The organism is Pseudomonas silesiensis, assembly GCF_001661075.1.
Taxonomy (GTDB): Bacteria; Pseudomonadota; Gammaproteobacteria; order Pseudomonadales; family Pseudomonadaceae; genus Aquipseudomonas; species Aquipseudomonas silesiensis.
Window position 1 is genome coordinate 6,455,858 of the sequence record NZ_CP014870.1, and the last position, 113,964, is coordinate 6,569,821.

The 113,964-nt window shown below is 60.3% G+C and carries 105 protein-coding genes, 1 other RNA gene and 1 pseudogene (1 of these 107 running past the window's edge); 35 read left to right on the forward strand and 72 right to left on the reverse strand.

The genetic code is table 11. The features are described 5' to 3' along the window. Nucleotides 1-47 precede the first annotated feature (47 nt). Nucleotides 48-335: a DUF6124 family protein gene (locus tag PMA3_RS28670; RefSeq protein ID WP_064680287.1), complete on the reverse strand. Its 288-nt coding sequence runs from the start codon at nt 333-335 to the stop codon at nt 48-50. 566 nt (nt 336-901) lie between these two features. After that, entirely contained in the window at nt 902-1,957 is a 1,056-nt protein-coding gene (locus PMA3_RS28675; RefSeq protein ID WP_064680288.1) for an HAD family hydrolase, read from the reverse strand. Nucleotides 1,958-2,198: 241 nt separating this feature from the next. On the opposite strand from PMA3_RS28675, the gene PMA3_RS28680 reads away from it, so the two are divergent. Then, nucleotides 2,199-3,590 carry an L-cystine transporter gene (locus PMA3_RS28680; RefSeq protein ID WP_064680289.1) on the forward strand — a complete coding sequence of 464 codons (1,392 nt, stop codon included), beginning with the start codon at nt 2,199-2,201 and terminating at the stop codon, nt 3,588-3,590. Between the two features lie 119 nt (nt 3,591-3,709). Here PMA3_RS28680 and PMA3_RS28685 read toward each other — a convergent pair whose 3' ends face one another. Continuing rightward, nucleotides 3,710-4,222 carry a dihydrofolate reductase gene (locus PMA3_RS28685; protein ID WP_064680290.1) on the reverse strand — a complete coding sequence of 171 codons (513 nt, stop codon included), beginning with the start codon at nt 4,220-4,222 and terminating at the stop codon, nt 3,710-3,712. Between the two features lie 85 nt (nt 4,223-4,307). Between PMA3_RS28685 and PMA3_RS28690 the strand changes: the two genes are divergently transcribed. Both PMA3_RS28690 and PMA3_RS28695 read left to right on the forward strand, forming a co-directional pair. Then, the gene (locus tag PMA3_RS28690; RefSeq protein ID WP_064680291.1) at nt 4,308-5,678 is read left to right on the forward strand and encodes a DUF2868 domain-containing protein; all 1,371 of its coding nucleotides are present in this window, start codon (nt 4,308-4,310) and stop codon (nt 5,676-5,678) included. Then, nucleotides 5,671-7,047, forward strand: coding sequence for a GTPase/DUF3482 domain-containing protein (locus tag PMA3_RS28695; RefSeq protein ID WP_064680292.1), 1,377 nt, complete (start codon nt 5,671-5,673; stop codon nt 7,045-7,047). The genes PMA3_RS28690 and PMA3_RS28695 overlap by 8 nt, the downstream gene beginning before the upstream one ends. A gap of 12 nt (nt 7,048-7,059) precedes the next feature. On the opposite strand, the gene PMA3_RS28700 is transcribed toward PMA3_RS28695, so the two are convergent. The 7 genes from PMA3_RS28700 to PMA3_RS28730 form a co-directional block, all read right to left on the reverse strand. Next, the gene (locus tag PMA3_RS28700; RefSeq protein WP_064680293.1) at nt 7,060-7,590 is read right to left on the reverse strand and encodes a hypothetical protein; all 531 of its coding nucleotides are present in this window, start codon (nt 7,588-7,590) and stop codon (nt 7,060-7,062) included. Nucleotides 7,591-7,696: 106 nt separating this feature from the next. Next, entirely contained in the window at nt 7,697-8,263 is a 567-nt protein-coding gene (locus PMA3_RS28705; RefSeq protein WP_064680294.1) for a phosphonate degradation HD-domain oxygenase, read from the reverse strand. 142 nt (nt 8,264-8,405) lie between these two features. Further along, nucleotides 8,406-9,431, reverse strand: coding sequence for a putative 2-aminoethylphosphonate ABC transporter substrate-binding protein (locus tag PMA3_RS28710; RefSeq protein WP_064680295.1), 1,026 nt, complete (start codon nt 9,429-9,431; stop codon nt 8,406-8,408). 32 nt (nt 9,432-9,463) lie between these two features. Further along, nucleotides 9,464-11,188 carry a putative 2-aminoethylphosphonate ABC transporter permease subunit gene (locus tag PMA3_RS28715; protein WP_064680296.1) on the reverse strand — a complete coding sequence of 575 codons (1,725 nt, stop codon included), beginning with the start codon at nt 11,186-11,188 and terminating at the stop codon, nt 9,464-9,466. After that, the gene (locus tag PMA3_RS28720) at nt 11,188-12,264 is read right to left on the reverse strand and encodes a putative 2-aminoethylphosphonate ABC transporter ATP-binding protein (RefSeq protein ID WP_064680297.1); all 1,077 of its coding nucleotides are present in this window, start codon (nt 12,262-12,264) and stop codon (nt 11,188-11,190) included. The genes PMA3_RS28715 and PMA3_RS28720 overlap by 1 nt, the downstream gene beginning before the upstream one ends. Nucleotides 12,265-12,532: 268 nt before the next feature. Further along, the gene (locus PMA3_RS28725) at nt 12,533-13,396 is read right to left on the reverse strand and encodes a LysR family transcriptional regulator (protein WP_064680298.1); all 864 of its coding nucleotides are present in this window, start codon (nt 13,394-13,396) and stop codon (nt 12,533-12,535) included. A 16-nt stretch (nt 13,397-13,412) separates the two neighbouring features. Further along, nucleotides 13,413-15,677: a heavy metal translocating P-type ATPase gene (locus PMA3_RS28730; RefSeq protein ID WP_064680299.1), complete on the reverse strand. Its 2,265-nt coding sequence runs from the start codon at nt 15,675-15,677 to the stop codon at nt 13,413-13,415. An 84-nt stretch (nt 15,678-15,761) separates the two neighbouring features. Between PMA3_RS28730 and cadR the strand changes: the two genes are divergently transcribed. Then, complete coding sequence (gene cadR / locus PMA3_RS28735; protein ID WP_064680300.1) at nt 15,762-16,211, forward strand: Cd(II)/Pb(II)-responsive transcriptional regulator; 450 nt, start codon at nt 15,762-15,764, stop codon at nt 16,209-16,211. Nucleotides 16,212-16,346: 135 nt separating this feature from the next. On the opposite strand, the gene PMA3_RS28740 is transcribed toward cadR, so the two are convergent. The 3 genes from PMA3_RS28740 to PMA3_RS28750 form a co-directional block, all read right to left on the reverse strand. Further along, nucleotides 16,347-17,318, reverse strand: a complete 972-nt coding sequence (locus PMA3_RS28740) for a thymidylate synthase (RefSeq protein WP_064680301.1) — start codon at nt 17,316-17,318, stop codon at nt 16,347-16,349. A gap of 48 nt (nt 17,319-17,366) precedes the next feature. Beyond that, nucleotides 17,367-18,173 carry a prolipoprotein diacylglyceryl transferase gene (gene lgt / locus PMA3_RS28745; RefSeq protein WP_064680302.1) on the reverse strand — a complete coding sequence of 269 codons (807 nt, stop codon included), beginning with the start codon at nt 18,171-18,173 and terminating at the stop codon, nt 17,367-17,369. Nucleotides 18,174-18,256: 83 nt separating this feature from the next. Then, a complete protein-coding gene (locus tag PMA3_RS28750; RefSeq protein ID WP_064680303.1) occupies nt 18,257-19,039 on the reverse strand; it encodes a sulfite exporter TauE/SafE family protein in 783 nt (260 codons plus the stop codon). A gap of 133 nt (nt 19,040-19,172) precedes the next feature. Here PMA3_RS28750 and PMA3_RS28755 point away from each other — a divergent pair, with 133 nt between their 5' ends. After that, nucleotides 19,173-19,919 (forward strand): NRDE family protein, encoded by a 747-nt coding sequence (locus PMA3_RS28755; protein WP_064680304.1) that lies wholly within the window; start codon nt 19,173-19,175, stop codon nt 19,917-19,919. 129 nt (nt 19,920-20,048) lie between these two features. Here the strand turns inward: PMA3_RS28755 and ptsP are convergent, their stop codons facing one another. Continuing rightward, complete coding sequence (ptsP, locus tag PMA3_RS28760; RefSeq protein ID WP_064680305.1) at nt 20,049-22,328, reverse strand: phosphoenolpyruvate--protein phosphotransferase; 2,280 nt, start codon at nt 22,326-22,328, stop codon at nt 20,049-20,051. 22 nt (nt 22,329-22,350) lie between these two features. Beyond that, nucleotides 22,351-22,830, reverse strand: a complete 480-nt coding sequence (locus PMA3_RS28765; RefSeq protein ID WP_007945562.1) for an RNA pyrophosphohydrolase — start codon at nt 22,828-22,830, stop codon at nt 22,351-22,353. 143 nt (nt 22,831-22,973) lie between these two features. Here PMA3_RS28765 and PMA3_RS28770 point away from each other — a divergent pair, with 143 nt between their 5' ends. Further along, nucleotides 22,974-23,630 carry a histidinol-phosphatase gene (locus tag PMA3_RS28770; RefSeq protein ID WP_064680306.1) on the forward strand — a complete coding sequence of 219 codons (657 nt, stop codon included), beginning with the start codon at nt 22,974-22,976 and terminating at the stop codon, nt 23,628-23,630. A 187-nt stretch (nt 23,631-23,817) separates the two neighbouring features. On the opposite strand, the gene PMA3_RS28775 is transcribed toward PMA3_RS28770, so the two are convergent. Continuing rightward, the gene (locus PMA3_RS28775; protein WP_064680307.1) at nt 23,818-24,243 is read right to left on the reverse strand and encodes a DUF2269 domain-containing protein; all 426 of its coding nucleotides are present in this window, start codon (nt 24,241-24,243) and stop codon (nt 23,818-23,820) included. A gap of 38 nt (nt 24,244-24,281) precedes the next feature. Continuing rightward, the gene (ilvA, locus tag PMA3_RS28780) at nt 24,282-25,796 is read right to left on the reverse strand and encodes a threonine ammonia-lyase, biosynthetic (protein WP_064680308.1); all 1,515 of its coding nucleotides are present in this window, start codon (nt 25,794-25,796) and stop codon (nt 24,282-24,284) included. 320 nt (nt 25,797-26,116) lie between these two features. On the opposite strand from ilvA, the gene rpiA reads away from it, so the two are divergent. After that, nucleotides 26,117-26,791, forward strand: a complete 675-nt coding sequence (rpiA, locus tag PMA3_RS28785) for a ribose-5-phosphate isomerase RpiA (RefSeq protein WP_064680309.1) — start codon at nt 26,117-26,119, stop codon at nt 26,789-26,791. 124 nt (nt 26,792-26,915) lie between these two features. On the opposite strand, the gene PMA3_RS28790 is transcribed toward rpiA, so the two are convergent. From PMA3_RS28790 to PMA3_RS28805, 4 genes are all read right to left on the reverse strand, one after another. Beyond that, nucleotides 26,916-27,833, reverse strand: coding sequence for an SdiA-regulated domain-containing protein (locus PMA3_RS28790; RefSeq protein WP_064680310.1), 918 nt, complete (start codon nt 27,831-27,833; stop codon nt 26,916-26,918). Nucleotides 27,834-28,005: 172 nt separating this feature from the next. Beyond that, a complete protein-coding gene (locus PMA3_RS28795) occupies nt 28,006-28,935 on the reverse strand; it encodes an SdiA-regulated domain-containing protein (protein WP_064680311.1) in 930 nt (309 codons plus the stop codon). Between the two features lie 183 nt (nt 28,936-29,118). Continuing rightward, on the reverse strand, nt 29,119-29,784 hold the full coding sequence (locus tag PMA3_RS28800) for a fumarylacetoacetate hydrolase family protein (protein ID WP_064680312.1): 666 nt from the start codon (nt 29,782-29,784) through the stop codon (nt 29,119-29,121). A 37-nt stretch (nt 29,785-29,821) separates the two neighbouring features. Further along, nucleotides 29,822-31,216 carry an FAD-binding oxidoreductase gene (locus PMA3_RS28805; RefSeq protein ID WP_064680313.1) on the reverse strand — a complete coding sequence of 465 codons (1,395 nt, stop codon included), beginning with the start codon at nt 31,214-31,216 and terminating at the stop codon, nt 29,822-29,824. 205 nt (nt 31,217-31,421) lie between these two features. Between PMA3_RS28805 and serA the strand changes: the two genes are divergently transcribed. Continuing rightward, nucleotides 31,422-32,651, forward strand: coding sequence for a phosphoglycerate dehydrogenase (serA, locus tag PMA3_RS28810; protein WP_064680314.1), 1,230 nt, complete (start codon nt 31,422-31,424; stop codon nt 32,649-32,651). A 63-nt stretch (nt 32,652-32,714) separates the two neighbouring features. Here serA and PMA3_RS28815 read toward each other — a convergent pair whose 3' ends face one another. Further along, complete coding sequence (locus tag PMA3_RS28815) at nt 32,715-33,140, reverse strand: DUF4399 domain-containing protein (protein WP_064680315.1); 426 nt, start codon at nt 33,138-33,140, stop codon at nt 32,715-32,717. A 135-nt stretch (nt 33,141-33,275) separates the two neighbouring features. Here PMA3_RS28815 and PMA3_RS28820 point away from each other — a divergent pair, with 135 nt between their 5' ends. Further along, nucleotides 33,276-33,863, forward strand: coding sequence for a transporter substrate-binding domain-containing protein (locus PMA3_RS28820; RefSeq protein ID WP_064680316.1), 588 nt, complete (start codon nt 33,276-33,278; stop codon nt 33,861-33,863). Nucleotides 33,864-34,002: 139 nt separating this feature from the next. On the opposite strand, the gene PMA3_RS28825 is transcribed toward PMA3_RS28820, so the two are convergent. Together PMA3_RS28825 and PMA3_RS28830 are read right to left on the reverse strand one after the other, a co-directional pair. Continuing rightward, on the reverse strand, nt 34,003-34,488 hold the full coding sequence (locus PMA3_RS28825) for a 2-thiouracil desulfurase family protein (RefSeq protein WP_064680317.1): 486 nt from the start codon (nt 34,486-34,488) through the stop codon (nt 34,003-34,005). A 2-nt stretch (nt 34,489-34,490) separates the two neighbouring features. After that, nucleotides 34,491-35,123, reverse strand: coding sequence for a 2OG-Fe(II) oxygenase (locus tag PMA3_RS28830; protein WP_064680318.1), 633 nt, complete (start codon nt 35,121-35,123; stop codon nt 34,491-34,493). Between the two features lie 108 nt (nt 35,124-35,231). Between PMA3_RS28830 and PMA3_RS28835 the strand changes: the two genes are divergently transcribed. Beyond that, nucleotides 35,232-35,984, forward strand: a complete 753-nt coding sequence (locus PMA3_RS28835; protein ID WP_064680319.1) for a DUF2059 domain-containing protein — start codon at nt 35,232-35,234, stop codon at nt 35,982-35,984. Nucleotides 35,985-36,114: 130 nt separating this feature from the next. On the opposite strand, the gene bipL is transcribed toward PMA3_RS28835, so the two are convergent. Further along, nucleotides 36,115-37,062 (reverse strand): phospholipase BipL, encoded by a 948-nt coding sequence (gene bipL, locus PMA3_RS28840; RefSeq protein WP_064680320.1) that lies wholly within the window; start codon nt 37,060-37,062, stop codon nt 36,115-36,117. A 97-nt stretch (nt 37,063-37,159) separates the two neighbouring features. Here bipL and PMA3_RS28845 point away from each other — a divergent pair, with 97 nt between their 5' ends. After that, the gene (locus PMA3_RS28845; protein WP_064680321.1) at nt 37,160-37,741 is read left to right on the forward strand and encodes a DUF6436 domain-containing protein; all 582 of its coding nucleotides are present in this window, start codon (nt 37,160-37,162) and stop codon (nt 37,739-37,741) included. A 110-nt stretch (nt 37,742-37,851) separates the two neighbouring features. Next, nucleotides 37,852-40,263 (forward strand): penicillin acylase family protein, encoded by a 2,412-nt coding sequence (locus PMA3_RS28850; RefSeq protein ID WP_064680322.1) that lies wholly within the window; start codon nt 37,852-37,854, stop codon nt 40,261-40,263. A 137-nt stretch (nt 40,264-40,400) separates the two neighbouring features. On the opposite strand, the gene PMA3_RS28855 is transcribed toward PMA3_RS28850, so the two are convergent. Next, nucleotides 40,401-41,366, reverse strand: a complete 966-nt coding sequence (locus tag PMA3_RS28855; protein ID WP_064680323.1) for a GlxA family transcriptional regulator — start codon at nt 41,364-41,366, stop codon at nt 40,401-40,403. 326 nt (nt 41,367-41,692) lie between these two features. Here PMA3_RS28855 and PMA3_RS28860 point away from each other — a divergent pair, with 326 nt between their 5' ends. Further along, nucleotides 41,693-42,334: an HD domain-containing protein gene (locus PMA3_RS28860; RefSeq protein WP_064680324.1), complete on the forward strand. Its 642-nt coding sequence runs from the start codon at nt 41,693-41,695 to the stop codon at nt 42,332-42,334. 164 nt (nt 42,335-42,498) lie between these two features. Here PMA3_RS28860 and PMA3_RS28865 read toward each other — a convergent pair whose 3' ends face one another. The 8 genes and pseudogenes from PMA3_RS28865 to PMA3_RS28900 all read right to left on the reverse strand — a co-directional run. Next, entirely contained in the window at nt 42,499-43,392 is an 894-nt protein-coding gene (locus PMA3_RS28865) for an ABC transporter permease subunit (protein WP_064680325.1), read from the reverse strand. Then, the gene (locus tag PMA3_RS28870) at nt 43,389-44,309 is read right to left on the reverse strand and encodes an ABC transporter permease subunit (RefSeq protein ID WP_064680326.1); all 921 of its coding nucleotides are present in this window, start codon (nt 44,307-44,309) and stop codon (nt 43,389-43,391) included. Before PMA3_RS28870 ends, PMA3_RS28865 begins: the two co-directional genes overlap by 4 nt. After that, complete coding sequence (locus PMA3_RS28875) at nt 44,306-45,448, reverse strand: ABC transporter ATP-binding protein (RefSeq protein ID WP_064680327.1); 1,143 nt, start codon at nt 45,446-45,448, stop codon at nt 44,306-44,308. Before PMA3_RS28875 ends, PMA3_RS28870 begins: the two co-directional genes overlap by 4 nt. Nucleotides 45,449-45,517: 69 nt before the next feature. Further along, entirely contained in the window at nt 45,518-46,615 is a 1,098-nt protein-coding gene (locus tag PMA3_RS28880) for a polyamine ABC transporter substrate-binding protein (RefSeq protein WP_064680328.1), read from the reverse strand. Nucleotides 46,616-46,872: 257 nt separating this feature from the next. Continuing rightward, entirely contained in the window at nt 46,873-47,970 is a 1,098-nt protein-coding gene (locus PMA3_RS28885) for a polyamine ABC transporter substrate-binding protein (RefSeq protein ID WP_064680329.1), read from the reverse strand. 195 nt (nt 47,971-48,165) lie between these two features. Next, nucleotides 48,166-49,530 carry an aspartate aminotransferase family protein gene (locus PMA3_RS28890; RefSeq protein WP_064680330.1) on the reverse strand — a complete coding sequence of 455 codons (1,365 nt, stop codon included), beginning with the start codon at nt 49,528-49,530 and terminating at the stop codon, nt 48,166-48,168. 60 nt (nt 49,531-49,590) lie between these two features. Then, entirely contained in the window at nt 49,591-50,949 is a 1,359-nt protein-coding gene (locus PMA3_RS28895) for a glutamine synthetase family protein (protein ID WP_064680331.1), read from the reverse strand. A gap of 100 nt (nt 50,950-51,049) precedes the next feature. Further along, nucleotides 51,050-51,367: pseudogene (locus PMA3_RS28900) on the reverse strand (gamma-glutamyl-gamma-aminobutyrate hydrolase family protein); the annotation flags it as partial. A gap of 278 nt (nt 51,368-51,645) precedes the next feature. On the opposite strand from PMA3_RS28900, the gene PMA3_RS28905 reads away from it, so the two are divergent. Together PMA3_RS28905 and PMA3_RS28910 are read left to right on the forward strand one after the other, a co-directional pair. Then, nucleotides 51,646-53,022: a glutamine synthetase family protein gene (locus PMA3_RS28905; RefSeq protein WP_054616983.1), complete on the forward strand. Its 1,377-nt coding sequence runs from the start codon at nt 51,646-51,648 to the stop codon at nt 53,020-53,022. Between the two features lie 226 nt (nt 53,023-53,248). After that, nucleotides 53,249-53,887 carry a TetR/AcrR family transcriptional regulator gene (locus tag PMA3_RS28910; protein WP_064680333.1) on the forward strand — a complete coding sequence of 213 codons (639 nt, stop codon included), beginning with the start codon at nt 53,249-53,251 and terminating at the stop codon, nt 53,885-53,887. A 204-nt stretch (nt 53,888-54,091) separates the two neighbouring features. Here PMA3_RS28910 and PMA3_RS28915 read toward each other — a convergent pair whose 3' ends face one another. The 11 genes from PMA3_RS28915 to argE all read right to left on the reverse strand — a co-directional run bounded on the left by PMA3_RS28915 (nt 54,092) and on the right by argE (nt 66,591). Next, entirely contained in the window at nt 54,092-54,307 is a 216-nt protein-coding gene (locus PMA3_RS28915) for a TOBE domain-containing protein (RefSeq protein WP_003229256.1), read from the reverse strand. A 107-nt stretch (nt 54,308-54,414) separates the two neighbouring features. Then, on the reverse strand, nt 54,415-55,221 hold the full coding sequence (gene ssuB, locus PMA3_RS28920; RefSeq protein ID WP_064680334.1) for an aliphatic sulfonates ABC transporter ATP-binding protein: 807 nt from the start codon (nt 55,219-55,221) through the stop codon (nt 54,415-54,417). Then, nucleotides 55,218-56,000, reverse strand: coding sequence for an aliphatic sulfonate ABC transporter permease SsuC (gene ssuC, locus PMA3_RS28925; RefSeq protein ID WP_064680335.1), 783 nt, complete (start codon nt 55,998-56,000; stop codon nt 55,218-55,220). Before ssuC ends, ssuB begins: the two co-directional genes overlap by 4 nt. Nucleotides 56,001-56,008: 8 nt before the next feature. Next, a complete protein-coding gene (gene ssuD / locus PMA3_RS28930) occupies nt 56,009-57,157 on the reverse strand; it encodes an FMNH2-dependent alkanesulfonate monooxygenase (RefSeq protein WP_064680336.1) in 1,149 nt (382 codons plus the stop codon). Between the two features lie 26 nt (nt 57,158-57,183). Next, nucleotides 57,184-58,164, reverse strand: a complete 981-nt coding sequence (locus tag PMA3_RS28935) for a sulfonate ABC transporter substrate-binding protein (RefSeq protein ID WP_064680337.1) — start codon at nt 58,162-58,164, stop codon at nt 57,184-57,186. 89 nt (nt 58,165-58,253) lie between these two features. Further along, complete coding sequence (gene ssuE / locus PMA3_RS28940; protein WP_064680338.1) at nt 58,254-58,847, reverse strand: NADPH-dependent FMN reductase; 594 nt, start codon at nt 58,845-58,847, stop codon at nt 58,254-58,256. Nucleotides 58,848-59,196: 349 nt separating this feature from the next. Then, nucleotides 59,197-59,835, reverse strand: a complete 639-nt coding sequence (locus PMA3_RS28945) for a peroxiredoxin (protein ID WP_064680339.1) — start codon at nt 59,833-59,835, stop codon at nt 59,197-59,199. Between the two features lie 294 nt (nt 59,836-60,129). Then, nucleotides 60,130-61,458: an OprD family porin gene (locus PMA3_RS28950; protein WP_064680340.1), complete on the reverse strand. Its 1,329-nt coding sequence runs from the start codon at nt 61,456-61,458 to the stop codon at nt 60,130-60,132. Nucleotides 61,459-61,884: 426 nt separating this feature from the next. Beyond that, nucleotides 61,885-63,213: an OprD family porin gene (locus PMA3_RS28955; RefSeq protein ID WP_064680341.1), complete on the reverse strand. Its 1,329-nt coding sequence runs from the start codon at nt 63,211-63,213 to the stop codon at nt 61,885-61,887. A 661-nt stretch (nt 63,214-63,874) separates the two neighbouring features. Then, complete coding sequence (gene argA / locus PMA3_RS28965; protein ID WP_064680343.1) at nt 63,875-65,173, reverse strand: amino-acid N-acetyltransferase; 1,299 nt, start codon at nt 65,171-65,173, stop codon at nt 63,875-63,877. 257 nt (nt 65,174-65,430) lie between these two features. After that, a complete protein-coding gene (gene argE, locus PMA3_RS28970; protein WP_064680344.1) occupies nt 65,431-66,591 on the reverse strand; it encodes an acetylornithine deacetylase in 1,161 nt (386 codons plus the stop codon). 177 nt (nt 66,592-66,768) lie between these two features. On the opposite strand from argE, the gene PMA3_RS28975 reads away from it, so the two are divergent. Then, complete coding sequence (locus PMA3_RS28975) at nt 66,769-68,136, forward strand: CYTH domain-containing protein (RefSeq protein WP_064680345.1); 1,368 nt, start codon at nt 66,769-66,771, stop codon at nt 68,134-68,136. A gap of 138 nt (nt 68,137-68,274) precedes the next feature. On the opposite strand, the gene PMA3_RS28980 is transcribed toward PMA3_RS28975, so the two are convergent. Beyond that, a complete protein-coding gene (locus PMA3_RS28980) occupies nt 68,275-68,739 on the reverse strand; it encodes an Lrp/AsnC family transcriptional regulator (RefSeq protein ID WP_064680346.1) in 465 nt (154 codons plus the stop codon). Nucleotides 68,740-68,865: 126 nt separating this feature from the next. Between PMA3_RS28980 and PMA3_RS28985 the strand changes: the two genes are divergently transcribed. From PMA3_RS28985 to PMA3_RS28995, 3 genes are all read left to right on the forward strand, one after another. Next, nucleotides 68,866-69,204: a hypothetical protein gene (locus tag PMA3_RS28985; protein ID WP_064680347.1), complete on the forward strand. Its 339-nt coding sequence runs from the start codon at nt 68,866-68,868 to the stop codon at nt 69,202-69,204. Nucleotides 69,205-69,294: 90 nt separating this feature from the next. Next, the gene (tfpB, locus tag PMA3_RS28990; RefSeq protein ID WP_064680348.1) at nt 69,295-71,079 is read left to right on the forward strand and encodes a type IV pilus assembly ATPase TfpB; all 1,785 of its coding nucleotides are present in this window, start codon (nt 69,295-69,297) and stop codon (nt 71,077-71,079) included. Nucleotides 71,080-71,161: 82 nt separating this feature from the next. After that, nucleotides 71,162-71,479: a DUF2388 domain-containing protein gene (locus PMA3_RS28995; RefSeq protein ID WP_010466645.1), complete on the forward strand. Its 318-nt coding sequence runs from the start codon at nt 71,162-71,164 to the stop codon at nt 71,477-71,479. 187 nt (nt 71,480-71,666) lie between these two features. On the opposite strand, the gene gcvP is transcribed toward PMA3_RS28995, so the two are convergent. The 9 genes from gcvP to PMA3_RS29040 all read right to left on the reverse strand — a co-directional run bounded on the left by gcvP (nt 71,667) and on the right by PMA3_RS29040 (nt 83,709). Continuing rightward, the gene (gcvP, locus tag PMA3_RS29000) at nt 71,667-74,540 is read right to left on the reverse strand and encodes an aminomethyl-transferring glycine dehydrogenase (RefSeq protein ID WP_064680349.1); all 2,874 of its coding nucleotides are present in this window, start codon (nt 74,538-74,540) and stop codon (nt 71,667-71,669) included. A gap of 175 nt (nt 74,541-74,715) precedes the next feature. Beyond that, nucleotides 74,716-75,099 carry a glycine cleavage system protein GcvH gene (gene gcvH / locus PMA3_RS29005; protein ID WP_064680350.1) on the reverse strand — a complete coding sequence of 128 codons (384 nt, stop codon included), beginning with the start codon at nt 75,097-75,099 and terminating at the stop codon, nt 74,716-74,718. 50 nt (nt 75,100-75,149) lie between these two features. Further along, nucleotides 75,150-76,232, reverse strand: coding sequence for a glycine cleavage system aminomethyltransferase GcvT (gene gcvT / locus PMA3_RS29010; RefSeq protein ID WP_064680351.1), 1,083 nt, complete (start codon nt 76,230-76,232; stop codon nt 75,150-75,152). A 156-nt stretch (nt 76,233-76,388) separates the two neighbouring features. Next, nucleotides 76,389-78,005 carry an ABC transporter permease gene (locus PMA3_RS29015; protein WP_064680352.1) on the reverse strand — a complete coding sequence of 539 codons (1,617 nt, stop codon included), beginning with the start codon at nt 78,003-78,005 and terminating at the stop codon, nt 76,389-76,391. A 109-nt stretch (nt 78,006-78,114) separates the two neighbouring features. Next, a complete protein-coding gene (locus PMA3_RS29020) occupies nt 78,115-79,119 on the reverse strand; it encodes an extracellular solute-binding protein (protein WP_064680353.1) in 1,005 nt (334 codons plus the stop codon). Between the two features lie 156 nt (nt 79,120-79,275). Then, complete coding sequence (locus PMA3_RS29025; protein WP_167355138.1) at nt 79,276-80,493, reverse strand: 2-octaprenyl-3-methyl-6-methoxy-1,4-benzoquinol hydroxylase; 1,218 nt, start codon at nt 80,491-80,493, stop codon at nt 79,276-79,278. A 109-nt stretch (nt 80,494-80,602) separates the two neighbouring features. Continuing rightward, complete coding sequence (ubiH, locus tag PMA3_RS29030; protein WP_064680355.1) at nt 80,603-81,790, reverse strand: 2-octaprenyl-6-methoxyphenyl hydroxylase; 1,188 nt, start codon at nt 81,788-81,790, stop codon at nt 80,603-80,605. Beyond that, nucleotides 81,787-83,121: a Xaa-Pro aminopeptidase gene (gene pepP / locus PMA3_RS29035; protein ID WP_064680356.1), complete on the reverse strand. Its 1,335-nt coding sequence runs from the start codon at nt 83,119-83,121 to the stop codon at nt 81,787-81,789. Before pepP ends, ubiH begins: the two co-directional genes overlap by 4 nt. A 27-nt stretch (nt 83,122-83,148) precedes the next feature. After that, nucleotides 83,149-83,709: a YecA/YgfB family protein gene (locus PMA3_RS29040; RefSeq protein ID WP_064680357.1), complete on the reverse strand. Its 561-nt coding sequence runs from the start codon at nt 83,707-83,709 to the stop codon at nt 83,149-83,151. 196 nt (nt 83,710-83,905) lie between these two features. Here PMA3_RS29040 and PMA3_RS29045 point away from each other — a divergent pair, with 196 nt between their 5' ends. From PMA3_RS29045 to PMA3_RS29060, 4 genes are all read left to right on the forward strand, one after another. After that, nucleotides 83,906-84,115, forward strand: a complete 210-nt coding sequence (locus tag PMA3_RS29045; protein WP_003177365.1) for a TIGR02449 family protein — start codon at nt 83,906-83,908, stop codon at nt 84,113-84,115. Next, nucleotides 84,112-84,429: a cell division protein ZapA gene (locus tag PMA3_RS29050; RefSeq protein ID WP_007942435.1), complete on the forward strand. Its 318-nt coding sequence runs from the start codon at nt 84,112-84,114 to the stop codon at nt 84,427-84,429. The genes PMA3_RS29045 and PMA3_RS29050 overlap by 4 nt, the downstream gene beginning before the upstream one ends. Before the next feature lie 30 nt (nt 84,430-84,459). Then, nucleotides 84,460-84,638, forward strand: a non-coding RNA gene (ssrS, locus tag PMA3_RS29055) — 6S RNA. An 85-nt stretch (nt 84,639-84,723) separates the two neighbouring features. Beyond that, the gene (locus PMA3_RS29060; protein ID WP_064680358.1) at nt 84,724-85,329 is read left to right on the forward strand and encodes a 5-formyltetrahydrofolate cyclo-ligase; all 606 of its coding nucleotides are present in this window, start codon (nt 84,724-84,726) and stop codon (nt 85,327-85,329) included. Nucleotides 85,330-85,364: 35 nt separating this feature from the next. Here PMA3_RS29060 and PMA3_RS32880 read toward each other — a convergent pair whose 3' ends face one another. After that, a complete protein-coding gene (locus PMA3_RS32880; RefSeq protein ID WP_102136463.1) occupies nt 85,365-85,538 on the reverse strand; it encodes a hypothetical protein in 174 nt (57 codons plus the stop codon). 194 nt (nt 85,539-85,732) lie between these two features. On the opposite strand from PMA3_RS32880, the gene PMA3_RS29065 reads away from it, so the two are divergent. Further along, nucleotides 85,733-86,185 carry an EVE domain-containing protein gene (locus tag PMA3_RS29065; protein WP_064680359.1) on the forward strand — a complete coding sequence of 151 codons (453 nt, stop codon included), beginning with the start codon at nt 85,733-85,735 and terminating at the stop codon, nt 86,183-86,185. 141 nt (nt 86,186-86,326) lie between these two features. Here the strand turns inward: PMA3_RS29065 and PMA3_RS29070 are convergent, their stop codons facing one another. Further along, nucleotides 86,327-86,734, reverse strand: a complete 408-nt coding sequence (locus PMA3_RS29070) for a flagellar basal body-associated protein FliL (RefSeq protein WP_064680360.1) — start codon at nt 86,732-86,734, stop codon at nt 86,327-86,329. Between the two features lie 150 nt (nt 86,735-86,884). On the opposite strand from PMA3_RS29070, the gene PMA3_RS29075 reads away from it, so the two are divergent. Next, nucleotides 86,885-87,862: an NADPH:quinone oxidoreductase family protein gene (locus tag PMA3_RS29075; RefSeq protein ID WP_064680361.1), complete on the forward strand. Its 978-nt coding sequence runs from the start codon at nt 86,885-86,887 to the stop codon at nt 87,860-87,862. A 62-nt stretch (nt 87,863-87,924) separates the two neighbouring features. On the opposite strand, the gene PMA3_RS29080 is transcribed toward PMA3_RS29075, so the two are convergent. Further along, the gene (locus tag PMA3_RS29080) at nt 87,925-88,539 is read right to left on the reverse strand and encodes an energy transducer TonB (protein ID WP_064680362.1); all 615 of its coding nucleotides are present in this window, start codon (nt 88,537-88,539) and stop codon (nt 87,925-87,927) included. A gap of 323 nt (nt 88,540-88,862) precedes the next feature. Here PMA3_RS29080 and glpT point away from each other — a divergent pair, with 323 nt between their 5' ends. Beyond that, entirely contained in the window at nt 88,863-90,212 is a 1,350-nt protein-coding gene (glpT, locus tag PMA3_RS29085) for a glycerol-3-phosphate transporter (RefSeq protein WP_064680363.1), read from the forward strand. Here the strand turns inward: glpT and PMA3_RS29090 are convergent. The 6 genes from PMA3_RS29090 to PMA3_RS29115 form a co-directional block, all read right to left on the reverse strand. Next, nucleotides 90,188-90,856, reverse strand: a complete 669-nt coding sequence (locus PMA3_RS29090; RefSeq protein WP_064680364.1) for a gamma-glutamylcyclotransferase — start codon at nt 90,854-90,856, stop codon at nt 90,188-90,190. The two genes, glpT and PMA3_RS29090, sit on opposite strands and share 25 nt — an antisense overlap. 308 nt (nt 90,857-91,164) lie before the next feature. Further along, complete coding sequence (locus PMA3_RS29095) at nt 91,165-92,133, reverse strand: CDP-6-deoxy-delta-3,4-glucoseen reductase (RefSeq protein WP_064680365.1); 969 nt, start codon at nt 92,131-92,133, stop codon at nt 91,165-91,167. Further along, complete coding sequence (gene ubiD / locus PMA3_RS29100; protein ID WP_056738783.1) at nt 92,133-93,599, reverse strand: 4-hydroxy-3-polyprenylbenzoate decarboxylase; 1,467 nt, start codon at nt 93,597-93,599, stop codon at nt 92,133-92,135. The genes PMA3_RS29095 and ubiD overlap by 1 nt, the downstream gene beginning before the upstream one ends. Nucleotides 93,600-93,739: 140 nt before the next feature. After that, on the reverse strand, nt 93,740-94,999 hold the full coding sequence (gene rho, locus PMA3_RS29105) for a transcription termination factor Rho (protein ID WP_007942421.1): 1,260 nt from the start codon (nt 94,997-94,999) through the stop codon (nt 93,740-93,742). Between the two features lie 247 nt (nt 95,000-95,246). After that, nucleotides 95,247-95,576, reverse strand: coding sequence for a thioredoxin TrxA (trxA, locus tag PMA3_RS29110; RefSeq protein ID WP_064680366.1), 330 nt, complete (start codon nt 95,574-95,576; stop codon nt 95,247-95,249). Between the two features lie 122 nt (nt 95,577-95,698). After that, a complete protein-coding gene (locus PMA3_RS29115; protein WP_064680367.1) occupies nt 95,699-96,406 on the reverse strand; it encodes a FadR/GntR family transcriptional regulator in 708 nt (235 codons plus the stop codon). Nucleotides 96,407-96,661: 255 nt separating this feature from the next. On the opposite strand from PMA3_RS29115, the gene PMA3_RS29120 reads away from it, so the two are divergent. From PMA3_RS29120 to PMA3_RS32755, 6 genes are all read left to right on the forward strand, one after another. Then, complete coding sequence (locus tag PMA3_RS29120) at nt 96,662-97,447, forward strand: transporter substrate-binding domain-containing protein (protein WP_064680368.1); 786 nt, start codon at nt 96,662-96,664, stop codon at nt 97,445-97,447. Between the two features lie 21 nt (nt 97,448-97,468). After that, entirely contained in the window at nt 97,469-98,149 is a 681-nt protein-coding gene (locus PMA3_RS29125; protein ID WP_064680369.1) for an amino acid ABC transporter permease, read from the forward strand. Continuing rightward, entirely contained in the window at nt 98,146-98,796 is a 651-nt protein-coding gene (locus PMA3_RS29130) for an amino acid ABC transporter permease (protein ID WP_064680370.1), read from the forward strand. The genes PMA3_RS29125 and PMA3_RS29130 overlap by 4 nt, the downstream gene beginning before the upstream one ends. Next, nucleotides 98,783-99,520, forward strand: a complete 738-nt coding sequence (locus PMA3_RS29135) for an amino acid ABC transporter ATP-binding protein (RefSeq protein ID WP_064680371.1) — start codon at nt 98,783-98,785, stop codon at nt 99,518-99,520. Before PMA3_RS29130 ends, PMA3_RS29135 begins: the two co-directional genes overlap by 14 nt. A 233-nt stretch (nt 99,521-99,753) precedes the next feature. Further along, complete coding sequence (ppx, locus tag PMA3_RS29140) at nt 99,754-101,256, forward strand: exopolyphosphatase (protein ID WP_064680372.1); 1,503 nt, start codon at nt 99,754-99,756, stop codon at nt 101,254-101,256. A 29-nt stretch (nt 101,257-101,285) separates the two neighbouring features. Next, nucleotides 101,286-101,429 (forward strand): hypothetical protein, encoded by a 144-nt coding sequence (locus tag PMA3_RS32755; protein ID WP_161491161.1) that lies wholly within the window; start codon nt 101,286-101,288, stop codon nt 101,427-101,429. Between the two features lie 3 nt (nt 101,430-101,432). On the opposite strand, the gene ppk1 is transcribed toward PMA3_RS32755, so the two are convergent. Then, nucleotides 101,433-103,655, reverse strand: coding sequence for a polyphosphate kinase 1 (gene ppk1, locus PMA3_RS29145; protein WP_064680373.1), 2,223 nt, complete (start codon nt 103,653-103,655; stop codon nt 101,433-101,435). 18 nt (nt 103,656-103,673) lie between these two features. Further along, nucleotides 103,674-104,687, reverse strand: coding sequence for a porphobilinogen synthase (hemB, locus tag PMA3_RS29150; protein WP_064680374.1), 1,014 nt, complete (start codon nt 104,685-104,687; stop codon nt 103,674-103,676). A gap of 205 nt (nt 104,688-104,892) precedes the next feature. Here hemB and PMA3_RS29155 point away from each other — a divergent pair, with 205 nt between their 5' ends. Then, complete coding sequence (locus tag PMA3_RS29155; protein WP_064680375.1) at nt 104,893-105,525, forward strand: DedA family protein; 633 nt, start codon at nt 104,893-104,895, stop codon at nt 105,523-105,525. On the opposite strand, the gene PMA3_RS29160 is transcribed toward PMA3_RS29155, so the two are convergent. Next, complete coding sequence (locus PMA3_RS29160) at nt 105,506-106,741, reverse strand: sterol desaturase family protein (protein WP_064680376.1); 1,236 nt, start codon at nt 106,739-106,741, stop codon at nt 105,506-105,508. The genes PMA3_RS29155 and PMA3_RS29160 overlap by 20 nt on opposite strands. Nucleotides 106,742-106,856: 115 nt before the next feature. Between PMA3_RS29160 and elbB the strand changes: the two genes are divergently transcribed. Then, entirely contained in the window at nt 106,857-107,525 is a 669-nt protein-coding gene (elbB, locus tag PMA3_RS29165) for an isoprenoid biosynthesis glyoxalase ElbB (protein WP_064680377.1), read from the forward strand. A 117-nt stretch (nt 107,526-107,642) separates the two neighbouring features. On the opposite strand, the gene PMA3_RS29170 is transcribed toward elbB, so the two are convergent. From PMA3_RS29170 to PMA3_RS29190, 5 genes are all read right to left on the reverse strand, one after another. Further along, nucleotides 107,643-108,098, reverse strand: coding sequence for a YaiI/YqxD family protein (locus PMA3_RS29170; protein ID WP_064680824.1), 456 nt, complete (start codon nt 108,096-108,098; stop codon nt 107,643-107,645). 106 nt (nt 108,099-108,204) lie between these two features. Further along, on the reverse strand, nt 108,205-110,103 hold the full coding sequence (locus tag PMA3_RS29175; RefSeq protein WP_064680378.1) for a cytochrome c/FTR1 family iron permease: 1,899 nt from the start codon (nt 110,101-110,103) through the stop codon (nt 108,205-108,207). Between the two features lie 260 nt (nt 110,104-110,363). After that, complete coding sequence (rhtB, locus tag PMA3_RS29180) at nt 110,364-110,996, reverse strand: homoserine/homoserine lactone efflux protein (RefSeq protein WP_064680379.1); 633 nt, start codon at nt 110,994-110,996, stop codon at nt 110,364-110,366. Nucleotides 110,997-111,177: 181 nt separating this feature from the next. Further along, nucleotides 111,178-111,759, reverse strand: a complete 582-nt coding sequence (locus tag PMA3_RS29185; protein WP_064680380.1) for a mechanosensitive ion channel family protein — start codon at nt 111,757-111,759, stop codon at nt 111,178-111,180. Then, nucleotides 111,759-113,669 (reverse strand): ATP-binding cassette domain-containing protein, encoded by a 1,911-nt coding sequence (locus PMA3_RS29190; protein ID WP_064680381.1) that lies wholly within the window; start codon nt 113,667-113,669, stop codon nt 111,759-111,761. The genes PMA3_RS29185 and PMA3_RS29190 overlap by 1 nt, the downstream gene beginning before the upstream one ends. 50 nt (nt 113,670-113,719) lie before the next feature. On the opposite strand from PMA3_RS29190, the gene PMA3_RS29195 reads away from it, so the two are divergent. After that, on the forward strand, nt 113,720-113,964 hold the 5' portion of the coding sequence (locus tag PMA3_RS29195; protein WP_064680382.1) for a TIGR02444 family protein. Its footprint extends 220 nt past the window's final position; the window shows 245 of its 465 coding nt (coding positions 1-245); its start codon is at nt 113,720-113,722; the stop codon falls past the right edge of the window.

Here is a 113,964-nt window from a genome sequence, read left to right on the forward strand (position 1 = left end):
AGCAAGCTCGCTCCTACAGTAAGCATCGTCTCTGACGATGTTTTGCGTTAATCCTGCGGGTCGAGTTTATCCAGCGCCTGGTTCACTGCCAGCTCGCCCAGCATGATGACCTGGGCAATTCCCAGCATCGTGCTGCGTTGAGAGCCCTCCAGCTGTCCGGCGAAATCACTGGCCATGACATTGGCCGAGGCGAGGGATTCGCAGGCGTGGGCCAACAGGGTTTCGGTGTCGAGGCCCGGTGCGATGACGAATGTTCGGCTGGGTTTGCGCGGGGTGGCGTTGATGTGGGCGGACAGGTTGTCGGTATCCGGCGGATCAGGGGTAATTTTGAGCATAAATAAAACTCCTCACACCATAAGACAAGGAGCCATCACCCTCGCTACCAAACGAAAGGTGGCGGCCATGCGCAGGTTGGTAGACCGGGGTGTAAGGAAACCGGCGCGCCCGAAAGCGCCCTGTGCATGACCACCATAAAAAGCAGAGACGCAAGAACGTCTGCAAATCATGATGCTTTGCACCCTACACAGCCGGGCTACCAAACCCGATCGCTGATGTTCAGCGACTGGTAGACGGTAGAGTCCGAGAGTAAGAGGCACAAGTCGGCGAATTCTGAAGTAGTCGTAGTCCCTTACGCAAGAACGTGCAGGTTGCGACTGTAGGAAGAAAGTTGATCAAACAGAGGTTTTCATTGCACCGACTGGCCTCATCGCGAGCAAGCTCGCTCCCACAGGGGATCTTTGGTATGCACACAATGTCTGTGTCACCTGAGATCCTGTGGGAGCGAGCTTGCTCGCGATGAACGCAAGGACGCCGCGTTAAATCAGACAGCACGCGTTATCGTTAACGACCATCGTCGGAACGCCGCCCGGAGCAAGCTCGCTCCTACAGTGAATCTAACCCCTTACTGGATTTCTTGCGGTGTGACGATCACCCAGTTCTTGTCCGCCGTCACCGGCAACCCTTCCTTGGCCTGGGCCGCGGCGTTCTTGGCCATCATGCCTTGGATCTGGGTCATGTATTTGTCCTTTCGGTTGACCCACAAGTGGATGCCACCCTTCGCCACGTCAACACTGTGGAACAGCATGTAACCATCGCTGCTCGGGGTATCGCCGCCCACCAGCACCGGTTTTTTCCACTCGTCGATGTACGTCAGGATCGCCGCCTGCTTGCCGGCCATCCAGGTTGCCGGGGTCCACAGGTAGGGGGTCAGTTCGAGGCCGAGGTTGGCCTTCTCGTCATACTTGCCGGCAGTGATCTGCTTGCGCGCCGTGGTCAGCTCGCCGGTCTTGGTGTCCTTGAGCAGCATGGTCACGCCGATCACGTTCTGCGGCTTGACGTTGTAGCCATACTGGGGATCAGACGCGACCATGCGCACCAGTTCTTCGGAGGCGGCGGTCATCACGTAGACCTCGATGCCGTTCTCCATCAGCTTGGCGTAGAGCTCTTTCTGGCCAGTGAAGATCTTCGGCGGGTTGACGTCGATGGTCTTGACTACGTCGCCTTCGTAATAGGTGCTTGGCACCGGTTTGCCGGACGCCATCAGCTCGTCGACATAGCCCTTGAGCTCCTTGAGCGTGAAGCCGGAGAACACTTGGGCGACCCATGGATAGCAGACCATGTCGTCAAGTTCGCAGAGGCGATAGTAGTAGCTGAACAGGCTTTCCTTGTGTTCGGCGGTGTCTTTGAACGGAATCAGTTTCAGGGAGGGATCGAGTTTGTCGCGGGTGATAAGGCCCTTGTTTTCCATGAACGGCAGCAACGACTCTTCAAGGTCGTAGCGGTAACTGGTGTTGTCCATGTCGAACACCGCGTAGTTGCCCTTGTTGGCGTTGGCGGCAATCATCGCGTCCAGCGCCTTGGCCTGATCAGCTGGCCAGTGTTTCAGATCCGTGGCGAGTGCCTGGCCGACAAGGCCCAGGCAAAGTGCTGCAACCAGAAGTTTCGGTGCAAATCTCATCGTCAAATCTCCCTGATTCAAAGAGATCGACGCTAACAAATAAGTGTGACACTCCTCGCCTGTCAGCGACCGCCAACGTGCCTATCGCGTCAGCCGCATTCCTGAAAGCGACATCTTCTTATTCCAAAAACGACAGTATTCAGACTTTTTTGATATTAATTCATTAGATATCAAGCTGTTAGGATTGCCGGTTCGCAGCTGCCCCGGAAGGTGGCTGGCACAAGTCTTTATCGGAGTTTTCATGAATCTGCCGCTGATCCTCAATCTGCTGGTGTTCCTCGCCTTACTGTTCGGTCTGGCACAAACCCGCCACACCACTTGGAGCCTGGCGAAAAAAGTCCTGCTGGCGCTGACGCTGGGCGTGGGTTTCGGTGTCGCGTTGCACACGATTTACGGTGCCGGCAACCCGGTGCTGAAGGCCTCGATCGGCTGGTTCGACCTGGTGGGCAACGGTTATGTGCAGTTGCTGCAAATGATCGTGATCCCGCTGGTGTTCGCCTCGATCCTCAGTGCCGTGGCCCGTCTGCACAACGCTTCGTCGCTGGGCAAAATCAGTTTCCTGACCATCGGCACGCTGTTGTTCACCACCGCCATCGCCGCGCTGATCGGTATCGGCTTGACCAACCTGTTTGGCCTGACCGCCGAAGGCCTGGTCGCCGGCACTCAGGAAATAGCCCGGCTGCAAACGATCCAGACCGACTATGCCGGCAAGGTCGCGGACCTGAATGTGCCGCAGCTGTTGCTGTCGTTCATCCCGCAAAATCCGTTCGCCGACTTGGCGCGGGCCAAGCCGACTTCGATCATCAGCGTGGTGATCTTCGCTGCGTTCCTCGGGGTCGCGGCGCTGCAACTGCTCAAGGATGACGTTGAGAAAGGTCAGAAAGTGATCAACGCCATCGACACCCTGCAAGCCTGGGTGATGCGTCTGGTGCGCCTGGTGATGAAATTGACGCCGTACGGTGTATTGGCGCTGATGACCAAGGTGGTAGCCGGTTCCAACCTGCAGGACATCATTAAGCTCGGCAGTTTTGTCGTGGTGTCTTATATCGGTCTGGGCCTGATGTTTGTGGTGCATGGACTGCTGGTATCGGCCGCCGGGATCAACCCGTTGCGCTTCTTCCGCAAGATCTGGCCGGTGCTGACGTTTGCCTTCACCAGCCGTTCGAGCGCCGCGACCATTCCGCTGAGCATCGAAGCGCAGACCAGCCGCCTGGGCATTCCACAGTCCATCGCCAGTTTCGCCGCCTCGTTCGGCGCGACCATTGGCCAGAACGGCTGCGCCGGTCTGTACCCGGCGATGTTGGCGGTGATGGTGGCGCCGACCGTGGGCATCAATCCGCTGGATCCGCTGTGGATCGCGACCCTGGTGGCGATTGTGACGCTGAGCTCGGCCGGGGTGGCCGGAGTGGGTGGTGGTGCGACGTTTGCCGCGTTGATCGTGTTGCCGGCGATGGGGTTGCCGGTGTCATTGGTGGCGTTGCTGATTTCGGTCGAGCCGCTGATTGATATGGGGCGTACGGCGTTGAATGTCAGCGGGTCGATTGCGGCGGGGGCGATTACCAGCCAGGTGATGCAGCAGACGGATAGAGAGTTGCTGGGTGCAGATGAGCATGGGGCGTTGGCTCAGGCTTAAGATTTTCATTGCCTGAGCGGGCCTCTTCGCGGGCAAGCCTCGCTCCTACGGGTATTGAGCCGTTCGCGATTTGGCGTACGAAACAACCCCCGTAGGAGCGAGGCTTGCCCGCGAAGCTTTTAGGCTTTTTCCCAGACTTCGAAGTGGTAGGCCGGCTTGTCATCCACAGCCGGATTTTCGATGTTGGAAACCAGCTTCCACTGCCCCGAATCAACCTCCGGAAACCACGCATCCCCTTCCGGACTCAACGCCACACGCGTCAAATACAACCGATCCGCCTGCGCCAATCCCTGCGCATACAACTGCGCCCCGCCAATCAACATCACCTCATCGACGCCCTGCTCGTTCGCCCATGCTTGTGCGCGGACAATGGCGGCCTCCAGCGATGGATAAACCTCGGCGCCTTCCAGCACCAGGTCCGCCTGACGGCTGACCACGATGTTCAACCGGCCCGGCAGCGGGCGACCGAGGGAATCCCAGGTCTTGCGGCCCATGATGATCGGCTTGCCGAGGGTGGTGGCCTTGAAGTATTTGAAGTCCCCCGGCAAGTGCCAGGGCATGCTGTTGTCGACGCCGATCACACGGTTTTCACCGAGGGCTGCAATCAGGCTGAGGGGAAGTGATTTAGTCATGCCGGCGAGGATACCAGAGCCTCCCGTACCCCGATAAGCGTCACAGCGGTTATGCTCACGACTCAATTGAGCGACGGGATGGCGCGTGACTGAACTGAATAACCTCTGGCTGACGGAAACCATTCGCCTGCGCGAAGAACACGCCGGCCCCCTGGATGATCTGGAAGCCAATCGACTGGCCCGTACCGCGGGCGGCGACCTGCCGACCCGGATTCAACACCGGGCCTTGTGGCTGGCCGAGCGTGACGGGCTGACCAACGCTCTCCAGCACTGGCTGCAAGGTGCACGACTGGCGCTGATCGTCATGGCGGTGCTGGCCGTGATCAGCGGCGCAGGCCTGGCATTTGCGGCGCTGGGTGACGGGCAGACGCCGGTGAATGTGTTCTGGGCCCTGGGCAGTCTGCTCGGGCTGAACCTGATTCTGTTGCTGAGCTGGGCGCTGGGCCTGGTGTTTGCCGGTGAACACGGCGCAACGCTGGGACGCGTGTGGCTGTGGCTGAGTGAAAAACTCGCCCGCGATGCCAAGGCTGCGCAACTGGCGCCGGCCCTGCTGCTGCTACTGCAACGACAGAAACTCAATCGCTGGGCGCTCGGTTTGCTGGTCAACGGTTTGTGGTTACTGGCGATGCTCAGTGCCTTGGTGATTCTGCTGATGCTGATGGCGACCCGGCGTTACGGCTTCGTCTGGGAAACCACTATCCTCGGTGGCGAGACCTTCGTCGCCATGACCCAAGCCCTCGGCGCCTTACCGGCCCTGCTCGGTTTCAGCGTGCCCACCGTGGAAATGATCCGCGCCAGTGGCGATGCCGCGCTGAATATCGAAAGCGCCCGCCAGGCCTGGGCGGCATGGCTGGTGGGGGTGCTGCTGGTCTACGGTGTATTTCCGCGTCTGCTTCTGGCGTGGTTCTGCCGGTGGCGCTGGAAAACCGGCCAGGCACGATTGCATCTGGATTTGAACCTGCCTGGCTACGCCCAATTGCGCGAGCGGCTGATGCCCACCAGCGAACGCCTGGGCATCAGCGATGCCGCCCCGGAACACCTGCATCAGATTGAAAACGGCAGCAGTGACCTGCCGAGCGATGGCGCGTTGCTGGTGGCGATCGAGCTGGACGATCAACGCCAGTGGCCGCCACAACTGCCGAAAACCGTGAGCAACGCAGGCATCCTCGACAGCCGCGAATCCCGGCACAAACTGCTCGAGCAGCTGAGTCGATTTCCCCCTGCACGCCTGGCTATCGCTTGCGATCCACGTCGTTCGCCGGATCGCGGCAGCCTGGCCCTGATCGCCGAACTGGCTCGCGGCGCCAGCGCCACCCGCGTCTGGCTGCTGCCAGCGCCGCCCGGCGAAGCGCTGGATGCCGCGCGCCTTGGCGACTGGCATGTGGCGTTGCAACAGCTGGAACTGCCGTTCGCCGACAGCGCGCCGCTGAACTGGCTAGAGACCGGTCATGACTAATCCCTGGAAGCCGCCGTTGAAGCTCGCTGTGGTCGGCCACACCAACGTCGGCAAAACGTCACTGCTACGTACCCTGACCCGGGATGTCGGTTTCGGCGAGGTCTCCCATCGCCCCAGTACCACGCGTCACGTTGAAGGCGCGCGGTTATCGGTGGACGGCGAGCCCTTGCTCGACCTGTTCGACACCCCCGGCCTGGAAGACGCCATCGCCCTGCTCGACTACCTCGAACGCCTGGAGCGCCCTGGCGAACGCCTCGACGGCCCGGCACGCCTGGCACGATTCCTTGAAGGCAGCGAAGCCCGGCAGCGTTTCGAACAGGAAGCCAAAGTGCTGCGGCAACTGCTGACCTGCGACGCCGGCCTCTATGTGATCGATGCCCGCGAGCCGGTGCTGTCCAAGTACCGCGATGAACTGGCCGTGCTGGCCAGCTGCGGCAAACCGTTGCTGCCGGTGCTCAACTTCGTCAGCAGCGCCAATCACCGCGAGCCGGACTGGCGCGAGGCGTTGGCGCGCCTGGGTTTGCACGCACTGGTGCGTTTCGACAGCGTGGCCCCGCCGGAGGATGGCGAACGCCGACTCTATGAAAGCCTCGCGCTGCTGCTGGAAAACGCTCGCGGGCAACTGGAACGCCTGATCGCCGATCAGCAAGCGCAACGCCTGGCGCGTGAGCAGAGCGCTGCGCAATTGATTGCCGATTTATTGATCGATTGCGCCGCCTGCCGACGTAGCGTGATCAGCAACGCCGAGCAGGAACAGCGCGCCATCGACGAGCTGCGCAAAGCCGTTCGACAGCGGGAACAGCGTTGCGTCGAAGCGCTGCTCAAGCTCTACGCCTTTCGCCCGCAGGACGCGTCGGCCACTGATCTGCCGCTGCTCGATGGCCGTTGGGGTGATGATCTGTTCAACCCGGAAACCCTCAAGCAACTGGGCGTGCGGGTCGGTGGCGGTATCGCGGCCGGCGCGGCGGCAGGGGCCGGGGTCGACTTGCTGGTCGGCGGATTGACCCTGGGTGCTGCAGCGCTGGCGGGCGCCATTGCCGGCGGCGCCCTGCAAACTGCGCGCAGCTATGGCAGCCGGTTAATGGGCAAGATCAAAGGCCAACGGGAACTGACCGTCGATGACAGCGTGCTGCGATTATTGGCGTTGCGTCAGCGACAACTGCTGCAGGCGTTGAACGCGCGTGGGCATGCGGCGATGGACAGCATTCAGGTCGCCACGCCACAGGACAAGACCTGGCGCGAAGGCAAACTGCCCGAAGCCCTGAACAAGGCCCGCGCGCATCCGCAGTGGTCGTCGCTCAATCCTCATCCGAAGCTGAATCAGGCGGAAAGACAGGAGCAGGTTGAGGTGTTGGCGCACCAGCTTTGAAGCAGCAGTCCGTCAGCGCCAGTTGAATTTCAGATACGTAGTGCTCAGCAAAGAGACGAGCTTCTGATCCACTGCATCCTGGTCACCGTCGTTATCCATATCGAAATGGATCAGCCAATCCAGCTTGCCATCATTGTCGGTGTCGTAGGCGGAAGCGGTGTAAACGATACTTTGATCCGAGGGTTTGCCGACGCCCTCATGAAAATGCAGGCGTACCGTATCTGACGAACCATCCGCGGCAAAGTCCTCTGTGAAAATTTTCAGATAGCGTGCCCAGGCATTACCGGAATTAAACCAGTTGAGCTGCAAAAAGGCGTCCGCAAACGATTTGAGCAGTCGCTCGTCTCTGCTGTTTTCCTTGCCATCGTTGTTCACGTCGCCGACCTGGAAATCAACCTTGCCATCGGCGCTGACATCCAACGCATAGGCTTTGTGTACGAGCGTGTCTTCAACCCCGCTACTCTCTTCGAAAAAATGCAGGAATACCGTATCGGCCTTGCCGTTGCCGCCTCGGTCCTGGGCAGTTACTTTCAGATAACGCATGCAGATATCTCTATGATGAAGGGCCAATCAAGCTAGCCCCTCCCGCTCGAACTCTCTGCACGAATAGTCTCTTTATTTCGTAGGGTATTTCAGCAGGATGGATCCTCTATGCCTCGCGGCCCAAGAGACCTGCAGCCTTGCGCTTCAACACCTCCATATCCATCACCGACACTCCCGTCTCCTTGGCCTGCTCATCCCACTGACGCATCCGCAGGCTGATCTCGCACAACGGATCCTGCTCGAACGCCTCAGCCTCTTCAGCGGTCATCACCCCACCCTGATATTCCAGGGTCCGGCGACTGGCTTCGCTCAAGCGCTCGTAGTACCCGGGCTCTTTGAGCGTCAGATAACGCTTGGCCTGGACGTGGTATTCCACCAGCCGCGCCATCCGCTCGCTGAAGCCTGCGCGCCGCAGGTAGTCCGCACCGAGGCGTTCATGGCTGACGACGCCAAAACCACCCATATTTTCGGCATTCTCGGCGGGACAGATATGGCCAATGTCATGAAAGAACGCCGCCAGCACCACTTCGTCATCATAGCCTTCGGCCATGGCCCGTTCGGCCGCCTGGGACATGTGCTCGATCTGCGACACCGGTTCGCCGATGTAGTCATCGGCGCCGAAACGCTCGTACAGCTCGAACACCTTGGCAACCACTTGTTCGTTGCGGTGCATCAGATGTCTCCTATGACGTGAATGTCGTTTTGAACTATAGACCGCCATCGCGAGCAGGCTCGCTCCCACAGGTTTTGTGAACACCACGGCCCCTGTGGGAGCGAGCTTGCTCGCGATGAGGGCCTGTCAGCCAACAAAAATTTTACTTGGCAGCCACTTTCTCCGACTTGCCGTCATACCGCTTGCGCCACTCAGCCAGGATTTCATCGCGATTCTTCGACGCCCAGGCAAAGTCGTTCTTGATCAAACGCTGCTCATAATCCGCCGGCAATTCAGTCTGCGGCTTGGCAATCCCTGGCTGCGCGAGGACCGCGAAGTTTTCTTTATAAAGCTCCATCGCCGCCGGGCTCGCAGAGAAATCCGCCAGTTTTTTCGCCGCCTCTTCATGCGGCGTACCCTTGATCACTGCAGTGGCTTCGATCTCCCAGCCCAGGCCCTCTTTCGGCAGGATGATGTCCAGCGGCGCGCCCTGGCGTTTCAACTGAACAGCCGGGTATTCAAAGGAAATACCAATCGGGAATTCACCCGAAGCCGCCAGCTTGCAAGGTTTGGAGCCGGAGTGAACGTACTGGCCGATGTTCTGGTGCAGGTCGTCCATGTACTGCCAGCCCTGTTTCTCGCCAAAGGTTTGCAACCAGGCACTGACGTCGAGGAAACCGGTGCCGGACGACGCAGGGTTAGGCATGACGATCTTGCCTTTGTACTCAGGCTTGGTCAGGTCCTGCCAGCTCACCGGTTTGCTCAGACCCTGCTTTTCAGCTTCGATAGTGTTGAAGCAAATAGTCGCTGCCCACACGTCCATGCCGACCCAGGCCGGCGGATTGGCGGCGTCGCGGTAGTTGACGCCGATCTTGCCCAGGTCCTGCGGTGCATAGCTTTGCAGCATGCCTTGCTGATCAAGGATCGCCAGGCTCGACGCCGCCAGGCCCCAGACCGCGTCAGCTTGCGGGCGGGCTTTTTCGGCCAGCAGCTTGGCGGTGATGATGCCGGTGGAATCGCGCACCCACTTGATCTCGACGTCCGGGTTGGCCTTTTCGAAGGCTTGCTTGTAGGTCTTCAGTTGTTCGGCTTCGAGGGCGGTGTACACCGTCAACTCGGTTTTCGCCGCGAAAGCGTTCAGGCTGAAAGCGGTGAGGACAGCAGCGGCCAGGGCCAAAGGCTTGAACATGGTGCAATTCCTGTGTGAGTTGAAGGTATGAATCAATGGCCGGGCGCGGTCTGCCGCCAGGCTTGGGAGCGGCGCAGCAAGCCGCGCGAAGCCCACGCCAGCAGCAGGGACACGCCCGCCGAAGTGAACAGAATCAGGGTCGACATGGCCGCCGCGCCGCCGACGTTGCCGGCGTCGTCCATGTTCAGCACCGCGACCGCCGCGAGGATGGTGTCCGGGCTGTAGAGGAAGATCGCTGCCGAGACGGTGGTCATGGCCGAAACGAACAGGTAGCGCACGATGTCCAGCAGCGCCGGCAGGCAAATCGGTACCGTCACGCGCAGGTAGTGCCGATACAGCGGGGCCTTGAGCGACAGCGCGGCGGCCTCGAACTCGGCGTCGAGCTGGCGCAGCGCGGTGGTGGCGGTCATTTGCGCGGTGGTCAGATAGTGCGCAATGGTGCAGACCACCAGCAGGGTCATGGTCCCGTAGAGCACATGCAACGGGTTGCCGGTCAGGTTGAAAAAGAAGACGTAACCCAGGCCCAGCACCAGGCCCGGCACTGCCATTGGTACGAAACTGAGCATGCGCAGTGTCAGATTCAGCCCACGCTGGCCCTTGGTTTTTTCCATCAGATAGGCGCCGGTGAAGATCAGCACGCTGCCGATCAACGCCGTGCACAACGCCATCTTCACGCTGTTGCCATAGGCCAGCCAGCCACCGCCGGCCGTGTCGTTGAACTGGTAATGGTTGAGCGACAGCGACAGGTTGTACGGCCAGAATTTGACCAGCGACGAGAACACCGCCATGCCGAATACCAGCAGCAATACTGCACAGATCAGGACCACGATGGCCAAGTAGCAACCGTCGCGCAGTTTCGACGGTGCCGGCTGAAAGACTTGCGCCCGACCGCTCATGGAATCGCCGTGACGTCGACGCAGCCAGGCATCGACACTGAAGCTGAACAGCGCCGGCAACAGCAGGACCATGCCGATCAAGGCGCCGCGACCGAATTGTTGCTGGCCGACCACGGCTTTGTAGGCTTCCAGCGCCAGCACCTGATAGTCGCCACCCACCACTACGGGCACGCCGAAGTCGGTGATGGTCAGGGTGAACACCAGACAGAACGCGGCGAACACCGCCTGACGCGTCGCCGGCCAGGTGATGCTGCGAAAAGCTTTTGCAGGACTGGCGCCCATGCTGGAAGCGGCATCGAACAGTCGTGCATCCGCCAGGGACAGGGCCGACAGCAAAATCATCAAGGCATGGGGGAAGGTGTAGATGACCTCGCCCAGCACAATGCCCCAGAAGCCGTAGATGTTGTCCGAGAGCAAACCGCGCAGCATGCCCTGGTTGCCGAACAGATAAACCAGTGCAATCCCCGGCAGCATCGACGGCGCCATCAGGGGCAACAGTGACATCCCGCGCCAGATGCCCTTGCCGGGAATCAATGTGCGTTGCAAGGCGTAGGCAAACAGGTAAGCCAGGGGTACGACAATCGCCGCGACGCTGAGGGAAACCTTGAGGCTATTGCCCAGCAGCCAGTGGAAGTTGGCACTGGTCACCAATTCGCGGGCGGCGACCAGACCACCGCCCTGCCCGGCTTCCGGGCTGAAGCCGCGCCAGAAGATCGCCAGCAACGGCATCAGTACCGCAATGCCGAGCAATACCAACAAAAGAATTTTGCCGCCGACCACGAACACCCGGTCGCCGATCTCGGCACGGGAAGCCTGCCGAACCTGCTTGTGCGGCATCGGCAGCGCGATGTTCACGCTCATCAGGCAAACACCTGCAGGCTGTGTGGAGGCAAGGCCACCATGATCTGCTGCGCCCCCAGACGCGGCATGGCTTCCGGCGCCAGCTCCGCCAGCAACGCATGGCCTGGCAGCTGATCGAGCTCAAAACTCATGCGGCAGCGGTTACCGAGGAAGGTGATCTCGCGGACCTTGGCCGGGAACAGGTTTTCTTCATGCACCGGCGGGTTGACGTTGATGGCTTCCGGGCGGCAGAACAGGCGACCCGAGGCGGCTTTGGCGCTGCCTTCGGCCAGGCGCATGTTCATCCCGCCGACCTGCGCATGGCTGTCGCTGCTGCGGCTGAACGGCAGCCAGTTGCCTTGGCCGACAAACTCCGCCACAAAGGGTGTGGCCGGTCGGTCGTAGATTTCCTGCGGCGTGGCGTATTGCTCGACCTTGCCGTTGTTCATCACGGCGATGCGGTCGGCCATCAGCATGGCTTCGTCCTGATTGTGGGTAACCATCAGGGTGGTGATGCCAAGGTTGCGCTGCAGCTGGCGCAATTCGGTGCACAGATGCTCGCGGACCCGGGCGTCCAGTGCCGACATTGGCTCATCCAGCAACAACAGGGACGGTGCCGGCGCCAAGGCCCGTGCCAGGGCAACGCGTTGCTGTTGGCCGCCGGACAATTGGCCCGGGAATTTCTTTTCGCTGCCGATCAGGCCGACCAACTCCAGCATCTGACCGACTCGCTTGCGCACTTCGTCTCGACCACTGCCGGCGAGGCCGTAGGCAATGTTCGCTTCGACCGTGAGATTGGGGAATAGCGCGTAGGACTGGAACAGAATGCCGTAGTCCCGGGCCTGAGGTGCCAGGCGGGAAACGTCGCGGTCACCGAGATACAACTCACCGCTGTCCTGCTGTTCAAGGCCGGCGATGCAGCGCAGCAACGTGGTTTTGCCGCAGCCCGACGGACCGAGCAGACACACCAGCTCACCGGCCGCCACGTCGATGGACACGTTATCCAGCGCGGTGAAGGCGCCGAAGCGCTTCTGCACGCCGCGCACTTTCATCGGGGCGCCGGGGTTGGTCAGGGCAGTTGCGATCGAGTGGTTCATGAACAGGCCTCATCAAGCAGATGAAGGCCATCCTAGGGAGGTAATGCGTACGTCATGTGGCAGTGAGGCAAAAATGGCTGATAGTGGTATTCGTGGATTTGAGTTGGGCTGGGTTATAGGTTGCCTGGACCGACGCCTTCGCGGGCAAGCCCGCTCCCACAGGGTTCGGTGGTGTTCACAAATCTGGCGCTCGCCACCGAACCCTGTGGGAGCGGGCTTGTCGGATCGCCGCACCGCCGCGATTAGGCCCGTGCAGGCACTGAAGATTTCAGACTGGCGCCATTTCCTGCGCCAACCCCAGAAACGCAGCCGGTAACCGCGCGCCCTTGCGCTCCTTGAGGCAATACAAATACTCAGGAATCTGCGGCGCATTCTCGATGGTCAACACCCGCAATTGTGGATCATGGGGCACTTCCTGCCGGGCGATGATGCTGATCCCGATGTTGCGCAACACCGCTTCACGGATCGATTCACGGCTGCCAATCTCCAGCAACGGCCCGAAACTCACTCCGGCGCTGGTCAGCAACTCTTCAGTCAACCGTCGCGTGGTCGAGCCCGACTCCCGCATCAACAGGGTATGCCCGGCCAACGCCGTCAGCGGCACATGATCGTGAACCGCCAGCGGATGATTGCGATGCACCGCCAACACCAGCGGATCGCTGCCGAGCACCCGGCGAATCAGGCGCGCATCCTCGAGCAACTGCGAGGACGCCGCGACATCCACCCGATAATCCTCAAGCGCCTCGAGCACTTGCTGGGAATTGCCGATTTCCACCGACACTTCCACCTGCGGCAAGCGCTCGCGAAAGGTCTTCACCAGATCGAGAATGTAATACGGTGCAGTGGCGGCGATGCGCAACGTGCCCTGAACCTGACCGCTATTGCGCAGAAAGAATTCGATATCGGCCTCTTGCTGCAACAGCGCCTTGACCATCGGCAGCAACCGCGCGCCTTCATCGCTGAGGCTCAGGCGGCGGCCGCCGCGGTAAAACAGTTCTACCGAGTACTGACTTTCCAGATTGCGTATCTGGGTGGTCACAGTGGGTTGGCTAAGGCCAAGCTTTTTTGCCGCCAGGGTTATGCTGCCCAGGCGGGCAACCATGTAAAACGCCTTCAGCTCGGCACTCAGCACAGCCTTCCCTCATAGTTTATTTGCGCAACAGGCGCAAACCGTTGAACACCACCAGCAGGCTCACGCCCATGTCGGCAAACACCGCCATCCACATGGTGGCGATCCCGGCGAAGGTTACCCCAAGAAAGATCGCCTTGATCACCAATGCCAGGGCAATGTTCTGCTTCAGAATGCGCGAAGTCTGACGGGACAAACGGATGAAGGCCGGGATCTTGCGCAGATCATCGTCCATCAAGGCAACATCAGCGGTCTCGATGGCGGTATCGGTGCCCGCGGCGGCCATGGCGAAACCGATCTCGGCGCGGGCCAGTGCCGGAGCGTCATTGATGCCGTCGCCGACCATGCCCACTCTATGACCCTGCGCATACAGCGCTTCGATGGCTTGCAGCTTGTCCGTTGGCAGTAGATCGCCTCGGGCCTGATCGATACCGACTTGCGCGGCAATGGCCTGGGCGGTGTGAACGTTGTCGCCGGTGAGCATCAGGGTTTTGACGCCCAGGTCATGCAGTTGCTGGATGGCTTCGCGGCTGGATGCCTTCACCGTGTCCGCCACCGCGAACAGTGCCAGCGGGCCGGATTTGTCGAGCAACAGCACCACGGATTTACCCTGTTTTTCCAGGGCGAACAGCTGCTCTTCCAGCGCAGGCGAGCACAGGCCTAAATCCTCCACCAGTCGGTGGTTGCCCAAGTGGTAGGTCTGACCGTTGATCTCGCCGCGCACACCCCGGCCGCCGAGTGCCTCGAAGTTATCCACAATCAATGGCGCAGAGGGTTTATCCACAGCTGCATTGGCGATGGCCATCGACACCGGGTGATCCGAGCGACCGGCCAGCGCCGCGGCAATGGCCGGGGCCGATTCGTCGGCGGTCGGATCGAGAGACACATAATCGGTTTGCACCGGCTTGCCGTGAGTCAGGGTGCCAGTCTTGTCCAGGGCCAGGTAGTCAAGCTTGTAACCGCCCTCCAGATACACGCCACCCTTGACCAGGATCCCTTTGCGCGCCGCCGCCGCGAGGCCGCTGACGATGGTCACGGGGGTGGAAATCACCAGTGCGCAGGGGCAAGCGACCACCAGCAACACCAGGGCGCGGTAGATCCAGTCGAACCACAACGCCCCCATGAACAGCGGCGGAATGACGGCCACAGCCAAGGCCAGGACGAACACGGCCGGTGTGTAGATTGTCGAGAATATGTCGACGAAACGCTGGGTGGGCGCCCGCGCGCCCTGGGCCTGTTCGACGGCGTGGATGATTCGCGCCAGGGTCGAATGGTTGGCTGCGGCAGTCACTGCGTATTCCAGGGAACCCGACTGATTGATGGTGCCGGCGAACACCTTGTCGCCAATGGCCTTCTCGACCGGCAGGCTTTCGCCGGTGATCGGCGCCTGGTCGATGGTCGAACTGCCCGAAACCACTTCGCCGTCCAGACCGATTCGCTCGCCGGGACGCACTCGCACTCTCGTACCCAGCTCGATGGTTTTGACGTCCTGCGTTACCCAGCTGCCATCGGCCTGCTGCACGGTGGCCTGTTCCGGGGTCATTTGCATCAGGCCGCTGATGGCATTGCGTGCCCGGTCCAGCGACCTGGCTTCGATCAGCTCGGCCACGGTAAACAGGAACATCACCATCGCCGCTTCTGGCCACTGGCCGATCAGGATTGCGCCAGTCACCGCAATGCTCATCAGCGCATTGATGTTCAGGTTGAGGTTTTTGAGCGCAATCCAGCCCTTCTTATAGGTACCGAGGCCGCCGCTGAGGATCGAGACCAGCGCAATGACGGCCACCACCCAGTCGGGTGCGGCACTGGTGAAGTGGATCACCTCGGCAAAAACTGCGGTGACACCGGACAGCGCCAACGGCCACCAGGGCTTTTTCCCGGGAGTCGGTGCCGGCGCATCCACGCCCTCCTCCAGCGGCTCGGCCTGCATGCCCAGCGACTTGATCGCGTCGATGATCGGCGCGGTGTCCGGCAGGTTATGGGTCACCCCCAACACGCGGTTGATCAAGTTGAATTCAAGCTGTTGCACACCCGCCAGTTTGCCCAACCTGTTCTGGATCAGCGACTGTTCGGTCGGACAGTCCATTGCCTCGATACGGAAACTGCTCAGCCGCGCGTCGGCGGTCGGCGCTTCGCTCAATTGGACCAGCGCAGGCGCCGCTGCTGCAGACGAACAGCAGGCATCACCATGAGCGCCATGCACATGCTGAGGAACGGGCTTGAGTTTGCTGCTGCAGCAATCGTCTGCGGCATCGGGCTTGTGGGTATGCAGGGAATCGCTCATTGGTTACGTCCATGAAGGTGCCTGTTGCCAAGTAAAGACCCTGTAGCCACTATAGGGTCAAGCATCCTTTTGGAGATTGTCGCGATGAAAATAGGAGAACTGGCGAAACTCACCGACTGCGCCGTGGAAACCATCCGCTATTACGAGCGGGAAAACCTGCTGCCGGAACCGGCCCGCAGCGACGGTAACTATCGCGTCTACACCCAGGCCCATGCCGAGCGCCTGACCTTCATTCGCAACTGCCGCACCCTCGACATGACCCTCGAGGAAATCCGCAGCCTGTTGACCTTGCGCGACAGCCCGCAGGATCAGTGCGAAAGCGTGAATGCGCTGATCGATGAGCACATCCATCACGTCAAGGCGCGGATCGATGGGTTGCTGGCGTTGCAAACGCAGTTGATCGACCTGCGCCAACGCTGCGGCGAAGGGCCGGATATCGATCAGTGCGGGATTTTGCAGCGGTTGGAGGTGAGTGGCGGGGTTGTGGCGACGGAGACGGAGCATTCCCATGTGGGCCGTAGTCACGGCCACTAAACACACCACATACCCCCTGTAGGAGCGAGCTTGCTCGCGATGGACGTGAACGATGACGCGGGGCAGCCTGGAAAAATGCGGCGCCTTCAAATCCATCGCGAGCAAGCTCGCTCCTACAGGGGTATGCGTTGAAGCTTAAACCGCCATCGGCGCCGTCATCGGCGCATGGTGCTCGTAGCCTTCCAGCGAGAAATCGCTCGGTTCGATCAGCTCCAGCCATTCCGGTTGATAGACACCCGTCCTGGCAAACTCCGGCACACGATCGCTGATCACCAGTTTCGGCATCGGGAACGGCTCGCGCTTGAGCTGTACATTGAGCATGTCCAGGTGGTTTTCGTAGACGTGGGCGTCGCCGATGAAATAGGTGAACCAGCGCGGCGTGTAACCGGTCAGGCGACCGATCAGGCTCAGCAGCGCGGCACCTTCGGTGAGGTTGAACGGTGTGCCCAGGCCCAGGTCGTTCGAGCGAATGTAGAGGGTCAAAGAGATCTCTTTGGTCTCGACATTCGGATGGAACTGATACAGCAAATGGCAGGGCGGCAGCGCCATTTCATCGAGTTGGGCGACGTTCCAGCCGTGGAACAGGATACGGCGGCTGCCCGGGTCCTTGATGATGGTGTCCACGCATTGGCGGATCTGGTCGATCGCCTTGTACAGCACCACGTACGCCTGGCCATCTTCTTCGCCTTCGGCGATCTGGCGATAGCCTTGGCTCAGGGTCTGCTCGATGGCGGCCTTGTTGCTGACCGGGATCTGTTTGTACGCCGGCCATTTGCGCCACTGCACGCCGTAAATCTCGCCGAGATCGTCTTCGCCCTGACGGAACGGGTTGGCCAGCCACTGGGCGTTTTCGTTGGCATTCTGGTCCCAGACCTTGCAGCCCAGGGCGCGAAATTCGGCGGCGTTGTTCACCCCACGCAGAAAACCGCACATCTCGCCAACGGCCGATTTGAAGGCCATCTTGCGGGTAGTGATCGCCGGAAAACCTTCCTTCAGGTCATAACGCAGCATCGCACCAGGAAAGCTGATGGTGTTTACGCCGGTACGGTTGGCCTGTTTGGTGCCGTTCTTGATGACGTGGGCGACCAGATCGAGATATTGCTTCATGAATTACCTGTGTCCTTGAACCCGGGGTCGTCACCCCGGGGTTCGAATTTATACAGCGGCTGCGGGAGCCGCCGGCGCGCGATGATAGGCCAGCCAGATCAGCAGCAGACCGCCGACGATCATCGGGATGCACAGTACCTGGCCCATGGTCAGCCAGTTCCAGGCCAGATAGCCCAGTTGCGCGTCCGGCACCCGAACGAATTCGACGATGAAACGGAAGATGCCATAGAACAGCGCGAACATCCCGGACACCGCCATGGTCGGCCGCGGCTTGCGCGAGAACAGCCAGAGGATGGCAAACAGCGCCACGCCTTCGAGCGCGAACTGGTACAGCTGCGACGGGTGACGCGCCAGTTGCGCCGGGTCGGTCGGAAAGACCATCGCCCACGGCACGTCGGTCGCCTTGCCCCACAACTCGGCGTTGATGAAGTTGCCGATACGCCCGGCACCGAGCCCGATCGGCACCATCGGTGCCACGAAGTCCATCAACTGGAAGAACGACTTGCCGTTCTTTTTACCGAACCACAACGCCGCCAGCATCACACCAATGAAGCCGCCGTGGAACGACATGCCGCCCTTCCATACCTCGAAGATCAGCGTCGGGTTGGCCAGGTACGCGTTCAGGTCGTAAAACAGCACATAGCCCAGGCGGCCGCCGACAATGACGCCCATCGACATCCAGAACACCATGTCGGAGAGCTTCTCCTTGCTCCAGGTCGGGTCGAAGCGGTTCAGCCGGCGGGACGCCAGCCACCACGCGCCGCCGATGCCGATCAGGTACATCAGGCCGTACCAGTGGATTTTCAGCGGACCGATGGCCAGGGCCACCGGGTCGATCTGCGGGTAAGGCAGCATTGCGACTCCTCGTTAGAGTTGAAACTTTCAAAATTCCCGGGGGACGCTGTCACGCCAGGATTAAGCCAACATTGCGACGCGCGTCAGAGCAGGAAGCTCAGGCCAACGCAGAACAGCAAAGCGGCGAACAGTCTTTTCAGCAAGCGCGGCGACAGGCTGTGGGCCAATCGTGCACCGAGGCGGGCGAACACCATGCTGGTCAGGGCGATCCCCAGCAACGCCGGCAGATAAATAAAACCGAGACTATGGGCCGGCAGCAACGGATCGTGCCACCCCAGAATCATGAAACTTAATGCACTGGCCAACGCGATCGGCAGTCCGCAGGCCGAAGATGTCGCCACCGCTTGCTGCATCGGCACGCTGCGCCAGGTCAGGAACGGCACGGTCAGCGAACCGCCGCCAATCCCGAAAATCGCCGAAGCCCAGCCAATCACACTGCCGGCCACCGTCAGACCGACCTTGCCGGGCACCGTGCGGCTAGCTTTCGGCTTGACCTCCAGCGCGAACTGAGCCGCGATGATCAGCGCAAATACGCCGATGATTTTCTGCAGGTTTGGCCCGGAGATCGCTTCGGCGGTCAGCGCGCCGAAACCGGCGCCGATGAGGATACCGACGGTCATCCAGGCAAAGATCGGCCAGCGCACGGCACCGCGGCGATGATGCTCGCGGATGGCATTGATCGAGGTGAAGATGATCGTCGCCAGTGAAGTGCCGACCGCCAGGTGGGTCAAAATCGACGCATCGAAGCCCTGCAAGGTAAAACTGAACACCAGTACCGGGACGATGATGATTCCGCCCCCCACTCCGAACAGCCCGGCCAGCACGCCTGCACAGGCGCCCAGCGCCAGGTACAGTAGAAATTCCATGGCCGTCCCCGCCCGCGTCCCGAAAATAGGAGCGGCATGGTAACGGATGCATGGCCTCAAGCTCCACTGGATGGCGATGGATACCCGCTCGATGACTGCGTAGAGTGGGCAAAAAACACACATGGATCACCTTATGTGCCTGATTGTCTTTGCCTGGCGCCCCGGTCACACCCAGCCGCTGATCGTCGCCGCCAACCGTGACGAATTCTATGCCCGCCCCAGCCTGCCGCTGGCGCAATGGTCGGAAAATCCCCAGGTTTATGCCGGTCGCGATCTGGAAGCCGGCGGCACCTGGCTGGGCGTCGGTGCCGAGGGCCGCTTCGCTGCGCTGACCAATATTCGCGATCCTCATCAACCACCCGCGCGAAAATCACGAGGGGAACTGGTGGCGCGATTTCTTGCCGGAAAGATGCCGATTGACGACTATTTGAGCGACGTTGTTGCACGTTCGATTGAATACGCCGGGTTTAACCTGCTGATTGGCAATGCCAACGAGCTGTGGCATTTCAATGCCCGGGAGGCTGAAGCGGTGATGCTGCCACCGGGTGTCTATGGCTTGTCGAACGCCGGGCTGGATACGCCGTGGCCGAAGTTGCTCAAGGCGCGTAAGGCGCTGGAGGCGGGGTTGGAAAATCCCCGGCCCGAGGCATTGCTGGCGTTGTTGAATGACCCACAGACCGCGCCCTTTGCCGAGTTGCCGGATACCGGGGTGGGGTTGGCCACCGAGACGTTGCTGTCGAGTGTGTTCATTGCCAGCCCGACTTACGGGACGCGGGCGAGTACGGCGTTGATTGTGCATGCGGATGGGACGCGGCATATGCTCGAGCGCAGTTTCGGGCCGTATGGGGGGCATTTGGGGGAAGTGGAGATCAGGGTTTAGATCGTTGCTGTATGGGCTGGCCTCATCGCTGGCAAGCCAGCTCCCACAGGATTTGGGTAGGTTCACTAATTAGTGACCAACACCAAACCCTGTGGGAGCTGGCTTGCCAGCGATGAGGCCATCAGCCTTTCAGAGGGTCTTGGCCGAAGCCGGATTGATCATCCGCGCCAACCCGAGATTCTTCAGCGCCAGTTGCAGCGAACTATGGATCACCTGCGGATTGTCGATGGTCATCAACTCCGCCAGCAATTCCTTGGCCTTGCTCAAGTTGATCTGGCGCAACATCCACTTCACCTTCGGCAAGTTGGTGGCGTTCATCGACAGGCTGTCGAAACCCATCGCCATCAACAGCACCGCCGCTGCCGGATCACCGGCCATCTCGCCGCAGATACTGACCGGCTTGCCTTCGGCATGGGCATCGCGCACCACGTTCTGTAGCGCTTGCAGGACCGCCGGGTGCAGGTAGTCGTAGAGGTCGGCGACTCGCGGGTTGTTGCGATCCACGGCCAGCAGGTACTGGGTCAGGTCGTTGGAGCCGACCGACAGGAAGTCCACTTGCCGCGCCAGTTCCTTGGTCTGATAAACCGCTGCCGGGATTTCGATCATCACACCGATCGGTGGCATCGGTACGTCGCAGCCCTCGTCGCGCACTTCGCCCCAGGCCCGGTGGATCAGGTGCAGGGCTTCTTCCAGTTCGTGGATGCCGGAGATCATCGGCAGCAGAATCCGCAGGTTGTTCAGGCCTTCGCTGGCCTTGAGCATCGCACGGGTCTGGACCAGGAAGATTTCCGGGTGGTCGAGGGTGACGCGAATGCCGCGCCAACCGAGGAACGGGTTGTCTTCCTTGATCGGGAAGTATGACAGCGACTTGTCGCCACCGATGTCCAGGCTGCGCATGGTCACCGGCTGCGGGTGAAACGCGGCGAGCTGCTCGCGATAGATCGCCAGTTGCTCTTTTTCGCTCGGGAAGCGCTGGTTGATCATGAACGGCACTTCGGTGCGGTACAGACCGACGCCCTCGGCGCCACGCTTCTGCGCCCGTGCCACGTCCGCCAGCAGGCCAGTGTTGACCCACAGCGGCATGCGGTGGCCGTCGAGCGTGATGCACGGCAAATCCCGCAGCGCATCCAGCCCAAGGGCCAGCTGTTTCTCTTCCTCGACGATCTCGGCGAAGTGCTTGCGCAGCACTTCGCTGGGGTTGGTGTAGACCTCGCCGTGATAGCCGTCGACGATCATCTGGATGCCGTCGACCTTGGAATACGGCAGGTCAACCAGACCCATCACCGTCGGAATGCCCATGGCGCGCGCCAGGATCGCGACGTGGGAGTTGCCGGAACCGAGTACCGAGACCAGACCGACCAGCTTGCCTTCCGGCACCTCGCCGAGCATCGCCGGCGTCAGTTCTTCGCTGATCAGGATACTGTTGTCGGGGTAGACCAGGGTCTGCTGACGCTCTTCCTGCAAGTAGGCGAGCAGACGGCGCCCGAGGTCCTTGACGTCGGAGGCGCGCTCACGCAGGTAGGCGTCGTCCATCAATTCGAAGCGGTTGACGTGCTCAGTGACCACTTGGCGCAACGCGCCCTGGGCCCATTGGCCGGTCTTGATCACGGTGGTAATTTCGCTGCCCAGCGAAGCATCGTCGAGCATCATCAGGTAGACGTCGAACAGCGCGCGCTCTTCCGGGCGCAACTGGTTCGCGAGCTTGGCCGACAAGGCGCGCATGTCGGCGCGCACGCCTTCGATGGCGGTCTTGAACAGCCCGAGTTCGGCGGCGATGTCAGTGATGGTCTTGTCGGGCACCACGTCCAGGTCGGCCGGCGGCAACATGACCACCGCGGTACCGACCGCCGCACCCGGCGAACCCGGCACGCCGACGAACTTTGCTTCCTGGATGCCCTTGCCCTGACGCCCCAGGCCACGGATCGAACCGGTGGCCTCGGCGTGGGCGATAACGCCGGCGAGTTGCGCGCTCATGGTGACGAGGAAGGCTTCTTCGCCCTCATCGAACTGGCGGCGTTCCTTTTGCTGGATGACCAACACGCCGACGACGCGGCGGTGGTGAATGATCGGTGCGCCGAGGAACGAGGCAAAGCGCTCTTCACCGGTCTCGGCGAAGTAGCGATAGCGCGGGTGATCCGCGGCGTTTTCCAGGTTCAGGGGTTCTTCACGCGTGCCGACCAGACCGACCAGACCTTCGTTGGGCGCCATGCTGACTTTGCCGATCGAGCGCTTGTTCAAGCCCTCGGTGGCCATCAGCACGAAGCGATTGGTCTCGGGGTCGAGCAAGTAGACCGAGCAGACCTGGCTGCCCATGGCCTCTTTGACGCGCAACACAATAATCCCCAACGCCGCCTTGAGATCCTTGGCGGAGTTAACTTCCTGGACGATCTTGCGCAGCGTATTGAGCATGGCTCGGGGTCGAACTCCGTCGTCAGTCGCGCGTTAAAAGGCGCGGGGCAAGCTCTTTGAGAGCGCGTCGATACACCTCGCGCTTGAATGTCACCACCTGGCCCAACGGATACCAATAACTGACCCAGCGCCAGCCATCGAATTCCGGTTTACCGGTCAAATCCATCCGCACCCGCTGCTCGTTCGAGATCAGGCGCAGGAGAAACCATTTCTGCTTCTGTCCGATGCACAGCGGTTGGCTGTGGGTACGGACCAGACGTTGCGGCAAACGATAGCGCAACCAGCCCCGGGTGCAGGCGAGAATTTCAACATCTTCACGTTCCAGGCCCACTTCTTCGTTCAACTCGCGGTACAAGGCGTCTTCCGGCGTCTCCTGGGGGTTGATTCCTCCCTGTGGAAACTGCCAGGCATCTTGATTGATACGGCGAGCCCATAGCACCTGGCCGGCATCATTCGTCAGAATGATCCCGACATTGGGGCGGAAACCATCGGGGTCGATCACGGCAACAACCTCGCAAACGCATGTCCCCGCATTGTTCCACAAAGGTTGTGAAGGCAGCAACGAGCCGGTCTACCTTATGTGCACTCTTGTGAAAAGTACGTATTCTGGACGCCTTTCTACAGACTTTTCAGCGAGTAACTGCAATGCGGCTGGCTTTATTCGACTTGGACAACACACTTCTGGGCGGCGACAGTGACCACGCCTGGGGCGATTACCTGTGCGAGCGCGGCTTTCTCGACGCCGTCGCTTACAAGGCACGCAACGACGAGTTTTATCAGGATTACCTGGCCGGCAAGCTGGATAACGATGCGTACCTGAACTTCTGCCTTGAAGTCCTCGGTCGCACGGAGATGGCCACGCTTGATGAATGGCACCTGGATTACATGCGCGATTGCATCGAACCGATCGTGCTGCCCAAGGCCATCGAACTGTTGGAAAAGCACCGCGAGGCCGGCGACAAACTGGTGATCATCACCGCGACCAACCGTTTCGTCACCGGGCCGATTGCCCAGCGACTCGGTGTCGAAACCTTGATCGCCACGGAATGTGAAATGGTCGAGGGCCGATACACCGGGCGCAGCACCGACGTCCCGTGCTTCCGTGAAGGCAAGGTGACGCGGCTGAATCGCTGGCTGGAGGAGACCGGGCATTCGCTGGAAGACAGTTACTTCTACAGCGACTCGATGAATGATTTGTCGTTGCTGGAGCAGGTGGCGAATCCGATCGCTGTCGATCCGGATCCTAACTTGCGGGCTGAAGCCGAGAAGCGTGGGTGGCCGGTGATTACTCTGCGCGACTGATGACGCCTTCGCGGGCAAGCCTCGCTCCTACAGGGATTTGTGTTGCGTGGCATAGATAGCATTCACACCAGCGAACCCTGTAGGAGCGAGCTTGCTCCGGGCGGCGTTCCGACGATGGTCGTTAACGATAACGCGGGGCAACTGACTCCCCGCGGCGACCTTGAGTTTTTCGCGAGCAAGCTCGCTCCTACACTGGCTTGGCGCCCATTAGTCCGGCAATCGCGATAAAACAAATGAAGCTGAACAGTGCGAGGGCGAAGGTGAACTTGCCATTGCCTCCTGACCCCTTGCGCAACTTGTTAAGTCGCACCACCACCCAGAACCAACCCAACGCCGCCACGGTGTAAAGCACACTCGAAGCCAGCAACCAGGTCTGACCCAGCGGCCAGCCCACCAGATGCACCATCCACCACCCGGTGAACGGCATGCTCAACAATGCCAGCCCCATCAACACCCAGACGAATACCCCCGGTCGCTGCAACGTGCGAGCGTGGGCCGTCGCATCGCCGTTGCGCCGCGCGCGCCAGACCCAGCCCGCCAGCCCCAGTGCGCTGATCAACAGCAGCACCGTCGCCACGCTATGCGCCACTTTCAGGGCAGTTAACGTTTCCATTGTTCGATTCCTTAGAGGCTGCCCATCAGCGTAGCCCCTCAGCCGAGAAACAGCTGATAGGCCGGATTGTCGCTTTCATCCCAATAGGGGTAGCCGATTTCTTCGAGTGCCGCCGGCACCAGATGACGTTCGTCATGGGGTACCTGCAACCCGGCGACCACACGGCCATCGGCCGCACCGTGGTTGCGGTAGTGGAACATCGAGATGTTCCAGCGCCCGCCGAGCTTGTTGAGGAAGTTGAACAGCGCACCTGGCCGCTCCGGGAACTCAAAACGCAGTACCACTTCATCGACGACATGGGCCGCACGCCCGCCAACCATATGGCGGATATGCAGCTTGGCCAGTTCGTTGTCGGTCAGGTCGAGTACCGGAAAGCCCTGTTCGGTCAGACTGGACAGCAGCGCACTGCGCGGATCGTTTTCCGGGTGCGTTTGCACGCCGACGAAGATATGGGCTTCGCTGCCGGTGTTGTAGCGGTAGTTGAATTCGGTGATCTGGCGTTTGCCGATGGCTTCGCAGAACGCCTTGAAGCTGCCTGGCTTCTCGGGGATGGTCACGGCGATGATAGCTTCACGGCCCTCGCCCAGTTCGGCACGTTCGGCCACGTGACGCAGACGATCGAAGTTGACGTTGGCCCCGGAATCGATGGCGACGAAGGTATGCCCGGTGATGCCATGTTGCTCGACGTATTTCTTGATCCCGGCGACGCCCAAAGCGCCGGCAGGTTCGGTGATCGAGCGGGTATCGTCGTAGATATCCTTGATCGCCGCACAGATCTCGTCGGTGCTGACGGTGATCACTTCATCGACATGGTCCTTGCAGATATCGAAGGTGTGCTGGCCGATCTGCGCTACTGCGACGCCGTCGGCAAAGAGCCCAACCGTCGGCAGCACCACACGCTCGCCAGCCGCCATGGCGACTTGCAGGCAGTTGGAATCGTCTGGCTCGACGCCGATAACCTTGATTTCCGGACGCAGATATTTCACGTATGCGGCGATCCCGGCAATCAGCCCGCCACCGCCCACCGGGACGAAAATCGCGTCCAGGCGCCCCGGGTGCTGGCGCAGGATTTCCATCGCTACCGTGCCCTGCCCGGCGATGGTATGGGGATCGTCGTAGGGGTGGATGTAGACGTAACCTTTTTCGTCGACCAGTTTCAGCGAGTAACCCAGGGCTTCCGGGAACGAATCGCCGTGCAGCACGACCTTGCCGCCACGGGAGCGCACGCCTTCCACTTTGATCTCCGGCGTGGTCTTGGGCATGACGATGGTGGCTTTCACACCCAGCACCTTGGCCGCCAGGGCCAGGCCTTGCGCGTGGTTGCCCGCCGAAGCGGTCACGACGCCGCGCGCCCGTTCTTCATCGGACAGCTGGGTGAGCTTGTTATAAGCGCCGCGAATCTTGAACGAGAACACCGGCTGCAAGTCTTCGCGCTTGAGCCAGATATTGTTGCCCAGCCGCTCGGAAAGCTGGCGGGCAGTCTGCAAAGGGGTTTCTACGGCAACGTCATAAACGCGCGAGGTGAGGATCTTTTTGACGTACTGTTCGAGCATCGGAAAGCATCACTGAGCGGGTTGGGCAGGGTCAAGGAGTCTAACCCGGCTTTCGGGCGGGCGACCACACTAAACACATGGTTTTGGACCGGATAGCTGATTCCTGTAGGAGCGAGCTTGCTCCGGGCGGCGTTCCGACGATGGACGTGAGGGCGCCACGTTCATCCAGGCAGCCCTCGTCATCGTTAACGTCCATCGCGAGCAAGCTCGCTCCTACAGGAATCGGATATGACGTTGACCTGCCAATCGGGCAATGACCTTCCCCGCCCCGAAGCCTATAATGCCGGCCTTTCGCCCCCCTTCGGCACCTCGGAGCCCGCATGACCCAGGATCAACTCAAACAGGCAGTGGCTCAGGCCGCCGTCGACTTCATCCTCCCGAAACTCGATGACAAGAGCATCGTCGGGGTCGGCACCGGCTCCACCGCGAACTGCTTCATCGACGCCCTGGCCCGGCACAAGGGCGCGTTCGACGGCGCGGTCGCCAGCTCCGAAGCCACCGCTGCACGTCTCAAGGGCCATGGCATCCCGGTGTATGAATTGAACACGGTCAGCGACCTGGAGTTCTACGTCGACGGCGCCGATGAAAGCGATGAACACCTGAACCTGATCAAGGGCGGCGGTGCAGCCCTGACCCGCGAGAAGATCGTCGCGGCCGTGGCCAAGACCTTCATCTGCATCGCCGATGCCAGCAAGCTGGTGCCGGTGCTCGGCGAGTTTCCGCTGCCGGTGGAAGTGATCCCGATGGCCCGCAGCCACGTGGCCCGCGAGCTGGTGAAGCTTGGTGGCGACCCTGTTTACCGTGAAGGCGTGTTGACTGATAACGGCAATATCATCCTCGATGTGTTCAACATGCAGATCACTAATCCGGTGGAGCTGGAAACGCAGATCAACGCTATCGTTGGCGTGGTCACCAATGGGTTGTTCGCGGCACGTCCGGCCGACTTGCTACTGCTGGGCACCAGCGAAGGCGTAAAAACCTTGCGCGCCAAGTAAGACCTGCACAAAAACCTGTGGGAGCGAGCTTGCTCGCGATAGCGGTCTGTCAGTCGATAGAGATGTCGACTGAAAGACCGCTATCGCGAGCAAGCTCGCTCCCACAGTGTTTTTAGGGTGTTTGTCAGGGTTGTGCTGGTTTCTTGAAGACGTAGAACAAGTTCGGCTCGCTCACCAGGTACATCGTGCCGTCGTCATCCATCGCAATCCCTTCCGCTTGCGGCACGGTGTTCTGCAACCCCTGGCGCCCCTTGCTCAATGACATGGTGCTCAGCGGTCGCCCATCCACATCCAGCTCCAGAATCAGCCGCGACTCGTCGGACAACGCCAGCAAGTGTCCGCTGCGCTCGTCGTATTGCAGGCTCGACAGGTCCCGCACGAACATCCCGGCGTCGCGCTTGGGGTTATTGACCACATGTACCGCATAGGACTTTTCCGGGTTGTAATGCGGGAAGCCCTGCACTTCGTAGATCAGCATCGGGTCGCGCTCCTTGGCCACGAACAGACGCTTGCCCACCGAGTCATAAGCCAACCCCTCAAAGCCCTTGTTGCTGCTCATGTGCACGCCGAGGCTTATCTGTTCGGCATCGTGCGCGTCGAGGAACGTCGTGTCTTTTTCCAGGTGAATCTTGATCAGTCGCTGCGTACGCTCGTCAGTGATCACGTAAGTGTCGGCACTGATGAACTCCACCGCTTCCGGATCGCCAAAGCCGACCAGCGCCACACGCCGGATGATCCGGCCGTCCAGGGATAATTCAATCAGTTCGGAGTTTTTGTTGGTGACCGTGAACAGGCTCTTGCGCACCGGATCGAAGGTCAGCGCGGAAACATCGTCGTCCAGGCCATCGATGACGCGCGCCTCGAGCGTGACCTGATAGCGATTCAGGCCGATGGATTGCGCGCTCTCTGGTTGCCAAAGCGTGTGCATGTTGAACCAGGCGCGTTCGAACAGGCGCAGGTACTGGCCGAACGCAACCAGCACGATCAGCGCAATCGCCAGGAACATGAGAATCAGGGGTTTGGGACGGGCAAGTCGGCGCATTCAAGTGGGCTCGGGTTCAAGACAGGCCGATGAAATACCATGGCAGTCTGAATTGAAGCTTAATGGCCAGTGGCCTTACACCACAACCTATGCATTCAATCGGGTCGGGGCTGGCGCAGGCCGCGATCTTTTGATCTTGAATGCAACGTCAAAAAATCGCAGCCTCGGCAGTTCAGCGCTGCTTTTCGAAGCGGTAGAACAGGTTCGGTTCGCTCACCATATACAGCGTGCCTGCCTCATCCATGGTGACGCCTTCAGCGCGCGGAATGGTCTTCTTCAAGCCATTGAAGCCACCCAGCAGGGTCACGAAGCTGACCTGCTCGCCCTTCTCGTCAAGTTCCAGCAACAGATGAGAATCGGCGGACAACACCAGGGTGTGGCCGGTGCGCGGGTCAATGGCCAGGGCCGACAGGTTGCGGATATCCAATTCATCGCTGGCGATTTTCTGCTTGTCGCCCGTGAGAGTCTGGCTGCCATCGCTGCTCCAGCTGAACAGCGCCGGTGGACGCTCTTCCCCCAGCAGCAACTGCTGCTTGCGCGGATCCCAGGCGACCGCCTCGAAGGCCTTGTTCTGGTTTTTCGACGGGCCGAGGTCGTATTTCGGGAAGTCGGCGATATTCAGTTCACGGGTATCGGCATCGACCTTGACGATGGAGAGCAGGTGATTGCGTTCATCGACTATGGCCAGCAGACCATTGCCCATCGCGGTCACCCCTTCCGGATTGCTCCAGCCCACCAGGGGCATTTTGCGCAGGACATCGCCCTGCAAGGTCAGCTCGACCAGGAAAGGTTTATTGCCCATGACCGAAAACAGGGTTTTGGTCTGCGGGTCGTAGGCCAGGTCGGAAGCCTCGTCCTTCTCCATGCCCGGCAGCACCTTGGCGTCGATCACTGCGCGGTAGTCCGGTAACCAGACACTCTCCTGGCGCTCAGCAGGGCTTTGGAAACGCTCCAGCACCCAGAGCACGCCACGGTCATCCCAATGCATCGCGAATGCGAGGCCATACGCGGCGGCGACCACGAGTAACAGCCAGGCATACCAGCGCATGAAAAAGCGTGGGCGGCGGGCAGGTTTGAGGGTGGTCAGCGGTTGTGTCGGCATCGAGGCAGCGTTCCAGAAATTCAGGCCAAGGGTAATAGCACAAATGGGCTCGGCTCAGACGCCGCACGGCCCGGAATCAACCAGACAAGATGTGAAAAAAACGGGAAATGGCGGGAAAGCCCCGCGCGGGCGCGATCCCCCCCTGTAGGAGCGAGCTTGCTCCTACAGGGGGGATGCGTCGGTTTAGCGGACGCTGCTGGTGAAGCTGCTGGCGCCCGGCAGTTCCAGCACCAGTTCGTCACCAACATTCAGCGGACCAACGCCCACCGGCGTGCCAGTGAGGATCACGTCACCGGCCTGCAACGAGAAGCAGCCAGCCATGTACTGGATCATCGGCACGATCGGATTGAGCATGTCCTTGCTGTTGCCATCCTGGCGCACTTCGCCATTGATGGTCAGGCGAATACCGATGTCGGTCAGGTCGGCAAAGGTGCTGCCGGACACGAACGGTGCAATCACCGCCGCCCCGTCGAAGGACTTGGCGATTTCCCAGGGCAGGCCCTTGGCTTTGAGCTCGGCCTGCTTGTCGCGCAGGGTCAGGTCCAGGGCCGGGGCGAAGCCGGAGATGGCGTCGAGCACTTCTTCACGGTTTGGCGTGGTCGACAACGGCTTGCCGATCAACACCGCGATTTCCGCTTCATAATGCACCGAGCCACGCTCGGTCGGAATGCTGAAACTGCCTTCCAGCGACACGACGCAACTGCCCGGCTTGATGAACAGCAAGGGTTCTGTAGGCACCGGGTTGTCCAGTTCCTTGGCGTGTTCGGCGTAGTTACGGCCGATGCACACCACCTTCCCCAAAGGGAAGTGAATGCGCGTACCGTCGACATACTGGTGCTGATAGCTCATTACCGACTCCTGATTCGTGCTCTTACAGTTCGAAGTATCAAACAGCGAAAATCTTGCCCGGGTTCATGACCCCGTTCGGGTCGAACACCGCTTTGACGGCTTTCATGTACTCGATCTCAACCGGCGAACGACTATAGGTCAAGTAATCACGCTTGGTCATGCCCACGCCATGCTCGGCGGAAATCGAGCCGTTGTACTTCTCGACGGTCTCGAACACCCACTTGTTGACGGTCGCGCACTTGGCGAAGAACTCGTCCTTGCTCAGGTTTTCCGGCTTGAGGATGTTCAGGTGCAGGTTGCCGTCGCCGATGTGGCCGAACCAGACGATCTCGAAGTCCGGGTAGTGTTCACCGACGATCGCGTCTATTTCCTTCAGGAACGCCGGCACTTTCGACACAGTGACTGAAATGTCGTTCTTGTACGGCGTCCAGTGGGAGATGGTCTCGGAGATGTATTCGCGCAGTTTCCACAGGTTCTGCAGCTGGGTCTCGCTCTGGCTCATGACCCCGTCCAGCACCCAACCCTGCTCGACGCAGTGCTCGAAGGTTTCCAGGGCCAGGTTGGCCACCTCTTCGGTGGTCGCTTCGAATTCCAGCAGTGCGTAGAACGGGCAATCGGTCTCGAACGGCGCCGGCACGTCACCACGACCCATGACTTTTGCCAAGGCCTTGTCGGAGAAGAATTCGAATGCGGTCAGGTCGAGCTTGCTCTGGAAGGCGTGCAGCACCGGCATGATCGAATCGAAATCGGCGGTGCCCAGGACCATGGCAGTGAGGTTTTTCGGCGCACGGTCCAGGCGCATCGTCGCTTCGACCACAAAACCGAGGGTGCCTTCAGCGCCGATGAACAACTGACGCAGGTCGTAGCCGGTGGCGTTCTTGATCAGGTCCTTGTTCAGCTCCAGCAGATCGCCCTTGCCGGTCACGACTTTCATGCCGGCGACCCAATTGCGGGTCATGCCGTAGCGAATGACCTTGATCCCGCCGGCATTGGTGCCGATATTGCCGCCAATCTGGCTGGAACCTGCGGAAGCGAAGTCCACCGGGTAGTACAGGCCTTTTTCTTCAGCCACGTTCTGCAAATGTTCGGTGACCACGCCCGGCTGGCAGACGGCGGTGCGGTCGGTCAGGTTCACGTCGAGAATCCGGTTCATATAGTCGAAGGACACGACCACTTCGCCATTCGCCGCCACGGCAGCCGCGGACAACCCGGTGCGCCCACCGGACGGCACCAGCGCCACCTTGCGCTCATTGGCCCAGCGCACAACGGCCTGGACCTGCTCGATGGTCTTGGGAAACACGATGGCCGTCGGGGCCGGGGCGAAATGCTTGGTCCAATCCTTGCCGTAAGCATTCAGGGAGTCGGCGTCGGTCAGCACCTTGCCAGGCTCAACCAGGGTCTTCAGCTCATCAATCAGGGCAGGATTGGTCATCGACAGAACTCTCGAACAATTCATGGTCATCCTGAGAACGCTTCACGTCGCAGGAATGGGTGTTTAGCGGGGCGCTTATGCTAGCATACCGACCCCGCAGGAGAGTGCCCAACGGCTGTTCTGCGGCGACGGCTTTCTTGCCGCTCGGGTCAGCGTCTGCTGGCTACTTCCCTGCCAATTTTCTCCGGGATACAGGTTTACGCAGATGAGCAAGACTTCTCTCGATAAGAGCAAGATCAAGTTCCTTCTTCTCGAAGGCGTCCACCAATCGGCTGTCGACGTCCTCAAGGCGGCGGGCTACACCAGCATCGAGTACCTCACAGGTTCTCTGCCGGAAGCCCAGCTCAAGGAAAAGATCGCTGATGCTCACTTCATCGGCATTCGCTCGCGCACTCAACTGACCGAAGAGATCTTCGATCAGGCGAAGAAGCTCGTCGCTGTAGGTTGTTTCTGCATCGGCACCAACCAGGTTGACCTGAACGCGGCTCGCGAACGCGGGATCGCGGTGTTCAACGCGCCGTACTCCAACACGCGTTCCGTTGCCGAGCTGGTGCTGGCCGAAGCGATCCTGTTGCTGCGCGGCATTCCCGAGAAGAACGCTTCCTGCCACCGTGGCGGCTGGATCAAGAGCGCGGCCAACTCCTTCGAAATCCGCGGCAAGAAGCTGGGCATCGTCGGTTACGGCTCGATCGGTACCCAACTGTCGGTCCTGGCCGAAGGCCTGGGCATGCAGGTGTATTTCTACGACACCGTGACCAAGCTGCCCCTGGGCAACGCTACCCAGGTGGCGAGCCTGACCGAACTGCTGGGCATGTCCGACATCGTCACCCTGCACGTTCCGGAAACCGCGGCGACCCAGTGGATGATCGGCGAGAAGGAAATCCGTGCCATCAAGAAGGGCGGGATCCTGATCAACGCCGCTCGCGGCACCGTGGTCGAATTGCAAGCCCTGGCGGACGCGATCAAGGACAAGCACCTGATCGGCGCGGCCATCGACGTGTTCCCGGTGGAGCCACGCTCCAACGACGAAGAGTTCGAAAGCCCGCTGCGTGGCCTGGACAACGTGATCCTGACCCCGCACATCGGCGGTTCCACTGCTGAAGCGCAAGCCAACATCGGTCTGGAAGTGGCAGAAAAACTGGTCAAGTACAGCGACAACGGTACCTCGGTATCGTCGGTGAACTTCCCGGAAGTGGCCCTGCCGGCTCACCCTGGCAAGCACCGCCTGCTGCACATCCACGAAAACATTCCGGGTGTGATGAGCGAGATCAACAAGGTCTTCGCCGAAAACGGCATCAACATTTCCGGTCAGTTCCTGCAGACCAACGAGAAAGTCGGTTACGTCGTGATCGACGTCGATGCCGACTACTCGGAAATGGCCCAAGAGAAGCTGCAGCACATCAACGGCACCATTCGTTGCCGTGTATTGTTCTGATAGTGACTTGAGTGATAAAAAAAGGAGACCTTAGGGTCTCCTTTTTCATGGGCGCAACTAAGGTTACTTGACGTTGACGGTGATTTTCTCCGAGACGATCGGCGGATCGAACGGCATGTGGCCGCTATCGCCCAGCTCCAGTTGCAAGGTGTGCTTGCCCGGCGTCAGCGTTACTTCAGCCTGGGTCTGCGCCTTGCCGAAATGCAGGTGGTTGGCATCGTTGGGGATCGGCGCACCGGCGGCTGGCAGTTCATCGACATCGATCAGCAAGTGGTGATGACCGGTGTTCTTGGTGACATCACCCGCCGGGGCCAGCGCAATGTTCTCGACAGCGAACTTGACGACGACGGTTCGCGGAACCGTGGCTCCGTCTGCAGGAGAAACGATGGACACTTCGGCACCTTTCGGCGCTGGCGTAGCAGCACTGGCCAGCACCGAAACGCCCATCAACAGGCCAGCCAATGCTGCTCGTGACATAAAGGTTTTCATTCTCTTCTCCAGTTTTTCCATAAAATGGGTGCGGCCATGACAACTTCACGGCCATTCGTTGTCGAAGGCTCTCGACAACCATAGCAAAGCGAGCCTGACCCAGAGCATCGCGATAATGAATTCAAAGGAGTGACCATGCGTTTTTTGCCTGGCCTGATCTGCCTGCTACCCCTTTTGAGCCCCTTGGCTCATGCCGAACTGATTGACGATGTAAACGACCGTGGCGAATTGCGCATTGCCCTTGAGGCTAATACACCACCCTTCAATTTCAAGGACGACGGCAAACTGACGGGCTTCGAAGTCGAATTGGGCCAGTTGTTGGCCCAGGAACTGGATGTGCGGTCCGATTTCGTCATTACCGATTCCGGCGACATGCTGGCCGGTGTCGAAAGCGGCAAGTACGACATCGCCATCAACCACATAGCAATGACCCCGGATCTCAAGGATCGTTTCGACTTCAGCGCACCTTACATTCACACGGATGCGCAATTGATCGCGCAGAAAGACGAGCAACCGCGCTCGATTCTGTTGGTGCAGTCCCTGACGGAAGAAAAACCCAAAGCCGCGCCGGCGGTGGGCCTGGCGATTCCGTTCCAGAAGGGCAACCCGGCGTTTCACGCCAGCCTGGAGAATGCACTGCAGCGGATCAAGGCGGATGGGCGATTGGAGGCGCTGGAGCAGAAGTGGTTTGGGGCGAATACGAGCATGGCGCCCAAACCCTGAATCTCTGGATATCTGAAGCGAAAGATAAACCTGTGGGTGCGAGCTTGCTCGCGATGGGGCCATACCAGCCGACATTGTTGTTGAATGTCAGGTCGCCATCGCGAGCAAGCTCGCTCCCACAGTGGTTTTGTATAGGTCGTTAGTCGAGCGCTGCCAGGGCGGCAGCGGCTTCAGACAACTCCAGCTCACTGAAAACTTGCACGCCATGGCGTTTGAGCAACGCCGCGGTGACGCCTTCACCGCTGACCTTCACACCACTGAATGTCCCGTCGTAGGTCAACAGATTCCCGCACGAAGGGCTGTTGGCCTTGAGCACGGCAATGCGGATGCCGTGCCGTTGCACCAGCGCCAGCGCTTGATTAGCCCCCGAGAGAAACTGCGCACTGACATCCGCGCCCTCGGTGGTGATCACTGAAGCCTGTCCATCCAGCACCTCACCCCCCTGCCCGCCCGGAATTTCCGCTGCCGCCCTGGGCGTCGGCAACCCACCCGCAACCTCCGGACACAACGGCACGACCCGACCTTCGTCAAGCCACTGCTGGAGCTGATCGAATGGCCCACTGGCCCCGCCGTCGTAACGTACGCGGTGACCCAGCAGGCAACGGCTTACCAGAATTTTCTGCATGATCAGAACGGCTCGTTGCCGCGACGCCGGAACCAGCCGGTCAACGACAGGCGCTCTCGCATCGCGGGCAGGACTTCGTGTGGCACCTCACCCGACAGGAACACCACCAGGCATCCGCCGACAGGCACCACATCGTATTCGACCCCCTCATCCAGGTACATGCGCAGCTGACCGCCGTGCTCGGGCAGCCAGTCGTCATTGAGGTAAACCACCGCCGAGACCATGCGCCGGTCGTCGTCGCGGAAGCGGTCGAGGTGCTTGAGGTAGAAGGCACCGGGCGGATACAGGGCAAAATGGCTTTCGAAATCCTCCAGGCCCAGGTACAAGCCGCGATTCATCGCCTCGCGCAGGCTGTCCATCAGCACCAGATAACTGTCGCAAGCCAGTGCCTGCCCTGGCTCGATCCACTGGATATGGTCGCCGCGAATGCCCTCGCGAACCTCCGATGTCGGCCCGCGGCCCACGGCGGCCGGGGCCAGTTCACCCTCGGCCGCACGTTTACGGCACTCGGCCGCCAGTTCCCGGGTCAGACCCAGTGGCAGGAAAATATTCTGCTGCGACCAGCCGCGCTCGGCCAGGTCGTCGACGATACGTAACAGCAGTGGGTGATCAGAGGGTATTTGCATGGCGCGCATAGTATTCCTGTGCCTGAAAATCCGACAGAGCCACGCAGCGGGTTGATACGAATTCTCGACAAGTACCCATGCCCCACGGAGAATAGTCGCCTGCCGACAGGAGCCCCTATGCGTCGTTTGCTTTTCTCACTGCTGATGTTCTGCGTTATGCCCGCCTGGGCAGACGGCCACGACCAGTTGTACAAGGTCGCCGGCTGGCCAGAACAACGCGCGCATTTCAACGACGCTCTTTCAGCCGCACAGCAGCGCTACCAGAACAGCCTGCCGCCGGCGGTGTTCCAGGCGCTGGTCAACAACAGCAATCAACGCTTTTCCCCCAAGGCCGTGGACCAGCGCGCCGAAGCACAACTGCGCAAGACCCTCGCCGACCCGAAACCGGCGCTGACGTTTTTCCAGTCGCCCCTGGGCAAAAAAATCGTTGCCGCCGAACTGCTGGCGACCCGTCGCGACCAACTGGCAAAAAACGCCAAGGGTTTACCGAAGATGCAGGCCAGTGACAGCCGCCTGCTGATCATCGGCCACCTGGCCCAGGCCCTGCCCGCGCGCGAGGCCGGCGCCGAAGTCAGCCTGGCGATTGCCGGTGTCGCGGCCGACAGCCTGAGCTCGATGATCCCCGGCCTGCTCGGCGGTGGTCAGGCGCAAGGCATGTTGAACGGGCAGCGCGAGCGCTTGATGGAACAGATCGGCAGCGATTTGAACAACACGCTGCTGTATGTCTATCGTGATCTGTCGGATAACGAGCTGGAGGAGTTCGCCACCTTTGCCGAGTCGGCGGAAGGCCAGGCTTATTACAAGGCGGCGTTGGCGGCGATTCGGGCGGGGCTGGCGGTGGGGCAGGATACCTCCACGCTTCGCCAATGATCTCTGGCGCCTGCAAGGGCCCCTTCGCGGGCAAGCCCGCTCCCACAGGTTTTTGTGTCGATCACAAAATGGTGGGCTAACACTAAACACTGTGGGAGCGGGCTTGCCCGCGAAGGGGCCCTTGCAGGCGCTAAAGATTCCTGCCCTTGACCCGCTTGCTCAAAAACCCGAAATACTCCCCCCGCAACGCCAGCGTCTCATTCGCCAGATGATGCCGCGCCTCCGGCAGCATCAACACCTGCGGCCGATCAAACTTGGCCTTCAACACGGCAAGGTTATGCTGCCAATCCACCGTCATATCCGCCTGCCCCTGCACAATCAGCGGCCGCCGCGTGCTGCCCGGCGCGGCTTCGATACGCTTGATCCACCGCGCCAGCGCACCGACCCAGGCAGTCGGCAAACGTAGCGGCTGCAGCGGATCAGCCTGCAAAAACGGCAAGAAATCCGGGTCGTTGGAATTTTCGCTGAAGCGCCGGGCGATGGCTTTGACAAAAGGCTTGAGCAGGTAATAACTCACTTGCGACCAGCCCCAGGCCCGTGGTCGCACTAATGGCGACAGCAGGATCACCTGCCCTTGCGCCGGACTGCTCGCCCCCGCATTGAGCACATGATCGATCACGATCGCACCGCCTGTGCTTTGCCCGCACAGGTGCCAAGGTTGCGGCAGATCGAGGGCGCGCGCCTCGGCGAACAAGCCTTGCAGCGTGTCCTGATACTCGGCGAAATCCTTGATGCTGGCGCGCTCGCCGCTGGACAGGCCATGCCCTGGCAAGTCGCAGGCAATCACGGCGAACCCCTGGTCCAGCGCCCACTCGATCACATGTCGGTAGAGCCCGGTGTGATCATAAAAGCCGTGGAACAAAAACAGCGTCGCCCTGGCCTGCGGCGGCCACCAGAACTGGCAGACCACCTCATAACCATCCACCTCGAAACGACCCAGGCCGTTGCGCAGGTCCCGCCCCGGAAAATCCAGCCCGTAGAAACGCTGGTAGGCCAACGCTTCCACCGACAGCGGCTGCGCTTCAGCCAAGGGCCGCAAACCGGCACGCAGATGATCGGGGTCGAAAGTGGCAGACATGGACGATTCCAGCACATGAAACGGCGTTTATGGGCCTGCGATATTCATCTGTCGCGGCAAGCATGGCAAGCTGGGCGACCTTCGAGGATTGAAACCCATGCGTTCGCCCTACCGCGCCCCACTGCTTGCCTGCCTGCTCGCCCTCGTGTGTGCCGGAGTGCTTTGGGCCGCTTATGACTGGTTTCAGGGACGCTACCTGCGCGCGTTCAGTTCGCACACCGCCGTGTTTTCCGGCGACCCCTTGCGCCTGCCCGATAACCTCGCCGGCCCCGGCGCCATCCGCCTGGTGCACTTCTGGGACCCGGCCTGCCCATGCAATGTCGGCAATCAGCAACACCTTGGCGAACTGGTCGAGCAATATGGCCCCCAGGGCGTGGAGTTCTACTCGGTACAAAAGCCCGGCAGCCACGGACAGTTGCCGAGCACCTTAAGCAGTCTGAAAACCATCGACCTCCTGCCAGGCTCCGAACAGATCCCCGCCAGCCCGGCCGTGGCGATCTGGGATCGCAGCGGCAAGCTGGCGTACTTCGGCCCGTACAGCGAAGGCCTGACCTGCAATTCCAATAACAGTTTTATCGAGCCGATCCTGCAGGCGTTGAACCAGGGTCGAACAGTCGACGCCACGCACACGTTGGCAGTGGGGTGTTACTGCCCGTGGCCTGTCGATCCAACGAAGTAGGAAAAACCCCGCAATACGAATCCCTCCTAAGGGCGATGGGCCGATTTGCCGAGCCGTGTTAAACAGTGGCGCCAGGGAACTGCTGCCACTCATAACAACAAGGAATCACCATGAAACGTAGCCTGACCGCCCTCGCCCTGCTGATTGTCGCGCTCGCCGCGGGCGCTGGCTGGTACGTGTACAGCAAGCAGCCGACACGCCAGGGCATGGTCGAACTGCAACACCTGAAAGGTTCGGTCACCGTGCGCTACGACGAGCGCGGTATCCCGCACATCCGCGCGGAAAACGAACCGGACCTGTACCGCGCCCTCGGGTACGTGCACGCCCAGGATCGGCTGTTTCAGATGGAAGTCCTGCGCCGCCTCGCTCGCGGGGAACTGGCCGAGGTGCTGGGGCCCAAATTGCTCGATACCGACAAGCTGATGCGCAGCCTGCGCATCCGCGAACGGGCCGAAACCTACCTGGCGAACATGGACCAACAGTCGCCGGCCTTCATCGCCATGCAAGCCTATCTGGACGGCATCAACCAGTATCAGGACAGCCATGCAAAACCCGTGGAGTTCGATGTACTGGGTATCGCCAAGCGTCCGTTCACCGCCCAGGACACCATCAGCATCGCCGGGTACATGGCCTACAGTTTTGCCGCGGCGTTTCGCACCGAGCCCCTGCTGACTTACGTGCGCGACCAGCTGGGGGCCCATTACCTGAATGTCTTCGATCTCGACTGGCAGCCCAAAGGCGTGCTGGCGAAGACGCCCGGCGGCACCGTGCCGTCCCTGGCCAGCGCCGACTGGAAAGATCTCAACGCCCTCGCCCGTCTCAGCGAACAGGCAATGGCCGACAACGGTCTGCCGCAATACGAGGGCAGCAACGCCTGGGTGGTCTCCGGCAACCGTACCCAAAGTGGCAAGCCGCTGTTGGCCGGTGATCCGCATATCCGCTTTTCCGCGCCGTCGGTGTGGTATGAAGCGCAGCTTTCGGCACCGGGCTTCGAGCTCTACGGCCATTACCAGGCATTGATGCCGTTCGCCTCCCTCGGGATGAACCGCGACTTCGGCTGGAGCATCACCATGTTCCAGAACGATGACCTGGATCTGATCGCCGAGAAGGTCAATCCGCAGAACCCGAATCAGGTGTGGTATCGCGGCAAGTGGGTCGACATGGTGAGCAGCGAACAGCAGATCGCGGTCAAGGGCCAGGCGCCCGTGACGCTGGTGCTGCGTCAGTCGCCCCACGGTCCGATCGTCAACGATGCACTGGGCAACAGCGTCGGCAAAACGCCGATCGCCATGTGGTGGGGCTTTCTCGAAAGCCAGAATCCGATCATCGAAGGTTTCTACCAGCTCAACCGCGCCGACACCCTGGCCAAGGCGCGCACTGCCGCCGCCAAGGTCCAGGCGCCGGGCCTGAACATCGTCTGGGCCAATGCCAGGGGCGATATCGGCTGGTGGGCGGCGGCGCAGTTGCCGAAACGTCCGGCGGGTGTGCGGCCGTGGTTCATCCTCGACGGCAGCACCGCCGAAGCGGACAAGGACGGCTTCCACCCGTTCAGTGCCAACCCGCAGGAAGAGAACCCGGCACGCGGCTATATCGTCTCGGCCAACTTCCAGCCGACATCGCCCACCGGGATGGAGATTCCCGGTTACTACAACCCTGCCGATCGCGGTCAGCAGCTCAATCGCCAGCTCAGCGACAAAAGCATCAAGTGGGATCTGGCCGCCAGCCAGAAGCTGCAACTGGGTACGACCACCGCCTACGGCCCGCGCTTGCTCGCGCCGTTGTTGCCGGTACTGCGTGAAGTGGTGAGCGATCCGGCCGAACTCAAACTGGTGGAGCAACTGGCCCGGTGGACAGGCGATTATCCGCTCGACTCCACCAGCGCCACGCTGTTCAACCAGTTCCTGTTCAACCTGGCTGACGCGTCGATGCACGATGAACTGGGCAATGATTTCTTCGAAACGCTGCTCTCGACCCGAGTAATCGACGCTGCATTGCCGCGCCTGGCGGCAACCGCTGATTCGCCGTGGTGGGACAACCGCAATACCCTCGGCAAGGAAACCCGCGCCGATACGGTCAAGGTGGCCTGGCAGGCGAGCCTCGCTCACCTCAAGACCACCCTGGGAGCGGATTTCGCGCAATGGCAGTGGGGCAAGGCGCACACCCTGACCCATGGCCATCCACTGGGGCAGCAGAAGCCGCTGGATAAGGTCTTCAACGTCGGCCCGTTCGCCGCTCCCGGTGCGCACGAAGTGCCGAACAACCTCTCCTCCAAAATCGGCCCGGCACCGTGGCCGGTGACCTACGGGCCGTCGACCCGGCGCCTGATCGACTTCGCCGACCCGGCCCACAGCCTGACCGTCAACCCGGTTGGCCAGAGTGGTGTGCCGTTTGACAGGCATTTTGATGACCAGGCGGAGGCGTATATTGAGGGGGTGTATTTCCAGGCTTACATCAACGACGAGGAAGTTACCGCCAACACCCGCAGCACATTGAAGCTGTTGCCCGCGCGGGCTGCGCGATAGATTTTTGTTGCCCGGGCTGACGTCTTCGCGGGCAAGCCTCGCTCCTACAGGTTAGTGGTTATCTCACGATCGAAACATGATCTGTAGGAGCGAGGCTTACCCGCGAGGGGGCCCTGGCAGGCAACAACAATCCCAATTCAAACCACCGCCGCAAAATTCAGCCTGAACTGCTGCGGCGTCACCCCAAGCCGGCGGTTGAACACGTTGCGCATATGCTGGGCATCGCGAAATCCGCACTGATAGGCCACGGTCTTGAGCGGCGAATGGGTGCTTTCAAGCAGTACCCGCGCCGCATCCACTCGCGCCCGTTCGACGAATTCCGCCGGGGTGATTTTCGCCTCCCTGGCAAACACCCGGGAAAAGTTGCGGGCGCTCATGTTGGCGGCGTTGGCCAGGTCGGCAATCGTCAGGTCGCCGGTGAGATTGGCCAGCACGTAATGCTGGACCAGCGCCACCGCCGAGGTCGGTTCGGCGTGAGGCATGAGGAATGGGCTGAACTGCGATTGCCCACCCGAGCGTTGAGTGAATACCACCAGCCGCTTGGCCACGCTCAGGGCCACTTCCGGCCCATGGTCCCGACCCAACAGGAACAACGACAAATCGATCCCCGCCGTGACCCCCGCCGAGGTATACAACTCGCCATCCTGCACGTACAGGTGATCGGCCTCGACCCGGGTCGAAGGGCATAACGCAGCCAGTGCCGCCGCATCGCCCCAATGGGTGGTCACCGCTCTTCCATCGAGCAAGCCGGCCCGGGCGAGGATGAATGCGCCGTTGCAGATCGAGCCAAAACGTTGCGCCGACGCACTGGCATCGCGCAGCCAGGCATCGAATGCCGCACCGAAATTCATGAACGGCAACTGCGGCCCACCGGCCACCAGCAGCAGGTCATAGGCCTGCAGCGCCTCGCTGAAATGCCGATGGGCATTGAGCGACAAACCGTTGGAACAGGCGATTACCCCGCGCTCGACACCGATCACTTCCAGGCGATAGTGATCTTGCGGCGCCAGGAAACGATTGGCTTCGCAGAACACATCCATGGGGCCGGTGACGTCCAGGGACTGGACGCCGGAAAACACCACGATGGCGACGGTTTTCTGCATGGTTCAAAACGCCCTCGATGGGTTGATCACGTAGCTGAGACAAACACAAAACCTTGTGGGAGCGAGCTTGCTCGCGATGACGGTAGTGCATTCAACATCAATATTGACTGACACACCGCTATCGCGAGCAAGCTCGCTCCCACAGGGTTGCGATTGACCGACCGACTTCGCCAACCCTAGCCAATCCGCATGCAACAAGCGAGGCTGGCGCGATATGGCTGTTCATTGGCAAGGATCGCAGCCATGGATCGATTGTCCGGTTCGGGGTCCCGGAACAGACTTGATCCATTAGCGCCGCCACGGCGTTCTGCACGAGGAAAGCCCCCATGAGCAGCACCATCGCCGGTATCAGCATCCCCGACAGCGCCCTGGCCAAGGCCACCACCGAATACATTCGCGACGTCGAGTCGGATCTGCTGTACCACCACTCGCGCCGGGTGTTTTTATTCGGCGCACTGAGCGGCGAACGCAAGCAACTGGCCTACAACCCCGAGTTGCTGTACGTCGGTGCGATGTTCCATGACCTGGGGTTGGTGGAAGGTCATCGCAGTGACGACGATCGCTTTGAAGTCGACAGCGCCAACGCCGCCAAAGCGTTTCTGCAGCCTTACGGTTTATCGAACGATGATATCGAGCAGGTGTGGTTGTCGATTGCCCTGCACACCACGCCGGGCGTGCCGCAACATTTGCGGCCCAATGTGGCGCTGGTCACGGCGGGGGTTGAAATGGATGTACTGGGTATCGACTATGCCGCGTTCCCGACTGCGCAGCGTGAGGCGGTGGTGCATGCGCATCCACGGGGTGAAGGATTCAAGGAGTGCATCTTGTGTGCCTTTACCAATGGCTTCAAACACAAGCCGGACACTACGTTCGGGACCGTGAATGCGGATGTGCTGGTGGACTGTGAGCCGGGGTTCAGGCCGATGAATTTTGTCGAGATTATCCGCAAGTCGCCTTGGGTTTCCTAGAACCCTGTAGGAGCGAGCTTGCTCGCGATGGACTTCAGAGCGCCGCGTTCATCCAGGAAGTCCTCGTCATCGTTAACGTCCATCGTCGGAACGCCGCCCGGAGCAAGCTCGCTCCTACAGGAGATCGGGTTGGCCACACCGGGGTGGTCAACCCGACATCAGGCTCAAACCGCCTCCGGCGCCTGCTGCGCGCGACGCGCGTCCGGTTGTCTCCAGGAGTCGGCAGCGCCCTCCTCGATCGCCTGCTGAATCGCACGCTTGCGACTTTCTTCGGCACGGCGACTGAAGAACCAGACCAGGAACGTCATCAGCGAGACCGCCAGCAGAATCAGGCTGGCCACGGCGTTGATCTCCGGTTTGACCCCCAGGCGCACCGCCGAGAACACTTCCATCGGCAAGGTGGTCGAACCCGGCCCCGACACGAAGCTCGCCAACACCAGGTCATCCAGCGACAGGGCAAACGACATCATGCCGCCCGCCCCCAGCGATGGCGCGATCATCGGGATGGTGATCAGGAAGAACACCTTCCACGGCCGCGCCCCGAGATCCATCGCCGCCTCTTCGATGGACAGGTCCAGTTCACGCAAGCGCGCCGACACCACCACCGCCACATACGCCGCACAGAACGTGGTGTGAGCGATCCAGATAGTGATGATGCCCCGCTCCTGTGGCCAACCGATCATCTGCGCCATCGCCACGAACAGCAGCAACAGCGACAGACCGGTGATCACTTCCGGCATCACCAAAGGCGCGGTGACCAGGCCACCGAACAGCGTACGCCCCTTGAAGTGGGTGATACGGGTCAGCACAAACGCCGCCAGGGTCCCCAGTGCCACCGCCGCCACCGCCGTGTAGCAGGCGATTTCCAGCGAGCGCACCACCGAGCCCATCAGTTGGGTGTTGTCCATCAACCCGACGTACCACTTGATCGACCAGCCGCCCCAGACCGTCACCAGTTTCGAGGCGTTGAACGAGTAGATCACCAGGATCAGCATCGGCGCGTAGATAAACAGCAAACCTGCTATCAGCATGAAACTTGAGAAACGGAAGCGTTTCATTCCTTGCCCTCCATTTCTTTGGCCTGGCTACGGTTGAACAGAATGATCGGCACAATCAGGATCAGCAGCATGACCACCGCCAGGGCGGAGGCCACCGGCCAGTCACGGTTGTTGAAGAACTCTTGCCACAGCACTTTACCGATCATCAGTGTTTCCGGACCACCGAGCAGTTCCGGGATCACGAACTCGCCCACGACCGGGATGAACACCAGCATGCAGCCCGCGATGATGCCGTTCTTGGACAGTGGAATGGTGATCTTCCAGAAGCTGTTGAAGGTGCTCGAACCCAGGTCGGACGCGGCCTCCAGCAGGCTGTTGTCGTGTTTCACCAGGTTGGCGTAAAGCGGCAGGATCATGAAGGGCAGGTACGAATACACCACACCGATGTACACGGCGAGGTTGGTGTTGAGAATCTGCAGCGGTTCGTCGATCCAGCCCATGGTCATCAGGAAGCCATTGAGCAGACCGTTGTTGCTGAGGATGCCCATCCACGCATAAACGCGGATCAGGATCGCGGTCCAGGTCGGCATCATGATCAGCAGCACCAGCACCGTTTGCATCTCTTTGCGGGCACTGGCAATGGCGTAGGCCATCGGGTAACCGATCAGCAGACAGAGGACGGTACTGATCAGCGCCATCTTCAACGAGCCGAGGTAAGCGGCGATGTACAACTCGTCGTCGGCCAGCATCGCGTAGTTGCTCAGGTTAAGCAGCAACTGCAGCTTTTGGTCGAGGTAGCTGTAGATCTCGGTGTACGGCGGAATGGCCACGTCGGCTTCGGCGAAGCTGATCTTCAACACGATGAAGAACGGCAACATGAAGAACAGGAACAGCCAGATGAAGGGAACCCCGATGACCAACTGGCGGCCACCGGGAATTATTCGATTGAGGCGGCGTTTGAATTTGCGCATGTTCATGAGCGAAGTACCACGCCGCTGTCGTCTTCCCAATACACATACACCTGGTCACCCCAGGTTGGGCGTTGACCGCGGCGCTCGGCGTTGGCCACGAAAGACTGGACGATCTTGCCGCTCGGCAACTCGACGTGGAACACCGAGTGACCGCCCAGGTAGGCGATATCGTGCACCTTGCCGCTGGACCAGTTGTATTCGCAGGTTGGCATGGTCGGTGTCACCAGCAGTTTTTCCGGCCGGATCGCGTAGGTGACCGACTTGTCCTGCACCGAGGTGCTGATGCCGTGACCGACGTAGATATTGCGGTCCAGATCCTTGCAGGTGATCAGCGCATGGCCTTCGGCGTCGTCCACCACTTCGCCGTCGAAGATGTTGACGTTGCCGATGAACTCGCAGACCAGACGGCTGGTCGGGGTTTCGTAGATGTCGATCGGGCTGCCGATCTGGGCGATCCAGCCCAGGTGCATGATCGCGATGCGCTCGGCCATGGTCATGGCCTCTTCCTGGTCGTGGGTCACCATGACGCAGGTCACGCCGACGCGCTCGATGATCTCGACCAGCTCAAGCTGCATTTGCGAACGCAGCTTCTTGTCCAGGGCACCCATCGGTTCGTCGAGCAGCAACAGCTTCGGTCGCTTGGCCAGGGAACGCGCCAGGGCCACACGCTGACGCTGGCCGCCGGACAACTGATGCGGCTTGCGCTTGGCGTATTGCGTCATCTGAACCAGCTTGAGCATGTCCGCGACACGGGCATCGACTTCAGCTGCGGGGATTTTATCCTGCTTGAGACCGAAGGCGATGTTCTGCGCCACGGTCATGTGCGGGAACAAGGCGTAGGACTGAAACATCATGTTGATCGGCCGCTCGTAGGGCGGCATGTCGGTGATGTCTACGCCATCGAGGAAAATGCGCCCCTCCGTGGGCCGTTCGAAGCCTGCGAGCATACGCAGCAACGTGGATTTGCCCGATCCCGAACCGCCGAGCAGGGCGAAAATCTCGCCTTTCTTGATTTCCAGGGACACATCGTCCACGGCAATCGTCTCGTCGAACTTCTTCGTGACCCGGTCGATTTTGACCAGCACCTGTTTAGGTGTCTGGTCGCCCTCGAGGGCTTTCTTATAGGCGCCGGAGGCAACTGCCATTTACGAAACTCCCAACAAAAATTGCAGTTCGCCCAGATGAGCGAACCTTGGATAGCCTGAGCCTTGCAGCTATTTACCCGACTTGACCTTGGTCCAGCTGCGGGTCATCAAACGTTGAATATTGGGCGGTAACTCGATGGACACGTACGTCTTGTCGAGGACTGCCTGCGGTGGATAAACCGACTCGTCGGTGCGAATCGACTGCTCCATCAAGGTGTCCGACCCGGGGTTCGGGTTGGCGTAGCCGACATAATCACTGACCTGGGCGATCACCTCCGGTTTCAGCAAATAGTTGATGAACGCGTGGGCTTCCTTCACGTTGGCCGCATCCTTGGGGATTGCCAACATGTCGAACCACAGCGCGCCGCCTTCCTTGGGAATCGAGTAGGCGATGTTCATGCCTTTGCCGGCTTCAGCCGCCCGGGCCTTGGCCTGGATCATGTCGCCGGAAAAACCGATGGCCACGCAAATATCGCCGTTAGCCAGGTCGGCGATGTATTTGGAAGAGTGGAAATAGGTCACGTAAGGTCGCACCGCGAGCAACTTGGCTTCGGCCTTTTTATAGTCTTCGGGGTTGGTACTGTTGGCGTTGAGTCCCATGTAGTTGAGGACGGTGGGCATCATTTCATCGGCGGAGTCGAGAAACGCTACACCGCAGCTGTGCAGTTTCTTGATGTTCTGCGGCTCGAACACCACATCCCAGGAGTCGATCTTGTCCAGGCCCAGCACCGCCTTGACCTTGTCAACGTTGTAGCCGATGCCGTTGGTGCCCCACAGATACGGCACGGCGTACTGGTTGCCCGGATCGTTCTCTTCCAGGCGCTTGAGCAACACCGGGTCGAGGTTGGAATAGTTGGTCAGCTGCTTCTTGTCGAGTTTCTGGAACGCGCCGGCCTTGATCTGCTTGCCAAGGAAGTGGTTGGACGGCACCACCACGTCATACCCGGTACGCCCGGCCAGCAACTTGCCTTCCAGGGTTTCGTTGGAGTCGAACACGTCATACACCGGCTTGATCCCGGTCTCTTTCTGGAAGTCGACCAGGGTGGTCTCGCCGATGTAATCCGACCAGTTATAAATATGCACGGTACCGGCCGCCTGGACACCGACGGCCATCGTCAGTCCGGCGCCGACCAGCAAGGCATTGCGCAACAAAGAAAAAATAGGCAAGTGGAGGTCCTCTAAAATGAGTTGGGCCCAAGTTGCCCCGCGTTACATGACAGCCGTGGCTGCCCGGCAACAAAACCGGCGCGCAACTTACCCTCGAAAAACCGTTCCAGCAAAACTTTTATACAAATACGACCTTGTAGGAGCAGCCGGTCGACGCTCGATTGCTCGCGATGGTCGTCAACGATAACGTTGTGCGCCTGACACCCCGCGGGGTTCTCAGGTTCATCGCGAGCAAGCTCGCTCCTACAGAGGGTTACTTACTTACCGGATTTGATCTTGGTCCAGCTGCGAGTCAGGATCCGCTGGGTCGCGGCCGGCAAGTCGGCAATCGCGTACAGCTTTGCCAGCACGTCGGCCGGCGGGTAGATGCCCGGGTCTGCAGTAATGTCTTTATCGACCAATGCGGTGGCCGCCGCGTTACCGTTCGGGAAGCGCACGGCGTTGGTGATTTCAGCCATGATTTCCGGCTTCTGCAGGAAGGTCATGAACTTGTAGGCGCCCTCGACGTTTTCGGCATCCTTAGGGATGGCGACCATGTCATAGAAGCTGCCCGCACCTTCTTTCGGAATGTTGTAGCTGACCTTGACCTTGTCACCGGCTTCAGCAGCGCGAGCCTTCGCCTGGTAGATGTCACCCGAGTAACCGACGGCGACGCAGATGTTGCCGTTGGCCAGGTCGGAGATGTACTTGGACGAGTGGAAGTAGCCTACCGAAGGACGAATCTTCAGGAACAATGCTTCTGCTTCAGCCAATTGTTTTTTGTCCTGGCTGTCGGTTGGATAGCCCAGGTAGTGCAACGCCACCGGAATCATCTCGGTGGGCGAATCGAGGAAACTGATACCGCACGACTTCAACTTCGCGGCGTTTTCAGGTTTGAACAGCAAGTCCCAGGAGTTGGTCGGCGCATCGGCACCCAGTGCCGCCTTGACCTTCTCGGCGTTGAAGCCAATACCGATCGAACCCCACATGTAAGGGAAGGCGTGTTCGTTGCCCGGGTCGCTGACCGAGACCGCTTTAAGCAGGTCGGGGTTCAGGTTCTTCCAGTTGGGCAACTTGGACTTGTCCAGCTTCTGGTAAACGCCAGCCTTGATCTGCTTGGCCAGGAAGTTGTTCGACGGTACGACGATGTCGTAGCCGGACTTGCCTGCCAGCAACTTGGCTTCCAGGGTTTCGTTACTGTCGAATACGTCGTAGACAACCTTGATCCCCGACTCGGCTTCAAACTTCTTGACGGTATCCGGTGCGATGTAATCGGACCAGTTGTATACGTGAAGAACCTTGTCATCCGCCTGAACTGCGCCTGCCATCACGCCCATCAGGGACATGGCGAGGAGGGTCTTGCCAGCGATCTTCATACCTAATGCCTTCATGGGTAATGCTCCAATTTTTCTTTTTAGCCACGTTCTTGTTAACCAAGAGCCGGCGGCCTTTCCCGGGCGTCCGGACAAGCGGTAGTCTGGCAAGATCCAAGGCAGGCTTTCAAGGAAATACCCATCCTTTGTTTGCACTGAGCGAAGTGCACGCTTCACACCCCGCTCAGAGCCTAGCACTTAGCCCTGCAACGCACTCAGGGTCAGGTCCAGACACTTGCGTGCCTTTGTTACCAGCTCATCGATTTCAGCCGGTGTAATCACCAATGGCGGAGCGATGATCATGGTGTCGCCCACGGCGCGCATGATCAGGCCGTTTTCGAAGCAGAACGTGCGGCAGATCATGCCAACGCCCTTGCCCTCGTAACGTTTGCGAGTGGCCTTGTCCTGAACCAGTTCGATGGCCCCCAACAGACCGACTCCGCGCACTTCCCCCACCAACGGGTGATCGCTCAGTTCCCGCAGACGTTTCTGCAAATAGGGTGCCGTTTCTGCATGAACGCGCTCGACAATTTTTTCTTCGCGCAGGATGCGGATGTTTTCCAGGGCCACCGCAGCAGCGACCGGGTGCCCGGAATAGGTGAAGCCATGGTTGAAATCGCCACCTTCGTTGAGCACCGCCACCACTTCGTCGCGCACGATCAGGCCACCCATCGGGATATAGCCGGAGGTCAGGCCTTTGGCGATGGTCATCATGTCGGGCCTGAGGCCGTAGAAATCGGTACCGAACCACTCACCGGTGCGGCCAAAACCACAGATCACTTCGTCCGCCACGAACAGGATGTCGTACTTGGCGAGGATTTCCTTGATGCGCGGCCAGTAGGTGTCTGGCGGAATGATCACGCCGCCGGCACCCTGGATCGGCTCGGCAATAAAGGCCCCGACGTTGTCGACGCCGACTTCCAGAATCTTCTCTTCCAGCTGATTGGCGGCCCAGGTACCGAACTCGTCCGGGGTCATGTCGCCACCTTCACCGAACCAGTACGGCTGGGCGATATGGACGATGCCCGGGATCGGCAAGTCGCCCTGCTCGTGCATGTAGGTCATGCCGCCCAGGCTCGCGCCGGCCACGGTGGAACCGTGATAGCCGTTCTTGCGGCTGATGATGACCTTCTTCTTCGGCTGGCCCTTGATCGCCCAATAGTGGCGGACCATACGCAACATGGTGTCGTTGCCTTCGGAGCCGGAACCGGTGAAGAACACATGATTCATGCCTTCAGGGGCGATGTCGGCGATGGCCTTGGCCAGTTCCAGCACCGGCGGGTGAGCGGTCTGGAAGAACAGGTTGTAATAAGGCAGTTCGCGCATCTGCTTGCTGGCGGCATCGGCCAGTTCGTCGCGACCGTAGCCGATCGCTACGCACCACAGGCCGGCCATGCCGTCGAGGATCTTGTTGCCTTCGCTGTCCCAGAGGTAAACGCCCTTGGCGCTGGTGATGATCCGCGGGCCTTTTTCTTTCAGCTGCTTGAAATCGCTGAACGGGGCCAGGTGATGATCGTTGCTCAGGGTTTGCCATTCACGGGTTTGCGGGTTGTTGCTGGTCATGCGAACTCTCCTAAGATTTTATAGTGAAGGGCGCGGCAATTTCCCGCCGCGCCCGGCGCATCAGACGGCAAAGAGCAGGAATTCCCGCTCCCAGGAACTGATCACGCGCTTGAAGTTTTCATGCTCGGCCCGCTTGACCGCGACGTAGCCAGTGATGAATTTCTTGCCCAGGTATTTCTCGATGGTCGCGCTGTTTTCCATGCGCTCGAGCGCGTCTTCGATGGTCAGTGGCAGGCGCAGGTTGCGGCGTTCATAGCCGCGCCCCACCACCGGCGCACTCGGGTTCAGGCCTTCGACCATGCCGATGTAACCGCAGAGCAGGCTCGCGGCGATGGCCAGGTACGGGTTGGCGTCTGCGCCCGGCAGGCGGTTTTCCACCCGACGGTTTTGCGGCCCCGCATCCGGAACCCGCAGGCCCACGGTGCGGTTCTCTTCGCCCCACTCCACGTTCACCGGCGCCGAGGTGTCCGGCAGGAAGCGGCGGAACGAGTTGACGTTCGGGGCGAACAGCGGCAACAGCTCGGGAATCAGTTTCTGCAAGCCACCGATGTGGTTCAGGAACAGCTGGCTCATGGTCCCGTCTGCATTGGAGAAGACGTTCTTGCCGGTCTCGATGTCGATGATGCTCTGGTGCAAGTGCATCGCGCTGCCCGGCTCGCCGGTCATCGGTTTGGCCATGAAAGTGGCCGCCACGTCGTGCTTGAGTGCGGCCTCGCGCATGGTGCGCTTGAACACCAGGATCTGGTCGGCCAGGGACAGGGCATCGCCGTGACGGAAGTTGATTTCCATCTGTGCGGTGCCGTCCTCGTGGATCAGCGTGTCGAGGTCCAGCTCCTGCAGTTCGCACCAGTCGTAGACGTCTTCGAACAGCGGATCGAACTCGTTCGCCGCCTCGATGGAGAACGACTGGCGACCGGTTTCCGGGCGGCCGGAACGGCCAATCGGCGGTTGCAGCGGATAGTCCGGGTCCTCGCTGCGCTTGGTCAGGTAGAACTCCATTTCCGGCGCGACGATCGGCTGCCAACCGTGGTCGGCGTAGAGTTTCAGGACCTTCTTGAGCACGTTGCGCGGCGACAGTTCGATCGGGTTGCCTTGCTTGTCGTAGGTGTCGTGGATCACCTGGGCGGTCGGCTCGATGGCCCATGGCACCAGAAACACCGCATTCGCGTCCGGCCGACAGATCATGTCGATGTCGGCCGGATCGAGCAGTTCGTAATAGATGTCGTCTTCGACATAGTCGCCGGTCACGGTCTGCAACAGAACGCTCTCGGGCAGGCGCATGCCTTTTTCGGCAATGAACTTGTTGGTCGGCGAAATCTTGCCCCGGGTGATCCCGGTCAAGTCGGCGATCATGCATTCGACTTCTGTGATCTTGTGGTCTTTCAACCAATCGGTGAGCTGGTCGAGGTTGTGACTCATAAATGCCTCTTAGGCTGAGTTTCCTGACTCTTATAAGTCAGGCGTTGTTTGACGCATCGGCGTCGCTTGGTACAGATTGCCACTGCAAGGGCCGCGCACAAAGGCCCGCCTCGACAAAGTCGCGGGTCAACGAGAGCGTAGTTGCGCGTGCAGAATCATGAGCAGTCACCGACACATTGGCCGAGCCGCCAGCACGAAAGGGTTCTATATTAGAAAGAGAGCCGGTAAAGAGAATGTCGTCCAGGCCGTCCAGAATATCGGACGGGACCGGCAAAGCCGCCAGGGATGGAAAGCTCGCCAGCATGCCCTTGGCCGCCAAGGCTGCGGCGCGGACGTACGTGTCGCCACTGATGTGATAAGCATGCAGACCGTTCTGCCCGGAGCAGAAGGTGACGCCGATTAACGGCAGGCGAGACATGAAGCACCCCGGTATTATTGCTGTTATGGGTTTGAATCGAGCTTAGCCTTGTTCATTTTTTTACACAACACCCCCGTAAAAAATACAACACGGCCCGCTCAAGCGCGCGGATGGCAAAGTGCTCAAAGGCATAAAAACGCCCCAAATTGCCTCAAAAAAGCCCTACGAGCGCTTTTTAAGGGCAAAAAAGGCCTGACTTGACTTCGGCATGCCGTTCGGGTTGACTGGAAACCGAAGAGATCAATGATTGATATTTTTAACAACAAAGGTGTTGCATCATGTCGGTACCCCCGCGTGCCGTTCAGCTTAACGAAGCGAACGCGTTCCTTAAGGAACATCCTGAGGTTCTGTACGTTGACCTTCTGATTGCGGATATGAATGGTGTGGTGCGCGGCAAGCGCATTGAACGCACCAGTCTCCACAAGGTTTACGAGAAAGGCATCAACCTGCCGGCCTCTCTATTTGCTCTGGATATCAATGGCTCGACGGTGGAAAGCACCGGCCTGGGCCTGGACATCGGCGATGCTGACCGAATCTGCTATCCAATCCCTGACACCCTGTGCAACGAGCCTTGGCAGAAGCGCCCTACCGCGCAACTGCTGATGACCATGCACGAACTCGAAGGTGAACCTTTCTTCGCGGATCCCCGTGAAGTCCTGCGCCAAGTTGTTACCAAGTTCGACGAGATGGGCCTGACCATCTGCGCCGCGTTCGAACTGGAGTTCTACCTGATCGACCAGGAAAACGTGAACGGCCGTCCACAGCCGCCGCGCTCGCCGATCTCCGGCAAACGCCCGCACTCGACTCAGGTGTACCTGATCGACGACCTCGACGAATACGTCGACTGCCTCCAGGACATCCTGGAAGGTGCGAAGGAGCAAGGCATCCCGGCCGACGCCATCGTCAAGGAAAGTGCCCCGGCGCAGTTCGAAGTGAACCTGCACCACGTGGCCGACCCGATCAAGGCCTGCGACTACGCGGTTTTGCTCAAGCGTCTGATCAAGAACATCGCCTACGACCATGAGATGGACACCACCTTCATGGCCAAGCCTTATCCGGGCCAGGCGGGCAACGGTCTGCACGTCCACATCTCGATTCTCGACAGAGACGGCAAGAATATTTTTGCCAGCGAGGATCCCGAGCAGAACGCCGCACTGCGTCACGCGATCGGCGGTGTGCTCGAGACCCTACCGGCGCAGATGGCTTTTCTCTGCCCGAACGTCAACTCCTACCGTCGTTTCGGCGCACAGTTCTACGTGCCGAACTCGCCGTGCTGGGGCCTGGACAACCGCACCGTGGCGATCCGCGTCCCGACCGGCTCCTCCGATGCCGTGCGCATCGAACACCGTGTGGCCGGCGCCGATGCCAACCCTTACCTCCTGATGGCTTCGGTCCTGGCGGGCGTGCATCACGGCCTGACCAACAAGATCGAGCCGGGCGCACCGGTCGAAGGCAACAGCTACGAGCAGAACGAGCAAAGCCTGCCGAACAACCTGCGCGATGCACTGCGCGAGCTGGACGACAGCGAAGTCATGGCCAAGTACATCGATCCGAAATACATCGATATCTTTGTCGCCTGCAAGGAGAGCGAGCTGGAGGAGTTTGAACACTCCATCTCCGACCTTGAGTACAACTGGTACCTGCATACCGTGTAAGCGGTTGCAGTAAAAAACAACGCCGTTAGCTAATAAAGCTAACGGCGTTTTTTTATGGCCGCCTTTGGCGGATCGCGAGCAAGCTCGCACACAGTTAATCTCCAGCGAAGATGGTATTTGTGTACGACGCAAATCCCCTGTGGGAGCGAGCTTGCTCACGATGGCGTCCGGGCAGACAACACACAACCCTGCTCGTACAATGCCCCCTGCCCCGCAGGAGACTTCAATGACCCGACTCGCCACCCCACGCAAACCCCGCGCCCGCAGCCAGGCCCGGATCGATTCGATACTCGATGCCGCCCGCACGCTGCTGGCTGCCGAGGGCGTGGCCAGTCTGTCGATCTACAGCGTCGCGGAGCGCGCGGAGATCCCGCCCTCCTCCGTCTACCACTTCTTCGCCAGCGTCCCGGCCCTGCTTGAAGCCCTGACCGCCGATGTCCACGCCGCCTTCCGCGCGTGCCTGCAAGCGCCCATCGACCATGAAGCCCTCAATGGCTGGCGCGACCTGTCACGGCTGGTGGAACAGCGCATGCTCGAGATCTACAGCGAAGACGCCGCAGCCCGGCAACTGATCCTCGCCCAGCACGGCCTGACCGAAGTGACCCAGGCCGACCGCCAGCACGACATCGAGCTCGGAGACCTGATGCACAAGTTGTTCGATCATCATTTTGAACTGCCGAGGCTGCCGAACGATGTCGATGTGTTTGCGTTGGCCATGGAGCTTGGGGATCGGGTCTATGCGCGCTCGGTGCAGCAGCATGGGCAGATCACGCCACGCATGGCGGAGGAAGGGATGCGGGTGTTTGATGCGTACCTGGGGCTGTATTTGCCGCCGTATTTGCCTAAGCGCGCTATTCCTGCCTGAGATCTTCGTCGGCTTCACCGGCCTCTTCGCGAGCAAGCTCGCTCCCACAGGGATTTTTGTCGTACACAAAAGCTGTGTTCGCCGAAGATCCAATGTGGGAGCGAGCTTGCTCGCGAATGCCGCACCGCCGAACCGACTGATTCACACGCACAAAAAAACCCCGAAGGGCTCACACCCCCCGGGGTTGTGCGCAATGCACGCGCCTTACAACTTGGCGATCGACACCTCGGTGGATTTCACAAAGGCGATCACTTCGCTGCCGACCACCAGCTCCAGCTCTTTAACCGAGCGCGTGGTGATCACCGAAGTCACGATCCCGGAAGCGGTCTGCACGTCGATTTCCGAAAGAACATCACCCAATACGATTTCCTTGATCGAGCCCTTGAACTGGTTGCGAACGTTGATGGCTTTGATAGTCATATGATTTCTCCTGAGGTCGAAATGAGCTGCAAGGGGCAAGCTACAAGTTCCAAGTAAAAGCGCTCTGCCTCTTCTTGCCGCTTGAAGCTTGCAACTTGCCGCTGCTCTTATTGCGCCCAACGCAATTGCGTGGGCAATGGTGAAACGGGTTCCGGCTCCGGCGGCTGGCCGGGCAGCGCCAGCACGCGGTTGAGTACTTCGGTTTCCAGTGCCGCCAGCCGATGGGAGCCGCGAGCCCGAGGTCGTGGCAATTCAACATGCAGATCGAGACCGACTTCACCGTCTTCGATCAGAATCACCCGATCGGCAATTGCCACCGCTTCACTGACGTCGTGGGTGACCAGCAACACGGTAAAGCCGTGCTTCTGCCAGAGGCGTTCGATCAGCTGCTGCATTTCAATGCGGGTCAGGGCATCCAGGGCGCCCAGGGGCTCGTCCAGCAACAGCAAGCGCGGTCGGTGGATCAGCGCGCGGGCCAGGGCCACACGTTGCTTCTGCCCCCCGGACAAGGCCGCCGGCCACTCGTTGGCGCGATCCGCCAGGCCCACCGCTTCCAGTGCTTCCAGCGCTTGCGGCCGCCAGTTGCCCTTGAGCCCCAGACCGACGTTGTCGATCACCTTCTTCCAGGGCAACAGGCGCGCTTCCTGAAACATCAGCCGGGTGTCTTCCCGCGCCTCACTCAGCGGTGCGGAACCGGCCAGCAATTCACCGCCCGTGGGTTTGTCGAGACCGGCCAGCAAGCGCAGCAAGGTACTTTTGCCGCAGCCGCTGCGACCGACGACAGCGACGAATTGACCCGCCGGAATGTGCAGATCGATCTCGCGCAACACTTGCCGCGAACCAAAGGTTTTTTGCAGCTTGCGCACCGCCAGCGCAATACCGCGCAGCAGGCGTGGAGGTTGTTGAGCGGTCATGCGGCACCTCCCTTGGAAACCTGATAGGCCGGATGCCAGCGCAACCACACACGTTCAAGCCCTCGGGCCGCGAGGTCGGCGAGTTTGCCGAGCACTGCGTACAGCAGAATCGCCAGCACCACCACGTCGGTCTGCAGGAACTCCCGGGCATTCATCGCCAGGTAGCCGATGCCGGAACTGGCGGAAATGGTTTCCGCGACGATCAGGGTCAGCCACATGAAACCCAGGGCGAAGCGCACACCGACCAGAATCGAAGGCAATGCACCTGGCAGGATCACCTGACGGAACAGGCTGAAACCGGACAAGCCATAACTGCGGGACATTTCCACCAGCGCCGGGTCGACGTTGCGGATGCCGTGATAGGTGTTGAGGTAGATCGGGAACAACGTGCCCAGTGCGACCAGGAAAATCTTCGCCGACTCGTCGATGCCGAACCACAGGATCACCAGCGGAATCAACGCCAGGTGCGGAACGTTGCGGATCATCTGCACCGAGCTGTCAAGCAGGCGCTCACCCCATTTCGACAGACCGGTGATGAAACCCAACGTCAGCCCGATACCGCCGCCAATGGCGAAACCCAGTGCCGCACGCCAGCCACTGATGGCCAGGTGAGTCCAGATTTCACCGCTACTCACCAGGCTCACGCCGGCTTCGATGACGGCAATGGGCGCGGGCAGGATTCGCGTCGACAACCAGCCCGCCGACACCGACAACTGCCAAACCGCCAGCAGCAATATCGGCAGCGCCCAGGGCGCGAGGCTGTGGATAAGTTTCTTCATGGTGCGCCTCAGCTCTGAGACGCGGCTTTGGGGAGAATGTCATTGGCGACCATCTCACCGAACGGGCTGACGTAACCGGCGCTTTTCGGTAACTCCGGCCGTTCGATGTCCAGGTGCGGGAACAGCAGTTCGGCGACGCGGTAGGATTCTTCCAGGTGTGGATAACCGGAGAAGATGAAGGTGTCGATGCCCAGGTCCGCGTATTCCTTCACGCGAGCAGCCACGGTCGGACCGTCGCCCACCAGCGCCGTACCGGCACCGCCGCGCACCAGGCCGACACCGGCCCACAGGTTGGGGCTGACTTCCAGGTTGTCGCGACTGCCGCCATGCAGCGCCGCCATGCGTTGCTGGCCGACCGAATCGAAGCGTGCCAGCGATGTCTGGGCACGGGCGATGGTTTCGTCGTCCAGGTGCGAGATCAAGCGATCAGCCGCCTGCCACGCTTCGGCATTGGTTTCGCGCACGATCACATGCAAGCGAATGCCGAAGCGCACGGTACGTCCGAGCTTCGCGGCCTTGGCACGTACTTGTTCGATCTTCTCGGCCACGGCTGCAGGAGGTTCGCCCCAGGTCAGGACCATTTCGACCTGCTCTGCCGCGAGGTCTTGCGCCGCTTCCGAAGAACCGCCGAAGTACAGCGGCGGACGCGGTTGCTGGATCGGCGGATAGAGCAGCTTGGCGCCCTTGACGCTGATGTGCTGACCGTCGTAATCGACGGTTTCGCCTTCCAGCACGCGACGCCAGATGCGGGTGAATTCCACCGAAGCCTGGTAGCGCTCTTCGTGGGTCAGGAACAGACCGTCGCCCGCCAATTCTTCCGGATCACCGCCGGTGACCAGGTTGAACAGTGCTCGACCGCCGGACAGGCGATCCAGGGTCGCAGCCTGCCGTGCCGCCACCGTTGGGGAAATGATCCCGGGGCGCAGGGCGACGAGGAATTTCAAGCGCTGGGTCACCGGAATCAGCGAAGCCGCCACCAGCCACGAGTCTTCGCAGGAGCGCCCGGTAGGGATCAGCACCCCGCCAAAGCCCAGACGATCCGCCGCTTGCGCGACTTGTTGCAGGTAACCGTGGTCGACGGCGCGAGCGCCTTCGGCGGTGCCAAGGTAATGGCCGTCGCCATGGGTAGGCAGGAACCAGAAAATATTGAGGCTCATGGAGTGGTCTCCTTCAGGAAATCGAATTACTGCGTTTTGGCAACGGCCGCCGGTGGCGTCCAGATCACGTCTTTGATGCTCAGCGGCTTGGGAATCAGCTTGAGCTGATGGAAGCTGTCGGCGATTTTCTGTTGGGCGGCGACCACTTCCGGGGTCAGGAACAGCGCGCCGTAACCCTGGCGTTTCACCGAGGTCAGGGTGATGTCCTCCGGCAGGCCGAGCAGTGGCGAGACCTGTTTGGTCACCTCGACAGGGTTGGCCTTGGACCATTCACCGACCGCGCGCACTTCTTCCACCAGGGTCTTGATCACCTCGGGATTTTTCTGCGCGTAGGGTTTGGTTGCCAGGTAGAACTGATGGTTGTCGACGATGCCCTGGCCATCACGCAAGGTGCGGGCCTGCAGTTGTTGTTCGGCGGCCGCCTGGTACGGGTCCCAGATCACCCAGGCATCGACGCTGCCACGTTCGAACGCGGCGCGGGCATCGGCCGGCGGCAGGAACACGGTCTGGATGTCGGTGTATTTGAGGCCGGCGTCTTCCAGCGCACGGACCAGCAGGTAGTGCACGTTGGAGCCTTTGTTGAGGACGACTTTCTTGCCCTTGAGCTCCTGCACCGATTTGATCGGCGAGTCCTTCGGCACCAGGATCGCTTCGCTGTGAGGCGCCGGTGGTTCATAGGCGACGTAGAGCAGATCGGCACCGGCCGCCTGGGCAAATACCGGCGGTGTTTCGCCGGTGACGCCAAAGTCGATGGAGCCGACGTTCAGGCCTTCGAGCAGCTGCGGGCCGCCGGGGAATTCAGTCCATTGCACGTCCACGCCTTGGGCGGCGAGGCGTTTTTCCAGGGTACCTTTGGCTTTGAGCAGCACCAGGGTGCCGTACTTCTGATAACCGATCCGTAGAACGCCTTCATGGGTAGAAAGCGCCTGGGCTTGAGTAATGACGCCGAAGGACACAGCCGCAGCAAACAGAGCGACCAGACCACGACGCAAAATGACAGTGCGCATAGCGCTCTCCTTTTTGCAGTTGGGTTTTGGCTGCACCTGCTTGCCCGTTAGCGGGCCAGTAAGGTGAGTACTTCAAATTCGGGCGAGACTTAAATGCTCCAGCGAGCACTCAGCAAACGTTCATTCAACAGGTTCGGGTCGATCGGCTTTGGCCGGCGGGCCATGGCGCTGAAAAACAGCTCCAGCGACTCGCTCAATCGTTGTTCCAGCTCCGGCGCCAATTGCGCCTGGGCGCTGCCTTCGCCATAAGCGATCTGGCTGTCGACGGCGAAGATCCCATGGAGCATTTCCTGGGCCTTCAATGCCGACAATACCGGCTTGAGCGCGTAATCCACCGCCAGCATGTGGGCGATGCTGCCACCGGTGGCCATTGGCAGAACCACCTTATGGGCCAGGGCCCGCTCGGGCAGCAGGTCCAGCACGGTTTTCAATGCGCCGGAGAACGACGCCTTGTACACCGGGGTAGCGATCAACAGCCCATCAGCATTTTCGATCTGTTGCAGCAGGTCGATCACCTTCGGGCTGTCGAACCGTGCGTGCAGCAAGTCTTCGGCCGGGAAGTCCCGTACCTGGTAACTCACCACCTCCACACCTTGCTCCTGCAACCAGCGTTGAGCGCGTTCCAGCAGCACCCCGGAACGGGAGCGTTGGCTGGGACTGCCACCGAGTGAGACAACCAGCATTCAGGCGATTCCTTGGACGGTGTTGGCGATTCGCGGATTGCGGTCTCGCTTTGATGGAGAGACATTAACAGGTGATTTATATATCTATAAATCATATTTATTCATTTGGTTATTCGTTAAAGATCTATAAACAATATTTTTTCCCAGACAAAAAAAGGCCGTCGAAACGGCCTGAAATCCCCTGCATTGTGGATTGCGGTTAAAACTGAATCCATTAGTGCCTGACCCGCCGCCTTCGCGAGCAAGCCCGCTCCCACATTTGACCGAGTTACTCGATAATTACGCGATCAATTGTGGGAGGGGGCTTGCTCGCGAAAGCTTTGTCAGCCACACCGTGAATTCCGATGACTCACTTGTTCGGCTGCGGCGTCAGGCGCAGGTACGGCTTCACCGCGCGATAACCTTGAGGAAAGCGCGTCCTGATCTCATCTTCATCCTTGAGCGACGGCACGATCACCACTTCATCACCGTCCTGCCAGTTGGCCGGTGTCGCCACCTTGTAGTTATCCGTGAGTTGCAACGAATCGATAACCCGCAGGATTTCATTGAAGTTGCGACCGGTGCTCGCTGGATAAGTGATAGTCAGCCGGACCTTTTTGTTCGGGTCGATCACGAACAGCGAACGTACGGTCAAGGTGTCATTGGCGTTGGGGTGGATCAGGTCATAGAGATCCGACACCTTGCGATCGGCATCGGCCAGGATCGGGAAATTGACGATCGTGTTCTGGGTTTCGTTGATGTCTTCGATCCACCGGTGGTGTGAATCCACCGGGTCCACGGACAACGCGATGGCCTTGACCCCACGCTGGGCGAACTCGTCTTTCAACCTGGCCGTGAAGCCGAGCTCCGTGGTGCACACTGGCGTGAAGTCCGCCGGATGGGAAAACAGCACACCCCAGCTATCGCCCAGCCACTCGTGGAAACGGAGGGTGCCGACGCTGGAATCCTGTTCGAAATCGGGGGCGATATCGCCCAGTCTGAGGCTCATGGTGCTGCTCCTGATGAGTGCTGGTTGAGCCCAACTGTGCCTGCATTCCTTATCTATTAAAAAGAATAAATATCGATTTGTTTAGACCATAAGTGAATATTAAAATTCTGTTCACTGGACTTGATCCAGCCTCGGGACGACTATCCGCGCCAAGGTTCGAGAAGGCCTTGAGTTGCTGCAAAAAAGAGGGATTTCGAGGAGGGTTCACGGGGGTGAACCTGACTCGAAAACATAAAAGCCCCACCGGACGTGATGTCGGGCGGGGCTTTTTTTACTTCAGTTACGCGAGCGCTATTACAACAGCGGGATCGAGTAGCTGACGATCAGACGGTTTTCATCCTGGTCGCGTTGACCCGGGATGTTGGTGCGCCATGTAGCGTTTTTCCACATCAGGCCAACGTTTTTCAACGGGCCTTCCGGTACGACATAACCAACAGTCAGATCGCGTTCCCATTCGGAGCTGTCAGTGCTCGCCGGGGAACGGGTATCGATGTCGTCGCCATGCAAGTAAACCACACCGGCGGTCAAGCCAGGCACGCCAACCTTGGCGAAGTCATACGAGTAGCGTGCCTGCCAGGTACGTTCGCCGGCACGGGCGAACTTGGCGATCTGGCTGTCGGTAGTCAGGTAAGCCGACGAGCCGTCACCCTGGTTCAGCCAAGGGAAGTCGCTGCTGCCGTTGCTGACCTGATAGCCGCCGCCAAAGGTGTGGCCGGCAACGGTATACAGGAACAGGCCGCTATACAGGTTGTTGTCGACCTTACCTTTACCGTTGGCGGTGCTGTTGTAGTTACCGTTGCTGTAATAGGTCGCAGTGTTGCCATTCAGACCGTCATCGGAGCTGTTGAAATAACGCAGGTCAGACTTCAACACGCCCGGACCGATCGACCAGTTGTGCACCAGACCCAGGAAGTGTTGCTTGTAGAAGTCTTCCAGATTGCCGTAGTAGTACTGGGCAGTCAGGTCTTTGGTGATCTTGTAGTCGCCACCGGCGTAGATGAACTTGTTGCTGTTGGCGGTACGCGCGGAAGCGCCCCCGATAGACAGTTGTTCATTGCTGCTGGAGTTACGGCCTTTGACGTGCTCGATTTGACCGCCGATCAGTGTCAGATCTTTGATTTCGCCCGAGGTGATCTGCCCACCCTGGAAGGTTTGCGGCAACAGACGACCGTCGTTGGTCACGATCACCGGCAGTTTTGGCTGCAAGGTGCCCAATTTCAGTTCGGTTTGGGAAATCTTGGCTTTGGCCGTCAGGCCCAGGCTGGAAAAGTTATCCACCGCTTCGCCGTTGGATTCGCTCGGGAAAACTGTGCCCCCGTAGGCCGCGCCGTTGGCTGCACCGTTAGTGCCGCCGCCCGAGTCCAGACGCACGCCCAACAGGCCGATGGCGTCGACGCCGAAGCCTACGGCGCCTTGGGTATAACCGGAGATGAATCGCAGATCGAAGCCTTGGCCCCATTCTTCGTTTCTGCTTGGATTGGCAGCACCGCTGCGGTTATCCGTGTTGATGTAGAAGTTGCGCAGCCCCAATGTTGCCTTGCTGTCTTCGATGAAACCGGCGGCGCCTGCCTGCTGCGCCAAAACCCCTGCGGCCACAGCCAGGGCCAACGTGGACTTGTTCATGTTTCGCTCCTCTGATTTCTAATTTTTTATGCTCCTGGTCCTGGTTCTAATGCCCGGATCCTGGAGGCGCGATCAGCGCCGTACTGCGGTTTACCTACCGCGATTTGCGGCCGGCATGATAAAGACAAAAAAAATTATTTCATTCTTTTTCATTCCATTTAGGAATATAGCTTCGCAGTCTTCGACCGGGCCGTGATACGAGGTATCAGCCAGTAAGCCCCTTTGCCGGGCAAATGAAATCGGGTCGTTGCTGCTGTCTGAGGCGGGTGTTTGTTGCGCCTGATGAGTGCCTGATGGATGCACTGTAATGGGCGGAAACAAAAACTAAAAAGAATAAAAAATTAGCATCTATGACATTTTTGGAATAACAAAAAAAAGCCAAAAAAAAGCCTCGCCCCAGCAGGGCAAGGCTTTTCGGCAAATCAGTTACATGAAGCTGTAGGTGTAGTTGAAGATCAGACGGGTCTGGTCCTGGTCGGCGATACCGGTGTCGCTGCCACGGTAGGTGCCATGACGCAACGTCGTGCCGAAACCTTTAAGAGCCCCCTGCTGGATGACATAGTCCACCCGCAAGTCGCGCTCCCATTCCGACTGATCGCCGCTGGTGCCGTTGGCGGCTTTGATGTTATCGCCGTGCAGGTAGGCAACCGAGGTTTTCAGCCCAGGAACCCCCAGAGAAGCGAAGTCGAGGGTGTACTGGCCAAAGGTGGTGTTTTCACCGGCCCGGACGAACCCGTTGATCATCGAATCGGTGAACAGATAGAAGCTCGCGCCGCCGGCCCCTTCGTTGCGGCCATTGCCATCGACCACGTTGCCCTGGTTCAGATAAACGAAGCCGCCGTCATCATTGACGCGCTGATGCCCGACCAGGAAGGCGTTAGGACCCAGGGTATAGGTGAATATGGCGCTCCAGGTCTTGTTATCGACCTCGCCCGGGGTCTTGGCGAAACCGCCATTGTTATTGAACCGGTAACCTGCATCGCCATTCTTGCCGTCGGCGCTGCTGTCGAAGTAGCGCAGGTCTGTCTTGAAGGACTGGTTGGCGCTGATCGGCAGTACGTGTACCAGGCCGAGGAAGTGCTGCTTGTAATAGTCTTCCAGGTTCGCATGGTAGTACTGCAGGGTGAGGTCCTTGGTGACCTTCCAGTCCGCACCGGCATAACGGAATTGGTTGCTTTCCTCGGTACCGCCAGCCACTGCCAGACCGGTGGTGTTGGACGAGGCGCGGCCTGCCGCATGCTCGAGCTGGCCGACGTTGAAGGTCACGTTGTCGATTTCCTTCGAGGTGATGGTGCCACCTTCAAAGGTCTGGGGCAGCAGACGGCTGTCGTTCGCTACCAGGATCGGCATGTTGGGTTGCAGGGCGCCACCATAGTGGGCCTCGGTCTTCGAGAAGCGCGCCTTGACGTTACCGGCCACGCGACTGTACGTGTCCGATGCCGAACCGTCGGTGTCGCTCGGGAAAAACGAGTTGTTATCCGGGTGATGACCACGGCCACCTTCGAGGTGGATACCGAGGAGCGCCTGGGCATCAAAACCAAAACCGACAGGGCCTTGGGTGAAGCCGGACAGGTAATCGAACTTCAGGCCTTCAGCGGTCTCACGCTGATCCGCGCCGCCATCGCGATTATCGTTGTTGTAGTACATGGTGCGGGAACTGACGGAAGCCTTGCTGTCTTCGATGAAACCGGCGGCGCCTGCCTGCTGCGCCAAAACCCCTACGGCCACGGCCAGGGCCAAGGTGGACTTGTTCATTGTGTCACTCCTCTCATTTCTAATTCTTGTATTCCTGGCCCTGGGTCGTTTGCCCAGAATCCTAAGATGCGCGATTAGCGCCAGACCGTGCCCCACAAGTCAATCGTAACTATGTGTGTCTACGACCATAGTCTAATGCCCGGTTATTTGGTCCTTGCAGAGTCATGCAATCGTCACAAACCTGAAAAGAATTGCAGAGCTCTTTTTTTATACCTTTCAGGAATACAGCTTAACCCCCGAAATAGAGCGTCCGCCCCATGACCAGATGCCTGAAAGGTATTTTTTTGCTGGTTTTTTGATCGATTTTGCGTTGACGCACTTCGGAAACATTTTCATCCCGAAAGGCCACGTCGTGACAACCAAACGCGCACTATCCGGTCCATTTATTACAGTTTTCGTATCGCTCGCGGTTTTTCTGATTGCCCATGTAACGAACCTCGCCATCGGCTAATACCAGGCAAGATCGAGACGGTGCTACCGGATTGTTCGCCGTATACCAGAGCGGATTTGTTCAGGAACGACGCCCCCCTGTAGGAGCGAGCTTGCTCGCGAAGAACCTGAGAACACCGCGGGGTGTCAGACATCCAGCGTTATCGTCGACGTCCATCGCGAGCGAGCTCGCTCCTACAGGGGGGGCGGCGTCGAAGACGGGGCGGGCCCGTCAAAGGGCTTTTTCGAAGATCTTCGAGTTACGTTGATAGTTGTACAACGATGCCCGGGCCGACGGCAGACGCTCGACACTGCTCGGCACAAAACCCCGCTCGCGAAACCAGTGAGCAGTGCGGGTCGTCAGTACGAACAAGGTCTTGAGCCCCTGCGCCCGAGCGCGGACTTCGATCCGTTCCAGCAACTCATCGCCGCGCCCGCCATGGCGGTACTCCGGGTTCACCGCCAGACAAGCCAACTCCCCGGCATCCGAATCGGCAATCTGATACAGCGCAGCACAGGCGATGATCATGCCTTCGCGCTCGACCACGCTGAACTGCTCGATTTCACGCTCCAGTACCTCGCGGGAGCGGCGCACCAGAATCCCCTGCTCTTCCAGCGGGCTGATCAGATCCAGCAAACCACCGACGTCTTCGATGGCCGCTTCGCGCACCACTTCGAATTGCTCCTGAGCCACCAGCGTACCGCCACCGTCGCGAGTGAAGAGTTCGGTGAGCAACGCACCGTCTTCGACATAGCTGACGATATGGCTGCGGGCGACGCCACCGCGACAGGCCTCGGCGGCCGCATCCAGCAGTTCGCCCTGATAGTTGTTGCCCAACCGCTGCAAATGCGCCGGCACCTGTTGTGGACGCAACTCGCGAACCAAGCGACCGTTTTCATCGATCAAGCCCAGGTCGGCACCGAACAGCAGCAGCTTGTCTGCACCCAAGTCGATGGCCGCTCGGGTGGCGACGTCTTCGCAGGCAAGGTTGAAAATCTCACCGGTCGGCGAGTAGCCCAACGGCGACAGCAGCACGATGGAGCGCTCGTCCAGCAGGCGATTGATACCCTTGCGATCGACCCGACGTACCTCACCGGTGTGATGATAGTCGACGCCTTCCAGCACGCCGATCGGCCGCGCCGTCACCAGGTTGCCGCTGGCCACCCGCAGGCGCGAGCCCTGCATCGGCGACGAAGCCATGTCCATGGACAACCGCGCTTCGATGGCGATGCGCAACTGGCCGACCGCATCGATCACGCATTCCAGGGTCGCGGCATCGGTGATGCGCATGCCGTGGTGGTAATGCGGGGTCAGGCCGCGGGTGGCCAGGCGAGCTTCGATTTGCGGACGGGAACCATGAACCAGCACCAGCCGCACGCCAAGGCTGTGCAACAGCACCAGGTCGTGGACGATATTGCCGAAGTTGGGGTGTTCCACACCGTCGCCGGGGAGCATGACGACAAAGGTGCAATCGCGGTGGGCGTTGATGTAGGGCGAAGCGTGACGAAGCCAATTGACGTATTCGGGCATGAACCTGGGCCTGTAATAAATAGCAGCCAAAAAATGGGCGAAACTGAAAAACGCACAGCGGGCTGGTGGTTATCGTCGGGACAGGGTTGGCGACACGCGCGCTCTCCTCATGAATACGGGTTGGAACCCTGGCAATTTAACCGCCCCCTGTAGGAGCGAGCTTGCTCGCGAAGGACGTTAACGATGACGGGGGCTGCCTGAATGTATGCGGTGCTCTCACGTCCATCGTCGGAACGCCGCCCGGAGCAAGCTCGCTCCTACAAAGGGTTTTTGGCCGGCATCAGACAGTAATGTTCAATCAGTTGACGTAATAGATGCACCGTAGGCTGCAAACGTGACATTTCCAGGTACTCCCCCGGTTGGTGGGCGCAGGCAATATCGCCGGGGCCAAGCACCAGCGTTTCGCAGCCAAGACGCTGAAGATAAGGCGCTTCGGTGCCGAATGCCACTGCTTCGGCGCGATGACCGGTGAGCTTTTCCGCGACCCGGACCAATTCCGCATCCTCGGCCTGCTCGAAGGCCGGCACTTCTGGAAACAACGGTGCGTAATCGATCTTCACCTGATGCCGCTCGGCGATGGGCCTGAGCTTTTGCAGAATCTCCGCACGCAGGACCTTGGGGTCCATGCCCGGCAACGGCCGCAGATCGAACTCCAGCGAGCACTGGCCGCAAATGCGGTTGGGGTTGTCGCCGCCGTGGATACAGCCGAAGTTCATGGTCGGCTGCGGCACACTGAACTGCGGGTTACGGTATTCGCGCTGCCATAACAGACGCAGCCCGCGCAGTTCGCCGATGGCATCGTGCATGGCTTCGAGAGCGCTGTGGCCCAGGCTTGGGTCCGAAGAGTGACCGCTCTGGCCGAGGATATCGATGCGCTCCATCATGATGCCTTTATGCATGCGGATCGGCTTCAGCCCGGTCGGCTCGCCGATCACTGCGGCACGGCCCAGGGGTCGCCCGGCTTCGGCCAGGGCTCGCGCCCCGGACATCGAGCTTTCTTCATCGCAGGTGGCGAGAATCAGCAGCGGCTGTTTGAACGGTTGCTCGAGCAGCGGAATGACCGCCTCGATGACCAGGGCGAAAAAGCCCTTCATGTCGCAACTGCCCAGGCCGACCCAGCGGCCGTCGACTTCGGTCAGTTTGAGCGGATCGGTCTGCCACAACGCGGCGTCGTACGGCACGGTGTCACTGTGACCGGCGAGGACCAGTCCACCTGGGCCGGAACCGACACTGGCCAGCAGATTGAATTTGCCGGGGCTGACCTGCTGGATATCACAGGCAAAACCCAGATCGCCCAGCCACGTCGCCAGCAAGTCGATCACCGCACGGTTGCTTTGATCGAGGCTGGCCTGGGTACAGCTGACGGACGGTGCAGCGATCAGCGCAGCGAACTGATCTTTCATGGACGGCAAAGGCATCGCTGACTCCAACTCCCGGATTGAAGTCCATCATAGAACCATCTGGCGACAGGAATAAACCGTCGCGGCTCGTCACCAAGCGCCAACAGACCCTATCTTCAATCAGTCCTGTACACTGCACGACCTTGGCAGCCACACATTCCCCCGGCTGCGCTCCCGATCCTGGATTTTCCGGCCATGCAGAAAGAAACCGAAATCAAACTCCGCGTCAGCCGCGAAACCCTCGCCGCGCTGCGCGAGCACCCGCTCCTGAAAAAACGCAACAAAAGTGGCTGGGAACGCCGTGAATTGATGAACCAGTACTTCGACACGCCTGAGCGCGACCTGGCCCGCGCCAAGGTTGCCCTGCGCCTGCGCCGCGATGGCGAAGAAGTGATTCAGACCCTCAAGACCCGCGGCCAGAGCATTGCCGGGCTGTCCGAGCGTAATGAATACGACTGGAACCTGCCCAAAGCCAAGCTCGACGTGAAGAAACTCGACGGCGAATGCTGGCCTGAAGAGTTGGCCACGCTTGACAAGAAAACCCTGAAGCCGATCTTCACCACCGACTTCGTTCGCGAACGCGCTGAAATCGCCTGGGGCCGCGGCAAGACCAAAGTGGTCATCGAAGCCGCGCTGGACCTGGGCCACGTCATCGTCGGCAAGCAGAAAGAAGAAATCTGCGAGCTGGAGCTGGAGCTGCGCGAAGGCGAGCCGTCCGCACTGCTGGAACTGGCCGCCGAACTGGCCGCGACCCTGCCCCTGATGCCATGTGACATCAGCAAGGCCGAGCGCGGTTATCGCCTGTACGACGCCCACAGCTACTCGTTGAGCCTCCCGGCCCCACAGATCAGCGCCGAAACCCCGCTGGACGACGCGTTTGCCGCGCTGGGCTGGCACTTGCTCGGCAGCAGCCAGCGCCTGGCCGAGCAGTATCGCTTCAATGGCCACTGGCGCTTGTTGCAGGACTGGGTCGAGAACCTCGCGGAACTGCGCGCGCTGCTCAGCAGCCTGGGTCAAGCCGCGCCGCGTCAGTCGACGCACGACCTGCGGATCGCCCTGGATGCATTGCTCGAAGACTGGCGCCCATTGGTGCAAGCCGGTCTGGACGACGAAGACGTGCGCAAGGCAGCGCCGGAGCAGTTTCTCGAAGAACTGGAAGACCCGCGTTGGGGCCTGTTCTCCCTGAACACCTCGCGCTGGTTGCTGGCCCGCACCTGGGCTGCCGATCGCAACGTGCGTGGCAATCGCCAGGGCGCCGCACAGTTGGGTAGCTGGTTGCCGCGTCTGTTGGGCGAAGAAGCCACCTCCTTGCAATTGCAGCGTTATCAGCAGCAGCCAGAAGATCTGGCCGAACAACTGCCGCGCATCGAGCGCATCCAGGCCTGGCTGCACCATGCCCGTCAAGTGCTGGACATCCCGGAAATGGATCGCCTGTATGGCGAGCTGAAGCAACTTGCCCTGTTGGCTAACGAGCCGATCACCGATGAATCGCTGGATGCGCGCAAGCAGCAGGCGATTGCGGTGTATCAGAATCGTGCCTGGAAGATGTTGCTGCGCCTGTAAGATCGCCTTCGCTGCGGTGCGGCGATCCGACAAGCCAGCTCCCACAGGTTTTTGTGTTGAAATACTATATGCATTCCAACACTGAACCTGTGGGAGCTGGCTTGCCAGCGATGAGGCCAGCACAGCCACCCCAAAAACTCAGACCGGCAAACTGGTCGTCGACTTGATCTCCGACAGCGCCACAATCGAATTGACCTCCTGAATCCCCGGTACCATCGACAGCTTCTCGAAAAAGAAGCGCTCATACGCCTCGATGTCCGCCGTGACGATCCGCAGCATGAAATCCACCGACCCCATCAGCACATAACACTCCAGCACTTCGGGAAAACCACGAATCGCCTCGGTGAACCCGGTGAAGTTCGAACGCCCGTGGGCGTTGAGTTTGATTTCGGCAAAGATCTGCGTATTGAGACCGATCTTCTTGCGATCGAGCAAGGTGACCTGGCCGCGAATGATCCCCTCCTCCTTCATCCGCTGAATCCGTCGCCAGCACGGCGACTGCGACAGTCCCACCTGTTCGGCGATCTGCGCGCTGGACAGTGAAGCGTCCTCTTGCAGCAACGCGAGAATCTTGCGGTCGTAACTGTCCAACTGGCTGTGCATAGATAAACCCGAAATTGATATTTCAACGAATTGATTGATTCGGCAAATCAACAATAGGCCCAATCATAGATAAGAAATACCCGACAACGAATGTAAAAATTCCTCCAGTGATTTTGGAGTCCGACCATGCCGCATCTGGAAGCTGTATCTACCCCGCCCACCCGTGCCGATGTCTGGAACGTCAGCAACGCTCTGTGCCGCGTGCACTACCAACTGCAGGCCGAAGCCGAGCCGGACCTGCTGTGCAGGGCGCTCAACCTGTTCGCCTTGCAGTGCCTGACACCGCAGCAGGTCAACGTGCAGCGCCGTGACGACCTACTGTCGATCGCCATCGTCATCGACGGTCTGAGCTGGCACCGCGCCCAGGTGATCGCGGAAAAACTGCGTAACCTGATCAGCGTCTGCTCGGTGGATCTGCAAGCGGCTGATTCTGCCTGGATCGCAGCAGCTCAGGCGGCGGGCTGAAAAAACCTGACACGGCTTCGTCGAGTAGTGGCCCAACGGTTTGCGGCTCCGCGACTATCCTTTGCGAACTGTTGTTCACGAGGAGCCCGCATGTCCGTTCAACTTGCCATTCAGGACCGCTGGCTGGATCTCAATGAGTTACTGCGTGAGTTGGTTGCCCAAGGCTTTATCAGCCAGGATTCGGCCGAGCACGCGCTCAATGCCCGACGCCGTCACGCCGCCAACGGCCAGATACACCCGTTGGAGTTCATTGCCAGCCAGCATCTGGATGACCTCAGCCGTCCCGGCAAACACCTGGATCTGGAAAGCCTGACCCTGTGGCTGTCGCAGCAGGCCGGCCAGCCATACTTGCGGATCGATCCGCTGAAAATCAACGTCGCGGCCGTTACCCCGCTGATGTCCTATGCCTTCGCCCAGCGCCACAAGATTCTCGCCGTCTCCGTCGACCGGGAAGCGGTGACCGTGGCCAGCGCCCAGCCTTACGTCAACGGCTGGGAAGCGGACCTGACCCACGTATTGAAACTGCCCATCAAGCGTGTGGTCGCCAACCCGGTGGACATCCAGCGCTTCAGCGTGGAGTTCTTCCGCCTGGCCAAATCGGTCAGCGGCGCGACCAATGCCGACCAGCAAACCAATAACCTGGGCAACTTCGAACAGTTGCTCAACCTCGGCGCCAGCGACCAGGAGCCGGACGCCAACGATGCGCACATCGTCAACATCGTCGACTGGCTGTTCCAGTACGCGTTCCAGCAGCGGGCCAGCGATATCCACATCGAACCCCGCCGCGAGCAAGGCACCGTGCGCTTTCGCATCGACGGCGTGCTGCACAACGTTTATCAATTCCCGCCACAGGTGACCATGGCCATCGTCAGCCGCCTGAAGAGCCTGGGGCGAATGAACGTCGCGGAAAAACGCAAGCCTCAGGACGGTCGGGTGAAAACCAAGACCCCGGGTGGCGGCGAAGTCGAGCTGCGGCTGTCGACATTGCCGACCGCGTTTGGCGAAAAAATGGTCATGCGGATCTTCGACCCGGAAGTATTGCTCAAGAATTTCGATCAGCTTGGGTTTTCAGTTGAAGACCTGCGCCGCTGGCAGGACATGACGAGCCAGCCCAACGGCATCATTCTGGTGACCGGGCCGACCGGTTCGGGCAAAACCACCACGCTCTACACCACCCTCAAGAAACTGGCGACGCCTGAGGTCAACCTCTGCACCATCGAAGACCCGATCGAAATGGTCGAGCCGGCCTTCAACCAGATGCAGGTTCAGCACAACATCGACCTGACGTTCGCCGCCGGTGTGCGCGCGCTGATGCGCCAGGATCCGGACATCATCATGATCGGCGAGATCCGTGACCTGGAAACCGCGGAAATGGCGATCCAGGCGGCCCTCACCGGTCACCTGGTGCTCTCGACGTTGCACACCAACGACGCGCCCAGCGCCATCAGCCGCCTGCTGGAACTCGGCGTGCCTCATTACCTGATCAAGGCCACCGTGCTCGGCGTCATGGCCCAGCGGCTGGTCCGGACCTTGTGCCCGCATTGCAAGGCCCCACTGACCTTGAGTGAAGAAGACTGGCAAACCCTGACCAGACCCTGGCAAGCGCCATTGCCCGGCAACGCCCAACGCGCCATCGGCTGCCTGGAATGCCGCGACACCGGTTATCGCGGGCGTGCCGGGGTGTACGAAATCATGCAGCTGACTGACGGGGTCAAAGCGCTGATCAACCCCGACACCGATCTGACGGCGGTGCGGCGCCAGGCCTTCAAGGAAGGCATGCGCAGTTTGCGCCTGTCGGGTGCGCAGAAAGTAGCGGCTGGGCTGACGACGATCGAAGAAGTGCTGCGGGTGACGCCGCAGAGTGAACAGAAATAACCGGGAGGAAAAAGGGCGTCATGGAACTCGACAGGGTATTTGGCAATCAAATCCGCCAGTTAACCCAGTGGAGTCACCCAATATGCGTCTCAAACTTGCTGTCGCTACCATCGCCTTGCTGTCCCTTCCTGTAGGTTCGGCGATGGCCGATAGCTTTTGGCGTAACGTCATCTCTTCCGGTGCGACCACCGGCTCGACTTACCTGACTTTCAAGGATCACAAGTTGATCGTTGCCGCCCAGGACGATGCCGGCAGCTTCGTTGCCAGTGACGGCGGCATCCGCGGCCCGTATCTGGAAGCGGCGATGCAGAAAGTCCGCGCCGACAACCCGGGCCTGCAGGCCACGGACATGGAATTGGCCAATGCGATCCTGGCGAAGAATGCTGTCGCGTCGGAATAAGCCTTACGGCTGAACAAAAATGCCGCTCCCATGAGCGGCATTTTTTTGCCCAACACAAAACCCCCTGTAGGAGCGAGCTTGCTCCCGATGGACTTAAGAGCACCGCGTTTAGCCAGTAATCCCGCGTTATCGTTAACGACCATCGCGAGCAAGCTCGCTCCTACAGGGGTGCGTTCATGTGTGTGCTTCAGCGGTATTCGTCCACCGGCACACACGCACAATACAGATTGCGATCGCCATAGACGTTGTCCACCCGATTCACCACCGGCCAATACTTGTGCGCCTTGGTGTGCGCATCCGGCGTCACCGCCTGCTCGATGCTGTAAGGCCGCTCCCAGACCCCGGTGATGTCAGCCAAGGTATGCGGCGAGCGTTTCAGCGGGTTGTCTTCGGCCGACCAGTTGCCGTTCTGCACCTCGGTGATTTCCGCACGGATGCTCAGCATCGCTGCGATAAAACGGTCCAGCTCGGCCTTCGATTCACTTTCGGTCGGTTCGACCATCAATGTCCCCGGCACCGGAAAAGACATGGTCGGCGCGTGGAAGCCGTAATCCATCAGGCGCTTGGCCACGTCCTCTTCACTGATGCCGGTCAACACTTTGAGCGGCCGCAGGTCGAGGATGCATTCGTGGGCCACCCGTTCGTTGCGCCCGGTATAGAGCACCGGAAATGCGCCGGACAAATGCTGAGCGAGGTAATTCGCGGCGAGGATCGCCACTTCGCTGGCATCCGCCAGTTGCGGGCCCATCATGGCGATGTACATCCAGCTGATCGGCAAAATGCTCGCGCTGCCCCAGGGCGCTGCGCTGACGGCGCCGTTCTCCGGCAGCGGTCCTTCGATCGGTATCACCGGATGATTGGCCACGAATGGCGCCAGATGAGCGCGCACGCCAATCGGCCCCATGCCCGGCCCGCCGCCGCCGTGAGGAATGCAGAAGGTCTTGTGCAGGTTCATGTGGGACACATCGGCACCGATGTCCGCCGGCCGCGCGAGCCCGACCTGTGCATTGAGGTTGGCACCATCCATGTACACCTGGCCGCCGTGGCTGTGGATAACTTCACAGATTTCGCTGATGCCTTCCTCGTACACACCATGGGTCGAAGGATAAGTCGCCATCAGGCAGGCGAGTTTGTCCGAGGCCGCGGCCGCTTTTGCTTTGAGGTCATCGAGATCGACATTACCCGCCTCGTCGCATTCGACGATCACCACCCGCATGCCGGCCATTTGCGCCGACGCCGGGTTGGTACCGTGGGCCGAGGACGGGATCAGGCAGATATCCCGCGTGCCTTGGTCGCGGCTCTCGTGATACTTGCGGATCGCCAGCAACCCGGCGTACTCGCCCTGGGCGCCGGAGTTGGGTTGCATGCAGATCGCATCGAAACCGGTAATCGCACAGAGCCAGCGTTCCAGCTCCTCGATCATCAGCGAATAACCCACCGCCTGTTCTTTCGGCACAAAGGGGTGCAAGTTGGCGAATTGCGGCCAGGTGATGGGGATCATCTCGCTGGTGGCATTGAGTTTCATGGTGCAGGAGCCGAGCGGGATCATCGATTGATTGAGCGCCAGGTCTTTGTTTTCCAGCTGTTTGAGGTAACGCAGCATCTCTGTTTCGCTGTGGTGTGCCTTGAACACCGGGTGACGCAAATAAGGCGAAGTTCGCAGCAGCCCGTCAGGAATGCCGCCAGCCAGGGTTTCAGCGTCCAGTTCGTCGACCTTGAGCCCATGATCGGCGCCGAGGAATACATCGAACAACTTCGCCACGGTGCTTTCGTCAGAGGTTTCGTCGAGGCTCAGACCCAACTGCCCACGCCCGAGGATGCGCAAGTTGATCTGTACTGCCTGGGCGCTTTCGATGATTGCCGTCTGGGTGCCGCCGACCTCCAGGGTCAGCGTGTCGAAAAAATGCTGGTTGAGCCGGGTGATGCCATGTCGCGCAAGGCCCTCGGCGAGAATGCAGGTCAGCCGATGAACCCGCTGCGCAATCCGCTTAAGACCTTCCGGACCGTGGTAGACCGCGTAGAAACTGGCGATGTTGGCCAGCAGCACCTGGGCGGTGCAGATGTTCGAGTTGGCCTTCTCCCGGCGGATGTGTTGCTCGCGGGTTTGCAGGGCCATGCGCAAAGCGACGTTGCCGCGAGCATCTTTCGACACGCCGATGATCCGCCCGGGAATCGCCCGCTTGTACTCCTCGCGACTGGCAAAAAACGCCGCGTGGGGCCCGCCATAGCCCATGGGCACGCCGAAGCGCTGGGATGAACCGAACACCACGTCGGCGCCCAATTCCCCCGGCGGGGTCAGCAACAGCAGGCTCAGCAGATCGGTGGCGACACAGGCCAGGGCCTGTTGGGCATGCAGGTGATCGATCAAGGGTCGCAGATCGCGGATCTCGCCATGGGTATCGGGGTATTGCAGCAGCGCGCCGAACACCTGGTGCTGTTTCAGATTATCCACAGCGTCGATGATCAGCTCGAAACCGAAGCCTTCGGCACGGGTCTGCACCACGGAAATCGTCTGCGGATGACAGTTTTCGTCAACGAAGAACAGATTGCTCCGTGACTTGGCGACACGCTTGGCCAGTGCCATGGCTTCCGCCGCTGCGGTGGCTTCATCCAGCAGCGAGGCGTTGGCCAGTTCCAGGCCCGTGAGGTCGATGGTCAATTGCTGGAAATTCAGCAGCGCTTCGAGCCGCCCTTGGGCGATCTCCGGTTGATAGGGCGTGTAGGCGGTGTACCAGCCGGGATTTTCCAGCACGTTGCGCACAATGACAGGCGGCGTGAGGGTGCCGTGGTAGCCCATGCCGATCAGGCTGGTCCAGACCTGGTTCTGCTCGGCGTAACTCCGAAGCTTGGCCAGCGCCGCTTCTTCGTCAAGCGCTGGGGGCAGGTCCAGCACCCGGTTCAGGCGGATTCCCGGCGGCACCGTCTGCTCGATCAACTCGACCCGGCTGCCGAGGCCGAGGCTGTCGAGCATGGCCTGCTGCTCGGCGGCATCGGGGCCGAGGTGGCGGCGAAGAAAGGCATTGGGGTCGCGTAACTGGCTCAAGGACGGCAATTGGGACATGACGGGCTCTCTCTTGACTGGCGCTCAACGTCGATGCAACACGGTCAAACCAGCATAGCAGCCGATACCGACAGCGAACCCCTGTGGGAATGGTTGCCACATACTCCCACACTGGATCTTCAGCGCTCACAAAAAAGCCCCGACGAGGCGGGGCTTTGGGGATGACGCTTAAGGCTTACTCGCCAATAGCAGCCTTGTAGGCCGCCGGGTCGAGCAGTTTGTCCAGCTCAGAGGTATCGCTTGGCTCGAGTTTGAAGATCCAGCTGTCATAAGGCGCGCTGTTGAGCAGTTCCGGGTTGTTGGCCAACTCTTCGTTAACGGCAATGACTGTGCCGGAAACTGGCGAGTAGATATCCGACGCGGCCTTGACCGACTCGACTACACCCGCAGCCTCACCGGCAGCGAACACTTTGCCGATTTCCGGCAGCTCGACGAACACTACGTCACCCAAGGCTTCCTGAGCGTGGTCTGAGATACCCACTTTCACGCCGCCATCATGCTCCAGGCGGGCCCATTCATGACTTTCGGCAAAGCGCAGGTCGGCAGGGATATCGCTCATATTCTGTGTCCTCAAGAAAAATGTCAGCGGTCGTTGCCCGCCAGAAAAGGTTAGATCAAGGTTTTGCCATGGCGTACGAAGGTCGGTTTGACCACTCGGACCGGGTACCACTTGCCACGGATTTCCACTTCCGCGCGGTCGGCAGTTGCCATCGGCACGCGCGCCAGTGCTATCGACTTGCTTAGCGTAGGAGAGAAACTACCACTGGTGATCTCCCCTTCGCCAACATTGGCGATGCGAACCACCTGATGAGCGCGCAAAACCCCACGCTCCTCAAGGACCAGACCGACCAGTTTATGCTGTACGCCACTGGCCCGCTCGGCCTCCAGGGCAGTGCGACCGATGAACTGACGTGTGGCCGGCTCCCAGGCAATGCTCCAGGCCATGTTGGAGGCCAGTGGCGAAACGTCTTGATGGATGTCCTGACCGTAAAGGTTCATGCCCGCTTCGACACGCAAGGTATCCCGTGCGCCCAGGCCGATGGGGGAAATGCCCGCACCCACCAGATCGTTGAAGAATCCTGGGGCCTGGTCGGCCGGCAAAATGATTTCCAGACCGTCCTCACCGGTGTAGCCGGTGCGCGCGATGAACCAGTCACCGTCGGGCTGGCCTTCGAAAGGCTTGAGCAACTGGATCAGGTTGCCGCGAGACTGAGTCACCAGTTCAGCGATTTTTTGCCGGGCCTGGGGACCTTGAATGGCCAGCATCGCCAACTCCGAGCGCTCGTTGAGCTGCACGTCATAGTCGCCGAGGTGGGCCTGCATCCAGGCCAGGTCCTGATTACGGGTGGAGGCGTTGACCACCAGCCGATAACCGTCCACGAGGCGATAGACGATCATGTCGTCGACGATCCCCCCGCGCTCATTGAGCATGGTGCTGTACAAGGCACGGCCAGGGCTGTGCAGACGCTCGACGTCATTGGTCAGCAAATGCTGGAGCCAGGCCTTGGCCTGGGGGCCGCTGACATCGATCACGGTCATGTGGGATACATCGAAAACCCCGCAATCGCGGCGCACCTGATGGTGTTCCTCGACTTGCGAGCCGTAATGCAGAGGCATATCCCAACCGCCAAAATCGACCATCTTCGCGCCGAGGGCGAGATGAAGGTCGTACAGAGGCGTACGCTGTCCCATGGGTTTCTCCTTCCGGGCGTGGCGAAGGTGCGGGCCGGTGCTGCACGGCGTGAATGCCTTGAAATAAAAGGCTTTCAGCCGATTTCAGCTACCAGGTCTGTAGGACGGACCGCACCGAATGCCGCGCATTGTAGCCTCAAGGTGTAGGACTGACACCTAGCTGTTTTGATGCGCCGAACGTCGTATCAATCCGATGACCGGTAGCAGGCCCACCAGAACCAGTGTCAGTGCCGGCAACGACGCCCTCGCCCACTCCCCTTCGCTGGTCATTTCGAAGATACGCACCGCCAGCGTGTCCCAGCCAAACGGGCGCATCAACAGGGTTGCGGGCATTTCCTTGAGCACGTCGACAAACACCAGCAGGGCGGCGCTCAAGGTGCCGGGCAGCAACAATGGCAGATACACCTTGAAAAACAGTCGAGGCCCACTCACGCCCAGGCTACGTGCCGCTTCGGGCAAAGATGGCCGTATTCGTGCCAGGCTGCTTTCCAGTGGCCCATACGCGACGGCGATGAACCGGACCAGATAGGCCAGCAATAATGCCGATAGACTGCCGAGCAGCAAGGGTTTACCGGCGCCACCGAGCCAGCTCGAGAACGGGATCACCAGCTCGCGATCCAGGTAGCTGAACGCCAGCATGATCGACACAGCCAGCACCGAACCGGGCAACGCGTAGCCAAGGTTGGCCAGGCTGACACCGGCACGTATCGCCCGGGTCGGCGCCAGCCGACGCGCAAACGCCAGCACCAGGGCGACACCGACGGTGATCAGCGCCGCCATGCCCCCCAAGTACAAGGTATGGACGATCAGCCCGGCGTAACGCTCATCCAGATCGAAGCGTCCGCGCTGCCCGAACCACACCACCAGTTGCAACATCGGAATGACGAAGGCACAGGCGAACACCAGACCGCACCAACTCATGGCGACCAGCGCCTTGACGCCACGCAAGTGGTACAACGCCTTGACCCGAGGTCGCTCGTTGCTCGCCCGATTCGCCCCCCGCGCGCGACGCTCGCCGTACAACACCACCATCACCACCAGCAACAACAGGCTGGCCAGTTGCGCGGCGGTCGAGAGGCTGAAAAAGCCGTACCAGGTTTTGTAGATGGCGGTGGTGAACGTGTCGAAATTGAACACCGACACCGCGCCGAAATCCGCCAGGGTTTCCATCAGCGCCAATGCAACGCCCGCACCGATCGCGGGGCGAGCCATCGGCAAGGCCACCCGCCAGAACGCCTGCCACGGCGATTGGCCCAGAACCCGTGCCGCTTCCATCAAGCCTTTGCCCTGGGCCAGGAACGCGGTCCGCGCCAACAGGTACACATAGGGATAGAAAACCAGCACCAGCACCAGGATCACCCCGCCGGTGGAGCGAACCCGCGGCAATCTGATTGCGCTGCCGAACCATTCGCGCAGCAGGGTTTGCACCGGGCCTGCAAAATCCAGCAGCCCCACAAAAACGAATGCCAACACATAAGCGGGGATCGCGAACGGCAACATCAAGGCCCAGTCCAGCCAACGCCGACCGGGAAATTCGCAGAGGCTGGTGAGCCAGGCCAGGCTCACTCCCAGCACCGTTACGCCGACACCGACACCGAGGACCAACGTCAGGGTATTGCCCAGCAGGCGCGACATCTGGGTATCCCAGAGGTGGGACCAGATCTGTTGGTCGATGGTTTGCCATGACAACAGCAAGACGCTGAGGGGCAGCAGGACCAGCGCAGCGATGGCGAAGACCAGGGGATACCAGCGGCGTTGGGTGGGGTGAGCCAAGGAAATTCTCTAAAAAAATGCGGGCCTCTGGCGATGAAGCCAGCAAATTTATCTTGTGGCGAGGGGGCTAGCCCCCTCACCACAGGGAAGATCTCTCGACACAGTGGAATCAGTTCCAGCCAGCCCGATCCATCATGCGAATCGCTTCAGCCTGACGCTTGCCGGCAATTTCCACAGGCAAGGTATCGGCGACAAACTTGCCCCAGCTCGCCACTTCCGCGGAAGGCTGCACGGCGGGGTTGGCCGGGAACTCCTGGTTCACGTCGGCGAAGATCTTCTGCGCCTCAGGCGTGGTCATCCACTCGATCAGTGCCTTGGCCGCTTCCGGGTGCGGAGCATGTTTGGTCAGGCCGATGCCCGACAGGTTGACGTGCACGCCACGGTCGCCCTGGTTTGGCCAGAACAGTTTCACCGCCAGGTCAGGCTTCTGCTTGTGCAGACGGCCGTAGTAGTAGGTGTTGACGATGCCAACGTCACACTGGCCCGCGTTGATCGCTTCCAGCACCGCAACGTCATCGGAGAACACATCGGTGGCCAGGTTGCCGACCCAGCCCTTGAGGATCTTCTCGGTTTTGTCGGCACCGTGGACTTCGATCATGGTGGCGGTCAAAGACTGGTTGTAGACCTTCTTCGCCGTGCGCAGGCACAGGCGGCCTTCCCAATTCTTGTCGGCCAGACCTTCGTAGGTGGTCAGCTCGCCGGGTTTCACCCGATCGGTGGAATAAGCAATGGTCCGCGCCCGCAGGCTCAAGCCGGTCCAGGCATGGGCGGAGGAGCGATACTGCAGCGGGATATTGGCGTCGATGGTTTTCGAGGTGAAGGGTTGCAGGATGCCCATCTGCTCGGCCTGCCAGAGGTTGCCGGCATCGACGGTCAGCAGCAGGTCGGCGGTGGCGTTCTCGCCTTCTGCCTTGATCCGCTGCATCAAAGGCGCTTCCTTGTCGGTGATGAACTTCACCTGCACGCCGGTTTTCGCGGTGTAGGCGTCGAACACCGGCTTGATCAGCTCGTCGATACGCGAGGAGTAAACCACCACCTCGTCGGCGGCCTGGGCGATGGTGCTGCCGATCAGGGTCAGGGCCAGTGCAGTCAGTAGACGCTTGGGTGCCAACATAGGTGTGGTCTCTTGATTGAAAAAATGAGAGTAAATGATAAGGACTCACATTTACCTTCTCAATCGAACAGTTGGTAGAGGAGTAACCAAATGTTGCACAGTTTGAGATGTGTAGTGAATGTGCCCGCGAAGGGGCCATCAGCATCAATGAAGATCTCAGGCCTTGGCCAACGCCGGCAAATCCCCAATCAACCCCAACGCCTCACGCACGAACAACGCCTTGGCCTCCGGCATCTGGTCAACCATCTTCAACCCGGCATTACGCAACCAGCGCACCGGCAGCGGGTCAGCCTGGAATAACCGCTCGAAGCCTTCCATCGCCGCCATCAACGCCAGGTTATGCGGCATGCGCCGACGCTCGTAACGACTCAGCACTTTCACATCCGCCAATCGCTCGCCACGGGCAGCCGCTTGCAACAGCACTTCGGCCAGCACGGCGGCATCGAGGAAACCGAGATTTACCCCCTGCCCGGCCAATGGGTGAATGGTGTGAGCCGCATCGCCGATCAACGCCAGGCCTTCAGCCACATAGCGCTTGGCGTGGCGCTGACGCAGCGGCACGCACAGTCGCGGATCGGCGCTGAGCACGGAGCCAAGCCGACCTTCGAAGGCGCGCTCCAGTTCCTTGCAGAAACCAGCGTCGTCCAGCGCCATCAGGCGTTCGGCCTCGCTTGGCGTGGTCGACCAGACGATCGAGCACCAGTCCTGCTGACCGTCGCGCTCCAACGGCAGAAAGGCCAATGGACCGTCATCGGTGAAACGCTGCCAGGCAGTCATTTGATGAGGTTCGGCGCTGCGCACGCTGGTCACGATGGCGTGGTGCAGGTAATCCCACTCGCGGGTCGCTACGCCGGCCAGGCGCCGCACTGCCGAGTTGGCACCATCGGCGGCAATGACCAACGGCGCGCGCAAGGTGCGGCCATCGGCCAGGGTCAGCAGCCAGTCGTCACCGGAGCGGCGCATCTGCTCCAGGCGCGCATTGGCCAGCATCCCCAGATCGCAGTCGTGCAGACGGTCGAGCAAGGCATCCTGCACCACGCGGTTCTCGACGATATGCCCGAGCACCTGCGCATGCACGCTGGTCGCCGAGAAATGGATCTGCCCGGTACCGCTGCCATCCCAGACATGCATCTCGGTGTAGGGACTGCTTCGCCGATTGGCGATGCCATCCCAGACGCCCAGGCGATCGAGGATTCGCTGGCTGGCGGCCGACAGCGCGCTCACCCGCGGTTCGAATGGCGCCTGCCCGTCAAAGGGTTTGACGCTCATCGGGCTGCCGTCCAGCAGCAGGACTTCCAGCCCGCTGTCCTGCAGCGCCAGCGCCAGGGCGCTGCCGACCATTCCGGCCCCGACAATCAACAGATCTGCGCGCATTTCCATGCTTTAAGCCTGTCTCGCTTGCGACCTGAGCCGCACGTAAAGGGGTTCCTCGACTCGCGCCACCCAAGTGCCGGAGCCGTCGTGACTATCGATCTGCAAATTCTCAAACATCGGGACGCGTACCCAGCCCCATGGCCTGCCGGGCGAACCAGCGCTTGGCCGGTGGCAGCAGATCGAGGCCGAGCAGGCCGATACTGCGGCCCAGGGAAACCAGTGGCTGGGTGCTGCCGAACAAGCGGGTGACCTGATCGGAGAAGCCTACGGTCAGGCTCTGATCCAGGCGCTGGCGTTCGCGGTAGGCCTGCAAGGTGGCGAAATCACCGGGCGAGCTTTCGCTGGTCAGCAGCGCGTCGGCCAAGGCCTGGGCATCGCGCAGGGACAGGTTGAAGCCTTGCCCCGCAATCGGGTGCAGGCTGTGAGCGGCGTTGCCCAGAATCGCCAGATTCGGACGTACCTGCTCTTCGGCCTCGATCAATGACAGCGGATACAGATGCCGTACGCCCACCTGCTTCAAGGCGCCGAGACGATAACCGAACACGCCCTGCAACTCGCTGAGGAAACTTCGCTCATCCAGCACCGCCAGCCGTTTCGCGTCCATGCCCAGACGGGTCCAGACCAACGCACAGCGGTTGTCCGGCAATGGCAACAACGCCATCGGCCCCTCATCGGTGAAGCGCTCGAAGGCCATGCCGTTGTGCGCTTCACTCGGTGTAACGTTGGCGATCAGCGCGCTCTGGTGATAGGGACGGGTCTTGATGCCGATCCCCAATTGCTCGCGCAGACCGGAACGGCCACCGTCAGCGAGCACCGCAAGGTCGCACTCCAGGGTGGTTTCATCGTTGAGGACCAGGCGATAGCCATCGGTCAGCGGTTCCATGCGCGTGACCTCCGCCGGACACCGCCAGCTGATCACGTCCTTGTCCAGGCCTTGCCACAGGCATTGGCCGAGCCAGGCGTTTTCCACCACGTAGCCCAGCGCCGGTACGCCCTCTTCCATCGCCGACAGGCGCGCGGTGGAGAACCGTCCGCGATCGGAGACGTGAATCTGCTTGATCGGCTCGGCGCGGCGGGAAATTTCCTGCCACGCGCCCAGCCGTTGATAAATCTGCCGAGCGCCGTACGACAGCGCCGAAGACCGGGCATCGTAGCTCGGCTGATAGGTGTCGCCCGGTGCAAAGGGTTCGATCAGCACGATCTTCCAGCCACGGGCCTTGGCCCCGGCCTGCAAGGCCAACGCCAGGCTGGCGCCGACCAGGCCGCCACCGATGATTGCCAGATTGACTCGACTCATGCCGCTTGTGTCCGTGCGGCGGCCATCAAGGCTTCGATCTCGGCGACCGTTTTCGGTACGCCATGGCTCAGGATTTCACAGCCGGTTTTGGTGACCACTACATCGTCCTCGATGCGCACGCCAATGCCGCGCCATTTTTTCGCTACGTTCTGGTTGTCCGGGGCAATGTAGATGCCCGGTTCCACGGTCAGCGCCATGCCGACCTCCAGCACGCGCCATTCGCCGCCGACCTTGTACTCGCCGACGTCGTGCACATCCATGCCCAACCAGTGACCGGCGCGGTGCATGTAAAAAGCTTTATGGGCTTCGCGGGCGATCAATTCATCGACATCGCCCTGCAACAGGCCCAGTTCCACCAGGCCGGATGTAATCACCCGGACCGTGGCTTCGTGGGCCTGGTTCCAGTGTTTGTCCGGGGCGATTTCGGCAAAGGCGGCTTCTTGAGCCGCCAGCACCAACTCGTAGATCGCCTTCTGTTCTGGTGAATACTTGCCGTTGACCGGCCAGGTGCGGGTGATGTCGCTGGCGTAGCAATCGATTTCGCAGCCGGCATCGATCAGTACCAGATCACCGTCCTTGAGCACCGCGTCATTCTGCTGGTAATGCAGGATGCAACTGTTGCGCCCCGAGGCGACGATCGAACCGTAGGCCGGCATTTTCGCTCCGCCCTTGCGGAATTCGTAATCGAGCTCGGCTTCGAGGCTGAACTCATGCAGCCCGGCCCGGCTGGCCTGCATCGCGCGGATGTGGGCCTGGGCGGAAATTCGAGCAGCCTCACGCATCACCTTCACCTCTGCCGCCGATTTATACAGGCGCATGTCGTGCAACAGGTGATCCAGGGCAACGAATTCGTTCGGCGGCTGGGCGCCGAGGTGCGCTTTGGAACGGATCACGTTGATCCAGTCCATCAGGTGCCGATCGAATTCCGGATTGCTGCCCATGGCCGAATACACCCGGTCGCGGCCTTCGATCAGGCCAGGCAGGATGTCGTCGATGTCGGTGATGGGAAAGGCGTCGTCGGCGCCGAAGTCGCGGATCGCGCCTTCCTGGCCCGCTCGCAGGCCGTCCCACAACTCTCGTTCGGCGTTGCGCTCACGGCAGAACAGCACGTATTCGCCATGTTCGCGACCGGGCATCAGCACAATGACGGCCTGGGGCTCGGGGAAACCGCTGAGGTACTGGAAATCGCTGTCCTGACGATAGACGTGCTCGACGTCGCGGTTGCGGATGGCGACTGCGGCGGCGGGCAGGATGGCGATGCTGTTGGGGACCATCTGCGCCATCAGGGCCTTGCGGCGACGGCTGTATTCCGATTTCGGGATATGAATCATGGGCAGATGGCTATTCCTGGCTCGCGATCAGTGCAACGACGGTTTGGCGGCAGCCGATGCGTCCGGCTTTTTGGTCTCGGCGAACAGCAGCAGCGGCGCGACGCGCAGGTATTCCATGACTTCCATGTAATCGCTCTCGCCGTCGTCGGACTCTTCCAGGGCGTCTTGCACCTGTGAAATAGCCGCCAGATCCTGAATCACTTCGGTAGCTTCGGTGCTCAACATGCTGCTGTCACGGCAGTTCAAGCCGAAACCACTGAGGAAGCCCTGGCACCATTGGCCCAGAGCAGCGGCACGGTCAGCCAGCGGCTCGTCATCGGTCGGCAGCAGCAAAACGACGGTCACGTCGTCGCCGGTGAGCTCGCCTTTGACCATCTCCTGCAAACCGATCAGGGCGCTGCGGACATTATCTTGTGGCTCGTTTTCGAGCAGCTCGGCAGCATCGATCAGCCAGCCTTCTGCATCGAAACCGGCACCGGCGCAACTGCGGCCGAGCAACAGGCCATGCAGTTCGGCAGGCGAGACATTATGACCACTGGAAGTCAGCAGGGTGGCGAAGGCTTGGTACGGGGAATTCTGAATGGGCATATGGGCAGCTAGGCGCCAGACGGCGCTATGTCTAGAATGAAGGTCTTGTATCCTACATCGACTACCCCTGTAGGAGCGAGCTTGCTCGCGATGAATCCAAGAACCCCGAGGGGTGTCAGGCGCCCAGCGTTTTCGTTGGCGACCATCGCGAGCAACCTCGCTCCTACAGTTCAATACCCATCAGACAGTGAAGACAATGGAAGACACCGACCTGCAAGCGCTGATGGCTAGACTTGAGTTGCTAATTGACCGAGTCGAGCAACTTAAGAGTCAAAACGGACTCCTACTAGCTCAGGAAAAGACCTGGCGCGAGGAACGCGCGCACCTCATTGAAAAAAATGAAATCGCCCGGCGTAAGGTCGAGTCGATGATTTCGCGCCTCAAGGCCCTGGAGCAAGACTCATGAGTTCAAGCAATAGCGTTACCGTGCAGATCCTCGATAAAGAATATTCGATCATCTGCCCCCAGGAAGAGCGCAGCAACCTGGTGAGCGCCGCCCGCTACCTGGACGGCAAGATGCGCGAAATCCGCAGCAGCGGCAAAGTCATCGGCGCCGATCGAATCGCCGTGATGGCCGCGCTGAACATCACTCACGATCTTCTGCACAAGGAAGAACGCCCGGATGTGCAGGCCAGCGGCTCGACCCGGGAGCAGGTTCGCGACCTGCTGGATCGCGTCGATCTGGTGCTCGCCACCGATCCGGATGTCACCAAGGGCTGATTCGTCTCACCGCTTGAGGTATACTCGCATCACTCCCTGGGGTGCTTGCCAGTTGACCACGTCCCTGAGCCGATTCGCACTACCCTGGAGGTTGCACGTTGGGCTGGTGTGCATGTCCGCTAGACGGAAAGCCTTAAAGCCTACTGCATCTTCCACCTTGAACTTTCGGGTTCAAGGGCTAAGTCAGCAGCGGTTCATCCGGGGAGCCTGATTCCTGTCGATGCCGGTTTAGATACCGGCATCGGCTTTTTTACGGGTACGCTTTACGTACTCGCCCTGCCGAAGCCGGAACTCATGACCGAACCTGCGCTGCTGCCCCGCCCGCAACTTCGACGCATGCTGCGCAAGGCCCGCCGCGCATTGACCCCCAGTCAACAGCGCCAGGCTGCTCGCGGGCTGTACAAGCAACTGGCCCAGCAGCCTTTGTTCCGGCGCGCCAAACACATCTCCCTGTACCTGCCTAACGACGGTGAAATCGATCCGCGCGTATTGCTGCGCGCCGCGCAACGTCGGGGCAAGGCCACCTATTTGCCGGTGCTCAGCGCCTGGCCGCGAACCAAAATGGTGTTCCAGCGCATTCGCCCAGGCGAAAAGCTCAAACCCAATCGTTTCCGCATTCTCGAACCCCGGCATAACCTCGCCCGGCAACGCAAAGTCTGGGCACTGGACCTGGTGCTGCTGCCATTGGTCGGGTTTGACGATGTCGGCGGACGTTTGGGCATGGGCGGCGGCTTCTACGATCGCAGCCTGGCGTACCTGGCGCGGCGCAAAAACTGGCGCAAGCCGACGTTGTTGGGGCTGGCCCATGAATGTCAGAAGGTGGAACGATTGGCTCAAGCGAGCTGGGATGTGCCGTTGCAGGGAACGGTGACGGACAAGGCCTGGTATTACGCAGGCTAGACGCCACTGCGATCAGCGGCGTCGGCAAGACAGCTTCAGCGCTTGAAGGCCGATGGCTGCAGTTGTTGCTGTTGCTGTTGCTGTTGCTGCGCGATCTCGATCGGTGCATCAGGGTTGTTGTTCCACAGGCTTTGGGCGTAGCCGGTGGTCACGACACCGAGGCCGAACAAAATCACCAAAATCCATAGTAAATCCGGTTTGCGTTTCATCGATTGCCCCCCAAAGGCATATCAACACGATGACAGCAGCGGTTTCCGTTGTAGGCCGTGCAGCAGCGTCTAGCTGAGAAGGCGCGCATTCTGCGACAACGTGAACCGACACGCAAACGCTGGCGTCAACCGACTGTCGGTTTGTCATAAAATTGCCGGACAACTTGCCCACTCACCTCGCAAGGAGCAAAACCATGGCCTATTGGCTGATGAAATCCGAGCCCGACGAACTCTCGATCAAGGATCTGCAGAAGCTCGGCAAAGCGCGCTGGGACGGGGTTCGCAACTACCAGGCCCGTAATTTCCTGCGGGCCATGGCGGTGGGCGACGAGTTTTTCTTTTACCACTCCAGCTGCCCCGAACCGGGCATTGCCGGGATCGGCAAGATTGTCGAAGCCGCGTATCCGGACCCGACGGCGCTGGAGCCGGAGAGTCATTACTTCGATCCGAAGGCAACTCCAGAGAAGAACGCCTGGAGCGCGATTGATGTCGCGCATATGGAGACGTTTACCAGGGTGTTGAAGCTGGACTATCTGAAGCAGCAGACGGCGTTGGCCGAGATGCCGCTGGTACAGAAAGGCTCGCGACTGTCAGTGATGCCGGTTACATCTGAGCAATGGGCGGCGGTGATTGCGCTCAAGCCGTAAGATCTCCAGCGCTACCCCAAATGTCATCGCGGGCAAGCCCGCTCCCACAAGGATCTCCAGTGAATGCAGCTTTTGCATCCGTCCGAGATCCCTGTGGGAGCGGGCTTGCCCGCGATGAGGCCCGCCCGGACAATGAAGTTCTTATTGGATGATCAGGTTATTGAACAACAAGTCCTCAACCACCGGCTTGCCGGTCTCATCGTTCATCACTTGTCGGGTCTGCTTCAAGGCCTCCTGACGCAGCTTCTCCTTGGCCTCGACATTGTTCATCGCCTCAGTGGTCTGCTGCGCAAACAGCGCCACCAGCTGATTACGAATCAACGGCTCGTTGGCCTTCACCAGCTTGGCCGCCTCGTCCCCGGTCACCCGCAGCGCCACATCAGCCTTGTAGACCTTGAGCTTCGGCGTACCGTCCAGCCCATAGTTACCCACGAACGGCGGGCTCAAAGTGATGTAGCTGACCTTCGGCGCTTCACCTTCCTTGGCTTCTTCGGCCACCGCTGCCACGGGCAGAGACAGGGCCAGCAACAACATGATCCACGCTTTCACACTTCGCTCCTTATCCGGTTTGCGTCCTAGCATATCGACCCGCCGCGCCAGCACAAGCTTATGGCGGCCTATCAGGGCGGGGCATGCTCGTTGACCCTTCAATTCACACACCTACACTTATCGGCCATCACTCCAAAAGGAATAGCCCTGATGAAAGCCGTGCTGTGCAAAGCCTTCGGCCCTGCCGAATCGCTGGTGCTGGAAGACGTCGCCAGTCCTGTCGCGAAGAAGAATGAAATCCTGCTGGAGGTGCACGCCGCCGGGGTGAATTTCCCCGACACGCTGATCATCGAGGGCAAATACCAGTTCAAACCGCCCTTCCCTTTTTCCCCTGGCGGCGAAGCGGCTGGCGTGGTCAGTGCGGTGGGGGAAAAGGTCAGCCACCTGAAAGTCGGCGACCGGGTCATGGCCCTGACCGGCTGGGGCAGCTTTGCCGAAGAAGTCGCGGTGCCGGGCTATAACGTGCTGCCGATCCCGCCGTCCATGGACTTCAACACCGCCGCCGCCTTCAGCATGACCTACGGCACCTCGATGCATGCGCTCAAGCAACGGGGCCACCTGCAACCCGGCGAGACCCTGCTGGTGCTCGGCGCTTCCGGCGGTGTCGGCCTGGCGGCGGTGGAAATCGGCAAAGCCATGGGCGCCCGGGTGATCGCTGCCGCCAGCAGCGCGGAAAAACTCGCCGTGGCCAAGGCGGCCGGCGCCGATGAGCTGATCAACTACAGCGAAACCAGCCTCAAGGACGAAATCAAGCGCCTGACCGACGGCCAGGGCGCCGACGTGATCTACGACCCGGTGGGCGGCGACCTGTTCGACCAGGCCATCCGCGCCATCGCCTGGAACGGGCGTTTGCTGGTGGTCGGTTTCGCCAGCGGGCGCATTCCGGAACTGCCGGTTAACCTGACTCTGCTCAAAGGTGCTGCAGTGGTCGGCGTGTTCTGGGGTTCATTCGCCCAACGCCAGCCTCAGGACAACGCGGCAAACTTCCAGCAACTGTTTGGCTGGTTTGCCGAGGGCAAGTTGAAGCCGCTGGTGTCGCAACTGTATCCGCTGAGCAATGCGGCGCAGGCGATCAATGACCTGGGCCAGCGCAAGGCGGTCGGCAAGGTGGTGGTGCAGGTTCGCTGAATCCAGTAGAGCGGTCTGCACCTCGAAAGAGTTGTTCAGACCGCCGCATGACGAGCCAGGCGCTACAACAGTTGCCGAATCTCCTCCGGCAGCAAGCTCATGTATTTAAGCACCGGGCCGCTCCGGCAACTTCTAACAATGTTTGGCACACGCTTATTCAGCTTGGCGATCCATTCCAGGCGCTGTTCCTTCGGCAATTGGGTGACGTGAAACACGTTCGACAGATACGCCCGGGTGTAGTGAAACGGCGCGGCATCCACCCACGCAGACTCCGGGACATTGAGCAGTTGCTCGTTGACGTCACGACATTTCAATTTCTTGAGCCACTGGTTGGTATGAATCGGTGAATCGAGATCCAGCCGGAATATCAATGGCGCAATAATTTTATGCTTGGCAGGCTTATCGCTATCAACCGTCCAATGCTTGAATCGCCACTGCTCTATCGCAACCCTGCTCGCTTCGGCCAGGTCAGGATGATCGCTTTCCAGGATCCTCACCTTGCTCACCGAACCATCGGCATTGGCGATGAACTCGACTCGGACATTGCCGGTTATGCCAGCCCTCAGAAGCGCTGGAGGATAAATCGGCTTAGGGTTGTTTTCCGGTATCAGAAAGAACTCCCCTGCCCTGATATCTGCCGATAAACCCAGCAACAGCACAAACGCAAACCACCGCATAACCCCTCCCCTCCATGATCGAAACACTAAAACTCCCTTGCAAAGCTTACGCAGCAGCGACCTGAAACAGAACGTCGCAACCTCTCCTTTGAACGAAGGACGCTTCCCAAAAACCAGTACTCATCCGGACAGATGAGGCGCAAAGGATGGAAGCGGTAATCCTTCCTACAACGTCCTTCACTTACGTCTGAGCGACATGTTCGTAAGAGAACATACGGCCGCCAAAATTTCCGCTGTTTGACCACCGCGAAGCGGTGCTATTTTCGGTAACGAAACTGTAACATTCGCATCCGCAGTCAAAACAAGAAATCTGGAGCCTTTGAATGTTTGCTTTCTTTCGTCCTGCCGCACATCAGGCTCCATTGCCTGAAGAAAAAATAGACAACACCTACCGCCGCCTTCGCTGGCAGATCTTCGCCGGGATTTTTATCGGCTACGCCGGTTATTACCTGCTGCGCAAAAACTTCTCCCTGGCCATGCCTTATCTGATCGAAGAGGGCTATACCCGCGGTGAGCTGGGCCTGGCGCTGTCGGCGATTGCCATTGCCTACGGCCTGTCCAAGTTCTTGATGGGCATCGTGTCCGACCGTTCCAATCCGCGATTCTTCCTGCCCTTCGGCCTGCTGGTATCGGCCGGTGTGATGTTCATTTTCGGCTTCGCGCCCTGGGCGACGTCCAGCGTGACCATCATGTTCATCCTGCTGTTTATCAATGGCTGGGCCCAGGGCATGGGCTGGCCGCCGAGTGGGCGGACGATGGTGCACTGGTGGTCGCAGAAGGAACGCGGTGGCGTAGTGTCTTTATGGAACGTGGCGCATAACGTCGGCGGCGGCCTGATCGGCCCGTTGTTCCTGCTCGGTATGGGCCTGTTCAACGACTGGCATGCGGCGTTTTACGTGCCGGCGGCGGTCGCCCTGGCAGTGGCGGTGTTTGCCTTCGTCACCATGCGCGACACCCCGCAATCGGTAGGCCTGCCGCCGATCGAGAAGTACAAGAACGACTACCCGGAAGGCTACGACGCCAGCCACGAAGAAGAATTCAGCGCCAAGGAAATCTTCGTCAAATACGTGCTGCGCAACAAAATGCTCTGGTACATCGCCCTGGCCAACGTCTTCGTCTACCTGTTGCGCTACGGCGTGCTGGACTGGGCACCGACCTACCTCAAGGAAGCCAAGGGCTTTACCGTGGATAAAACCTCGTGGGCGTACTTTTTCTACGAGTGGGCGGGTATTCCGGGCACGCTGCTGTGCGGCTGGATGTCGGACAAGATCTTTCGTGGCAACCGTGGCCTGACCGGCATGGTGTTCATGGCATTGGTCACCGTGGCGACCCTGGTGTACTGGCTGAACCCGGCCGGCAACCCGACCGTCGACATGATCGCACTGGTTTCAATCGGCTTCCTGATCTACGGCCCGGTCATGCTGATCGGCCTGCAAGCGCTGGAACTGGCGCCGAAGAAAGCGGCCGGTACGGCGGCGGGCTTCACCGGGCTGTTCGGTTATCTGGGGGGGTCGGTCGCGGCCAGTGCAGCCATGGGCTACACCGTGGACCACTTCGGTTGGGACGGCGGTTTCGTCTTGCTGATCGGCGCATGCCTGCTGGCAATGGCCTTCCTCGCCCCGACCCTGTGGCACAAACAGGTCGCCAGTCAGAGCCGCGAAGCACTCGCCTGATCGGCTGATGATTTGCAGCGCTTGAGCCGCGCCTCCAGATTCCGGTCTGGCATGGCGTGGCTACGCAGGGCGCTGGCGGTCTGCTCGACATAATCGCGGGTAGTGCCGTAACGCCCGCAAGCGTTTTCGAACACATGGCTCAGCACATGATCCGGCAAGTTGCCGGCATAGCTGGGCAGGTGCCGCTCCAAAACAAATCCCAATGCCTGAACCTGGTTGCCGTCTTCAAGACGGCAGTTGAGCCAGTGTGGGCGATAGGACGGGAATGGCATCTCGCGTTGCCACAGTGCGTAAAGAGACGCGTCGAGTTGTTCTTCGGGCAAGCGATAGGCAAACCCGCTGCAAGAGCCGCCGCGATCCAGGCCGAACACCAGGCCAGGCACTTCCGGCGTGCCGCGATGTTCGTGGGACCACAGGTACAAACCACGATGGTAGCCATGCACCCGACCGCGTACGCGCTCCACTGCCGGGCATTCAGGCCGCCAGATCAGCGAGCCGTAGGCGAACAGCCACACCGGCCCGCCCTTGTGGCGCGCCATGGTCGTTTGCATCGAGCTGAGCAATTGTTCGTGCGTAAGCTGCGGCCCCAGATCGAGCCGCGGAGGGTAAGCCAGATTTAAAAAAGCCGATTCTATGGCGCTCATGGCAAATAGCGTTCAGCTCCCCCGAATCAAGATTACTTAATAGAACGCACCGCTGTAACAAAAAGGCACATATGTTTCGAGGCAATTTAAGTGCCATGGCACAGTTTTTAAATATTTGCCTGAATGAGATATAACCTACCGGCATTTATAAGATTTTATAAATACCGATCGGCTATATGGGGAGTTATAACCAGAGAACCTGTAGGAGCGAGCTTGCTCGCGATGGAGGCAAGGTCAACGCGCTCATCCAGACTGCAAGCGTTATCGTTGACCTCCATCGCGAGCAAGCTCGCTCCTACAGGGCTGCATCAGGATCTAGGCGCGTACGCAAACACGTCGGCGCGCATCTGGTGTGCATCCATACCCGCTTCGACCAAGGCATCCAGCGTGCCGTAGACCATTGCCGGAGAGCCGCTGGCGTACACATGCAGGGCTTTCAGATCGGGGAAGTCCTCGCACACCGCCTCATGCAACATGCCGCAGCGCCCCTGCCAGCCGCATTGATCGCTGACGACTTTATGCAGGAACAGATTGGGCAGTTTCAGCCATTCGTCCCAATGTTCGATGGCATAAAAATCTTCAGGACGACGCACGCCCCAATACAGGTGCACCGGGTGCTTGAAGCCCGCGGCGCGGCAATGCTCGATCAGGCTATGAATCTGGCCCATGCCGGTACCCGCGGCGATCAGCACCAGCGGGCCGTCCGGCAACTCCGCCAGATGGGTATCGCCAAACGGCATCTCGATCCGCACCATCGGGTTGCGTTGCAGCTGTTCGATCAGGCTCAGCGCACTGCTTTCGCGCGCCAGTACGTGAATTTCCAGATCGCGCCCGCCATGGGGGGCCGAGGCCAGGGAGAACGCCGATTTCTCGCCGCTCTCGCGCTCGATCATCAGGTACTGGCCGGCGTGATAGCGCGGCGGTTTGCCGGCCGGAGCCCGCAGACGCACGCGAAAGGTATCGCCGCCGACGTCCCTGCATTCAATGACCTGACACGACAGGCTGCGCACCGGCAGTTCTCCCAGCGCGAGCACGCCATCCCACAGCAGGATGCAGTCTTCCAGCGGCTCCGCTATGCAAGTGTAGAACTCACCATGGTCGCGCACATTGCCTGCCTGTTCGACCCGCCCCTCCACCAGCAATGCGGCGCACACATGGCAATTGCCGTTACGACAGCTTTGTGGGCATTCATAGCCCAGGCGCCGTGCGCCATCGAGAATCCGCTCGCCGGGCAGAATCTCAAGCACTGCTCCGGAGGGCTGCAAGGTTACACGCATCAATCTATTCCTAACTGATTCCAGATGGCATCGATCCGCTGGGTCACGGCTTCGTCCTTGACGATCACCCGGCCCCACTCGCGAGTGGTTTCGCCGGGCCATTTATGCGTGGCATCGAGCCCCATCTTCGAACCCAGGCCGGAAACCGGCGAGGCGAAGTCGAGGTAATCGATCGGCGTGTTGTCGATCATCACCGTATCGCGCTTGGGGTCCATGCGCGTGGTGATGGCCCAGATCACGTCGTTCCAGTCCCGTGCGTTGATGTCGTCGTCAGTGACGATAACGAACTTGGTGTACATGAACTGTCGCAAAAACGACCAGACACCGAGCATTACCCGCTTGGCATGGCCGGGATACGACTTCTTCATGGTCACGATGGCCATGCGGTACGAGCAGCCTTCGGGCGGCAGGTAGAAGTCGGTGATCTCCGGGAACTGCTTCTGCAGGATCGGCACGAACACTTCATTCAGCGCCACGCCGAGGATCGCCGGCTCATCCGGCGGACGGCCGGTGTAGGTGCTGTGGTAAATCGGCTTGATCCGGTGAGTGATGCGCTCGACGGTGAACACCGGGAAGCTGTCGACTTCGTTGTAGTAACCGGTGTGGTCGCCATAGGGACCTTCGTCGGCCATTTCGCCCGGGTGGATCACGCCTTCAAGGATGATCTCGGCGGTGGCCGGCACTTGCAGGTCGTTGCCGCGGCACTTCACCAGCTCGGTGCGATTGCCGCGCAGCAGCCCGGCAAAGGCGTATTCGGAGAGGCTGTCCGGCACCGGCGTCACGGCGCCGAGAATGGTCGCCGGGTCGGCACCCAGGGCCACGGATACCGGAAACGGCTGGCCCGGATGCTTCTCGCACCACTCGCGGTAATCCAGTGCGCCACCACGGTGGCTCAGCCAGCGCATGATGACCTTGTTGCGGCCGATCACTTGTTGACGGTAAATGCCCAGATTCTGCCGATCCTTGTTCGGACCTTTGGTGACGGTCAGGCCCCAGGTGATCAGCGGGCCGACATCGCCAGGCCAGCAGGTCTGCACCGGCAGCATCGCCAGGTCGACGTCGTCGCCTTCGATGACCACTTCCTGGCAGACCGCGTCTTTGACCACCTTCGGTGCCATGGCGATGATCTTGCGGAAGATCGGCAGCTTGGACCAGGCATCTTTCAGGCCCTTGGGCGGCTCGGGTTCCTTGAGGAACGCCAGCAATTTGCCGATCTCGCGCAGTTCGCTGACTGCCTCAGCGCCCATGCCCAGCGCCACGCGCTCGGGGGTGCCGAACAGATTACCCAGCACCGGTATGTCATAACCCGTGGGCTTTTCGAACAGCAGGGCCGGACCTTTGGCACGCAAGGTGCGGTCGCAGACCTCGGTCATTTCGAGCACTGGGGACACCGGAACCTGGATGCGCTTGAGTTCGCCGCGCTTTTCCAGACCGCTGATAAAGTCGCGCAAGTCGCGATACTGCATGCGTGAGCCTCGTTTTGGCCGTGGCGTTCGGGGGCAGGCAGTTTAGCGCCGAACCCCTCTATTCAGAACCACGAACTGCCGGTTCATCAAAAATCAGATAGCAAAAAGCCGGGTTTCCCCGGCTTTTTGGCCCGTTCGATTTACTTGCGTTTCATCGACAGGAAGAACTCATCGTTGGTCTTGGTCGTTTTCAGCTTGTCGACCAGGAACTCGATGGCTGCGATTTCGTCCATCGGGTGCAACAGCTTGCGCAGGATCCACATGCGTTGCAACTCATCGTCGGCCGTCAGCAACTCTTCGCGGCGGGTGCCGGAACGGTTGATGTTGATCGCAGGGAACACACGTTTTTCAGCGATGCGACGATCCAGCGGCAGTTCCATGTTGCCCGTGCCTTTGAATTCTTCGTAGATCACTTCGTCCATCTTCGAGCCGGTTTCAACCAGCGCGGTGGCGATGATGGTCAGCGAACCGCCTTCTTCGATGTTCCGCGCGGCGCCGAAGAAACGTTTCGGTTTCTCCAGGGCGTGGGCATCGACACCACCGGTGAGCACTTTGCCGGAGCTCGGGATCACGGTGTTGTAGGCGCGAGCCAGACGGGTGATGGAGTCGAGCAGGATCACCACGTCTTTCTTGTGTTCGACCAGGCGTTTGGCCTTCTCGATCACCATTTCGGCAACCTGCACGTGGCGGGTTGGCGGCTCGTCGAACGTCGAGGCAACCACTTCGCCGCGCACGGTGCGCTGCATTTCGGTCACTTCTTCCGGACGTTCGTCGATCAGCAATACGATCAGGTGAACTTCAGGATTGTTACGCGCGATGTTCGCCGCAATGTTCTGCAGCATGATCGTTTTACCGGCTTTCGGCGGTGCAACGATCAGACCGCGCTGGCCTTTGCCGATTGGGGCGCACAGGTCGATGACACGACCGGTCAAGTCTTCGGTGGAACCGTTGCCGGCTTCCATCTTCATGCGCACGGTCGGGAACAGCGGGGTCAGGTTCTCGAAGAGAATCTTGTTTTTCGCGTTCTCGGGACGATCGTAGTTGATCGTGTCGACCTTGAGCAGTGCGAAATAACGCTCGCCTTCCTTTGGAGGGCGGATCTTGCCAACGATGGTGTCACCGGTGCGCAAGTTGAAGCGACGGATCTGGCTCGGCGAGACGTAGATGTCGTCCGGACCGGCGAGATAGGAAGCGTCAGCGGAGCGCAGGAAGCCGAAGCCGTCCTGGAGAATCTCCAGCACGCCATCACCGGAGATTTCCTCGCCGCTTTTCGCGTGCTTTTTGAGCAGGGAGAAAATCACGTCCTGCTTGCGCGAACGGGCCATATTTTCTATGCCCATCTGTTCGGCCAATTCGAGCAGTTCGGTAATCGGCTTTTGCTTGAGTTCAGTCAGATTCATATAGGAATGACGTAATCATTTATGGAGGGGGGAAATTAAGCTTTTGGCTTAATGAGGCCGCGCCGCAGAGAAGGCGACAGGATCGCGTACTAATTCGAAAAGGAGTGCGTCGGCGACGGCTAGCAGGGGGCATTGGAGAAACCAGTGCGGGGCCGAATGTACCACCTGAGTTTCGGAGCGTCTAGCCCTCGATAACGAAAAAGCCCCGCAAAGTGCGGGGCCATTTTCAGACAGGTTACAACGACGCTTAGATGTTGGCGTCGAGGAAAGCCGCCAGCTGCGACTTCGACAGAGCGCCGACCTTGGTCGCTTCAACGTTGCCGTTCTTGAACAGCATCAGCGTCGGGATCCCGCGCACGCCGTGCTTGGCCGGGGTTTCCTGGTTTTCGTCGATGTTCAGTTTGGCAACGGTCAGCTTGCCGGCGTAGGTGCCAGCGATCTCGTCCAAAACCGGGGCGATCATTTTGCAAGGGCCGCACCACTCAGCCCAGTAGTCAACGAGCACAGGGCCGGCAGCCTGAAGTACTTCTGCCTCGAAGGTAGCGTCGGTGACGTGCTTGATAAGATCGCTGCTCATGGATGTCTCCGGGTTGTAAGCAATAAAAAACGTGGCCCATCATAGCTGCCCTTCCCGCGTTCAGGAAGCTGCAGGTGATTGAGTCTCGCTATGGTGGTCCATGAGTTTGGGTATAGCTCAAGTCATGGGGTGGCGGGAGCGACGAAGGCAATTCCAGTGCGCAGGGCTGCGTTGCGCACATGTTCTTGCATGGCCTTCTGCGCGGTGCCGGACGCCCGCCGGGCCAGTGCGCGGAGGATTTTACGGTGCTCCTGCCAGGTTTCCATGGCCCGCTCGGCCCGGATGAACGGTAGCTTTTGGCTCTCCAGGAAGATGTCGGCGCTGGCGGTCAGGATGCTCAGCATCGCCTGATTGCCGCTGGCCAGCAGGATGCGCCGGTGAAATTCGAAATCCAGTCGGGCCGCTGCCTCGAAGTCGCCTGCCTTCAGGTCGATGCGCATGGCGGCGACATTATCGTCCAGAGCATCGAGCTCGTGAGTGCTCAGGGTCACCGCCGCCAGCCCGGCCGCAAAGCCTTCCAGGGCATAACGCAACTGGAATATATCCAGCGGCGAGGCTTGCGCCGCAAAGGGCCAACTCAGCGCCGCGTCGCCTCGCGGCAAATCCACCGGCGACTGCACGAACACACCTTTGCCCGGCTGGATGCTGATCACACCCAAAGCACTCAAGGACGACAACGCTTCGCGCAACGACGCCCGACTGACCCCCAATTGCAGCGCCAGGTCCCGTTGCGAGGGCAATGCGTCCCCCGGCCCGAATCCTTGTTCGATGATCAGTTTGCGGATGGCTTGTAACGCCACTTCAGGTACGGCTTGGGAGATCGAGTTCATGGTTTTCAGACGAACCAGGCGAATGAGCGGTTAGTTGTAAAGCTATTCGCGACGCCCGGCAAGTCGTGCCCCATGGGGGTTCGGCGCCTTTCCCCGATGCGCCAGGAGGGTGCGAAAAGCGCCACAACTGTTCAGACCAGTAAGACCGAGCAATCCCGGTAAAACCGCGGCCTGGCACCCCCGAAATCCACTCTTGGCACGACCCGTGCTCTATCGAATCGCAGAAATTACTTCCCGTCGATTCGGAGATTTGCCATGGCCCAGCGTTACAGCGCCCTCCTCGCCCTCCTGTTTGCCAGCCTGATGCTGAGCCAGGCGCCCGCCCATGCCGACGGTCTGGAGGATGTGGTCAAGCGCGGCGTCCTCAAGGTGGCCGTGCCCCAGGACTTCCCGCCGTTCGGCTCGGTCGGCCCGGACATGAAGCCGCGCGGCCTCGATGTCGACACCGCCAGACTGCTGGCCGACCAACTCAAGGTCAAACTCGAACTGACCCCGGTCAATAGCACCAACCGCATCCCGTTCCTGACCACCGGCAAGGTCGACCTGGTGATTTCCAGCCTGGGCAAGAACCCCGAGCGCGAGAAGGTCATCGACTTCTCCAGCGCCTACGCACCCTTCTATCTCGCCGTATTCGGCCCGCCCGATGCCGATATCAAAGGCCTGGACGACCTCAAGGGCAAGACCATCAGCGTCACCCGTGGCGCCATCGAAGACATCGAGTTGAGCAAAGTCGCTCCCGAAGGCGCGACCATCAAGCGCTTCGAAGACAATAACTCGACCATCGCCGCCTACCTCGCCGGGCAAGTCGACCTGATCGCCAGCGGCAACGTGGTGATGGTGGCGATCAGTGAACGCAACCCGAAACGCGTACCGGCACTGAAAGTGAAGCTCAAGGATTCGCCGGTCTACGTCGGCGTGAACAAGAACGAGCCGGCGCTGCTGGACAAGGTCAATCAGATCCTCGCCACCGCCAAGACCGATGGCGCGCTGGAGAAAAACGCCCGGACCTGGCTCAAAGAGCCGCTGCCGGCCGATCTCTGATCGCTGCAGGGGAGACTGAATATGTCCTATCAGTTCGACTTCATTCCAGTGGTGCAAAACACCGACCTGTTGCTGCGCGGCGCCCTGTTCACCCTTGAGCTGACAGCCATCGGCGCCGTGCTCGGGGTCGGCCTGGGCATTGTCGGGGCGCTGGTGCGGGCGTGGAACATCCGCCCGTTCTCGGCAATCTTCGGTGTCTACATCGAGTTGATCCGCAACACACCGTTCCTGGTGCAGTTGTTTTTCATCTTCTTCGGCCTGCCGTCCCTGGGCGTGCAGATTTCCGAATGGCAGGCAGCGGTGCTGGCGATGGTGATCAACCTCGGGGCCTATTCGACCGAGATCATCCGCGCCGGCATTCAAGCGATCCCCCGCGGTCAGCTGGAGGCCGCTGCCGCATTGGCGATGAGCCGCTTCGAAGCCTTTCGCCACGTGGTGCTGCTGCCGGCGCTGGGCAAGGTCTGGCCGGCCCTGAGCAGCCAGATCATCATCGTCATGCTGGGCTCGGCGGTCTGTTCGCAGATTGCCACCGAAGAGCTGAGCTTTGCCGCCAACTTCATTCAGTCGCGCAACTTCCGCGCCTTTGAAACCTATGCCCTGACCACGTTGCTCTACCTGTGCATGGCGCTGCTGATCCGCCAGTTGCTGAACTGGATAGGTCGCCGCTTCCTATCAAGAAACAGCGCAAGGACCAGCCAATGAGCGACTTCACTTTCTGGGACATCCTGCGCAACCTGCTCACGGGCCTGCAATGGACGTTGGCGCTGTCGCTGGTGGCGTTTGTCGGCGGCGGGCTGATCGGCTTGCTGATCATGGTCATGCGCATTTCAAAAAAAACCCTGCCAAGCAGTGTCGCCCGCACGTACATCGAACTGTTCCAGGGCACGCCGCTGTTGATGCAGCTGTTTTTGGTGTTCTTCGGCGTCGCGTTGGCCGGGGTGGAGATTTCGCCGTGGATGGCGGCGGCGATCGCCCTGACGCTGTTCACCAGCGCCTACCTGGCGGAGATCTGGCGCGGTTGCGTCGAATCGATCCCCAACGGCCAGTGGGAAGCCTCTGCAAGCCTGGCGCTCAACCCGCTGGAGCAACTGCGCTACGTCGTCCTGCCGCAAGCGCTGCGCATCGCCGTGGCGCCAACCGTGGGCTTCTCGGTGCAGGTGGTCAAAGGCACCGCCGTCACCTCGATCATCGGCTTCACCGAACTGACCAAGACCGGCGGCATGCTCGCCAACGCGACCTTCGAACCGTTCATGGTCTACGGCCTGGTGGCCCTCGGATACTTCCTGCTCTGCTACCCCTTGTCCCTCAGTGCGCGCTACCTGGAAAGGAGACTGCATGCCTCTGCTTAGAATTTCGGCCCTGCATAAATATTACGGCGACCACCATGTGCTCAAAGGCATCGACCTGAGCGTCGAGGAAGGCCAGGTGGTGGCGATCATCGGCCGCAGCGGCTCGGGCAAATCCACCTTGCTGCGCACTTTGAATGGCCTGGAGTCGATCAACGACGGCGTGATCGAAGTCGACGGCGAATACCTCGACGCCGCCCGCGTCGACCTGCGCAGCCTGCGGCAGAAAGTCGGGATGGTGTTCCAGCAGTTCAACCTGTTCCCGCACCTGACCGTCGGCGAAAACGTCATGCTTGCACCGCAGGTGGTGCAGAAGGTGCCCAAAGCCAGGGCTGCTGAACTGGCCCGGGAGATGCTGGAACGGGTTGGCCTGGGGGAAAAATTCGATGCGTTTCCGGACCGGCTGTCCGGCGGGCAGCAACAGCGGGTAGCGATTGCCCGGGCGTTGGCGATGTCGCCCAAGGTTTTGCTCTGTGATGAGATTACATCGGCGCTCGATCCGGAACTGGTCAATGAAGTGCTGAGCGTGGTTCGGCAGCTGGCGGCGCAAGGCATGACCTTGATCATGGTCACCCATGAAATGCGTTTTGCCCGGGAGGTTGGGGATAAGTTGGTGTTCATGCACCAGGGCAAGGTGCATGAGGTGGGGGATCCGAAGGTGTTGTTTGCCAATCCGCAGACGCCGGAGCTGGCGAATTTCATCGGGACCGTTGAAATGACGGGCTGAAAGTTCTTCAGCGCCTGCGAGGCCGCCTTCGCGAGCAAGCCCGCTCCCACATTTAACCGAGTACCTCAGTAAGAACACGGTCAACTGTGGGAGCGGGCTTGCTCGCGAAGGGGCCATCAGCCGCGCCGCAAGTACCCCGCGCCAAAAGATCGCAGCCTTCGGCGGCTCTACGCGTTGGCGGCAGCGTTTGATCGTGGCACGATGTCAGGGTTATCGACCGAGACCCCCTGACCATGCCGCAATCCCAAGCCAAGAATCTGTCCCTGATCGCCGCAATCGACCTGGGCTCCAACAGCTTTCACATGGTCGTGGCCAAGGCCCAGAACAGCGAAATCCGTATTCTCGAACGTCTCGGGGAGAAGGTGCAGCTGGCCGCCGGCATTGATGAAGAGCGCCAGCTCAGCGAAGAATCCATGCAACGCGGGCTCGATTGCCTGAAGCGCTTTGCCCAACTGATCAACGGTATGCCGCCTGGCGCCGTGCGAATCGTGGGCACCAACGCCTTGCGTGAAGCCCGCAACCGCGCTGAATTCATCCGCCGCGCCGAAGAAATCCTTGGCCACCCGGTGGAAGTCATCTCCGGTCGTGAAGAAGCGCGCCTGATCTACCTCGGCGTTTCCCACACCCTCGCCGACACGCCGGGCAAGCGCCTGGTGGCCGATATTGGCGGCGGCAGTACCGAATTCATCATTGGCCAGCGCTTCGAGCCGTTGCTGCGCGAAAGCCTGCAGATGGGCTGCGTCAGTTTTACCCAGCGCTATTTCAAGGACGGCAAGATCACCCCGGCCCGCTACGCCCAGGCGTACACGGCGGCGCGGCTGGAGATCATGAGCATCGAACACGCTTTGCACCGCCTGACCTGGGATGAAGCCATCGGCTCCTCGGGCACCATCCGGGCCATCGGCCTGGCACTGAAGGCCGGCGGGCATGGCACGGGCGAAGTGAACGCCGAAGGCCTGGCCTGGCTCAAGCGCAAACTGTTCAAGCTCGGTGACATCGAGAAGATCGACTTCGAAGGCATCAAGCCGGACCGCCGGGCGATCTTCCCGGCCGGCCTGGCGATTCTCGAAGCCATCTTCGATGCCCTGGAACTGCAACGCATGGACCACTGCGATGGCGCCCTGCGCGAAGGTGTGCTCTATGACCTGTTAGGTCGTCATCACCACGAAGACGTCCGCGAGCGCACCCTCAGCTCGCTGATGGAGCGCTATCACGTCGATCTTGAACAGGCGGCGCGGGTCGAACGCAAAGCGTTGCACGCGTTTGACCAGGTGGCCGAGGACTGGGACCTGGATGACGGCATCTGGCGCGAACTGCTGGGCTGGGCCGCCAAGGTTCATGAAGTGGGCCTGGACATCGCTCACTATCACTACCACAAGCATGGCGCCTACCTGATCGAGCATTCGGACCTGGCGGGTTTCTCCCGCGAAGACCAACTGATGCTCGCACTGCTGGTGCGCGGCCACCGACGCAATATCCCCCGGGACAAGTTTGCCGAGTTCGGCGATGAAGGCATCAAGCTGATTCGCCTGTGCGTGCTGCTGCGCTTTGCGATCCTGTTCCATCACATCCGCGGCACCCAGCAAATGCCTCAGGTCGTGCTGCACGCCAATGGCGACAGCCTGGATGTGTTGTTCCCGGAAAACTGGCTGGATGAAAACCAACTGACCCAGGCCGACTTCGGCCTGGAAGCGGAATGGCTGACCCGGGTCGGTTTTGTGTTGAACGTGCGCTGAACAGTTTGATGGCCCCTGTAGGAGCGAGCTTGCTCGCGATGGACGTAAACGATGACGCGTACTTTCTGGAAAAACGCGTCGTCTGCACATTCATCGCGAGCAAGCTCGCTTCTACAGGGGCGGTGAAAAAAAAATGGCGATCCGCAGGGATCGCCATTTTTTATGCCCCGTGAGGGTTAACGCACTGTGAGAATCGGGCTACCCAAACGCTCCAGCAGCGTCGCCTGCGCACTGCGCGGGTTCTGGTTGCCGGTCGGCGTGTTGCGGATGTAGCGACCGTCCGCCTGCAGGCTCCAGCTATGGGTGTTGTCGGTCAGATACAGCTCCAGCTCCTTCTTGACCCGCATGATCAGCTTCTTGCCTTCCACCGGGAAGCAAGTCTCGACGCGCTTGTCGAGGTTGCGCTCCATCCAGTCGGCACTGGACAGGAACATCTGCTCCTCCCCGCCATTAAGGAAGTAGAAGACCCGGGTGTGTTCCAGGAAGCGCCCGATGATCGAGCGCACGTGGATGTTGTGCGAGACCCCGGCGATGCCCGGCCGCAGGCAGCACATGCCGCGCACCACCAGATCGATACGCACCCCGGACTGACTGGCCTTGTACAGCGCGCGGATGATCTTCGGATCGGTCAGCGAGTTGAATTTGGCGATGATGTGCGCCGGTTTGCCGTCGAGCGCGAACTGGGTTTCCCGGGCAATCATGTCGAGCATGCCCTTCTTCAGCGTGAACGGCGCATGCAGCAGCTTCTTCATGCGCAGGGTTTTACCCATGCCGATCAGCTGGCTGAACAGTTTGCCGACGTCTTCGCACAAGGCGTCGTCGGACGTCAGCAAACTGTAGTCGGTGTACAGACGGGCGTTGGCCGCGTGGTAGTTGCCGGTCCCCAAGTGGGCGTAACGGACAATCTCGCCAGCTTCGCGACGCAGGATCAGCATCATCTTGGCGTGGGTCTTGAACCCGACCACGCCGTAGATCACCACCGCACCGGCCGCTTGCAGACGACTGGCCAGTTGCAGGTTGGACTCTTCGTCGAAGCGTGCACGCAATTCGATGACCGCGGTGACTTCCTTGCCGTTACGCGCGGCATCGACCAGCGCATCGACGATTTCCGAGTTGGCGCCGGAGCGGTACAGGGTCTGGCGCACCGCCAGGACGTGCGGGTCCTTGGCGGCCTGGCGCAGCAGGTCGACCACCGGGGTGAACGACTCGAACGGGTGCAGCAGCAGGATGTCTTGCTTGCTGATCACGCTGAAGATGTTCTCGCTGTTCTGCAGCAGCTTCGGGATCTGCGGCGTGAACGGCAGGTATTGCAGCTCGCGCTGGCTGTCCAGGCCGGTGATGCTGAACAGTCGGGTCAGGTTGACCGGACCGTTGACCTGATACAGCTCGGTCTCATGCAGGTTGAACTGCTTGAGCAAATAGTCGGACAGGAGTTTCGGGCAGGTGTCGGCGACTTCCAGACGCACCGCATCACCGTAGCGACGGGAAAACAACTCGCCGCGCAGGGCGCGGGCCAGGTCTTCCACATCTTCGGTGTCGACGGAAAGGTCGGCGTTTCGGGTCAGCCGGAACTGGTAGCAGCCCTTGACCTTCATGCCCTGGAACAAGTCATCGGCGTGAGCATGGATCATCGACGACAGGAACACATAGTTGTCGCCAGGGCCGCCGACTTCTTCCGGCACCTTGATGACCCGCGGCAGCAGACGCGGCGCCGGAATGATTGCCAGACCGGAATCGCGACCGAAGGCGTCGATGCCTTCGAGCTCGACGATGAAGTTCAGGCTCTTGTTAACCAGCAACGGGAACGGGTGCGTCGGGTCGAGGCCGATCGGGGTGATGATCGGGGCAATCTCGTCGCGGAAATAACGGCGAACCCAGGTCTTGATCTTGGTGGTCCAGTGACGGCGACGGATGAAGCGGACCTGATGTTTTTCCAGTTCCGGCAACAGAATGTCGTTGAGGATGGCGTACTGGCGATCGACGTGACCGTGTACCAACTCGCTGATGCGGGCCAGGGCCTGATGCGGTTGCAGGCCATCCGCGCCGGCCTGCTCACGGGCGAAGGTGATCTGCTTCTTCAGGCCGGCCACACGGATTTCGAAGAACTCGTCCAGGTTGCTGGAGAAGATCAGCAGAAACTTCAGCCGCTCCAGCAAGGGGTAGGACACATCCAGCGCCTGTTCCAGCACGCGGATGTTGAACTGCAGTTGCGATAGCTCGCGATGGATGTACAGGCTGCTGTCATCCAGGCCGGGAATGGCAATCGCCGGCGTCGCCGCAACAGGCTCGGCCACCACCGCAGAGGGAGCAGGCTCCAGCTCCGGCGGGGTTTCGGCGATTTGCTCCACCACAGGTTGAGCCTCTTTTACGGCGACTTCAGTGAGTCCTTCGGTAGTCATGGAATGTTCCTGGGAGGGCTATTGTTGCTCTCGTAACAATTGAGCGGCACGGACGGCAAAGTAAGTCAGGATGCCATCAGCGCCTGCACGTTTAAAAGCGGTCAGGGATTCGAGGATAACCCCTTCGCTCAACCAGCCATTCTGGATCGCTGCCATGTGCATGGCGTATTCGCCGCTGACTTGATAAACAAAGGTCGGCACTTTGAATTCTTCTTTGACCCGGTAAAGGATGTCCAGATACGGCATGCCTGGCTTGACCATGACCATGTCCGCGCCTTCTGACAAGTCCGCCGCCACTTCGTGCAGGGCTTCGTTGCTGTTGGCCGGGTCCATCTGATAAGAGGCCTTGTTGGCCTTGCCCAGGTTCAGCGCCGAGCCGACCGCATCGCGGAACGGGCCGTAATAAGCGCTGGCGTACTTCGCCGAGTAAGCCATGATCCGCACATTGACGTGATCGGCCAGCTCGAGGGCTTCGCGGATCGCCTGGATACGACCGTCCATCATGTCCGACGGGGCCACCACCTGGGCGCCGGCCTCGGCGTGGGACAGCGCCTGCCTGACCAGTGCATCGACGGTAATGTCGTTCTGCACATAGCCTTCTTCGTCGAGAATGCCGTCCTGACCGTGGGTGGTGAACGGGTCCAGGGCAACGTCGGTGATCACCCCCAGCTCAGGAAACTGCGCACGCAACGCGCGGGTGGCGCGCTGGGCAATGCCGTCGGGGTTCCAGGCCTCCGCGGCGTCCAAGGATTTGAGCTCCGATGGCGTCACCGGGAACAGGGCCACTGCAGGAATGCCCAACTCGACCCACTTGGCCGCTTCTTCCAGCAACAGATCGATGGTCAGACGCTCGACGCCCGGCATCGAGGCCACCGCTTCGCGACGGTTTTCACCGTCCAGCACGAACACCGGCAAGATCAGGTCGTCCACGGTCAGAACGTTTTCACGGACCAGTCGACGCGAAAATTCATCACGACGGTTGCGTCGCAGGCGAGTTGCAGGAAACAAACGATTGGCGGGGGTAAAGCTCACGGCAGACTCCTGAGCCCGCGCGAGAGGCGAGCGTGACAGTTATAAGCGACCATTATGACTGTGATATTACAGTTATGTGCACCTGTGACAGGTAGTCGCATTCCATTCTCCTTGTAGGAAATGTTCACGTCGAGACACATTTGGACACTTTCATGAATGTGCACGAAGGGTTAGGCTGCGCGTTCATTTCGCCAGCATCCAGACAATGCTCCAACAATTTCTTCAGGAATTCGGCTACTTCGCCCTCTTTCTCGGCACGTTTTTCGAAGGCGAAACCATTCTGGTTCTCGCAGGCTTCCTCGCGTTCCGCGGATACATGGACCTCAAAGTGGTGATGATCGTGGCGTTCCTCGGCAGTTATGCCGGCGATCAGCTGTGGTATTTCCTGGGACGCAAGCATGGCCGCAAGTTGCTGGCACGCAAGCCGCGCTGGCAATTGATGGGCGACCGCGCGCTGGAGCATATCCGCAGGCACCCGGACATCTGGGTCCTGAGTTTCCGTTTTGTTTATGGACTGCGCACGGTGATGCCGGTGGCTATCGGCTTGTCGGGATATCCGCCGGGACGTTATCTGCTGCTGAACGGGATCGGTGCAGCGATCTGGGCTGCCGCTCTGGCTGCCGCGGCCTATCATTTCGGCGCGGTGCTCGAAGGCATGCTTGGCAGCGTCAAGAAGTACGAGTTATGGGTGCTGGGTGCGCTGCTGGTCGTCGGTTTTTGCCTGTGGCTGCGGCGGCGCTTCAAGAATGCCCGCCTGGCGAAGAAGATCTACGCCGACGAGCAAGCCTTGAAAGCCGAACAGGCCAAAATCGACGGTCCTAAGACGCCAGTCGAGTGAAGCGGTTTCGGCAACAGTAGAGACCGATGAGGCTGAGCAGGCTGTAACTGAGCAGCCCGACCCAGCCCACCGCACTGGCCGGCCACAGCCCGACCACTGGCGCCAGCCATGCCAGCGGCAGGTTCGATGCCAGTCGCAGCAGCTCCAGCTTCAACGCCCATGGGCGATTCTCCAGGGCCACGCCCAGTACGAACAGACCCAGCGCCACGGCGCCCCAGCCGAGCACCAGGGCGGCGGTCGACAGATGCAGCGCAAGGTTCATCAAGTAGCTGCCCAGCGCGATGTAGACGCAAAACTGCAATGCCACGTAAAGCTGCTGACGCCCGTCCAACGGCACCTCGAACTTGCGGAACTGACTCAGGTCCGGCTTGTTCATCGGGTACTTCGCCGCCACATCCGCCGGCCGCCAACCAGTGGGCATGAACCAGATCCGCAGCTTGTCCCACCCACTCCCGGCTCGCCGTGCGTCATCCCATAATTGCACGTAGAACTGCACGTTCGCCCATAGCGGATTCCAGCTCGCCAGCGGCGTGGTCACGCCGAAAATCACCGGTTCGTTGTCGTCCTCCTCCTGGAACGAGCCAAATAGACGGTCCCAAATAATGAACACCCCGCCGTAGTTGCGATCCATGTAGAGAGCGTTCTGTGCATGGTGAGCCCGATGATTGGACGGCGTGACGAAGAACCACTCGAACCAGCCGAGCTTGGGAATATGCCGGGTATGCACCCAGAACTGATACAGCAGGTTCAACGCGGCGACGCTGACGAACACCAGCAGCGGCACACCCAGCACGGCCATGGGCAGGTAGAAGATCCAGCTCAGGAGAAAGCCGGTGCTGGTCTGGCGCAGGGCGGTGGAGAGGTTGTAGTCCTCGCTCTGGTGATGCACCGAATGCGCGGCCCAGAGGATGTTGCGCTCGTGCCCCAGGCGATGCAGCCAGTAGTAGCAGAAGTCGTACAGGACAAAGGCGAATACCCAGACCCAGACACGATCAGCCGCAAGCTCGAACAGCGCCAGATGCTCGAGGGCAAATGCGTAGGTGACCAGGCCGACACCCTTGGTCAGCAAGCCCGTGGTGGTCGACAGCACACCGGTGCTGATGCTGTTGATCGCGTCGGCCACCCGGTAATTGCTCACCCCGCGCCAACGGTCGGCCAGCAGCTCGATGGCGATCAGCACAAAGAAAAACGGCACCGCATACAGAATGAAGTCCATGACGCGCCCTGATCGGAGTTTTGAGGACAGATCCTATGTGTAGTCGCGAAATATCCCTATGGCAACGAGTGACAAATTAGTGGACATTTAACGCCATGAATCTGGAGAAAAGCCCATGAGCAAAAAAATTGCAGTGATCCTTTCCGGCTGTGGCGTCTACGACGGCGCCGAGATCCACGAGAGCGTGATTACCCTGCTGCGCCTCGACCAGCGTGGCGCCCAGGTGCAGTGCTTCGCGCCGAATATTGCGCAGCTGCATGTGATCAACCACCTGACCGGGGAAGAAATGCCCGAGTCGCGCAATGTGCTGGTGGAGTCGGCGCGAATCGCCCGGGGCAACATCAAGGATATTCGCGAAGCGGACGTTGAAGAATTCGATGCGCTGATCGTTCCTGGCGGGTTCGGCTCGGCCAAGAACCTGTCGAACTTCGCCATCGAAGGCGCGGGCTGCACCGTGCAGCCGGAAGTCCTGGCGCTGGCCGAAGCCTTTGCCGAAGCGGGCAAGCCTGTCGGGCTGATCTGCATTTCGCCGGCGCTGGCGGCAAAAATCTATGGGCCGGGCGTGACCTGCACCATCGGTAACGATGCCGACACGGCCGCGGCGATGAACAAAATGGGGGCGACACATGCGGATTGCGCGGTGACTGAAATCGTTGAAGACAAGGCGCGCAAACTGGTCAGTACGCCGGCGTACATGCTGGCGCAATCGATTAGCGAGGCGGCTTCCGGCATCAACAAACTGGTCGACCGCGTGCTCGAACTGACCCACGAAAACGACGCCTGACACAATCCAAATGTGGGAGCGGGCTTGCTCGCGAATGCGGTGTATCAGTCAACATCAATGCTGAATGACACACCGCATTCGCGAGCAAGCCCGCTCCCACATTGATCAGCGCAAGACTCAGGATTTGCGGGTTAGTCGGGTGAGGATCCGGTCCAGCGCATTGGCAAATGCCTGTTTCTCGCGGTCGCCAAACGGCGCCGGTCCGCCGCTCATCTGCCCCTGCTCGCGCAAATCGGTGAACAGATTGCGTACCGCCAGCCTGTCCCCCATGTTCTGGGCATCGAATTCCTTGCCACGTGGATCCAGCGCTGCAACCCCCTTCTTCACCAGCCGGTCCGCCAACGGCACATCGCTGCAAATCACCAGATCACCGGGAACCGCGTGCTCCACCAGATAGTCATCGGCCGCATCCGGACCACTGGGCACCACGATCAGCTTCACCAGGGCCAGGCCCGGCTTGATCTGCGGCTGCCCGGCCACCAGCACCACTTCGAACTGGCGCTTGAGGGCGAACTTCACCACCAGATCCTTGGCGGCCCGGGGGCAGGCGTCGGCATCGATCCACACACGCATCATTTTTCCTCTTCCAAAAAAATTCGCGAGCAGGTCGCGCCCTCAGGTTATACGCCATCCTGTAGGAGCGAGGCTTGCCCGCGAAGGTGAGCGCAGCGAATGCTATTTAAGAAACCGACACCCGCCGCTTCTCAGCCATCCGGCTACGACTGTACAACACGATGATCGCCAGAATCGCCACCACCTGCGCACTCAGCGAATACGCATCAGCGTGAATCCCCAGCCAGTCGAAGTCAAAAAACGGCACCGGTCGCGTGCCGAAGATCCCGGCTTCCTGCAACGCCTTCACGCCATGCCCGGCAAACACCACCGACAGCGCGCACAGCAGCCCGGCGTTGATGCTGAAGAACAATGACAGCGGCAGTTTCGCCGAGCCGCGCAGGATCACCCAGGCCAGACCGACCAGCAACACCAGTGCTGTCGCCCCCCCGGCCAACACTGCGTCATGACCCGCAGGGCCCGCCTGCAGCCACAGGGTTTCATAAAACAGGATCACTTCGAACAGCTCGCGATAGACCGAAAAGAACGCCAGAATCGCAAAGCCGAAACGCCCGCCGCCGCCCACCAGGCTGCTCTTGATGTAGTCCTGCCAGGCCGCTGCATGGCGACGGTCGTGCATCCACACGCCGAGCCAGAGCACCATGACGCTGGCAAACAACGCTGTCGCACCTTCGAGCAACTCCCGTTGCGAGCCACTGACATTGATCACGTACGCCGCCAGCGCCCAGGTCGCGAGCCCGGCCAACAGGGCCAGGCCCCAGCCGACGTTGACGCTACGCACCGCCGATTGCTGGCCAGTATTGCGCAGGAACGCGAGGATCGCTGCCAGCACCAGAATCGCTTCCAGCCCTTCACGCAGCAGGATCAGCAAGCCGGAGATATAACTCAGCGACCAGCTCAAGCCATCGCTGCCCAACAGGCCGGCGGCTTCCTGCAACTTGGCCTTGGCTGCGTCCAGGCGCAGCTGGGCCTGGGCCACGGGCAGACCGTCCTGCAACGATTGACGGTAGGCCATCAGGGATTTTTCAGTGTCTTTGCGCACGTTGGCGTCGACGTTGTCCAGGGAGCTTTCGACCAGTTCGAAGCCTTCCAGGTAGGCGGCCACCGACAGGTCATAGGCCTGATCGCGATCGCCGGTACGATAAGCGGCGAGGCTCTTGTCCAGGGTCTCGGCGGTGTAGTCGAGCAATTGCGCCGGGCCGCGCTTGACCTGCGGCGGTTGAGCGCGCTGTGCACGGAAAGTCGCCGCGGCTTGCGGGCCGTCGACGGCCTGCACTTCTGCCGGCGTCTGACGCGCCAGATCCGCGATGTTGTAGACCTTCGCACCTTGGGTGGCAGCCGGATCGGCACTGAAACTGGCGATATAGGTCGCCAGGTCCCAACGCTGGCGATCGTCCAGCTGATCGGCGAAGGCTGGCATATCGGTGCCTTCGACCCCCAGGCCCAAGGTGTTGTAGATCGCGTAGAGGCTCAGGTGATCCAGGCGCGCAGCATCACGCAGATTGGCCGGCGGCGGTGTCAGCCCGACACCCGCGGGACCATCGCCGGCCCCCGTATCGCCGTGGCAGACCGAACAGTGCTGGGCGTAAAGCGGCGCTCCGCGAGTCGGGTCCGGGGTAATGATCGGGGCCTGGCTGACTTCATAGGCCACCGCCAGTTTCGCGCCGAGTTGCCGGGCCTGGCGGGCGACCTCCGCCCCGTCCTGACGCGCAGTGATCGCACTGCGCAGTGTGCCGACACCCTGCTCGAGCCCGGCCTTCTCCGGCTTGGCCGGCAGCGCGACGATCAAGCCTTGCAACACCTGGATGAATTCCAGCTGCTCGCGGTATTCGGACTCATCGATGACCTTGCCCGATTCCACGGTCTGTGGGTAATCCGCGCCAATGTAATCGAGCAAATGCAAGGCTTGCGGCGCGCCTTCCACGGTGTCGGCCAGCAGCTGGGAACTGCACAGGGCAAACAACGGCAATACCAGCCAGGCCAGAAAACGGGACGGGGCAGTCATGAATGAATCTCAGCTGGAAATAAGAAGTAACACATTGTTCACTTCGAATGACATTCACTCAAGCTTTGTTCGCTGATATCGCGGCTGCTGAAAAATTAAACGAATAATAAAACGAACCCTGTAGGAGCGAGCTTGCTCGCGATGGTCTCAAGGGCAACGCGTCTATTCAGTAGAAACGCGTTATCGTTGACGTCCATCGCGAGCAAGCTCGCTCCTACAGGGGTATTAAATCGAAGGTCGGGGTTGTGTGGCCGACAGATTCAGACTGCCACTTTACGCAGCGTCGCCATGAACGCCGCCGCGCCAATGAACAGGCCGGCAAAGGTGCGGTTCATGCGTCTTTGCTGTTTGGGTGTGCGCAACATCCGCAGCACCTTGGACGCCAGCCCGGTGTAACCGGCCATGACAATCAGGTCCACAAAGACCATGGTCACACCGATGATCAGGTATTGAGCCAGCAGCGGTGCGTGAGGGTCGATGAACTGTGGCAACACCGCCAGCATGAACACCAGCGCCTTTGGGTTGCTGATGTTCACCAGAAAGCCACGGAACACCAGGGCCATCGGCTTGCCAATCTGCCGCACGGCCGCGTCATCGCTCATGTCGCTAGGCAGCGCTCGCCATTGCTTGATCGCGAGGAACACCAGATAGGCCACGCCGAACCATTTGATCGCATAGAAGGCCGTGGCCGACGCGGTGAGAATGGCGCCAACACCGGCGCCGACAATCGCGATCTGCACCGCCAGGCCCAATTGCAGACCCAGGGCGTTCCAGTAACCGCGCCAGAAACCGTATTGCAGACCGCTGGACATCGACGCAATGGCGCCGGCACCGGGAGACAGGCTGATCACCCAGCAGGCGGCAAAAAACGCCAGCCATGTTTGAAACTCCATTGCACACCTCGACTCGGACTTGTGACAGATGTCTAAGCTAATGCGGCTTTGGGCTGGTGACTATCGATTTTTTGCAGGGTGTAGTGACTGCGGACCAGCGCTCAGGGCTTGAAGGATATTCGCCTGACGAACCGCCATCGCGGGCTTGCCCGCGATGGCGGTGTGTCAGGCTACAGAAAGTCTACTTTTCGAACCCATTCGAAGGGAATACATCGCTACCCCGCCAGCGCCGAACCGACCGCTGGAAGAACAGACTGTTGGGCACTTGCACCATGGCGCTGCCAGTGCCGAGCTCCTCGGCTTCGATCAACGTGGTGTAAAGCAGATTGATCGCCACCACCCGCCCCTTCACCCCGGGCTTGTCGGTGGTGTCGACCAACTCGACCACATCACCAATACGAAATGGGCCGACAGTAAAGATCAGAATGGCGCAGAGCAGGTTGGAGAGCACGCTCCACATGGCGAAGAACGCCACCGCCGCCACCGCGACAAAGCCCGACAACGCCGTCCAGAGCACCGTGGCCGAGACCCCGAGGCGTTCCAGGACGAAGATCAGCGCACTGCCCATGATCAGCCAGCGCAGACCACCGCGTAGCGGCATCAGCAACTGCGGCGGCAATGGATAGCGCTCGCCCAGGCGGGTCAGGCACTTGGCGACGAAGCGTTGGGCGATGTAACCCGCCAACAGAATCAGCAGGATTTGCCCGAAGAGCCAGAGCGGTTCGATCCACATGGCCGAAAGCGGCAACTTGAAGACCTCCATCAAGACAGCGCCTCCAACTCCGCCTGCATGCTTTCGAGCAACTCCAGGGCTTCCATCCAGGCTTCTTCCAGTTCGGCTTCACGTACCTTCAGCTTGGCCTGTTCAGCCAGCAGATCACGCAAATCGTTCTTGCGCGCCGGCTCGTAGATGTCGCTGTCGCCGAGGCTGGCATCGATCTTCGCCAGTTTTTCGTGCAGCTTGCCCAGCTCGGCTTCGAGCTTGTCCGCCTCGCGCTTGTGCGGGGCCAGTTGCTGGCGCAGCGCCGCTGCGGCCTGGCGCTGGGCTTTCTTGTCGGTCTTGTCCGGATTGACCGGGGTATTACTGACCGGCGCATTGCGCTGACGGTACTCCACCAGCCACCGGGTGTAGTCCTCGAGGTCGCCGTCGAATTCCTCGACCTTGCCGTCCGCCACCAGGTAGAAATTGTCGGTGGTGCTTTTAAGCAAATGACGATCGTGGGAGACCACCAACACCGCACCGGTGAACTCCTGCAGCGCCATGGTCAGCGCCAGGCGCATTTCCAGGTCCAGGTGGTTGGTCGGTTCGTCGAGCAACAACAGGTTCGGCCGGCCCCAGGCGATCAACGCCAAGGCCAGGCGGGCCTTCTCGCCACCGGAGAAATTCAGCACCGGCTCGTCGATCCGCGCGCCACGGAAGTCGAAACCGCCGAGGAAGTCACGCAGGGTCTGCTCGCGCTCGGTCGGCGCCAGACGCTGCAGGTGCAGCAACGGGCTGGCCTTGGAATCCAGGGAGTCCAACTGGTGTTGGGCGAAGTAACCGACCACGGTGTTCTCGCCGCGGGTCAGTCGACCGGCCAGGGGCTCGAGTTCACCGGAGAGGTTTTTGATCAGGGTCGATTTACCTGCACCGTTGGGGCCGAGCAACCCGATTCGCGCGCCAGGGGTCAGTTGCAGCTTGACCTTCTCCAGCACGGTTTTGTCGCCATAACCCAAACGGGCGTCGGACAGGTCGATCAACGGACTGGAGATCTTCGTCGATTCGCGAAAGACAAAGTCGAACGGCGAATCGACGTGGGCGGCGGACAGCTCTTCCATCCGTTCCAGTGCCTTGATCCGGCTCTGGGCCTGACGGGCCTTGGTGGCCTGGGCCTTGAAGCGGGCGATGTAGCTTTCCATGTGCGCACGTTGCGCCTGCTGCTTCTCGTAGGCCTGCTGTTGCTGGGCCAGACGCTCGGCACGGGCGCGTTCGAACGCGGTATAGCCACCGCGGTACAGGGTGATCTTGCGTTGATCGACGTGTGCCACGTGATCGACCACGGCATCGAGGAAGTCGCGGTCGTGGGATATCAGCATCAAGGTGCCGGGATAGCTTTTCAGCCATTCTTCGAGCCAGATGATGGCGTCTAGGTCCAGGTGGTTGGTCGGTTCGTCGAGCAGCAACAGGTCCGAGGGGCACATCAAAGCCTGCGCCAGATTCAGACGCATCCGCCAGCCGCCAGAGAAACTTCCTACCTGTCGATCCATCTGATCGTTGGTGAACCCCAAACCGGCCAGCAGCTTGCGCGCCCGGGCATCGGCGGTGTAACCGTCGGCACTGTCGAGCTCGGCGTGCAGGCGGGCCTGAGCGGCACCGTCATGGGCCGCTTCGGCGGCGGCGAGGTCGTGTTGCACCTCGCGCAGGCGCAGGTCGCCATCGAGCACGTAGTCGACCGCGATCCGATCGAGGGTATCGATCTCCTGGCGCATGTGGGCGATGCGCCAGTCCGCCGGCAGCAAGCAGTCACCCGAGTCCGGATGCAGGTCACCCAGGAGCAAGGCGAACAGGCTCGATTTGCCGGCGCCGTTGGCACCGATGAGGCCGGCTTTGTGGCCGGCGTGCAGGGTCAGCTCGGCGTCTTCTAGCAGACGTTGCGGGCCACGCTGTAAAGTCAGGTTCTGAAGTCGGATCATAATGGCGGCGGAGTCTACCAGCTTCGCTCGCAACTGGCGCGAGTAGCACGATGTCCCCTGACCTGTGGAGCTTTTCCCTTGGCACTTACGCCCGTCCCGGCGTCGAAGCCGCGTGCCTGCAATTGCAGTCGACGGGCGTCAATGTGTGCCTGCTGCTGTGTGGACTGTGGTTGGGACAGCGGGGGGTCGCCTGCAACGAGCAACGCTTGCAGCTGCTTCGCAACGTGGCCGAACCCTGGGAAACCGATGTTGTACAGCCGTTGCGGGCATTGCGCACGCAATGGAAATCCGCTGC

Bases quoted from the DNA above. Each gene is read 5' to 3' on its own strand.
- PMA3_RS28670 (WP_064680287.1), bottom strand. From the start codon at position 335: ATGCTCAAAATTACCCCTGATCCGCCGGATACCGACAACCTGTCCGCC.
- PMA3_RS28675 (WP_064680288.1), bottom strand. From the start codon at position 1,957: ATGAGATTTGCACCGAAACTTCTGGTTGCAGCACTTTGCCTGGGCCTT.
- PMA3_RS28680 (WP_064680289.1), top strand. From the start codon at position 2,199: ATGAATCTGCCGCTGATCCTCAATCTGCTGGTGTTCCTCGCCTTACTG.
- PMA3_RS28685 (WP_064680290.1), bottom strand. From the start codon at position 4,222: ATGACTAAATCACTTCCCCTCAGCCTGATTGCAGCCCTCGGTGAAAAC.
- PMA3_RS28695 (WP_064680292.1), top strand. From the start codon at position 5,671: ATGACTAATCCCTGGAAGCCGCCGTTGAAGCTCGCTGTGGTCGGCCAC.
- PMA3_RS28700 (WP_064680293.1), bottom strand. From the start codon at position 7,590: ATGCGTTATCTGAAAGTAACTGCCCAGGACCGAGGCGGCAACGGCAAG.
- PMA3_RS28705 (WP_064680294.1), bottom strand. From the start codon at position 8,263: ATGCACCGCAACGAACAAGTGGTTGCCAAGGTGTTCGAGCTGTACGAG.
- PMA3_RS28710 (WP_064680295.1), bottom strand. From the start codon at position 9,431: ATGTTCAAGCCTTTGGCCCTGGCCGCTGCTGTCCTCACCGCTTTCAGC.
- PMA3_RS28715 (WP_064680296.1), bottom strand. From the start codon at position 11,188: ATGAGCGTGAACATCGCGCTGCCGATGCCGCACAAGCAGGTTCGGCAG.
- PMA3_RS28720 (WP_064680297.1), bottom strand. From the start codon at position 12,264: ATGAACCACTCGATCGCAACTGCCCTGACCAACCCCGGCGCCCCGATG.
- PMA3_RS28730 (WP_064680299.1), bottom strand. From the start codon at position 15,677: ATGAGCGATTCCCTGCATACCCACAAGCCCGATGCCGCAGACGATTGC.
- cadR (WP_064680300.1), top strand. From the start codon at position 15,762: ATGAAAATAGGAGAACTGGCGAAACTCACCGACTGCGCCGTGGAAACC.
- PMA3_RS28740 (WP_064680301.1), bottom strand. From the start codon at position 17,318: ATGAAGCAATATCTCGATCTGGTCGCCCACGTCATCAAGAACGGCACC.
- lgt (WP_064680302.1), bottom strand. From the start codon at position 18,173: ATGCTGCCTTACCCGCAGATCGACCCGGTGGCCCTGGCCATCGGTCCG.
- PMA3_RS28750 (WP_064680303.1), bottom strand. From the start codon at position 19,039: ATGGAATTTCTACTGTACCTGGCGCTGGGCGCCTGTGCAGGCGTGCTG.
- PMA3_RS28755 (WP_064680304.1), top strand. From the start codon at position 19,173: ATGTGCCTGATTGTCTTTGCCTGGCGCCCCGGTCACACCCAGCCGCTG.
- ptsP (WP_064680305.1), bottom strand. From the start codon at position 22,328: ATGCTCAATACGCTGCGCAAGATCGTCCAGGAAGTTAACTCCGCCAAG.
- PMA3_RS28770 (WP_064680306.1), top strand. From the start codon at position 22,974: ATGCGGCTGGCTTTATTCGACTTGGACAACACACTTCTGGGCGGCGAC.
- PMA3_RS28775 (WP_064680307.1), bottom strand. From the start codon at position 24,243: ATGGAAACGTTAACTGCCCTGAAAGTGGCGCATAGCGTGGCGACGGTG.
- ilvA (WP_064680308.1), bottom strand. From the start codon at position 25,796: ATGCTCGAACAGTACGTCAAAAAGATCCTCACCTCGCGCGTTTATGAC.
- rpiA (WP_064680309.1), top strand. From the start codon at position 26,117: ATGACCCAGGATCAACTCAAACAGGCAGTGGCTCAGGCCGCCGTCGAC.
- PMA3_RS28790 (WP_064680310.1), bottom strand. From the start codon at position 27,833: ATGCGCCGACTTGCCCGTCCCAAACCCCTGATTCTCATGTTCCTGGCG.
- PMA3_RS28795 (WP_064680311.1), bottom strand. From the start codon at position 28,935: ATGCCGACACAACCGCTGACCACCCTCAAACCTGCCCGCCGCCCACGC.
- PMA3_RS28800 (WP_064680312.1), bottom strand. From the start codon at position 29,784: ATGAGCTATCAGCACCAGTATGTCGACGGTACGCGCATTCACTTCCCT.
- PMA3_RS28805 (WP_064680313.1), bottom strand. From the start codon at position 31,216: ATGACCAATCCTGCCCTGATTGATGAGCTGAAGACCCTGGTTGAGCCT.
- serA (WP_064680314.1), top strand. From the start codon at position 31,422: ATGAGCAAGACTTCTCTCGATAAGAGCAAGATCAAGTTCCTTCTTCTC.
- PMA3_RS28815 (WP_064680315.1), bottom strand. From the start codon at position 33,140: ATGAAAACCTTTATGTCACGAGCAGCATTGGCTGGCCTGTTGATGGGC.
- PMA3_RS28820 (WP_064680316.1), top strand. From the start codon at position 33,276: ATGCGTTTTTTGCCTGGCCTGATCTGCCTGCTACCCCTTTTGAGCCCC.
- PMA3_RS28825 (WP_064680317.1), bottom strand. From the start codon at position 34,488: ATGCAGAAAATTCTGGTAAGCCGTTGCCTGCTGGGTCACCGCGTACGT.
- PMA3_RS28830 (WP_064680318.1), bottom strand. From the start codon at position 35,123: ATGCGCGCCATGCAAATACCCTCTGATCACCCACTGCTGTTACGTATC.
- PMA3_RS28835 (WP_064680319.1), top strand. From the start codon at position 35,232: ATGCGTCGTTTGCTTTTCTCACTGCTGATGTTCTGCGTTATGCCCGCC.
- bipL (WP_064680320.1), bottom strand. From the start codon at position 37,062: ATGTCTGCCACTTTCGACCCCGATCATCTGCGTGCCGGTTTGCGGCCC.
- PMA3_RS28845 (WP_064680321.1), top strand. From the start codon at position 37,160: ATGCGTTCGCCCTACCGCGCCCCACTGCTTGCCTGCCTGCTCGCCCTC.
- PMA3_RS28850 (WP_064680322.1), top strand. From the start codon at position 37,852: ATGAAACGTAGCCTGACCGCCCTCGCCCTGCTGATTGTCGCGCTCGCC.
- PMA3_RS28855 (WP_064680323.1), bottom strand. From the start codon at position 41,366: ATGCAGAAAACCGTCGCCATCGTGGTGTTTTCCGGCGTCCAGTCCCTG.
- PMA3_RS28860 (WP_064680324.1), top strand. From the start codon at position 41,693: ATGAGCAGCACCATCGCCGGTATCAGCATCCCCGACAGCGCCCTGGCC.
- PMA3_RS28865 (WP_064680325.1), bottom strand. From the start codon at position 43,392: ATGAAACGCTTCCGTTTCTCAAGTTTCATGCTGATAGCAGGTTTGCTG.
- PMA3_RS28870 (WP_064680326.1), bottom strand. From the start codon at position 44,309: ATGAACATGCGCAAATTCAAACGCCGCCTCAATCGAATAATTCCCGGT.
- PMA3_RS28875 (WP_064680327.1), bottom strand. From the start codon at position 45,448: ATGGCAGTTGCCTCCGGCGCCTATAAGAAAGCCCTCGAGGGCGACCAG.
- PMA3_RS28885 (WP_064680329.1), bottom strand. From the start codon at position 47,970: ATGAAGATCGCTGGCAAGACCCTCCTCGCCATGTCCCTGATGGGCGTG.
- PMA3_RS28890 (WP_064680330.1), bottom strand. From the start codon at position 49,530: ATGACCAGCAACAACCCGCAAACCCGTGAATGGCAAACCCTGAGCAAC.
- PMA3_RS28895 (WP_064680331.1), bottom strand. From the start codon at position 50,949: ATGAGTCACAACCTCGACCAGCTCACCGATTGGTTGAAAGACCACAAG.
- PMA3_RS28905 (WP_054616983.1), top strand. From the start codon at position 51,646: ATGTCGGTACCCCCGCGTGCCGTTCAGCTTAACGAAGCGAACGCGTTC.
- PMA3_RS28910 (WP_064680333.1), top strand. From the start codon at position 53,249: ATGACCCGACTCGCCACCCCACGCAAACCCCGCGCCCGCAGCCAGGCC.
- PMA3_RS28915 (WP_003229256.1), bottom strand. From the start codon at position 54,307: ATGACTATCAAAGCCATCAACGTTCGCAACCAGTTCAAGGGCTCGATC.
- ssuB (WP_064680334.1), bottom strand. From the start codon at position 55,221: ATGACCGCTCAACAACCTCCACGCCTGCTGCGCGGTATTGCGCTGGCG.
- ssuC (WP_064680335.1), bottom strand. From the start codon at position 56,000: ATGAAGAAACTTATCCACAGCCTCGCGCCCTGGGCGCTGCCGATATTG.
- ssuD (WP_064680336.1), bottom strand. From the start codon at position 57,157: ATGAGCCTCAATATTTTCTGGTTCCTGCCTACCCATGGCGACGGCCAT.
- PMA3_RS28935 (WP_064680337.1), bottom strand. From the start codon at position 58,164: ATGCGCACTGTCATTTTGCGTCGTGGTCTGGTCGCTCTGTTTGCTGCG.
- ssuE (WP_064680338.1), bottom strand. From the start codon at position 58,847: ATGCTGGTTGTCTCACTCGGTGGCAGTCCCAGCCAACGCTCCCGTTCC.
- PMA3_RS28945 (WP_064680339.1), bottom strand. From the start codon at position 59,835: ATGAGCCTCAGACTGGGCGATATCGCCCCCGATTTCGAACAGGATTCC.
- PMA3_RS28950 (WP_064680340.1), bottom strand. From the start codon at position 61,458: ATGAACAAGTCCACGTTGGCCCTGGCTGTGGCCGCAGGGGTTTTGGCG.
- PMA3_RS28955 (WP_064680341.1), bottom strand. From the start codon at position 63,213: ATGAACAAGTCCACCTTGGCCCTGGCCGTGGCCGTAGGGGTTTTGGCG.
- argA (WP_064680343.1), bottom strand. From the start codon at position 65,173: ATGCCCGAATACGTCAATTGGCTTCGTCACGCTTCGCCCTACATCAAC.
- argE (WP_064680344.1), bottom strand. From the start codon at position 66,591: ATGCCTTTGCCGTCCATGAAAGATCAGTTCGCTGCGCTGATCGCTGCA.
- PMA3_RS28975 (WP_064680345.1), top strand. From the start codon at position 66,769: ATGCAGAAAGAAACCGAAATCAAACTCCGCGTCAGCCGCGAAACCCTC.
- PMA3_RS28980 (WP_064680346.1), bottom strand. From the start codon at position 68,739: ATGCACAGCCAGTTGGACAGTTACGACCGCAAGATTCTCGCGTTGCTG.
- PMA3_RS28985 (WP_064680347.1), top strand. From the start codon at position 68,866: ATGCCGCATCTGGAAGCTGTATCTACCCCGCCCACCCGTGCCGATGTC.
- tfpB (WP_064680348.1), top strand. From the start codon at position 69,295: ATGTCCGTTCAACTTGCCATTCAGGACCGCTGGCTGGATCTCAATGAG.
- PMA3_RS28995 (WP_010466645.1), top strand. From the start codon at position 71,162: ATGCGTCTCAAACTTGCTGTCGCTACCATCGCCTTGCTGTCCCTTCCT.
- gcvP (WP_064680349.1), bottom strand. From the start codon at position 74,540: ATGTCCCAATTGCCGTCCTTGAGCCAGTTACGCGACCCCAATGCCTTT.
- gcvH (WP_064680350.1), bottom strand. From the start codon at position 75,099: ATGAGCGATATCCCTGCCGACCTGCGCTTTGCCGAAAGTCATGAATGG.
- gcvT (WP_064680351.1), bottom strand. From the start codon at position 76,232: ATGGGACAGCGTACGCCTCTGTACGACCTTCATCTCGCCCTCGGCGCG.
- PMA3_RS29020 (WP_064680353.1), bottom strand. From the start codon at position 79,119: ATGTTGGCACCCAAGCGTCTACTGACTGCACTGGCCCTGACCCTGATC.
- PMA3_RS29025 (WP_167355138.1), bottom strand. From the start codon at position 80,493: ATGCGCGCAGATCTGTTGATTGTCGGGGCCGGAATGGTCGGCAGCGCC.
- ubiH (WP_064680355.1), bottom strand. From the start codon at position 81,790: ATGAGTCGAGTCAATCTGGCAATCATCGGTGGCGGCCTGGTCGGCGCC.
- pepP (WP_064680356.1), bottom strand. From the start codon at position 83,121: ATGATTCATATCCCGAAATCGGAATACAGCCGTCGCCGCAAGGCCCTG.
- PMA3_RS29040 (WP_064680357.1), bottom strand. From the start codon at position 83,709: ATGCCCATTCAGAATTCCCCGTACCAAGCCTTCGCCACCCTGCTGACT.
- PMA3_RS29045 (WP_003177365.1), top strand. From the start codon at position 83,906: ATGGAAGACACCGACCTGCAAGCGCTGATGGCTAGACTTGAGTTGCTA.
- PMA3_RS29050 (WP_007942435.1), top strand. From the start codon at position 84,112: ATGAGTTCAAGCAATAGCGTTACCGTGCAGATCCTCGATAAAGAATAT.
- PMA3_RS29060 (WP_064680358.1), top strand. From the start codon at position 84,724: ATGACCGAACCTGCGCTGCTGCCCCGCCCGCAACTTCGACGCATGCTG.
- PMA3_RS32880 (WP_102136463.1), bottom strand. From the start codon at position 85,538: ATGAAACGCAAACCGGATTTACTATGGATTTTGGTGATTTTGTTCGGC.
- PMA3_RS29065 (WP_064680359.1), top strand. From the start codon at position 85,733: ATGGCCTATTGGCTGATGAAATCCGAGCCCGACGAACTCTCGATCAAG.
- PMA3_RS29075 (WP_064680361.1), top strand. From the start codon at position 86,885: ATGAAAGCCGTGCTGTGCAAAGCCTTCGGCCCTGCCGAATCGCTGGTG.
- PMA3_RS29080 (WP_064680362.1), bottom strand. From the start codon at position 88,539: ATGCGGTGGTTTGCGTTTGTGCTGTTGCTGGGTTTATCGGCAGATATC.
- glpT (WP_064680363.1), top strand. From the start codon at position 88,863: ATGTTTGCTTTCTTTCGTCCTGCCGCACATCAGGCTCCATTGCCTGAA.
- PMA3_RS29090 (WP_064680364.1), bottom strand. From the start codon at position 90,856: ATGAGCGCCATAGAATCGGCTTTTTTAAATCTGGCTTACCCTCCGCGG.
- PMA3_RS29095 (WP_064680365.1), bottom strand. From the start codon at position 92,133: ATGCGTGTAACCTTGCAGCCCTCCGGAGCAGTGCTTGAGATTCTGCCC.
- ubiD (WP_056738783.1), bottom strand. From the start codon at position 93,599: ATGCAGTATCGCGACTTGCGCGACTTTATCAGCGGTCTGGAAAAGCGC.
- rho (WP_007942421.1), bottom strand. From the start codon at position 94,999: ATGAATCTGACTGAACTCAAGCAAAAGCCGATTACCGAACTGCTCGAA.
- trxA (WP_064680366.1), bottom strand. From the start codon at position 95,576: ATGAGCAGCGATCTTATCAAGCACGTCACCGACGCTACCTTCGAGGCA.
- PMA3_RS29115 (WP_064680367.1), bottom strand. From the start codon at position 96,406: ATGAACTCGATCTCCCAAGCCGTACCTGAAGTGGCGTTACAAGCCATC.
- PMA3_RS29120 (WP_064680368.1), top strand. From the start codon at position 96,662: ATGGCCCAGCGTTACAGCGCCCTCCTCGCCCTCCTGTTTGCCAGCCTG.
- PMA3_RS29125 (WP_064680369.1), top strand. From the start codon at position 97,469: ATGTCCTATCAGTTCGACTTCATTCCAGTGGTGCAAAACACCGACCTG.
- PMA3_RS29130 (WP_064680370.1), top strand. From the start codon at position 98,146: ATGAGCGACTTCACTTTCTGGGACATCCTGCGCAACCTGCTCACGGGC.
- PMA3_RS29135 (WP_064680371.1), top strand. From the start codon at position 98,783: ATGCCTCTGCTTAGAATTTCGGCCCTGCATAAATATTACGGCGACCAC.
- ppx (WP_064680372.1), top strand. From the start codon at position 99,754: ATGCCGCAATCCCAAGCCAAGAATCTGTCCCTGATCGCCGCAATCGAC.
- ppk1 (WP_064680373.1), bottom strand. From the start codon at position 103,655: ATGACTACCGAAGGACTCACTGAAGTCGCCGTAAAAGAGGCTCAACCT.
- PMA3_RS29155 (WP_064680375.1), top strand. From the start codon at position 104,893: ATGCTCCAACAATTTCTTCAGGAATTCGGCTACTTCGCCCTCTTTCTC.
- PMA3_RS29160 (WP_064680376.1), bottom strand. From the start codon at position 106,741: ATGGACTTCATTCTGTATGCGGTGCCGTTTTTCTTTGTGCTGATCGCC.
- elbB (WP_064680377.1), top strand. From the start codon at position 106,857: ATGAGCAAAAAAATTGCAGTGATCCTTTCCGGCTGTGGCGTCTACGAC.
- PMA3_RS29170 (WP_064680824.1), bottom strand. From the start codon at position 108,098: ATGCGTGTGTGGATCGATGCCGACGCCTGCCCCCGGGCCGCCAAGGAT.
- PMA3_RS29175 (WP_064680378.1), bottom strand. From the start codon at position 110,103: ATGACTGCCCCGTCCCGTTTTCTGGCCTGGCTGGTATTGCCGTTGTTT.
- rhtB (WP_064680379.1), bottom strand. From the start codon at position 110,996: ATGGAGTTTCAAACATGGCTGGCGTTTTTTGCCGCCTGCTGGGTGATC.
- PMA3_RS29185 (WP_064680380.1), bottom strand. From the start codon at position 111,759: ATGGAGGTCTTCAAGTTGCCGCTTTCGGCCATGTGGATCGAACCGCTC.
- PMA3_RS29190 (WP_064680381.1), bottom strand. From the start codon at position 113,669: ATGATCCGACTTCAGAACCTGACTTTACAGCGTGGCCCGCAACGTCTG.